At 39.8% G+C, this 115,343-nt stretch carries 95 protein-coding genes, 2 tRNA genes, 1 rRNA gene and 1 other RNA gene (1 of these 99 running past the window's edge); 12 read left to right on the top strand and 87 right to left on the bottom strand.

Annotated elements, in window-relative coordinates; all coding sequences use genetic code 11:
• The 9 genes from KHM83_RS07960 to KHM83_RS07915 form a co-directional block, all read right to left on the bottom strand.
• A protein-coding gene (locus tag KHM83_RS07960; protein ID WP_213236464.1) for a glycosyltransferase family 9 protein crosses the window boundary here: on the bottom strand, positions 1-743 show its 5' portion. The gene continues 472 nt to the left of window position 1, outside the view; 743 of the gene's 1,215 nt are visible here — the first part of the coding sequence; the start codon lies at positions 741-743; its stop codon lies off the left edge, out of view.
• 11 nt (positions 744-754) lie between these two features.
• Positions 755-2,191 carry a D-glycero-beta-D-manno-heptose 1-phosphate adenylyltransferase gene (rfaE2, locus tag KHM83_RS07955; RefSeq protein WP_213236463.1) on the bottom strand — a complete coding sequence of 479 codons (1,437 nt, stop codon included), beginning with the start codon at positions 2,189-2,191 and terminating at the stop codon, positions 755-757.
• Between the two features lie 2 nt (positions 2,192-2,193).
• Positions 2,194-3,138 carry a GSU2086 family protein gene (locus KHM83_RS07950; RefSeq protein WP_213236462.1) on the bottom strand — a complete coding sequence of 315 codons (945 nt, stop codon included), beginning with the start codon at positions 3,136-3,138 and terminating at the stop codon, positions 2,194-2,196.
• 132 nt (positions 3,139-3,270) lie between these two features.
• Positions 3,271-4,965 carry a dTDP-4-dehydrorhamnose reductase gene (gene rfbD / locus KHM83_RS19950; RefSeq protein WP_343213129.1) on the bottom strand — a complete coding sequence of 565 codons (1,695 nt, stop codon included), beginning with the start codon at positions 4,963-4,965 and terminating at the stop codon, positions 3,271-3,273.
• 30 nt (positions 4,966-4,995) lie between these two features.
• On the bottom strand, positions 4,996-5,853 hold the full coding sequence (gene rfbA / locus KHM83_RS07935) for a glucose-1-phosphate thymidylyltransferase RfbA (protein WP_213236461.1): 858 nt from the start codon (positions 5,851-5,853) through the stop codon (positions 4,996-4,998).
• Positions 5,854-5,942: 89 nt separating this feature from the next.
• Positions 5,943-6,998 (bottom strand): dTDP-glucose 4,6-dehydratase, encoded by a 1,056-nt coding sequence (gene rfbB / locus KHM83_RS07930; protein ID WP_213236460.1) that lies wholly within the window; start codon positions 6,996-6,998, stop codon positions 5,943-5,945.
• Positions 6,999-7,010: 12 nt separating this feature from the next.
• The gene (gene rfbC / locus KHM83_RS07925; RefSeq protein WP_213236459.1) at positions 7,011-7,568 is read right to left on the bottom strand and encodes a dTDP-4-dehydrorhamnose 3,5-epimerase; all 558 of its coding nucleotides are present in this window, start codon (positions 7,566-7,568) and stop codon (positions 7,011-7,013) included.
• A 309-nt stretch (positions 7,569-7,877) separates the two neighbouring features.
• Positions 7,878-9,278 carry an undecaprenyl-phosphate glucose phosphotransferase gene (locus KHM83_RS07920; protein WP_213236458.1) on the bottom strand — a complete coding sequence of 467 codons (1,401 nt, stop codon included), beginning with the start codon at positions 9,276-9,278 and terminating at the stop codon, positions 7,878-7,880.
• Positions 9,279-10,133, bottom strand: a complete 855-nt coding sequence (locus KHM83_RS07915; protein ID WP_213236457.1) for a glycosyltransferase family 2 protein — start codon at positions 10,131-10,133, stop codon at positions 9,279-9,281.
• Between the two features lie 226 nt (positions 10,134-10,359).
• On the opposite strand from KHM83_RS07915, the gene KHM83_RS07910 reads away from it, so the two are divergent.
• Positions 10,360-12,171 (top strand): O-antigen ligase family protein, encoded by a 1,812-nt coding sequence (locus KHM83_RS07910; protein WP_213236456.1) that lies wholly within the window; start codon positions 10,360-10,362, stop codon positions 12,169-12,171.
• Between the two features lie 249 nt (positions 12,172-12,420).
• Here the strand turns inward: KHM83_RS07910 and KHM83_RS07905 are convergent, their stop codons facing one another.
• From KHM83_RS07905 to ispE, 25 genes are all read right to left on the bottom strand, one after another.
• Positions 12,421-13,572, bottom strand: coding sequence for a TolC family protein (locus tag KHM83_RS07905; protein ID WP_213236455.1), 1,152 nt, complete (start codon positions 13,570-13,572; stop codon positions 12,421-12,423).
• Between the two features lie 12 nt (positions 13,573-13,584).
• Entirely contained in the window at positions 13,585-14,736 is a 1,152-nt protein-coding gene (locus KHM83_RS07900; protein ID WP_213236454.1) for a TolC family protein, read from the bottom strand.
• Positions 14,737-14,916: 180 nt separating this feature from the next.
• Positions 14,917-17,844: an S-layer homology domain-containing protein gene (locus KHM83_RS07895; protein ID WP_213236453.1), complete on the bottom strand. Its 2,928-nt coding sequence runs from the start codon at positions 17,842-17,844 to the stop codon at positions 14,917-14,919.
• A 363-nt stretch (positions 17,845-18,207) separates the two neighbouring features.
• Positions 18,208-19,830 (bottom strand): S41 family peptidase, encoded by a 1,623-nt coding sequence (locus KHM83_RS07890; protein ID WP_213236452.1) that lies wholly within the window; start codon positions 19,828-19,830, stop codon positions 18,208-18,210.
• A gap of 164 nt (positions 19,831-19,994) precedes the next feature.
• Complete coding sequence (gene corA, locus KHM83_RS07885; RefSeq protein ID WP_213236451.1) at positions 19,995-21,056, bottom strand: magnesium/cobalt transporter CorA; 1,062 nt, start codon at positions 21,054-21,056, stop codon at positions 19,995-19,997.
• A 134-nt stretch (positions 21,057-21,190) separates the two neighbouring features.
• On the bottom strand, positions 21,191-22,465 hold the full coding sequence (locus KHM83_RS07880) for a methyl-accepting chemotaxis protein (protein ID WP_213236450.1): 1,275 nt from the start codon (positions 22,463-22,465) through the stop codon (positions 21,191-21,193).
• A 456-nt stretch (positions 22,466-22,921) separates the two neighbouring features.
• On the bottom strand, positions 22,922-24,415 hold the full coding sequence (locus KHM83_RS07875) for an S-layer homology domain-containing protein (protein WP_213236449.1): 1,494 nt from the start codon (positions 24,413-24,415) through the stop codon (positions 22,922-22,924).
• A gap of 169 nt (positions 24,416-24,584) precedes the next feature.
• Positions 24,585-27,626, bottom strand: coding sequence for an S-layer homology domain-containing protein (locus KHM83_RS07870; protein WP_213236448.1), 3,042 nt, complete (start codon positions 27,624-27,626; stop codon positions 24,585-24,587).
• A 13-nt stretch (positions 27,627-27,639) separates the two neighbouring features.
• Positions 27,640-34,401, bottom strand: coding sequence for an IPT/TIG domain-containing protein (locus tag KHM83_RS07865; RefSeq protein WP_213236447.1), 6,762 nt, complete (start codon positions 34,399-34,401; stop codon positions 27,640-27,642).
• Between the two features lie 360 nt (positions 34,402-34,761).
• Positions 34,762-36,270 (bottom strand): GAF domain-containing protein, encoded by a 1,509-nt coding sequence (locus tag KHM83_RS07860; protein ID WP_213236446.1) that lies wholly within the window; start codon positions 36,268-36,270, stop codon positions 34,762-34,764.
• Between the two features lie 14 nt (positions 36,271-36,284).
• The gene (locus tag KHM83_RS07855) at positions 36,285-37,868 is read right to left on the bottom strand and encodes a DUF342 domain-containing protein (protein ID WP_213236445.1); all 1,584 of its coding nucleotides are present in this window, start codon (positions 37,866-37,868) and stop codon (positions 36,285-36,287) included.
• A 994-nt stretch (positions 37,869-38,862) separates the two neighbouring features.
• The gene (locus KHM83_RS07850) at positions 38,863-39,267 is read right to left on the bottom strand and encodes a DUF3842 family protein (RefSeq protein WP_213236444.1); all 405 of its coding nucleotides are present in this window, start codon (positions 39,265-39,267) and stop codon (positions 38,863-38,865) included.
• 134 nt (positions 39,268-39,401) lie between these two features.
• The gene (locus KHM83_RS07845; RefSeq protein ID WP_213236443.1) at positions 39,402-40,100 is read right to left on the bottom strand and encodes an energy-coupling factor ABC transporter ATP-binding protein; all 699 of its coding nucleotides are present in this window, start codon (positions 40,098-40,100) and stop codon (positions 39,402-39,404) included.
• Positions 40,101-40,321: 221 nt separating this feature from the next.
• Entirely contained in the window at positions 40,322-41,038 is a 717-nt protein-coding gene (locus tag KHM83_RS07840) for an energy-coupling factor transporter transmembrane component T family protein (RefSeq protein WP_213236442.1), read from the bottom strand.
• A complete protein-coding gene (locus KHM83_RS07835) occupies positions 41,035-41,997 on the bottom strand; it encodes an energy-coupling factor ABC transporter permease (RefSeq protein WP_213236441.1) in 963 nt (320 codons plus the stop codon). Before KHM83_RS07835 ends, KHM83_RS07840 begins: the two co-directional genes overlap by 4 nt.
• A gap of 200 nt (positions 41,998-42,197) precedes the next feature.
• Positions 42,198-42,968: a lysine 5,6-aminomutase subunit beta gene (gene kamE / locus KHM83_RS07830; protein WP_213236440.1), complete on the bottom strand. Its 771-nt coding sequence runs from the start codon at positions 42,966-42,968 to the stop codon at positions 42,198-42,200.
• The gene (kamD, locus tag KHM83_RS07825) at positions 42,965-44,530 is read right to left on the bottom strand and encodes a lysine 5,6-aminomutase subunit alpha (protein ID WP_213236439.1); all 1,566 of its coding nucleotides are present in this window, start codon (positions 44,528-44,530) and stop codon (positions 42,965-42,967) included. The genes kamE and kamD overlap by 4 nt, the downstream gene beginning before the upstream one ends.
• Before the next feature lie 21 nt (positions 44,531-44,551).
• A complete protein-coding gene (gene kamB, locus KHM83_RS07820; protein ID WP_213236438.1) occupies positions 44,552-45,640 on the bottom strand; it encodes a lysine 5,6-aminomutase reactivase subunit KamB in 1,089 nt (362 codons plus the stop codon).
• Entirely contained in the window at positions 45,627-46,880 is a 1,254-nt protein-coding gene (gene kamA, locus KHM83_RS07815) for a lysine 2,3-aminomutase (RefSeq protein WP_213236437.1), read from the bottom strand. The genes kamB and kamA overlap by 14 nt, the downstream gene beginning before the upstream one ends.
• Before the next feature lie 85 nt (positions 46,881-46,965).
• Complete coding sequence (gene kdd / locus KHM83_RS07810) at positions 46,966-48,006, bottom strand: L-erythro-3,5-diaminohexanoate dehydrogenase (RefSeq protein WP_213236436.1); 1,041 nt, start codon at positions 48,004-48,006, stop codon at positions 46,966-46,968.
• 306 nt (positions 48,007-48,312) lie between these two features.
• Positions 48,313-49,728 (bottom strand): sigma-54 interaction domain-containing protein, encoded by a 1,416-nt coding sequence (locus tag KHM83_RS07805; protein ID WP_213236435.1) that lies wholly within the window; start codon positions 49,726-49,728, stop codon positions 48,313-48,315.
• Positions 49,729-49,884: 156 nt separating this feature from the next.
• Positions 49,885-50,580: a GGDEF domain-containing protein gene (locus tag KHM83_RS07800; RefSeq protein WP_213236434.1), complete on the bottom strand. Its 696-nt coding sequence runs from the start codon at positions 50,578-50,580 to the stop codon at positions 49,885-49,887.
• 37 nt (positions 50,581-50,617) lie between these two features.
• Positions 50,618-51,052 (bottom strand): YwiB family protein, encoded by a 435-nt coding sequence (locus KHM83_RS07795; protein ID WP_213236433.1) that lies wholly within the window; start codon positions 51,050-51,052, stop codon positions 50,618-50,620.
• Positions 51,037-51,702: a GntR family transcriptional regulator gene (locus KHM83_RS07790; RefSeq protein WP_343213128.1), complete on the bottom strand. Its 666-nt coding sequence runs from the start codon at positions 51,700-51,702 to the stop codon at positions 51,037-51,039. The genes KHM83_RS07795 and KHM83_RS07790 overlap by 16 nt, the downstream gene beginning before the upstream one ends.
• Positions 51,692-52,594 carry a 4-(cytidine 5'-diphospho)-2-C-methyl-D-erythritol kinase gene (gene ispE / locus KHM83_RS07785; protein ID WP_213236432.1) on the bottom strand — a complete coding sequence of 301 codons (903 nt, stop codon included), beginning with the start codon at positions 52,592-52,594 and terminating at the stop codon, positions 51,692-51,694. Before ispE ends, KHM83_RS07790 begins: the two co-directional genes overlap by 11 nt.
• Positions 52,595-52,826: 232 nt before the next feature.
• Between ispE and KHM83_RS07780 the strand changes: the two genes are divergently transcribed.
• Positions 52,827-54,143 (top strand): CapA family protein, encoded by a 1,317-nt coding sequence (locus KHM83_RS07780; RefSeq protein ID WP_213236431.1) that lies wholly within the window; start codon positions 52,827-52,829, stop codon positions 54,141-54,143.
• Here the strand turns inward: KHM83_RS07780 and KHM83_RS07775 are convergent.
• The 51 genes from KHM83_RS07775 to rpmH all read right to left on the bottom strand — a co-directional run bounded on the left by KHM83_RS07775 (position 54,115) and on the right by rpmH (position 100,298).
• The gene (locus KHM83_RS07775) at positions 54,115-54,702 is read right to left on the bottom strand and encodes a GNAT family N-acetyltransferase (protein WP_213236430.1); all 588 of its coding nucleotides are present in this window, start codon (positions 54,700-54,702) and stop codon (positions 54,115-54,117) included. The genes KHM83_RS07780 and KHM83_RS07775 overlap by 29 nt on opposite strands.
• 3 nt (positions 54,703-54,705) lie before the next feature.
• Positions 54,706-56,061 (bottom strand): replicative DNA helicase, encoded by a 1,356-nt coding sequence (gene dnaB, locus KHM83_RS07770; RefSeq protein WP_425513868.1) that lies wholly within the window; start codon positions 56,059-56,061, stop codon positions 54,706-54,708.
• Between the two features lie 332 nt (positions 56,062-56,393).
• Positions 56,394-58,319: an ABC transporter ATP-binding protein gene (locus tag KHM83_RS07765; protein WP_246542949.1), complete on the bottom strand. Its 1,926-nt coding sequence runs from the start codon at positions 58,317-58,319 to the stop codon at positions 56,394-56,396.
• Entirely contained in the window at positions 58,309-60,063 is a 1,755-nt protein-coding gene (locus KHM83_RS07760; RefSeq protein ID WP_213236429.1) for an ABC transporter ATP-binding protein, read from the bottom strand. The genes KHM83_RS07765 and KHM83_RS07760 overlap by 11 nt, the downstream gene beginning before the upstream one ends.
• Positions 60,064-60,073: 10 nt before the next feature.
• Positions 60,074-60,523 carry a MarR family winged helix-turn-helix transcriptional regulator gene (locus KHM83_RS07755; protein WP_213236428.1) on the bottom strand — a complete coding sequence of 150 codons (450 nt, stop codon included), beginning with the start codon at positions 60,521-60,523 and terminating at the stop codon, positions 60,074-60,076.
• A gap of 277 nt (positions 60,524-60,800) precedes the next feature.
• Complete coding sequence (gene rplI / locus KHM83_RS07750; RefSeq protein WP_213236427.1) at positions 60,801-61,247, bottom strand: 50S ribosomal protein L9; 447 nt, start codon at positions 61,245-61,247, stop codon at positions 60,801-60,803.
• The gene (locus KHM83_RS07745) at positions 61,248-63,236 is read right to left on the bottom strand and encodes a DHH family phosphoesterase (RefSeq protein ID WP_213236426.1); all 1,989 of its coding nucleotides are present in this window, start codon (positions 63,234-63,236) and stop codon (positions 61,248-61,250) included. It abuts the gene before it with no gap.
• Between the two features lie 4 nt (positions 63,237-63,240).
• Entirely contained in the window at positions 63,241-64,200 is a 960-nt protein-coding gene (locus KHM83_RS07740; protein ID WP_213236425.1) for a YybS family protein, read from the bottom strand.
• Between the two features lie 216 nt (positions 64,201-64,416).
• On the bottom strand, positions 64,417-64,638 hold the full coding sequence (gene rpsR / locus KHM83_RS07735) for a 30S ribosomal protein S18 (protein ID WP_213236424.1): 222 nt from the start codon (positions 64,636-64,638) through the stop codon (positions 64,417-64,419).
• 17 nt (positions 64,639-64,655) lie between these two features.
• A complete protein-coding gene (locus KHM83_RS07730; protein WP_213236423.1) occupies positions 64,656-65,099 on the bottom strand; it encodes a single-stranded DNA-binding protein in 444 nt (147 codons plus the stop codon).
• 24 nt (positions 65,100-65,123) lie between these two features.
• Positions 65,124-65,411, bottom strand: a complete 288-nt coding sequence (rpsF, locus tag KHM83_RS07725; protein WP_213236422.1) for a 30S ribosomal protein S6 — start codon at positions 65,409-65,411, stop codon at positions 65,124-65,126.
• 179 nt (positions 65,412-65,590) lie between these two features.
• Complete coding sequence (locus KHM83_RS07720; protein ID WP_213236421.1) at positions 65,591-65,806, bottom strand: DUF951 domain-containing protein; 216 nt, start codon at positions 65,804-65,806, stop codon at positions 65,591-65,593.
• Entirely contained in the window at positions 65,790-66,077 is a 288-nt protein-coding gene (locus tag KHM83_RS07715; protein WP_213236420.1) for a DUF3343 domain-containing protein, read from the bottom strand. Before KHM83_RS07715 ends, KHM83_RS07720 begins: the two co-directional genes overlap by 17 nt.
• A 15-nt stretch (positions 66,078-66,092) precedes the next feature.
• Positions 66,093-66,689, bottom strand: a complete 597-nt coding sequence (gene yedF / locus KHM83_RS07710; protein WP_213236419.1) for a sulfurtransferase-like selenium metabolism protein YedF — start codon at positions 66,687-66,689, stop codon at positions 66,093-66,095.
• Between the two features lie 61 nt (positions 66,690-66,750).
• Complete coding sequence (locus KHM83_RS07705; protein WP_213236418.1) at positions 66,751-67,476, bottom strand: CvpA family protein; 726 nt, start codon at positions 67,474-67,476, stop codon at positions 66,751-66,753.
• Positions 67,477-67,494: 18 nt separating this feature from the next.
• Positions 67,495-68,595, bottom strand: a complete 1,101-nt coding sequence (locus KHM83_RS07700) for a DUF5711 family protein (protein WP_213236417.1) — start codon at positions 68,593-68,595, stop codon at positions 67,495-67,497.
• Positions 68,592-69,743, bottom strand: coding sequence for a THUMP domain-containing class I SAM-dependent RNA methyltransferase (locus KHM83_RS07695; protein ID WP_281415036.1), 1,152 nt, complete (start codon positions 69,741-69,743; stop codon positions 68,592-68,594). The genes KHM83_RS07700 and KHM83_RS07695 overlap by 4 nt, the downstream gene beginning before the upstream one ends.
• 96 nt (positions 69,744-69,839) lie before the next feature.
• On the bottom strand, positions 69,840-71,396 hold the full coding sequence (locus KHM83_RS07690) for a hypothetical protein (RefSeq protein ID WP_213236416.1): 1,557 nt from the start codon (positions 71,394-71,396) through the stop codon (positions 69,840-69,842).
• 78 nt (positions 71,397-71,474) lie between these two features.
• Positions 71,475-72,074 (bottom strand): flagella basal body P-ring formation protein FlgA, encoded by a 600-nt coding sequence (locus KHM83_RS07685; RefSeq protein ID WP_213236415.1) that lies wholly within the window; start codon positions 72,072-72,074, stop codon positions 71,475-71,477.
• A gap of 37 nt (positions 72,075-72,111) precedes the next feature.
• Complete coding sequence (locus tag KHM83_RS07680) at positions 72,112-72,567, bottom strand: hypothetical protein (protein ID WP_213236414.1); 456 nt, start codon at positions 72,565-72,567, stop codon at positions 72,112-72,114.
• Positions 72,522-72,908 carry a hypothetical protein gene (locus KHM83_RS07675; RefSeq protein ID WP_213236413.1) on the bottom strand — a complete coding sequence of 129 codons (387 nt, stop codon included), beginning with the start codon at positions 72,906-72,908 and terminating at the stop codon, positions 72,522-72,524. Before KHM83_RS07675 ends, KHM83_RS07680 begins: the two co-directional genes overlap by 46 nt.
• 12 nt (positions 72,909-72,920) lie before the next feature.
• Positions 72,921-73,172 (bottom strand): hypothetical protein, encoded by a 252-nt coding sequence (locus tag KHM83_RS07670; RefSeq protein WP_213236412.1) that lies wholly within the window; start codon positions 73,170-73,172, stop codon positions 72,921-72,923.
• Between the two features lie 58 nt (positions 73,173-73,230).
• Positions 73,231-73,962, bottom strand: a complete 732-nt coding sequence (locus KHM83_RS07665; protein ID WP_213236411.1) for a hypothetical protein — start codon at positions 73,960-73,962, stop codon at positions 73,231-73,233.
• Between the two features lie 19 nt (positions 73,963-73,981).
• Positions 73,982-74,887, bottom strand: a complete 906-nt coding sequence (locus KHM83_RS07660; RefSeq protein WP_213236410.1) for a hypothetical protein — start codon at positions 74,885-74,887, stop codon at positions 73,982-73,984.
• Entirely contained in the window at positions 74,884-76,044 is a 1,161-nt protein-coding gene (locus KHM83_RS07655; protein ID WP_213236409.1) for an ATPase, T2SS/T4P/T4SS family, read from the bottom strand. Before KHM83_RS07655 ends, KHM83_RS07660 begins: the two co-directional genes overlap by 4 nt.
• A gap of 2 nt (positions 76,045-76,046) precedes the next feature.
• A complete protein-coding gene (locus tag KHM83_RS07650) occupies positions 76,047-77,210 on the bottom strand; it encodes a hypothetical protein (protein WP_213236408.1) in 1,164 nt (387 codons plus the stop codon).
• A 166-nt stretch (positions 77,211-77,376) separates the two neighbouring features.
• Positions 77,377-77,991, bottom strand: coding sequence for a recombination mediator RecR (gene recR, locus KHM83_RS07645; protein ID WP_213236407.1), 615 nt, complete (start codon positions 77,989-77,991; stop codon positions 77,377-77,379).
• A gap of 8 nt (positions 77,992-77,999) precedes the next feature.
• Positions 78,000-78,347 (bottom strand): YbaB/EbfC family nucleoid-associated protein, encoded by a 348-nt coding sequence (locus KHM83_RS07640; protein ID WP_213236406.1) that lies wholly within the window; start codon positions 78,345-78,347, stop codon positions 78,000-78,002.
• Between the two features lie 72 nt (positions 78,348-78,419).
• The gene (dnaX, locus tag KHM83_RS07635; protein WP_213236405.1) at positions 78,420-80,264 is read right to left on the bottom strand and encodes a DNA polymerase III subunit gamma/tau; all 1,845 of its coding nucleotides are present in this window, start codon (positions 80,262-80,264) and stop codon (positions 78,420-78,422) included.
• Between the two features lie 2 nt (positions 80,265-80,266).
• Positions 80,267-82,723 (bottom strand): HD domain-containing phosphohydrolase, encoded by a 2,457-nt coding sequence (locus KHM83_RS07630; protein WP_213236404.1) that lies wholly within the window; start codon positions 82,721-82,723, stop codon positions 80,267-80,269.
• Between the two features lie 12 nt (positions 82,724-82,735).
• The gene (locus tag KHM83_RS07625; protein ID WP_213236403.1) at positions 82,736-85,165 is read right to left on the bottom strand and encodes an HD domain-containing protein; all 2,430 of its coding nucleotides are present in this window, start codon (positions 85,163-85,165) and stop codon (positions 82,736-82,738) included.
• 149 nt (positions 85,166-85,314) lie between these two features.
• An RNA gene (gene ffs / locus KHM83_RS07620) (signal recognition particle sRNA large type) lies at positions 85,315-85,563 on the bottom strand.
• 7 nt (positions 85,564-85,570) lie between these two features.
• Positions 85,571-85,660 (bottom strand) — tRNA-Ser (locus tag KHM83_RS07615).
• Between the two features lie 2 nt (positions 85,661-85,662).
• A complete protein-coding gene (locus KHM83_RS07610) occupies positions 85,663-86,121 on the bottom strand; it encodes a nucleoside deaminase (protein WP_213236402.1) in 459 nt (152 codons plus the stop codon).
• A gap of 61 nt (positions 86,122-86,182) precedes the next feature.
• Positions 86,183-86,257 (bottom strand) — tRNA-Arg (locus tag KHM83_RS07605).
• Between the two features lie 20 nt (positions 86,258-86,277).
• Positions 86,278-87,087, bottom strand: coding sequence for an OmpA family protein (locus KHM83_RS07600; RefSeq protein WP_213236401.1), 810 nt, complete (start codon positions 87,085-87,087; stop codon positions 86,278-86,280).
• Between the two features lie 6 nt (positions 87,088-87,093).
• Positions 87,094-87,765 (bottom strand): hypothetical protein, encoded by a 672-nt coding sequence (locus tag KHM83_RS07595; RefSeq protein WP_213236400.1) that lies wholly within the window; start codon positions 87,763-87,765, stop codon positions 87,094-87,096.
• A 17-nt stretch (positions 87,766-87,782) separates the two neighbouring features.
• Positions 87,783-88,166: a hypothetical protein gene (locus KHM83_RS07590; RefSeq protein WP_213236399.1), complete on the bottom strand. Its 384-nt coding sequence runs from the start codon at positions 88,164-88,166 to the stop codon at positions 87,783-87,785.
• Between the two features lie 18 nt (positions 88,167-88,184).
• Positions 88,185-88,613 carry a hypothetical protein gene (locus tag KHM83_RS07585; protein WP_213236398.1) on the bottom strand — a complete coding sequence of 143 codons (429 nt, stop codon included), beginning with the start codon at positions 88,611-88,613 and terminating at the stop codon, positions 88,185-88,187.
• Between the two features lie 384 nt (positions 88,614-88,997).
• Positions 88,998-90,404, bottom strand: coding sequence for a helix-turn-helix domain-containing protein (locus KHM83_RS07580; RefSeq protein ID WP_213236397.1), 1,407 nt, complete (start codon positions 90,402-90,404; stop codon positions 88,998-89,000).
• Positions 90,405-90,551: 147 nt separating this feature from the next.
• On the bottom strand, positions 90,552-91,460 hold the full coding sequence (locus KHM83_RS07575) for a diacylglycerol/lipid kinase family protein (RefSeq protein ID WP_213236396.1): 909 nt from the start codon (positions 91,458-91,460) through the stop codon (positions 90,552-90,554).
• Between the two features lie 659 nt (positions 91,461-92,119).
• Positions 92,120-92,992: a ParB/RepB/Spo0J family partition protein gene (locus KHM83_RS07570; RefSeq protein ID WP_213236395.1), complete on the bottom strand. Its 873-nt coding sequence runs from the start codon at positions 92,990-92,992 to the stop codon at positions 92,120-92,122.
• The gene (locus KHM83_RS07565; protein WP_213236394.1) at positions 92,985-93,758 is read right to left on the bottom strand and encodes a ParA family protein; all 774 of its coding nucleotides are present in this window, start codon (positions 93,756-93,758) and stop codon (positions 92,985-92,987) included. Before KHM83_RS07565 ends, KHM83_RS07570 begins: the two co-directional genes overlap by 8 nt.
• A 247-nt stretch (positions 93,759-94,005) precedes the next feature.
• A complete protein-coding gene (gene rsmG, locus KHM83_RS07560; protein WP_213236393.1) occupies positions 94,006-94,719 on the bottom strand; it encodes a 16S rRNA (guanine(527)-N(7))-methyltransferase RsmG in 714 nt (237 codons plus the stop codon).
• Positions 94,712-96,601, bottom strand: coding sequence for a tRNA uridine-5-carboxymethylaminomethyl(34) synthesis enzyme MnmG (mnmG, locus tag KHM83_RS07555; RefSeq protein ID WP_213236392.1), 1,890 nt, complete (start codon positions 96,599-96,601; stop codon positions 94,712-94,714). Before mnmG ends, rsmG begins: the two co-directional genes overlap by 8 nt.
• Before the next feature lie 10 nt (positions 96,602-96,611).
• A complete protein-coding gene (gene mnmE, locus KHM83_RS07550; RefSeq protein ID WP_213236391.1) occupies positions 96,612-97,982 on the bottom strand; it encodes a tRNA uridine-5-carboxymethylaminomethyl(34) synthesis GTPase MnmE in 1,371 nt (456 codons plus the stop codon).
• A 133-nt stretch (positions 97,983-98,115) separates the two neighbouring features.
• Positions 98,116-98,754: an RNA-binding cell elongation regulator Jag/EloR gene (jag, locus tag KHM83_RS07545; RefSeq protein WP_213236390.1), complete on the bottom strand. Its 639-nt coding sequence runs from the start codon at positions 98,752-98,754 to the stop codon at positions 98,116-98,118.
• A 2-nt stretch (positions 98,755-98,756) separates the two neighbouring features.
• Positions 98,757-99,476, bottom strand: a complete 720-nt coding sequence (locus tag KHM83_RS07540; RefSeq protein ID WP_213236389.1) for a YidC/Oxa1 family membrane protein insertase — start codon at positions 99,474-99,476, stop codon at positions 98,757-98,759.
• 18 nt (positions 99,477-99,494) lie between these two features.
• Positions 99,495-99,704 (bottom strand): membrane protein insertion efficiency factor YidD, encoded by a 210-nt coding sequence (gene yidD / locus KHM83_RS07535; protein ID WP_213236388.1) that lies wholly within the window; start codon positions 99,702-99,704, stop codon positions 99,495-99,497.
• Between the two features lie 13 nt (positions 99,705-99,717).
• Positions 99,718-100,038, bottom strand: a complete 321-nt coding sequence (gene rnpA / locus KHM83_RS07530; RefSeq protein ID WP_213236387.1) for a ribonuclease P protein component — start codon at positions 100,036-100,038, stop codon at positions 99,718-99,720.
• Between the two features lie 125 nt (positions 100,039-100,163).
• Positions 100,164-100,298, bottom strand: a complete 135-nt coding sequence (gene rpmH, locus KHM83_RS07525) for a 50S ribosomal protein L34 (RefSeq protein ID WP_213236386.1) — start codon at positions 100,296-100,298, stop codon at positions 100,164-100,166.
• A 615-nt stretch (positions 100,299-100,913) separates the two neighbouring features.
• On the opposite strand from rpmH, the gene dnaA reads away from it, so the two are divergent.
• The 6 genes from dnaA to gyrA all read left to right on the top strand — a co-directional run bounded on the left by dnaA (position 100,914) and on the right by gyrA (position 109,412).
• Positions 100,914-102,242, top strand: a complete 1,329-nt coding sequence (dnaA, locus tag KHM83_RS07520) for a chromosomal replication initiator protein DnaA (RefSeq protein WP_213236385.1) — start codon at positions 100,914-100,916, stop codon at positions 102,240-102,242.
• Positions 102,243-102,465: 223 nt separating this feature from the next.
• Entirely contained in the window at positions 102,466-103,572 is a 1,107-nt protein-coding gene (dnaN, locus tag KHM83_RS07515; RefSeq protein WP_213236384.1) for a DNA polymerase III subunit beta, read from the top strand.
• 16 nt (positions 103,573-103,588) lie between these two features.
• Complete coding sequence (locus KHM83_RS07510) at positions 103,589-103,831, top strand: RNA-binding S4 domain-containing protein (RefSeq protein WP_213236383.1); 243 nt, start codon at positions 103,589-103,591, stop codon at positions 103,829-103,831.
• Between the two features lie 4 nt (positions 103,832-103,835).
• Positions 103,836-104,945 (top strand): DNA replication/repair protein RecF, encoded by a 1,110-nt coding sequence (gene recF / locus KHM83_RS07505; RefSeq protein WP_213236382.1) that lies wholly within the window; start codon positions 103,836-103,838, stop codon positions 104,943-104,945.
• Positions 104,946-104,954: 9 nt separating this feature from the next.
• The gene (gyrB, locus tag KHM83_RS07500) at positions 104,955-106,868 is read left to right on the top strand and encodes a DNA topoisomerase (ATP-hydrolyzing) subunit B (protein ID WP_213236381.1); all 1,914 of its coding nucleotides are present in this window, start codon (positions 104,955-104,957) and stop codon (positions 106,866-106,868) included.
• A gap of 48 nt (positions 106,869-106,916) precedes the next feature.
• Positions 106,917-109,412 carry a DNA gyrase subunit A gene (gyrA, locus tag KHM83_RS07495; RefSeq protein ID WP_343213130.1) on the top strand — a complete coding sequence of 832 codons (2,496 nt, stop codon included), beginning with the start codon at positions 106,917-106,919 and terminating at the stop codon, positions 109,410-109,412.
• 175 nt (positions 109,413-109,587) lie between these two features.
• Here gyrA and KHM83_RS07490 read toward each other — a convergent pair whose 3' ends face one another.
• Complete coding sequence (locus KHM83_RS07490) at positions 109,588-111,225, bottom strand: hypothetical protein (RefSeq protein ID WP_213236380.1); 1,638 nt, start codon at positions 111,223-111,225, stop codon at positions 109,588-109,590.
• A gap of 234 nt (positions 111,226-111,459) precedes the next feature.
• On the opposite strand from KHM83_RS07490, the gene KHM83_RS07485 reads away from it, so the two are divergent.
• The 3 genes from KHM83_RS07485 to KHM83_RS07475 are packed head-to-tail and all read left to right on the top strand — an operon-like array spanning position 111,460 to position 113,032.
• Positions 111,460-111,774, top strand: coding sequence for an STAS domain-containing protein (locus tag KHM83_RS07485; protein ID WP_213236379.1), 315 nt, complete (start codon positions 111,460-111,462; stop codon positions 111,772-111,774).
• Between the two features lie 29 nt (positions 111,775-111,803).
• A complete protein-coding gene (locus tag KHM83_RS07480; RefSeq protein ID WP_213236378.1) occupies positions 111,804-112,202 on the top strand; it encodes an ATP-binding protein in 399 nt (132 codons plus the stop codon).
• 32 nt (positions 112,203-112,234) lie between these two features.
• Entirely contained in the window at positions 112,235-113,032 is a 798-nt protein-coding gene (locus KHM83_RS07475) for a SigB/SigF/SigG family RNA polymerase sigma factor (RefSeq protein ID WP_343213127.1), read from the top strand.
• Positions 113,033-113,147: 115 nt separating this feature from the next.
• On the opposite strand, the gene trpS is transcribed toward KHM83_RS07475, so the two are convergent.
• Complete coding sequence (trpS, locus tag KHM83_RS07470) at positions 113,148-114,134, bottom strand: tryptophan--tRNA ligase (RefSeq protein ID WP_213236376.1); 987 nt, start codon at positions 114,132-114,134, stop codon at positions 113,148-113,150.
• 994 nt (positions 114,135-115,128) lie between these two features.
• Between trpS and KHM83_RS07465 the strand changes: the two genes are divergently transcribed.
• Positions 115,129-115,343 (top strand): 16S ribosomal RNA (locus KHM83_RS07465); the annotation flags it as partial.

Genomic DNA, 115,343 nt, shown 5'->3' with positions numbered 1-115,343 from the left:
AATAGACCCGTTTGCTCATAGATATAATTCGCTAGCTGAGCAAAACGCTCTGACGGCCAAAATTTCTGACTTAATGAGCCGCCAGGATACATCACATAATAATTGCCTTCAATAAAGTTCTGTTTTTTATATGGTAATCTGGGTCTCGTAATTTTATAATCTGGATTTCCAATCCCTCTAACAAAGTCACCATAATATTCAAACTCGCTGACTGCATCTCTAGAATAGGGTATAAATTCATCATATAAAAAGTTCACCATATGAATCCATTTTTCTCTACTATTACCAACTTTTGTTTCAATTGATATACGTCTATTACATTTAATTGCTGCTGCCATTATATCTGCAAGAGGATATTTTGAAAGCTGTGGTTGTAACAAAATATCATATTTTTCTTTTCTCAATTTCGCTATTAAACTCGCCAACTTCGAATAATCGATTTCATGAGGCTTAAAATCAACACTTATAATATTATCAAAAATACCTAATCTTTCAAAGATCGGCATAGCTGCCGATAAGCACACTACCGTAACTTCTCTGTCTTTATACTGTTCTCTTATTGCACTTGCCGCACTCGTAAACATTGTGCAATCACCAATTAAATCCAATCGAAACAATATTACTTTTCTACTATCATACTTCCAAAAATGAAGTTTTGTAAAAATCGCATACTTCCAGAAAAAAAACAATTCTTTTCTATGTTTTTGCAATCCTGTCCTAATTTTTTCTAATTTTGATTTCATTTCTCCTCGCTCTATTCTGTCGCCTTCCTGATTTTATCTATGATACTTGTAGTAGACAACCCTTGCTCTAAATCGATAAACTTAACATTTCCACCATAAGAAATCACAAAATCTCCACCGGCAATTGCTTTTCCCTCCCAATCTTTCCCTTTAACAAGCACATCTGGCCTTAATGCCTCTATAAGTGTTTGTGGTGTATCATCATCAAAAGGGATAACATAATCGACACATTCAAATGCAGATAAAAGCGCTATCCGGTTTTTTAAATCAACAATCGGGCGCGACTTCCCTTTTAGTCTTGAGATAGATGCATCTGAATTCACCCCAACAATTAATATATCTCCAAAGCTTTTCGCCTGAATAAAGCTACTAACATGGCCTGCATGAACAATATCAAAACAACCATTAGTAAAAACAATCTTTTTTCCCCTGTTTCTTTGTAAATCAATTTCTTCTAAAATATCCATTAAGTCGTCTATTGTCACAAATCTAGGATTGATTGCCATATCTAATTCTTTTACAGTCGTCTGTGCCGCTCCAAATTTTGAAATAACAATAGATGCTGCAATATTTGCAATCTTCATACAAGTTTCTATACTAAACCCCGCACTCATCGTAAGTGCAATCATGGAAATAACAGTATCACCAGCACCAGTCACGTCGACAACTTCCTTAACTACGGTAGGAAAATCCCTTTTGGTTTGTTCATCACGATTAATAATTGATATCCCTTTTTCAGATCGTGTGAAAATTAAATAATCAAAATCATTTTCAGCACACAATTTCAATGCTATTTCCTTAATTATATTTTCATCTGGAACACCAGTGAGTTCCGTTAAGTCCAAAAATTCTTTGTTGTTCGGCGTAATTCCCGTAGCACCTCTATATTTATCAATAGATTTTCCTTTGGGATCAACAAAAACCGGAATGCTTCTCAATTTCGAATTTTTAATAATACATTGCGCAATTTCATTTGTGATAAACCCCTTTGCATAATCTGAAATTATAACAACAGTTATATCTTTGAGGATAACATCAATCTCTGAACATATTTTATTTAATACATTTAAAGAGGGTGGCGTAATAATCTCTTCATCAATTCTTATAAACTGTTGATTATTCGCAGAGACCCTAGTCTTAATAATTGTGCTACCTTCATTGAAAATATAACTATCGTCAACACCATGCTGTTTCAAAGTATCACGAAATAGTAAGCCCTCTTCGTCATCACCAATACGACCTAGCGCTCTAACATTCGCTCCTAAGCTTGTTATATTAATAATTACATTCCCTGTTCCACCAAGCTTTCTGCTCACTTCACGTTGATTCAAAACAACCACGGGTGCTTCAGGAGAAATTCTCTCAACGCTACCTGAAATATATTTGTCAATCATCATATCCCCAACGACAAGCACATGTTGTTTTTGCAACCTTTCCAAATCTATCAACTTTATTCCCTCAATTCACTTATTACCGCGCTCGCCAGCAACGGCAACATAATCTCATGTGTTCCAATCAAATTAAATCCTTTACCGTCTCGCATTGTAGGACGTTTTACAACATTAGTAAGCGTTCTGTAATGTGTTTGCATATCCATGTTAACGGTATTTAAGCCACTCATATCATAGCCTAAATTTTGTACAATTGAAAACGCTTTTAAAAATACTTCGGGCAATATTACAGCAGACCCGATATTAAAATACACGCCCCCGTTGGCAATGTTTGGCAATACAGAGGTGAATCCGAGAAAATCTCTATGTGATGTCGCACCAATGGCTTCACCAGAAGCTTCGGGATGCATGTGTGTGATATCGTCTCCTATAGCTACTGAAACAAATGCAGGCACGCCTAATTCATATGCTTTACTTAATATGCTGTAATCATGATACTTGAAATTATTATCGCGTATATACTTCCCAATAGAATAACCCAGTCCAGCATTTGCTTCATACGCAAGATTAATTGCTTCATTATGCATTCTTCCAGTTTCTTCGGCCATACCGAACTCGCCTTCTCCTAAAACACTTTGTACATCTTCACTTGTTTCACCTATCATCGCGATTTCAAAATCATGTATCGACGCTGCCCCATTCATCAATATCCCCGTCACTATATTTCGTTCCATAAGGTCAATAATAATACTTCCTAAGCCACATTTAACTACATGCCCACCCATTGCAAAAATTACAGAACGGCCATTTCTTTTAGCATTGACAACAAGAGCTACAACCTCTTTCAAATCTTTAGCCATAAGTATATTAGGCATAATATCTAAAACGTTTTCTACATGAGGAGCCTTCTTCAAAGAAGCAAATTGATCAATATTAACCTTATTTTTTCGATTAGAAATAGGGTATCTATTAAGTTTTGTTAGGTCAATATCATAATACTGCATGTTTTAAACCTCCTTAAGGTCACCAATTTTGAAATAAACTTCCGCAACATCAGCCTATGTACTAACATACAGAAATCTGTCTAATGCGCGTATGATTATTTAATAGCCATTTACAATTACAATGTGGGATCTCTAATCTTGTAATGTATCCATATTCTGACTTAATATTTGTTTGATTTTAGTAGCATTTCCCCACATTCCAGGGCTATCATATGCCCTATCTGGATATTGACCATAGTCTAGTTTGAGCGGCAATTTATTATCACTAATAAATTGTTCTACACGAGATGCCAATGTTTCAGGAATACCAGTACAAATATTGGTTACGCCCTTAACTGCTGTCTGCATACTAGCCACTACAATTAATCGCGCAAGTTCATTAATTTCCATAAAATCATATAGATTCTTCCCTGATGTAAAAGGAAAATTTTTTTTACCTGCTTGTGCTGCTTGCATCATTTTTGCAAATATATTCTTTCCCCCAATATCATTACTCACTATATAATATAACCGTAGCCAGTGCAATGTGCAGGCAAAATCTTTTGAAGAAAGTAATAAACTCTGACGCATAGCATTTTTTGCAATACCATACTGGGATTGAGGATTGCACGGAGTGTCTTCATCAATTTCGCCCTCCCAATACCCTATTTCATGCATCGTTCCCATGCAAGAAAGCACTGGCAAACCGCCACTCATCATATGCTCACAAAAAACAATATGATTTGATAGATTTTTCATATGTTCTGGCGAATTATGCACAAAACCATCCGTCCATGCCAGGTGTATACATACATCAGGACTTCCTATACGTCTATAAATATCTTTCGCCCCTGAAAAAATGGATTCAGGGCATTTTACAGCACGCAAATCCATCCCGTCATAGCTAGATGATGCTATCATTACACAATGACCCGCATCTAAAAGCTCTTTTACAACTATTTTGCCAATATATCCCAATCCGCCTGTTACTAATACTTTTTTATTCGTAATTTCTTCACGTTGATATCGCCATAGTGCATCTCGCCATTCAGGAAGTCTGGAGAATCCCTCTTTATCTAAGTTTTTCTTGCTCAACCTCGAATTGAGGGGTCGATTGACAGTTGTCGTTAACTCTTTACTTAAGATAGGGCATACTTCCACGTCTAACCATGCTTGTCTGAAAATTTCTCTTGCAAAATCTACTCTACTGCAAACACCTTCGTTGCTGGCGTGATAAATACCATACTTTTTTGTCTGAATTAAATCACACAATAATTTCGATAAATCTACAGTATACGTAGGAGATCCAAATTGATCTGAAACCATAAATATTTTTTTGTTTGATTTAGCATGATTTAAAAGTTTCTGAACAAAATTACTATTGTTATTCCCAAACAACCACGAAGTGCGAACTATATAATAAGATGTCATTATTTCTAAAACAACTTGTTCGCCTTCTAACTTACTTTCACCATAGACATTCTGGGGCGCTGCTGGAGCATCTATTTCAAATGAACAATCTCCTTCACCAGAAAATATATAGTCAGTGGATAGATAGAGTAATTTTGCTCCAATCTTTTTGCATGCATTTGCAACATTCCGTGTTCCATCAACATTCACTGCAAAACAAATATCACGTTCTTTTTCTGCCTGATCAACATCTGTATAAGCTGCACAATGAATAACTGCATCAGGACAATAATTCAAAAAATAAGCAGTCACTTTCGCTTTATCTTTGATATCTAATTCTTTAGACCCAACACCACGATATTCAATGCCTCTATTAGCTAATTCTCTGCATACATCATACCCCAATTGGCCAGTAGCGCCTGTGATTAACACTTTCATTTTTAACTCCATGATTTTATTTTTTGCTATTTACAATCGTTTCAAATACTCACCATACTCTGCTTTCATTAACGGTTCAGCCAGTTGAAGCAACTGTTGTTTTGAAATGTATCCTTTTTTGTATGCAATCTCCTCAATACAAGCTATATAAAGACCTTGTCGCTTCTGAATTGCTTCTACAAAGTTAGCCGCCTCTAAAAGGCCTTGATGTGTCCCTGTGTCCAACCACGCCATTCCACGGCCAAACAATTCAACTTTAAGTTTGCCTTGCTCTAAATATGCATTATTAACAGCTGTTATTTCCAGTTCACCTCTTTTGGATGGTTTTATCCCTCTTGCAATTTTTACAACCTCATTGTCATAAAAATAGAGCCCCGGTACTGCATAGTTTGATTTAGGAACACTTGGTTTTTCTTCAATAGACATCACATTTCCATCTGTGTCAAATTCAACAACACCAAAATTCTCAGGATCACTTACATGATAACCAAAAATTGTGGCACCACTACTCCGTCTCACCGCTGTTTCAAGTCGTTCAGAAAATCCATACCCATAGAATATATTATCTCCTAGAACTAGTGCCACCCTGTCATTTCCAATAAAATTTTCACCAATTATAAAAGCCTCTGCAAGTCCATTAGGAGCATCCTGAACCGCATACGCTATTTGAAGTCCTAATTGTGACCCATTTCCTAGGAGTGCCTCAAATATAACTACATCCCTAGGCGTTGATATAATCAATATTTCCCGAATTCCAGCTAACATCAGGACCGATAAAGGATAATATATCATAGGTTTATCATAAATTGGTATAATTTGTTTAGAAATGACTTTTGTGGATGGATACAAGCGTGTTCCACTTCCACCCGCTAAAATAATCCCTTTCAATTTTATCCACCTCCATAATTGAATGTATATACTCACTTTTATCTAAATAAAAAGAACATTTGAAGTGCTATTCGATATTATTTAAATAATTATAATCGCTTTGAATACATAGTATTGTAATAAACCATATATTCCATATTAATCACTCTATTTAACCACTCACTTTGATCAAGGTACCAATGAATGGTTTCTTTAATACCCTGTTCGAATGTATATTTAGGAGACCATCCGAGCTCAGTCGTTATCTTAGTATTATCAATTGCATACCGACGATCATGCCCAAGTCGATCATTGACGTACTGAATTAAAGATTCGTTTTTGTCGAGAGCGTTAATAATCAGTTTAACAATTTCGATATTTGCCTTTTCATTGTTTCCGCCTACATTGTAAATCTCGCCGTTTTTTCCATGTTCCAACACAGTTTCAATGGCTTCACAGTGATCCAATACATGTAGCCAATCTCTAATTTGCATTCCATCTCCATAGACAGGGAGTGGTCTATCATTTAAACAATTGTTTATCATAAGAGGAATCAATTTTTCTGGAAATTGATATGGTCCATAATTATTAGAACAGCGCGTAATATTAATAGGCATTTTAAAAGTTTCATTATATGCTCTGACAATCAGATCCGCAGAAGCTTTTGAAGCTGAATAAGGACTATTTGGTGATAAAGGTGTACTTTCTGTAAACATTCCTGTTTTTCCTAAAGCACCATACACCTCATCTGTTGAAACCTGAAGATATTTAACCCCATCTCTGTAAATAGGATAACCGTTTTTATCAATTCCGGTTTGCCAAAATTTCTTTGCTATATTCAATAATACTTGAGTCCCTAAGACATTTGTCATCACAAATATTTCTGGATTTTTAATACTTCTATCTACATGGCTTTCTGCAGCAAAGTTAACTACATAGTCAAATTGTTCTTCTTCAAATAAAGCTTCAACAAGTACATCATCATTTATAGACCCTTTTACAAATCGGTAATGATCATTATTTTCAATCTCTTTTAAATTTTCAAGATTCCCCGCATAAGTAAGAGCATCCAAATTAACAATTCTAAATAATTGCTTTTTCACTAGGAGCGAAATAAAATTTGATCCTATAAATCCTGCTCCCCCTGTTACTAATATAGATTTCATAAGCAATCTCTCCTAAAAGTTAGTTTTAAAGTTTGAAAATGATTTTAAACATTTGTCTTTCTCAGACAACAAGAGATTTTCTCCCTCTGAAATAGGCCATTCAATCCCCAAATCATTATCATTATACAGAATTCCTGAATCACTATACGGATCATATGGTGTCGTACATTTGTAAGTAAAAACCGCCTCATCGGAGAGTACTAAAAATCCATGCGCGAACCCCGGCGGGATATAAAACATTTTCTTATTGGTACCACTCAGAACAACTGCTGCCCATTTTCCGTATGTTACAGAATTTCCCCTAAGGTCAACTGCAACATCATAAACCTCTCCAGTAACTACTCTAACTAACTTCCCTTGAGGGTTATTTGTCTGAAAATGAAGCCCTCGAAGAACACCTTTTTTAGACATAGATTCATTATCCTGCACAAATTTTGTTGGCAGCCCATGCTTTTTAAATTCATTGGTATTGTAAGCTTCTAAAAAATACCCTCTGTCATCACCAAATATTGTTGGTTCTATGATCACTAACCCTGCAAGCCCTGTATTCGTCACACAAATTTCAGCCATTACTCCTCCTGATTATTACCATATTATAAGATATCTGAAAGTTCTTATTGCAATATCACAATAACTCTTTTTAAATTATTATAATTATGAAGCAAATTTATACTTGCAATTTATACTCTTCATATGTACAAGCCTTAGGTAAAGTCATCGCACTATCATACAAGTAGTATATAAAAAGTATTTTTAACAAACAATACATGCCATACCATTATACCATATCATTACAACTTGACTGCAGAACATTGCAACTTTAACAAAGATACCTTTGCTTTGCAATTATTTAAAGATTATTATCGTAAATCTTATAAATTAGTACGCATTCCGATTAATAAACCCACACCAAAATGTTCTCAAAAAAATACTGATATCCATGCCAAACGTCCAGTTCTCAATATAGTATATATCATGTTCTATTCGCTTTTCAATCGAAGTATCTCCGCGCCAGCCATTTACCTGTGCCCAGCCGGTGAGTCCCGGCCTTACGTGATGCTTAACCATATACTTCGGAATTTTATCCTTGAACTGTTCAACAAAAAAAGGGCGTTCCGGTCTCGGTCCTATGATTGACATTTCTCCTTTTAACACATTAATAAACTGCGGCAGTTCATCCAAGCTTGTTTTTCTGATAAAATTACCAAATAAGGTTTTGCGTGGGTCATTTTTTGTCGTCCACTTATCTTTTTCTTCTTCATCACTCTGAACACGCATACTTCTAAATTTGTACATTTGGAATGCTTTTCGATTGATGCCAATCCGCTCTTGTTTAAAAATAACAGGACCTGGCGACGATAATTTAACGCCAATCGCTATCGCTATAAATAATGGCGAGAAAATTGCAATAACCAGCAAAGATACGACCACATCAAATGTTCTTTTAACAAGTGCATTCAGTGGCTCATCAAGCGGAATATGACGGATATTAATTAACGGAATTTCTTCTAAATTATCAAAATATGGTTTTGCAGGAAGAATACTCTGGTATGCCGGAATGATCTGCGCTTTCACACCGTTATACTCACATGTATTAATCAGTCTGGCAACTTTATTATAAGCCTCTATTGGCAATGCGATAATGAGTTCATCAATTTGAAATGCTGTTAATATTTCACTCAGTTGATCAACCTTTCCGAGCAATGGATACCCTAAATGTTCTGGTGCATTATCTATATCATCTAAATAACCAACGATTGTATAGCCTAACTGAGGATTTGCTTTAATCTTTTCTGTAAAGTTTAGTCCCAATTCACCAGTGCCCACAATGATGATATGTTTTTGATTATAGCCTTTTTTTCGCAGCCATCTGAGACTATACCGAATGGCACCTCTTTGAATTACCATCAAACCAAAAACAAAGATCGTAAAAATCAAAAGTACGGAACGGGAATAATGAATTTCTTTATTAATGAATAAAAGTGCGAGTACTGACACCGTACTGATGATAATCGAACGTGTAATCCCGATAATTTCGCGGTAAAAACGATCGCGCCGCTGCGGCTTATAAAGCCCGTGCAGCAAAAATGATGCTAAGTATACTGGCACCAGTACAACTAAGTATTCAATATAGTTATAAAATGAGAGATGCTGAACGCTATCATCTTGGAGGAGTACATTAAATCGCAAGAAATAGGCCAAGATTAATGCAATTACAACTGAAAATATATCCAAAATATATTGAAGTGCATTTAGATATTTTTGGTTGTTTTTAATCATTTATGTTCTCCTAAAAAACCATTTCAAAGCGGCAAACAGAAACATTACCGCAATACCCACACCAACTAAAACCGTTGTACCAAGGCCATATGTATGTACATAATGCTTTTTGTAAAAGAGCCACATCGCCCGATAAAATTCATAAGTCACTTTTAATGATCTACCGCTGCCGCCTTTAAAATGAACAGCACGCGCTTCAGGGTAATAGACAATATCATAACCGGTTGAATGGGCACGATAGCAATAATCCAAATCCTCGCCGTACATGAAAAAAGATTCATCAAGCAATCCAACTTTTTGAATCACATCTTTTGGTATGAGCATAAACGCACCCACTACCGCATCTACAATTGCCGTTTCTTCTTCATTAATAAACGATTGTGTGTAATGTCCGTACTTCTTTGATTCTGGATATTTTTTATGAAGCTTCATAAAATAATACAATGATGACATTGGCGTCGGGAAGCCACGCTTGCACGTATGATCTAATACACCATTTGGCAGTACAAGTCTTATGCCCAATATACCGGTGTTACGATTCTTTATAATGTACTGAAGTGCCTTTTCCAACGCATCAGGTGCCAAAGCGATATCCGAATTAAGCAGCAGAATATATTCGCCTTTTGCCTTTCGAATACCAATGTTATTCGCTTTTGCAAAACCATCATTTTGATCATTCTCAATGAAGTCTACTTCTGGGAATTCACTTCTTAACTGCGCAACACTGCCATCGTTGGAAGCATTATCAACTACAATGATTTCATATGTGCTACTTAGCTTCGAATTTTGAATAGACCGTATTGTTTCAGAGGTCATTTTTAATGTTTTATAGTGAACGATGATAATACTTAACATAACACTTTTTATGCCCCTTGAATTAATCAGAATTTCACTTAAACATTATACTATATTTAGGCATGATTGATAACCTTCGTAAGCAAATTGAAACATTGAAATAACACAGAGAAGCAATAATTGTGATAAATCATATTACGTTATCACCAATTTAAGGACATAAGATTGAATTCCATTGACGATTATCATAGAATAGTATTGATACTATGATGAGGAGACAGATACCATGGGAAAAAAGCATAAACCGCAAAAAGCGTTTCAACTAGATACACATTTAGATACTTACGCATTCTGGCTAATAGCGATTACCATCGGCCTTATTCCGTTGCTAATTCGCATTGTTCCTGTTGAATTTTCAACGACAGATTTCGTCTGGGATACAGGCCAGACGCTCACTTATGATACGTATTCCTACATAAAGGCAAATGCTATCAAGATCGTAGGTATTCTTAGCTGTATCCTGTTGGGGTTGAAATTGTTTTATAAACAAGTTAAATCATTTAGGGATATCATACCACTCACAATGCTGGTCAGTATGGTTATCGTTATCTTTGCGACGCTTAGCGCATTTAATACAACGGTTGCTTTTAACGGCTTTATTGAGCGTTATGAGGGCATGTGGGTTTTGCTCAGTTATGGCGTTATTTTTTTACTTGCCTACAGTGTGCAGTGGGAGCAGAAACGGATCAACACACTTTTTAATGTCTTTTGGGTTACCAATATTATTCTTTCTCTCATTGGTTTAGGGCAAGCCTTTGGCCATGACATTTTCCTGAGCGAAGCACTACGACCACTGCTTACCTCTTTTAAAATCGATCAGCAAATTGCCATGGTGAAAACTTATGGTGATACAAATTTTGTTTCGCAAACGCTCTACCATTATAATTATGTCGGCTTTTTTATCACGCTAAGCTTTCCTGTGTTCCTATCCATGGCACTTTATCAAAAATCATTAAAATTACGCATTATGTATGCATTGACAGCTTTACTGATCCTGTTTAACCTATTTGCTTCAACTGCGCGTGGCGGTATGGTGGGACTGATTGTTGGTATGGTAGTCTTTCTAATTTTCAACCGAAATCTGATCATTAAGAACAGTAAAGCAGTTGCAATACTGTTAATCGTTGGAATCATGTGTTTTGGTGCTGTTGAGGCTTTCTCTGGAGGCTTAGTCAGCAGTCGTATTAAGCAAATATTCGCCTCTAATGATACAGCTTATCAGCTTCAAGGCATCGCGATTGATGACGACATCATCAAAGTCAGTGTTACTGGCGGCGAACTGGATATCATCGTTCGCTCCCAGACAGAAAACAGCTGGGATTTTGATTTTACCTTCAATGGCGAGCCAATCAAGTACGGCGGCATTAACGATGAAAGTAAAATGTATTTTGACCAGCCTGAACTTCATGATATGTTTGTTTTTTATACGGTTTATGATGATGGACAGTATCATTTAACCTTACAGGCCGAAAATGTCATGTGGCCGTTTAATTACATTGATGGCAAGCTCATGTACCGTAATGCGTATGGCAACTATGAAGCCCTTAATGACGTCGATTCTGCAGCTTTCTTAGCTGGCCATGAAAACCTCGGTTCAGCCAGAGGGTATATCTGGTCACGTGCATTGCCGCTCATTAGCGATCATGCACTTTTAGGATACGGCCCGGATAATTTTGCACTCATTTTTCCACAGAATGATTATATTGGTAAACTACATGTCTATCAAACAACAAATATGGTAGTCGACAAAGCCCATAATCTTTACTTGCAAATTACACTATCGACCGGTATTCTCTCGTTAATATGTTTCTTGGTCTTAATTGTCGTTTTATTGGTAAGATGGTTTAAGCGATTATACCAAAATGCATTTGTTTTTTCAGATGTTTATGAATCGGCTCTAATGGTTGCGATGGCATCCTATTTCACCGCGGCACTTTTCAATGATTCTACTGTTCATGTTTCCCCTGTGTTCTGGGTATTCTTTGGGATCATCTTATCTTATCTTAAATCTAAGACAGGAGCTGCAAATCCAAAATAGAGGCATTATTCCTATAGTTCCTTATTCATGAATATAAAATGCTCACCAATTACACTTTCTTACTGATTTTCACTGAGCAGTCTAGGCCTCTATGCCCAACGTAAAAGTCACTTTATACAGAAAGAAATAAACCGACAGACACTTCAAAAAGAAAAAACAGTTGAAATATTTGTCGGTTTTTATCTGTCTTAAATTTTTCAAAATAGAAATCTATGGATAGATAATATTTATTGACTGAAATTTGAGGTCTTACTCTGTCACTTCGTACGTACCGATTGTCTTTTGAAATTCAAGGTCTTGTGTATAAAGATCATTGATTGAAGTCATGTATATGTTGTACATATTGGTAACATTGTTCTTAGCATCTTGGAGCTCATAAGCTGTTACAAGACCTAAATCACTTTTAACAGTTGCCGTATTAAACTGACGGACAGCGCTGTCATAGTTAAGTTTATTGATATTAACAGATAGTTCCGTATTTTTAAGGCTGTTAAATGCAATTCTCAGATTGATAATTTCGCTTTTGAGTGCTTCATCATAATCATCCTGTAAGTCTTCAATATCATCTTTTGTCGTTGAATACTCCGATGATTTTCCATAAATATACGTTGTGGAGCCCTTAAACGAAACCGATTTGGTATCGAGTACATTGTCTTCAATTAGTTCAAGCTTCAATTCCTTTTCAGCAAGATCCTCTTTTAAATCCAAAAGCGTCTGATCAAATATTTCGATATTCTTCGTCAAGGTTGTAATATTATAATCTACAGTTGTTTTAACATCCATTACCGTCGTTAATCTAAAGAGCGTATCAATAGGATAGCCAATCATCTGATTAAACGAAATTTGTGCCTGTTCTAACGCATTTTCATTCATTTGAACATTGAGTTCGGCTTGAAGCAATGAAACATTAAAAGCTTCTAGGTCGGAAGATGTAATAAGCCCCAGCTCATGCTCCTTAGTCTTATTATTATAGGTCGTTTGCGCCTGTTCTAAATCAGCCTGGCTTGTTTCCAGATTATCTACCGTTTGTAAATAATCAATATAACGACTTGTTACATCAATCTTTAAATCTTTCAAAGCATTTTCTTTATCTCGTTTTGCAGCAGCCAATGCATTTTCTGCCAACGGAATATCATACTTATCCGCAAATACAAGTGTCATGTATTCATCGGCGTCTTTGTAAGACCACTCGATATCTTCCTTTGCACCCTTTGCATCTTGAAGTTCGTCTTCTGCAATTTCAATGTTATCATCAGCTGTTTTGATGTCAATACTATTCTCAATCGCTAAATTATATACTTCGTCTAATGTGAGCAATGGATCAATTATGGTCGTATCTGCAAATGCAAATGACGAATACAGCATTCCTATCATCAATGTTGTTATTAAATATTTTTTCATGCTTACCTCCATCTATTCCAAAACAGTCGATTGATTAATTGTCTCAACCGCTAGGTATACCGTTCTAATTTGATCCTTTAATGCTTCAAGACTCGCTGATGTCGCATAATTCACGAGATCTAAATCAGTCTTTTTAATCAAGCCCTGTTCATAAGATATCTTTGTTTGATTTTGTGAAGCCAGCTGTATTTCATAATTTTTTTGGCTGATTGCTAAATTCTTCTGAGCATTAATGACCTCATTATAAGCCGCTAATACATCTTGATGCGCGGCTACCTTAACAGCATCATAAGCCGCTTCAGCCTGATCCACAGCCATCTGCGCTCTTAGCTTGTTCGTCAGATCATATAAACCGCGCATATTTAAGTCATAAGTTGTGTAAGCCGCATCAAGTGCATATTTTGCACTTTTAATATCATTGCGATTTTCTAATGCTAAATTCTCATAATAATCAAGTGTTTCAATGTTTGTATCTGGACTTAAATAATCATCTTTTAATGTCAGGGTATCATCGACGTTTAGTCCAAGTAACTCTTTGAATTGAAGCTCCAAGCTCTGCTGAGAGTAATATGTTTGACTTGCACTATACAACGATTTCAGGTAACTCTCCTTGGCGTCTAAGTATTCATTCTCCGAAAGAAGCCCTAAATCATGCTGTGTCTCAGCATCTTTGTAAAGCTTTAACTGAATATCAACATAATCATTCTGCAACACTAGCATTTCATTTAAGTAAATGAGTTTTGTCATTAGCTGATCTACACCTGCTTCTAATTGCAGATCAAATGTATCAACAGTATCTTTTAAAGCCTTGTATTGCGCGTTAACACTTTCATACTGGATTTGCATACTGTAAAAATAATTGTATTTTTCTACTGCCGTATAATAGTACTTATCGGAAATTGGAATATTATTCGCATTCATCATGTCAACCATGGAATCGTAGTTTGATTTCCCATCTTTCTGCTGCTTAGCATAGTTATGAAGCGTTGCAACTTGTCCATTTAATGTCTTCAGCGAATCATTTAAATCTTCCTTTGCATTGCTGCTCTCTATTGCCCTCGTCACTGCCGTGTCACGATCTAACGTCACATTATCTGCAAACACAGCAAAATTCTGAAAAAGCAATAGCAGCATTATCATCAGTATCGAAACTTTTCTCTTCATGTGCTACATTCCTTTCCTCGTTTCTCATTCTCTTATCATTTTACCCTACTTTCGTTACTGAAACATTAAAAGATTATTATTTTTTTCTTAATCTAAGCTTTTATATTTATCGAATCAAAAAGGGTTCACAGAAAATCTGTGAACCCCAGTCGATTACTCTTTTACACTATGAACAATAAATTATTCGTTAGTATATTTGTAAACTTCTGTTTCTAATGTTGTAATAAGATCCGTTGAATCTGACAGTGCAGAACCATCTGGTTTTGTAGCAATACTATCTACATTATCAGAAATTGAACCATTCAAGCTGATTGTAGTACCTTCACTAGCATTACCATCAGAAGAATCAAGAACGATTACAATTTTCTTGCTTGTTGGATCTAAACCAACACTTGTAATTTCATCTGCATCAAAACCTGAAACATCAAACATACCTTTTGCGATATATGAAGAGTCAAGCGTTTCAGTGAATGTCATCACGATAACATCAGTATTAGCATTGGCAGACATAACACCTGTTGTATAGTTATAAGCCATACCAGTAGTTAACTGTACATCATCATCTTCATCTGTGCCTGCTAAGATAGCAAGTGCAGGCGCACAAGAGTCGACGACTTTAAGGTTAGCGGCAGATGCACCATACAATTTAATGTAGTTGCCATAATCATTTGTTGATTCTAACGGCTCTGTCGCAGTGCCTGCTGCTGTTCTGTAATACGCATTAGTTGCATCAGAAGCAAATTCATCAGGGAATACATAAGTTGCAACTGTAAAACCATCATCATCTAAATCTGTATCAATTGATTCTGGATCAATTGCTGTAGTGCTAGCTGCTGAAGCAAAGAACATGATGTCAGCCGCTTCAAATGTTGTTAATTCTTGATCAAATGATACTTCAATTGTATCAACATCAGTTAACTCAACTGAAGTGATTTTAACCGTATCACCATTGCTGTACTTAAGTGTTTTTGCTCCTGAAGAAAGCGCTGCAGAGTAATTGCCAGCTTCATCAGCAACACGTGCTACTTCAATTTTGTCTGCGTCAGCAGTACTAAGTGCAAACTTAGCATCTTTTGAATTGAATGTAATTTCAACTGCTTTGCCATCTGAAACAACATCAATTTCTGCATCGCTGATATCATCAACAATATAATCTTTACCGCCAGAAGTAATGACATATTTCGTCATATCTTCGATTGAGTATTCACCATCAGTTGCCATTGATTCAGGGAAGTTGACTCTAACAACGTAATCATAGATTGGCGCTGCAACTGTACCAACATTTGTTTGATAGAATTGTGCAGTAATACCTGTGATCACTGGAGCAGTTAAATCCGTTACTGTGAAACCAACAGAAGTTGCTTCAATTTCATTTTCAGCTAAATCTTCTAAGTCTTCAATAACGAGTGTATAATCGCCGCCATCTAAATCATCAGCAAAGATCAGTGTAATCTCATCTGTATCTGTTAATTTAGCTGAAGAAAGTTTTGTTGAAATTTCATCACCGTCAGAATCAAGAACAGTAAAGTCTGATTTGTCGATAGAGTTTTTATCAATATCTTCAGAGAAAGTTAAAATAAGTGTATCTTCCTCGTCTACATCAACATCATCAAGTTTAGGTGCTGTTGTATCAACAGTTACTTCAACTTTAATCATTTGTTGATCATTTTTGTTTTTCCAAAGGTCTCTAACAGAGTCTTCTAAAACATAAACGTATGCAGTTCCTTCTGGTAACTCATTTGTTGTAAAGTCCATTGTCAATTCATTACCGTCAATGTCAGCTGCAACAACCGGGCCATTAACAGGATTGTTTGAATTTGTATGGTAGTAGTTTCCTGCAGTACCATCAACTAATTCTACGTCTTCAGACCAGATTAATGTAATACCATTCAGGTCAGCATCCGTATAACCTACAACTGTAGGTGCTGTTGAATCTTCCACAACATCTAAAGTGAACGATTTACCAATTACAGTAAAACCAGCATAATCTTTTGCATCTGTTTTTACTTCAAATGGCAATTCACCAGTAGTTAATGAAGTATAGAGCTCAACTAACCACTCAGTGTTGTTCTTTTGACCAGTAACATCTTTAATGTAGTATTTGCCGTCTTTCGCTTCAAATGAACCTTTGTCAACATTAGCTGGATCCATTGGTTCAGAGAAAGTTACTTTAATTGTGCTTACGCCAACAACTTCAACATCTTCGATTGTAGGAAGGTCTTGGTCTAACCAAGTTACATCTACATCTGTATCATCAATTTCAACGCTTTCATCTTCTGTAAGAACGTTAGAAATTGTGAGTGTGTCTTTGTCTTGTTGACCCATTGCAGTAATTGTTGTACCAGTACCTAATGTAAGGATAACTGTTTCGCCATCTTCTTGGAGTGCTGCATCGATAACATCTTGTGTATCGTTGTCATCCCAATCATAATTGTCAGTATCTTCAGCAGTATCTTCATCAACTGGTTGATTGAAGACAACCTCAACTTGTACTAAGTTATTAGCTTTAACAGATACAACTTCCAAGTCTGTAGGTGCAACTACTGGAGGTTCGATTTTGCCTAATGAAACACCGAGTGCAACGTCAGAACCTTTAACAGGTGTATTGACAGTTGACCAAACTGATTCAAAAGCTTCGCCTCTTGTTAATTCTGTAGATGCAGGAACTTCAATGCCCATTGTTGCAGCATAGTCGATTGCTTCTGCAAAATCATAGTCACCTTGGTAACCTAATGCGTTTAATACAAACGCCGCTAATTCGTTTCCAGATACAACGCCTTCTGGTTTGTAAGTGCCGTCTGGGTAACCGCCGAACCAGCCAGCAGCTTGACCATAAGCAATGTAGCTCTTAGCCCAGTGATCGTTTACATCTGAGAAATTTGCTGGAACTGCATAGCTCGCAGCAGCTTCTTTAACGCCAAACAATTCTGATAATACGACTGCCATTTCAGCTCTAGTTAATGATTTATCAACCATTAAATCGCCATTGGCACCTGAGATGAATCCGTTTTCGTATAAGCTATCCGCTCCGGTTTCACCTGCCGCAAATGTTGGCATCATGCCTAGTACTAACACTAACGCTAATACTAAAGATAATACTCTTTTCATGTGCGAATTCCTCCCTTAAAATTTTGAGATAGTTTGTTGCTTCTTTTTACAGAAGAGAGTTTTGATCAATAACCCCCTTCTAAGGATTAAAGCACATCCTTAGAACTTAGCACATCCCGTGAGGGTGTATTGCAAAATCCTACAACTGATTATATCATTATTCTTTTCTTTCGGTCAATGAAGGAACCCTCATTGTAATAGAACTGTAAAACAAGCTGTTGCAAACCCTCTAAACATTTTCATGCCTTCGAGCCGACATCAGCCCATTTTCCATCCCAACCACTGCAATGCACTGAAAACACCGCATCACAGTATGCAATGAGCAGTCGACCACCCCGATAAAAAGAACGAATGAGCCCGTTATTATTGCTGCAAATGTGACAATGCCGCTTCAAGCTGCAGGTCACGTCTGCCGTCAAACAGCGAATCCGCTGCCGATTTAATCGCCTCGGCCGTTTCTATCGTCAGAACGCCATTGGCCTTTAGGTTATGCGATTCTTGGAAGCGCTTGAGCGCAGCCTCAGTATTATAACCCAATTTTCCGTCAACTGTCAACGACTCACCCAGCAGATTAAGTCTTTGCTGTGCGCCGTAGACGTTGAGACTGATCTCACCTTTGTGCTTTGCTTTTGTCTCATTCATCGGCACATAACTAAGATACGCCTGATACTCTGCCTCTGACGGCAATTTTATCATAACATCTGGTATTATACCCACGCCGTCAACATGGTAATCATTGTTCAAAACGTATTCGGCTATGGTCAGTTTAATCGCACCGGCATAAGCCATGTCATAAGGCGTCTGCACCGTCCCCTTGCCATAGGTGTTGGTACCGATGACAATACCGCCGCCGGTTTGCTGCAAACTGCCGGCAAATATCTCCGAGGCACTTGCAGAACCTTCATTCACCAGTACGACAACTTCCGCCGGCACTTTTTCACGATTTGCTCTGAAGACTTGTGTTTTGCCGCCGCTGAGTTCTTCCTTTACAATAATTTTGCCTTTTTCAACAAAATAGTCGCTGACGTGGATCGCTGCATTTAAATAGCCGCCCGGATTGTTGCGGACATCAATAATCAATTTGTGTACGTCATTGTTCATCAAGTCTGCCATTGCTTCATCGAATTCGTCATTGGTATTTTCACCAAACTGTGTAATCTCAACATAGCCAATCTGATCCGTGAGCATTTCGTAGGAAACCGTCGAAAGAACAATAACACCGCGAACGATGACGACATCCAGCGTACCGACAGTACCTTCGCGCTCAACGCCAAGCGTCACTGGTGTCCCAGCCTCACCGCGAATAACAGATACCGCTTTTTCCGTGGTCCAGTCCAATGTACTCTCACCGTCTACCGACACAATGAGGTCCCCTGTTTTTAAGCCCGCTTTTTCCGCCGGTGAATCCTTTAGCGGCGCCACCACCTGTATGTACCCCTCAGAACCCGCAGAGATCGAAGCCCCTACACCTGTGAATTCTCCAGAAAGTCCTGTGATAAAATCATCGTATTCATCTTGTGAAAAATACGTGCTATGCTGATCCAAAACATCAAGCATTCCCTTATAGGCACCTTCAATCAGTGTTTCGGAATCAACTTCTTTATAATAGTTCTGCTCTATGTACTCAATCATCTTCTCCATATCCACATCGACTTCGGCAAAACTCATCCCGGACACCGGTAAAATACCTGTCGCTTTAACACTACCCGGTTCTGCCGCTGACAGCATGTAATCTGAGATGAGCATGCTGTCAAGGGATGATGTCATTTTCTCCAGAAGAAAATTGTCTTCCTTTATTAAGTCATTTACACGATGCTGCTGCGGCAGCGTCTCCGAAAATGCCGGTGCAATGGCAATGCCAACCATGAGCAGCGCAAGCAAAATCGCCAATGCCGCCTTGATAATGTCCTTTCGCTTTTGTTTTGCACGTTTTCTCACCTGTTTTTCAAGCTTCTTTGCCTGATCATTTTTTGCTTTTCCACTCATCCTCGGATGCCTCCACTTTCTAATACCATGCCAGATCTCTGTGTCATCAATCTGCAAAATCAATCTTTGAATATCAAATAAAACTTTCCTCATTAATCTTTGAATCAATCATCATAAGTTTTTAATTTAATGAAGCATTTAATAAAACAAATATTTAAAACCATTTAAAACCAGTCTTTCCATTTAAAAAACCCAAGCATCAGGAGCGCAATGCCAATACAGCTGCCAATAAAAATCGGCAACGCATATGGATAATGCAAGCTCGGAAACACTTCAAAATTCATCCCAAAAAAACCCGCTAAAAACGACAGCGGTATAAAAATCGCCGAAAAGAACGTTAGCGTCGTCATAACGCGATTCATGCGATTGCTGACATTGGTCTGATGCATATCAAAGAGGCTCGCCACCACTTCACGGTACATCATAATACGATCCGAAAGGTGTACGGCATGATCAATGACATCTTTAAAATAAGTGCGCGTCATCGGTGATAAAAACACCGTATCCTGTGCAATCAGGCGCGTCAAAGTCTCTTGAAGCGGCATGGCACCGCTCTTTAATATCAACAGCGACTTCCTTAAATGGTACAAAGGCTCTATTTTGCCAATTTCATCTTCAACGATGCTCGCCTCTAAACTGTCAATGTCATTTTGCAGGGTTAACATGGCCTCCATCTGATGATCGACCAGCGCATCCACCAGTGCATAAAACAAATAATCAGCACCTCGCGTGCGAATACGGCCGTTTTCATCTGACAGCCGACCACGAACGCCGTCAAAGACATCACCCGGTTCTTCTTGAAACGTGATGAGCAGCGAAGGCATCAACAGAAAGCTGATGTGTTCATGATTAAAATGATGACGGCTTTCAGCTGCATCATCCGCCATATCTTTCCGCGTATAAATCATCTTGAAAACAGCAAAGAGGTAATTTTCACCTAATTCAATCTTTGTGCGCTGCTCTACATGAACGATATCTTCTAGTATCATGGGATCAATGCCGTAAAAGTCCCCAATTTTGCGAATCGGCTCAAGATCCGAAAGGCCTGTGAGATTTAACCACTTCACACCTTCAACACTTTCAATGTCCTCGATGCGTTCAATATGCTGTTTTACATAGTGATCCGCCGAAAAGGCAATCAGCGTCATCTCCGGTGTCACTTGATGATGGCGCCCCGTGTAGACTAACGTACCCGGCGGAAGATTTTGCTTTGCTGAATCCTTCATTGTCCAAGTCTCCCCAGCATCATGTTTCTATTATACAGCATTCCGGCCAAATAAAAATAACAGACACTTAATTTTAATATGAATCCTAAGAGAAATTCACCTAAGTGTCTGTAATTTATCAATTCTCGCAAATGCTATTGAAGCTTTCGCTTAATGATATCAAGCTGTTCGATAATGCGCTTTGAAACCGTATCCATCTCCACAAGCTTTGCCTCAGCTTCACCAAGATTGCCTTTATTATAGGCGATGATCGCTTCTTTTGCAAATGTGTGAAGTCTCTGATGCGGTACTTCCATCTCATCTAAATGCTGCTGAATAGCAGGAATGCCGCGCCCTGTGTCTGCCACCCATTGACCCAATCGACATACCAAATGATTCCCCACCTGTTCGGGATTGAGCTTTTCATACCCCAAGATCATGTTGTAGACGCGCCAACGCCATATGAGGTGATCGGTGATACAAACTTCAATTTGTGCAGACTGCGGCATCGCCGCCTCAGGCAGCATCTTGATCCGAAGCAGATCCAGACTTCGGCTGATATCATTAAAAGCGCGACCCGTCTTAACGGTTTCACCATTGAGTGTTTTGATTTTTTCATTGACAACCGCTAAACTCGCCGCCATTTCTTCTGATGCCGCCGTCTGATCATCTACGCTCTCATTAATTTGCTTAAAGCTCTCACCCACTTCACCTAACGCACCGGCCATGCTCGTCATCGTACTTCTCGATAAATCCATATTTTGCTTGCCGCCAGTGAAGATGCGCGCGCTTTCCTTAATCACACCATCTGCTGTCTTAATTTCAGCCATCAGGATCTGAACAACATCTTGAATAACATCCACTTGCTCCTTGGTACTGTCTGCCAGTTTCTTAATTTCATCAGCGACGACGGCAAAACCGCGTCCTGCATCGCCTGCGCGCGCAGCTTCTATTGAGGCGTTAAGTGCCAGTAGATTCGTCTGGTCTGCCACACGCTTGATCACCGTTACCATTTGCTCAATTTGAAGCGCCTGTTCCGTTACTTTTTTCATGGCGCCTTCGGCCATTTGAGACTTTTCAAAGGCTTCTGCGATTTCGTCAAACGACTTGCCGATACCTGCCATGCAGTCTGACGACAATTTTAAAGCATCTTCTGTCATTTGACTCGATTGATGAATATACGCTGAAATTTGTGTGCTTGATGTACTGAGTTCTTCCGAACTGGATGCGATGTTTTCAACCATCTCTGTCTGACGGCTGACATCCATCAGCATATCCTTAACATAATCGAGCTGTGTCATGCGCATAAGCAAATCATTGACTTCGAGCAAATACGGCACAAGCTCACTTTGCGTCTCCTTCGGAACTTCTTCATTTCCTTCGACCACTGTTGTCACCGGCATTGCAGATAATTGTTTTCGCTTAAACATAATTGCCTCCCCTTTATTCTTCAAATTCCCCTTTCCCTGTAGACGCTTGTTCTATCTTTTCCTAAGCAGCACATTTTCTATATGTATCGGGCTGCCTTCCCTCAATTGCTGTCGTACTTACGCACATAACCTCTATGCGACTGTCTCCCGTCACCAGGTATTCGCCATTGTACTTAAATATATTTTACATGATTTTGTCGCATTCTGGCGACATTTCGGCCAATATTTCCATGTATACAAAAGCCTGAAACGTGCAATATTGCACGTTTCAGGCTTTTTCACTTTCCACTCTTGCCTGTTTATATACTTTTGTTCAATAAAATCTTTCGAATCGCGGCCACGCCATTCTGACACCGTTAACCACTTAATAAACTTTTTAAAATAATTTTTAAAAAAATCATCATGCCCATCGGGCGGCAAACGCCTAAATCATTCGTATTTCCGCATTGAACACCACTAATTATTCATAATCTTTTCACGGTAATCATAGGTAATGTCATCCTTGATATGCGAGATAAAACCAGAGATCATCGCCGCTGCTTCTGCGCGCGACAAAGGTTTATTCGGATTGAAGTTGCCTTCTGTATCGCCATTGACAAGGCCGATTTCATTGGCAACATAGACATAGTCCTTTGCCCATTCGGAAATGTACGCATCATCTTTAAAAACCGTTTCATACGGTGGTGATGGCGCATTGTACTGAAGACCGAGCGCATTGATCATAATAGCAACTGCCTGTGCACGCGTGACGGTTTCATTTGGCTTAAAGTAACTGTTCTCCCCTGCCATAATCTGGTGTTCCTTAATATATTCCAAATAGTGATAGTCAGGATCATCCGGCAGGACGTCTAGATAAGGCGTATCGACCCCCGGTCTCAAACGCCTGATAACATCTGTCCGCGTTGGCGTCGGCAGCACACCTGCAATGGCATTGACAACGGCCTTGCCGAAATCAATTCTCGAAATCATGGCATCCGGCGCGAAATACTCATTGGATGCATCAAAGACTTCTAAAGAAGTCATCAGAAAAATGGGAATCTCCGCCCAATGACCGCCGATATCGCGCATCTTAGGTGTAATCAGCGCCTTGGACTCGAGTATGACATCATCACTGACGCTGGACTCACCAATGTTTCGGCGCGTACTGTTATAGTCCACGGCACCATTTGTCTGTCGCGGCAGATCATACGCATAATTCAGTACATTTTCCTCACTGGTAATTTTAAAGTAACTCCCTCTAAAGCTAATGCTTTGCGGATCGGTTCCCTGATAGAGAAAATTAACGTATTTCGTCGAAGCCATATTGACGTCAATGCTGCCATTCCACGTACCTTCGTCTGTGGTATGCGTCAGCATCTGATGCACTTTTTGCGTCTCACTGCTCCCCCACTGATGATCGTATCCCACAATGGGATCCGACTCGACGGCAATCGACAGCGTTCCGCTGTTTGTCATGTAGTCACCGTCAAGATAGTAGGTTCGCTCTGCTACCATATTGCCTGAAAAATAGTCGACAGCGGGGGTATTGTCAATGAGGCGGCCTTCCTGATAGGTGTACTTGCCCAGTGTGTATTCCCCACTATCTGTGGTAATGGTTTCATCATAGCTGGTGAGTTCTTTTGAATAGAGCGTCTGATTCACAGTACTGCGCTCGTCCAGCGTCACGCGAAACACAGCCGTTCGCTCCAGCGTTATGCCTGCTGTTAGATTGGCCAACTCATAGGAATAACTCAAATTATACGTCGCCGCATTGGTTGGTACTGTTGGAATCGTCACCGTTCCCTTTAAGAGGACTGGCGCACCCGTTACAAAGCACATCTCCTGATATTCATTTGTGCCATCGAGCAGCACGTCACCGACAACACCGCCGTCCAGCCATGTTACCTGTCCAAAAGCGGCGCCTGCTGTCAGACAGATGACTGCCATTAAGATTAAGAGTCCCTTCTTCATCTATTTCCTCCTATTAATCCAACACTTTCCAATCTTTCACGTACACGCTAACGATTTTATTTCATGCTAACCAATCCGCTTAACCAATCGTCGCATTCTGCTCAATCAGCATCACCTGCGCATTAAAGCTAAGATACCATTAGCATTCAGTCAACAAACCAAGATTCCATCAGCTTTCAATGAAAATGACGAGGGCATCTTCCTTAATCCGCATAATATAAAGGTAGTCACCGGTCTGAACATCGTCGATAGTTTTGACATCATTATTCTTGATAAAAATGGCATCCGTATACTGGATGTAAATATTTGCGCGGTTTGCCGTCCATATGCCGGTGTAATCCGTCCAGTCATGCGAGTCGGTTATTTCAAGGCGATCCCATGTTTCATCATTTGAAACCACCATACCACGCGTCAAGACAGCCCCTTCAAATGTCCCCTCAAGCTCATCGGCGATATCCTCTTCTTCATAAAGGTTATCATCAATGTTCTGATTATCCAGAAGCCCCTGATGCCTTAGATGCATGGCGACTATGGAACTATCCGCTTCATTAACGACCATAAACGCATAGTAACGATCGTATTTAAGACCTTTGGTCGTCGACTTATAGGTACTGTCGACATTGTCCCATTTGGAGTAAGAGCCGTTAAAGAGCTCATACGGTGTAAGGCTCACTTGATCGGCCGGATCCGTGACATCGACAACGCTGGAACTGGTGTAGAGTTTATAAGAGCCCGATTCCGTCTTATCCACATCATTCAAGAAGTTATTGGTATAGCCTGCATAATTTCTAAAAGTAACCGTACTGCGATTCACATCTTCAACAGCGCCAATTCGAATACTGTCAAAAATATCGTCATATGGTGTGACAACTTTTACGATCATCGCATTTTGCGCATAGGATCCCATTGGACTTTCCGAAACCACAAACACGCTGTCACGTGATGCAATCTTGCTGCTCGGCACCACGAGGCCGTCTTTAATAACAATTGTCGCACCAGTAATGGAAAAGTTCTCTTTCGTTGCGATATCAAATTTTCCCGTGGTGTGATCGACATTGCTGACCATACTGGTGTACATCATTTCGCCGCCGGTCTTAATGCTCATTTTCACAATGGTCGATTGACCGTAGACGCTCTTCACCACGGCATAGGCCGTATAACTCGTATAGGAACGCTCAACTTCATTCATTGGCACGAGTCTGTTGCCAACATAGACATCCGTTGAATCATCGTATTTCAGTGTGAGATTGTAATCGTCTGTCGGTTCCCACTCGCTGTTGTTAATGTACTGCGGCTTTGACACGCCGTCATTGCCGATAAACTGAATTTCATTGCGCGCTTCATTGACGTTTTTAATCTTGCCTTTATAAATAACCTGGAACAATACTTCAGGTGCTTCGATTTCGAGTTTTGTCGCATCCGTTGAATAAATATCATCATAATAAACCTTAACATCGTTGCCGACTTTAAGTGCACTGAAACTGACTGCATTGCCGTCTTTGGTAATCAATGTATCGCCACCGATGTCTACCACTTCCGTACTGCCGTTGGAAAGCGTGATAATAAAGCTATTCATATAGAGCGCGCTAACCTTCCCAATTCGCATTTTGCCATATTGAGGGATGTAACCCGGTTCGCCGCTGTAGGATTCGGCGGATGCCCTGACGACATAACCGTTGGCAACATCCATGGTGACATTCATGCCATAGACAAAATTGGTGAGATCTGTATAGCGTCCGTTGATCGTCAAGTCTGCATACGGCGCCAAAGGATAAGTATAAAGCTTGTCATCGTACCCGTAAACCGTTATTTGCGCCGGCGACGTTTCCGTCAGCTCAGAAACTTCCCTTACAGAACCGGAAATCGTCGTCGCATCAATAGGCTGTACTTTAATATAAATGACTTCCCGATTTTCATTGACGAGGTACTCGACATTGTCGCCAACTGCTAAAAGCTTCACGCCGCCAATCTGACCGTCTTTATACGTAATAATATCGTCGCGAAGTCCCGTATAGAGGTCTTCATCGACTTGGATATCAAAGGTATCACCGGTGACATCGACCATTCGATAAATATCCGTAATAATGGAAGAGCCCAGGTTGTAACTGTTTTCCGTCTTCATTTCAGAAACCGTGCCATAGTGGAACGTGGCATAGACATCTGCCAGTGTATTGGCATTTATTTTTTCCAAAATCAGATCGTCATCCATAACCTGTACGTATTTAACCGCGTCGCCGTCTATGACGTACTCAATTTCATCGCCTACGGCAAGCGCACGCTGATCGGATACATAGCCGTCTTTATAAACGACAAAATTATTTTGTCGATTGCCGGCCGAATGATCCTCTGCAATCAGTCGCGTCACTGTACCATCTGTATTTTTAACCGTGTACGTATGGCTCGTCACGGTATCGCCATCATTGTAAACCGTTGCTTCCTCTGCACCGATCACGAGGCCGAATCCGCTGTTGAGACCTCGCGCCGCATATTGCGTTGCCAGTGCCGCTTTAGAAATATTGGCCATTTCACTGCGCGTTACATTATCTTTCGGGCCAAAACTGCCGTCATTTTTAACTGAGACAATGCCGTTGTTCACCATAGCTTCTACTAAGCTACGATACGTCGGATTCACATATTGCCAGTCATTAAAACTGAAAACCGCCTCTTGGGCAAAGACAGGTGCCTGCCCTGTTGCACGCGCTGTCCACACGGTCAGCTGTTCTTTCGATACAGGATTGTTGAGGCCGACATTTTCCGTTGCCGTGATAATCCCAGATGCCGTTGCCTGATTGAGATATGCCTGATTCATCAGCAGCGCCACCTGCGAAACAGAAGAACTGCTGCCCACCTGCGCGTAGACATTTTGCATCACGGCATTTTCGTTGCCCATCAACCGTACGAGAAAACCCAGCGCCTCATATCCCGTTACATGATCTGCCGGATAATACTTTCGATCACCGTGCTGATTGGCAACGCCAAGCGCCGCCATTCTGACAATTGCTTCTTCATAAGGGTCTGAGCCAATATCCGTAAAGTTGGCATTGATCATAAGTTCAAGGCCGTTCGCATAACCCGTGTAATCTGTTGCGTCAGCCATATCCGTTTTCATCGCTGTAAAAACAGGCACTTGGCTGTCAAAGCTCGTCGCTGCAAAACTCGAAAGAGGATTCACCAATGCAATGAGTGTAATGATTGAAATAAGACGTTTCATAGGGTTTGCCTCCTTAGTAATTCGTCAGCAGGACATAATGCCCGGCGCTGTTAACCCGCGCTGTAACGCTGTTGTTTGTCGTGTCCAATGTTGACGTATACAGATCGTAACTGCCCGTCGCACTATTGTATTTATAAAGCTGTATCTGCACTTCTTTTGCCGTCGTCAGGTACTTGTCGTCGTAATAGAGCGTCAAATCCAAGTTGCCCATAAGTTGGTCAAAACGCTGTGACTGCGCATTACTGGATGCATCAAAACTAATGGAATAAACATCGGACACCTGCTTCTTGCCGCGAATACTCGGCTGTAGATAAGAGCGCTGTAGGTTCATCTCTGTGTCTTCCTTGACGCTGGCATAAGCATCGTCATATTGTGCAACGTTCTTGAATGCCGTTGCATTAAAGATTACGGGCACAAACCGATACATACTGTCGCCGAAATTGACATTCACATTGGAAAGACTTCGCTTGACAATATTCTCCGGCAAATTAATCACTTTCTTTTTCGTGTTTCGCGCCAGTTCATCCGCTAAATCAACGCTGACAACACTGCTTAGCGCCGTTGCATTAAAGTTTACCGTAACGATGCCGCCATCTTGAAGTATTTCGTAATCCTGCCCCTCCGGCAGTGTAATATCGCCGTCTAAATCTTCCGGTCCCAACGTCTCAATCTCTGATACGGCATCATAAGATAGCGACGCAAGATTAGAGTAACCCGAAGGACCAAATTTATTGACGCCTTTGACCACAAAGACAATTCGTTCACCCGGCCGCATATAATCCCACCCCGGCAAATCTGTAATCTTATACGGTTCCACATCGGTAATGCCAAGATAACTGAAATCGCGATAACTGTGTGTTGATGCCAAAGTCGCGTCACTGTTGCTGCCGATATAGACGTAGATTTCGAAATAATCCGCCGTTTCTGATAAATAGTCATAGAGCTTGATGTATTGATTGTTTACGATCTCAACTTTTAATCCCACTGGATTTTCAGGTATTGGTACCGTGTAATCCGTCGATGTGCCGTCATCGGTGATCCCGCCGTCATCATTCTTTAGAACGATGTTAATAGCACCTTCAAAGGTCACTTCCGGTGTCGTCACGTAAATTGTTTCCGCATCGACAAAAGTGACTGTCGTCCCTTCAAAGCCATTGAGTACAAAGTATTCTGTATCATCCGTATAAATACCGATATCACCATCTGGAACGGTGGCATCGTAAGAAGCAACCGTCAGCCATTCGCCGCCGAAATAAATGGTGGCATTCTCCGCAAAACCGGTCCCTTTCAACATAATCTCCTGCCCGCCTGTCACGTGGATCCGGTCAATGGTGTTGCCGTTTTTATCATAGATATGGTCATCCAGCGTCGGTGCTGAGACAACTGTCAACGCATTTTCTGCAATGCCAATGCCGTAATCTTCATTAATCACCTGAACGGTCTTTTCGCCCAGCGTCATATTGTCAGGCGTCACAAAGGTTATCTTCGTGCCGTCTTCCGTGATGGTCGCATCGTAAATTGGTATCCCTGCACGGGTACCGATGACCACATAGGCACCTGATCTGAAATCACTGCCGGTAATGGTAATGGTGTTGCCGCCGGCAATTGATGTCTTTGCAGGTGAAACCGTACTGATTTTAGGATCGGAAAGCGGCTGTTTATAAATGAAATAAAACGGCACCGTCGTCGCATTGTAATTTGGTCCAATGAGGTCCGTGAGATTATCAGAAGTCGCCAGCCCCATATCCTCATTCTGAATAATAATCGGATACCGCTGATCGACGTCGTTCACACTGCCTGCGGGCACAGTGACGACGAGCAGGTCATACGTAACGCCATTGATGACTTTCGTGGTGAGTTCTTTCACAGTCGTAGGGTACGCACCGATATAAACCGTCGGATTCGCACGGATATCGTCCCCTGTTATCTCAATATCGATCCCGCCTGCAAACGAGGATTCAATCAGCCATGCACTTTCATCATAGGCAATTTCCTTAGGCTCAACATCGTAGATCTTTGGCTCGCTGTCGGGATTCGTATAGGTAAACGATCGCGTTGCCATGCCGCCGTCTTTATTCGTATAGGTAACATTGACGGAACCAATCGTATAATATGGCGGCGTGTAGACTTTTACATGTGTATCATTGTCATAGGTAACTTCCGGTGCGTAGCCTCTTGCGACCACAACGCGCCGGTCTTCAATGGATACTCTAACATATTCGTAGGCATTGCCGCTGTATACCGTTTTATCAACATTTTTCAGCCCATACGGCACATAATAGTCACCGGCAGCGTCTCGGAGCATGCCCGTTGGAATGTAGACCACACTGTCATCGTACGTAAATGTTTTCGAATAAATGACATTGTTTTCTGTAACGGTGAGCTTTACTTCGTCTAAATCACCATAGTAATTAAGCGTTAAACCGCCAAGCAAGTTGACTGTTGCACGCTGACTGTTGATTAAACCGTAGTCATTATCGGTTCGCACACTGTCTATGTTGTCAATTTCGCCAAAGCGCACCAGCGCTTCAACGTTGTCAATCAGCTGAATCTGCGTTTCATCATTGTCGATAAAACCATAAATCTGCGACTGGTAAAACTTCGAGCCGTACAAATCCTTTGGCTCTCCGCCGGACCGCTTGCCAAATCCCGGCGTTATACTCGATATCGACGGATTGGAAGAGGCATACGTGTAGGTCACTTTATTGCTGACGCCAGAGTCGTTGTTAATAACGTAGACTTCAACGCCGCCGGCTTCATGCTCAGGCGTGATCACTTTGAGATAGCCTTTTGCATACTCGACAATATGTGCTTCTTTTTCGCCAAAATAGACTTTCGGCAAAATCGCAGAGGTGTAATAATGGTCATAATAATCATTGGTGAGTTCAGGAACTTCCGTAATCGCCCCGCTGTCCACAGTGCTTGATAAAAGGTCATCCCAGACACCGTTGGCATAGAGGTCTTCAAAGCTGTCGCCGAGGTCGTAACTCGCCCCGCCGACACTGTTTTCATACGGCTCGTAAAACCTGAACTCGTAGCCGATGATTTCCACAATTTCACCGCCGTTGGAGGATCCGTTCGTCGGGATAATTGACGTAATAGATGGATCCGACTGCGGAATAATATACGTAAAACCGTCTATTTTATAGGCATTGCCGCCATCTTCATTGATAACAATCACCGGTACGGCCATGCTGTCGACACCATAATCGTCAACGAGGTTTTTAATGCTCGCCGGCACTTTAATGGTAATGCTCGTACCGTCAAGCGCCACATAAGTATCTGCCGTCGGCACGACGACCGAGTCAATATAAACGCGGGCGCCGTCTTCAAATCCCGCCCCGCTGATCGTCACATAGTAACCGCCGTCCGTGGAGCCCTTATCCGGCACGATTGTGGTAATCGCAGGTGTTGACGTTGCTTGTGTGATATAGTAAAAACCTTCAGTATCGGTCTTGCTGTCATTCTTGGTATCGGGATTGGTAACGGTAAGATCCTTATAGCCCCTCCCCGTTGCAATATAAGGCACTTCAAACATGAGCTGCGTCTTGGAGATAACCGTTACCCGCTTGCCGCTGATATTGCCGTTGGCATCTACCGCATACGGCGTCTTCATTAAGAGCGGCAGCGCACCAACCGTTATCCCCGTGGCGTTTGTCGAAACGGCTGATGTCATGCCCGTGGATGTTGAAGCAATGATATTGCCGCCGCTGTCAACAGATAATGTATACGATTTATCCTTGCCATTAGTCAAAATGACCTGTCCATTAAAATTACGGGATAATGTAAAGTATTCTGAGCCGCTGTAAAGAATTACGGCATCCGCATAATCAGCGAGTCCCACAGATTTTACAGCATCCGTTGATTCGTCAACACGTACCAAGTGATTATCCATAGTCACTTCAAACATCGGCGTCCCATTGATGGCGATGGTATCCACCCCGGAACCATCCAGCGTCTGCGTCACAGTTCCCAGCGAATTGCCATCTGAATCATAGGCATATAAAACACCGCTCACATACTGAAAACTGTAAACTTCGCTCTCCGTGTAAATAGCAGGATTATGATTGGCGTCATTGCCAAAGGTCGCCACGGAAGCATCTGCGGCACTGCGGACAACCGTGTTCTCATAGAAGTCTGAGAATTTTGCCTTGCCGGAATCGTTATAGATCACATTTTCTGCCGTCGGTACCGTGTAGTCGACGAAGTTAATATTGCCATAGACATCTGTATGGTAGCTGTTGACTTCTTGATCATCTAAAAGGACGCGCGTGCCCATCAGCCGATAGGCATTGATTCCGATTTCGGAAGTCGCCGTCGGATCCGGTTTTAAAAAATTATCACCATTGACGACGACCAGCGTCCCGTAGCTGCCTCGTGTCGGCGTAAAGTTCGCAATACTCGGCGCTTCATTAAACGTCGTTACATAAGTAAAGTCTGCAACAGCCATGCCGCCGCTCGGATTCATTAATTGGAGCTGCGTCGTGCCTTCACGTCCCGGTGGCGCTGTAAATGTAATAACCATCTTCGTGCCCGTATTGTCCAGATCACGGGTAAAATCAGTAATGCTCTCACCGTCGAGATTGACAATGATGCCGTCTTGGAAGTTTGACCCCGTGATGGTGACCACTTCACCGCCGTCTACGGTGACAATACTCGGTTTAACGCTTTCAATAACCGGAATATCTGTCGTTTTAATAAATTCAAAATAATCGGATTTAATGGACGATTTCCCATACGCCAGCGAATCGCGCGTCGGGTTTGTAATCTGAAGGTGCTTGATTCCCGCATCGGCAATAAGTGTACTCGTCGGTGCCGTAATGAGGATCTTTGTCCCCAGCTGATTATTGCTGGTGCCGTCGACCACTTCGTTATCGTCGTTCAACACCGTCATCACCATCTGGATCGGATTACCGTCGCCATCTCTGAGGATGTATTCCGTCGTCCCGGTTTCATCGGGCTTGTACTTGATGATCCCGCGAACCTCGTCGAGTCCCGTCACGCTGTTGACAGCCGTCTCATTTGGAAAGAAACCCAGCTGATAACGTGTGTTAAAAGTATTGTCGTCATTTTTCTTGATAAAAACCGTTGGATACTGCGTCACAATGTTGCCACTGGCATCGACAAAACGATCGACTAAGAATTTATCACCCTTAATGGCAATTTGCGTATCATTGGCAAAATTCATATAACTGCTGTCATAATCCTCAACCTGTATCGTACTCGGCGTCACACTGGTAATCTCCGGCGTATAAGAACTCGGTTCAAATTCAAAGCCGTCCGCAGCTGTAACACTCTGGTTAAAGATATACTTCTTGCCGCTGTTTGGGCCACTGCTAACCGTCAGCGTCGTGACGATTTCGATGACGACATCCTTAAACGGATCTGTCTCGGCGTCGTCAATAACATCTGTGGTCACAATAATACTGTCCGGAATGCCTTTGATGACCTGATACTTGCCCTGTGCATCCTTTGTAAAAGAAGTTTTTTTGCCGATTTGGACATTGATTTTTCGATTGATATCTACAGGTTCACCTTTATAATAGCCTGACTGATAATCGAGTACCAATACCTGTTCGTTGGATTCCGTCACAGGATCATTTAAAAATATTCCTGTAGAAGTTAAATCGGGAATACTGAGCGTTGCGAGGTTACGGCCTGAAATCTGAACGTTCCCACCGGTATCAGGCCCTATTTCCGGATAAACGGTTTCAATCGTCGGTTTATAGCCAGACTCAATAACAGTGTATTGGTCATAGTCGCCATCTGTATTGCGAACCACTTCTTCCGCCACGATCTGACCATTTAGAACATCTGTAATCACAACATAATAATTTCGCCTTTCAAAGTCGACGCTCTCAGGCACTTTGACTGTCAAAACATCCTGCGAGCCGTCAACATTGAGGCCAAGTGAAACAAAAGTAGCCTGATTGGTACTGGTGTAAGGATCAGAACCATCAAGCGCCTTTAAAAAATAAACCTGATAATTACGCGTATCGGAAAAGTTATCCCCTGTAAAGTAAACTTCATCGCCCTTGGATCCCGTGTTTGGGAACATCGTGACATCCGTTACCCCAAGATCTTCAACAATTCGAAATGCATTGGTGTAGGTATATTCGATTTGAACTGCCGGGTCAACCGTCGCGTCCGACTTGCTGATAATGATATTTTGATAGCCCAGCCGCCCTGGGTTTACAGCGTTTATCAGTTCCAGCTTATTAGGGTCGGTCGTGGTTCCCAGTGATGTTCTGGAAAGCCCGGCACCATAAGTCGCCGTGATATTGCCTGAATTAACTGTATCTAAAAAGTTACCGTTAAATGTCAGCATATACGGTTTTGTATCATCAATATTAATCGTTTGCTTATCAGAACTTTGAAGATTGGGAAAATCGGCACTGTCGAGATCAATGATCACACTGCCCGCTTTAATCCGTCCTAAAAAGTTTTCCACTTCTTCTGCCGTCAACGAATATTTTACAAAGGTATTTGTATTGGTCGTCTTATTGTCAAAGAGTTGAAAGCCTTTGCCGTCTACGTCAAACAGGAAGTCGACATCCAGCAAATTGGTACCGATAATTTCAACATAGCCCGATTCCGTCGCAAAGACATCGTGATTAACGGCGTACTTGATACTGGTTACGACGATATCGCCGTCTGCATCCGTATCAATTATCGCTGCATAGCTCTGCGGCGGCAGCATCGCCGAAAGGGTCACAAAGCAAAGCAACACTGCTAATATTTTTTTTATCTTTTCATTCAATCGCTTTCGTCTCATCGTTTCATCTCCAAAAATGATTATAGCAAACCCATGTTAATATCATTATAACAGGGTTTTCGATCCTTGGGTTTACAGCGGCATTACAATCTTATGTCAAAACGGCGAACTGCCTTTATTGATCGCCTGTTGCATAGGACATCATTCATTTATATCGGCAATTTCAGCACATTTCCTTAATGCGCTTGTCAGAAAGGTAATCGTGCCATCTTCTTATGGATTCAGGGACCATTTCATCAACTCAAGATAAACTCAAATACAGCAAAAACCGCTTAGGCTGATATCCTTCGCGGCTTTCCAGCAAGCGGTTTTTCAGTAATTTTTCCAAGGTAATGGCACAAGCATTTTATACCATAACGCTTATTGATTTTTCTGCATTTGATAAAGCACCGGCGCAATACTGTTCGACAGCATTTCAATCATGCTGACCTGCGTCTCAAACAGCCTAAACCGCGTGCGCGTCACTAAAATATAGCCCAAAGGCGCCTGTCCGTACTGATTCATACTAATTGGCGCTAAAACCATGCAGTTGCATCCTTCAGGATCGAGCTGCTGAAGCTGATTAACAGCTGCGTTGACAGTATAATGTACCGTTAGTTCAGACGCAGGCAGCTCCCTGACCCAAGCAACATTTTCATAGATCAGCAAAGCCTTATCAATGCCGCAGTTGGCGGCAACAGTGATCGAATCTGATTCAAAAGAAAAGACGGCGGCTGCTTCGACGCCAAATGTCAGTGTCAGAGCATCCATCACCAATTGATAGAGTTCCGTCGGACTTTCCGCCCGGTTAATGCTTTTAATAATCTTATTCACCTGCTGCATGGTATTAAACTTAAGGCGAAGTGCTTCTTTCTGTGCCACAATGGTCTCATACTGCTGGGCTTTAACGAGTGCGATAGACATCAAAGCCGCAATATCGCCAATGCGCTCGAAAATATCATCCGTATACGCTTTGCCGTCAACGGGGGTTCCAATGGTAATCACCCCCATAACAGCCGATTCGTCATCTGTCATTAATATAAGATACACCGCAGACAGCATCTCAAACGGCTCAAGCGTATCAAAAATTGCGTGCAGCGCATCCGCATCGCGTTTCAAGTGATAAATGATCTGCTGATTTAAGGGTTTACAGCCGTTCAGCATCATCGTTCCCGCCATTGCAACCCCGCCCGTCAAATCATCATACGCTCTTATTTTGATACACTGCTCCACCGTGTCGAAAAGCCCAATTGCCGTTGCCGAACTGGCTGTAAGCTCACGAATAACATCGAGGCTCATTTGTAAGATCCGCTCTGTATCCAATTCGGAAAACAGCACTTTCATCGTTTGAGAAATCGATTCGAGATTAAAAATGCGTTTGTCAATTTCTTGGCGCATGGTCGCACGTTCAAAATAGCGAAATGCTTTTTCGATAGCTAAATTCATCAGATAATTAAATCGCGTTAAAAACAAGTCCCCCAGTACGGTTTCGTCATCTGAATCCACGCTGAAAATAAAGCCATAAAGTCGATCATCCGCTATAAGCGGAATAATCTTCGATAAATTGCCAATCCTTTCAACAGCGGATTCAAAATACTGCTGCTGAACATTTCGGTCTGTCACCATAAATCCCTTGCGTACGGCAAAATCATCATGGCATGCCGTTTTCAGTATCGATTCCGGCCCGTGGTACACTCCTTGCGAAAACTGAAGCTCGTAATACTGCGTTTCACTGTTTAAACGATAAATAGCGGAGGCCTTGGGTTTTTCAAAAGCATTAAAGATCATAAAGCCATATTCTACAATTTGCTCCAAATGTAAATTTTGCGAAAAGAAGTCGATACTGCTTAACAATGCATCATATGCAGAGCCACTCGGGTTCACCATCATTTTTTGCGGCCCTCCTATTCATAGATGTGGATTTGATTATCCTGAACGTAAAACGAACAGGTCATGGTTTCAACAATACGACGGTTTAAACGTTTTAGCGCCATCATCGTCTTGGGATAAACCGACTGATAGACCCTGAGCTCTGCTTCACCACGGATTTTAAGAATGGCTTCAATCTTTTCAATTTGCGTTGTCAGCACGTCCAGTTCCTCATTTAAAACATCGTAATTCTCTGTCAAATAATGATAGGTATTCACAGCGCGCTGATCGAGTCGCTCTATATTTTCTTCAAATATCTCCAGCTTGCGTTTCATACGATTAATGCCACTGGCGGCTTCCTGATATTTTCGCTTGAGTACTGCCAGTTTTGCCTTCATGTCATCCCGTTCAAAACCTTCAATACTGATATGCGTCTGTCTTTCGAGTGCATTGCCAATACTGCCGGATACGACGCAGTGTTTTGCATAGATCTCACCGCCGACGACTTTTCCCTTATGAGGATCGATAAAAACTTTATCTGCCCTGAGAACACTGTCAAATGCGTAGAGCTGAATATTGATTAATTCACCCGCCTCCAAACAACCTTCATTGACAAATTTTAGGTAGATGGCTTTTTTCGCCGCAATGCGACCTTCATACTTGCCATTCATGCCACCCAGTATGTGGACAGAGTCTTCTTTTGATTCAATTCTTTCAACAGCACCCACCCCCGATGCACCTTTTACCACAATTTTACCGGTTGCCTCCACGGTAAACTTGTCTTGCACCGTTCCGAGTATCGTGACATCGCCGTCAAAATAAATATTGCCCGTTTCGTAATCGACGTCGCCGTGAATAATCAAGTGGTTTTCCACGGCAATCTTATCGTTTTTCACATGAACGGCACCATTTATTTTAGCCCTCAGTACGAAGCGATCAACTTCATAACGCTCAATGACCGTAACGGGATCATATTTGAGTTTAACATCTCTTCCGGCGCGAGACGGTACGCGGTTGCCCTTAACGGTCATACCGTCTACGCCATGTGTCGGCAATGTCTTCTCACCGAGCCAATCATCTTGTTGCACATTGTGAATTAAGCCGAGCTCATAGTGGTCTGCCTGACCCTTTTCATTAAGTTTCGGCATTTTCTCAGACGTTTCATAATAACGGCATTTAGCATCTTCTCCGGGAATCGGTTCGATCCCCTTTGCAATTAATATTTTTTCATTGGCGCGACAATCATGATGCAAAACTTCATGCTGGATACCGACTGTCACTTGATTGGCCAAAAGCGCTTCATAAACTTCTTTTACCAGCGTATCACCTGACTGCTGCCATTCCCGTTCGGATAGGTTAAACCGCACAAAAGCGCACATCTCATCCTTGCTGATTTCAATTTCAAGACGAGGTTTTTTCTCACCAATGCAGACAGGTATCTGATCCGCAGCTTTCAATGCTGACATCAGTTCTGAAAATTTTGTTACTTTTATTTGCGGCAGCGCTTTTATCATCTGATTAATTTGATTGATCGTTAAACCGCTTTGACTGACTCTTATAAAAACCTGTTCTCTATATTCAAAAAAATCAATTGCCTCTGAGTGAAAAATATTTTTCATAGCGCCTCACCGTCTGTAGTAGGATACAATTTAGGTATATAGTTGTATTTTAACAACATTTTATTTGGCGCTGATTAATTCGATGTTAAATGTTGATGTGGTTTTATCTAAGGTAGCTGGGTAAGGTCATTACATCATGTGCGTAGATTTGATACATGCAGTGATTGCAATGCATGCAAAAAAGAAAAAACGCCATCTGGGAAATGGCGTTTCACAATCGGGGAGTGGAGAGTTTTGGGCGTCTCTCCACAGCAAATTATGTTTGGGTTGCCTTAAAAGGTTATCCTTATACTAGCACAGCTATGTGTCTTTTGTGTGTCTTTTTATAAATATTTTTCATGAAGTTTTATTTTTTAAAAAAGCTTTTTCAAACGATTTGGAACCGTTAACAGATTGTTCAAATTTTAAAAATAGTTTAGCCATATCTCTCCTTTATGATAGGAGTATGTTAACAAACACATTATGAATCCCCCAATGAATAATGTTAGATATCAAGCAGTTATGCGCTATAAACGCCCCCCCGTTTATACGCTGAAAAATTTCTAATTTCCCCCCTAAGAAAAGACCTGAAAAGGTCTTTCTTTTTTTATGCCCACGTTGATACATCAAAACAATATTAAATGCTCATCTTGAGAAGGCAATCGCTATTGCTTAAAAATGATAAAAGTCGCAAAAGGATAATTTTAGAATTTTGCAAAAGGATAACTTTAAAATTTCAATAATGCCATCATATCCTTTAATCAAAAAAATAAAAAACTTCTAGTTACGGACTAGAAGTAAAAAATATGGTTAATATTTTTTAAGGGGGAATTGCACGAGTGGGATACTTGGGGGAACCCACTCGGAATTCATAATTTGGGGTTTTGTTTGGGGTTAATAATGTTTGGGTTTATTTGGGGTTTTTTGGGGGTGTTAAGATTAATGTCTTAACATGCATTCAGTATAAAATTCAGTTGTGTATACAGTATGTACTATTTGTGAATAAAATGTTAAGTTAGACAGTCGAAATAATTTTTTCCACCATCTCCTCAATTTGCGCCTGAAGCGTCCCCTTGTCAGTCCCTACGACAAACACATTGCACTTTTGATACGGAATAAGTATTTTACGAGCTTTAGCAGCACCAATAGCCGCTGCCATCGCCGGTGATAATTCACCCAGCATTGCATTTGGAACGAGAATTCCCATGGTGCCGAGGATAAGTGAAACCTCGCCGACATTATAGCAAATCGCATTTTCGCCTGTTGCACAGCTGTCTGCGCCGGCTCTCAGCATCGCCGATGACGCCAGTGCATTTGTGCCAAGCGCAATGACTTCATGTTCGGGACAACGCGCTTTTATTCTTTCAATTATGGCTTTGCCAATGCCGCCGCCTTGGCCGTCTATCACTGCAATTTTCATATTCTCCTCCTCATCCACAACACTTTCATCCTGCATTTAACCTAATTTATGACATGTCCCCTGATTTACAGTCCTTCTGTCATGAATTGCTGCCGTTTCTTGAACTGCCCTTATATGCATTTAAATAATCATCGTTAAATTAATTCATTGGCTTCGAGAAAATCGAAATCGTCAAAAAGCACTTCCGGTGTGTCAATGCGAATCAAGTGTCCCGCCTTTAAGACGATGACGCGATCACAAATATCACGGATAAAAGTGCTGTCGTGTGAACTGATCACAAATGTCTCAGGCGATGCCTTGACAAATGCTGTCATTTTACGTCGCATACGGGCATCAAGCCCTTCCGTGGGTTCATCCATCAGGACGATTTCCGGTGCCATCACCATAACGGTGGCAATGGCAACGGCGCGTTTTTCGCCGCCCGAAAGCTGAAAGGGCGCTTTATCACGCAGATGCATGATATGAAAACGTTTCAGAATCGCCTCAACACTTTCACTGACTTTATCAACTGGCAAAATACCCTTTAAGCCAAAAGCAATATCGTCGTAAACAGTCGGCATAAAGAGCTGCTCGTCCACATTCTGAAAGACATAACCAACACGTCTGTGCAGTGCTTTAAGATTTTTACGCTGTACAGGCATTCCCAAAACATGCATCGTACCGCTTTCTGCTTTTAATAAACCGATCATCAACCGAAGCAGCGTCGATTTTCCAGACCCGTTAAGGCCAATAATGCCAATTTTTTCACCCTTTTCAATATGAAAGCTAACGCCTTCTAAAACCCTTTGCGTACCATAGGCAAAGGATAAATCCTCACATTTAATGACTGACATTCAGTCTCCTGTCTATTCTTTATCTATTCTTTTTATTTCTTTTTATTTTTCTTCTTTTCATTTGTACTTGATCTGTTGTTTCGTTATACGCTGTTTATTCCGTTTTCGTGTTCTGGCCATGCCACTTGTAGATCTATTATGTCTGCTCTCATCAGTTCTCTGATTTTCGGCAATTGTATCGTATCCTTACGTTTACCCTTCGGCAGCATCAGATGGTTCCATTATAGCACGAAAGGCACCGCTGCAAAAAGCAGCAGCCAGACAATTGCATCGGTTAAATCTGAAATCTGAACTTTTGAAATACCAACATAACTTGCAGCAGGGTTATAGCCTCTCAACATCATCGCTTCATGCGTTGCCTCAGCCTGCTTGAGAGACAACAGCAAGAGCTGCCCGGGAAATGATCCCCACGCATCCAAATGCACCCCGGTTTTGCCGCCGCTTCTCAAGCGGTATGCCGTCGTCATTTGATGCACTTTTTGAACCATTAGTCCGATGTACCGATAGGTTTGCATCATAATGAGCACAAAAGTTTCCGGCACTTTTAACCACCGCATGCCATCAGCAAGTCCTTCCATTGAAATGGCATTCACAAAAGCTGTGATGCCCATCACAGCCAAATTTCCCCTTACGAGCAGGGCAATAAACGCCCAAATACCTTCTGGCAGTGTCAAATGATAATACGTTGCCGGCGCACGGTAGACAAAGAGATACGATAAGCCGACAAACAGGAGAAACGGCTCTGCCATTAGCATTTGCCGTCCCCATTTCTTAGGCTCCACCGACATATGCGGCAGCTGAAGAAACATCCAGAATATCAGATAGTGCAAATGCTCGGGCTTTGTCTGCACGACGGCAATCAGCCATATCACCATTAATATCAGTCGAATGCCGGGATGTACCCGTCTAAAACGATTCAAAATGCCTTTAAAGATCATCGCTGCTTTAACCTCTCTGCGGATTTGACGACGAGCATAACGAGCAGCAGCGTCAACACGCTGCCGATAAGGCCTGCCAAACCGACACTTATACGCGCATTTTCCATGCCCGCCATTTGATAATCGCTGAAAATGCTCATCACATTCTGGATCGCCTCGCCAGCCGGATGTATCGCCTTTTCAGGTATCGTCTTGGCGACTTTCAGTACCGACCACTCTAAACCGTCCGGGTTAGCGGAAGCATAATAAGCCAATCCCCCTGCTATTGCAGCCGCTAGTCCGCCAATGCTCACCATAGCTTTTCGCGGTGCAAATGCCGTTTCTGCGTCTGTCTCCATCTGTGCCAGTTTTTCCGGAATAAAGCGTCTGAGATAGTTAACCACCGCCAAGGTAATCCCACCTTCAACAAGACCAATCACCAAGTGGATCGGCACCATCACACCGGCAAACAAGGTAAACGGCAAGGCAACAACGCCTGAAAGCGAGGTTTCCACCGCTACGGCAAATGCACCCAGGCCTAAGCCTGCAACAGCAGAAAATACAATTGCAAGTTTCCCCATACGGTTTTTCAGTACTTTATAAACCAGCGGGTAGATCACGTAACAGGTTAAAATACCCATATTAAAAACATTGGCGCCATAGGCAATTAAGCCGCCGTCGCCAAAAAAAAGCGCCTGGATCAGCAGCAGACTCATCATGGTCAAATATCCCAAATGAGGTCCAAGGAGAATTGCCAAAAGGAGACCGCCGCCCAAATGTCCGCTGGCGCCAGTTCCCGGAATGGTAAAATTAATCATTTGCGCCGCAAAGGTAAAAGCGCCCATCACACCTGCCAGCGGCAGTTTTTCACTATTTGTCTGAAGATCTACTTTTTTGACGGCATAAGCTGCCGCCGCAAGGGAAACGCCCCAGAAAGCCGCCCCGACAGCGGGTGATATCAATGCATCCGATATATGCATCCGTATTCTCCTTTGTTTTATCATTATTGCTTTATCATTATGAATAGTATTTGCGTTATATGGTTAAAATAAAACCCCACGAAAGTTAAACCCTTCGTGGGGTATTTTTGGCGTTAGCACTTTGAAGCCTTCGTGGCTCCGATTCTTAACATACTATAGCACAGAAACGCCTTTGTTACAATGCTTTCTGGGTATTCCGCCTAACGTGCGGCATCACCGGACACGTCTCCTATCGATGCCATTTTCTCGACAACAAATGTTGCAACATCTTCTGCAAAAGTACCGCTGCCGAAACCTGCATCATAACCGAGCTCTTTGGCAAGTTCATTGGATATTCTAGGTCCACCTGCGCAAACGATGATTTTATCACGCAGGCCCTCCGTTTCCAGCAATTCTATCAGTTGTGTCAAGTTTGGAATATGCACGTCCTTCTGCGTGACAATCTGAGAGACGAGAATAGCATCAGCATTCGATTCAACCGCTTTGGCGATCAGCACTTCATTGGGAACCTGTGCACCGAGGTTGATCGCATTAATCCCCTTATAGCGCTCTAAACCATAGTGCCCGTCAAATCCCTTCATATTCATAATGGCATCAATCCCCACGGTATGCGCATCCGTTCCCGTACAGGCACCGACAATGGTAACAGTGCGCTTTAAATGATCGGCAATAAAATCTTCCACTTCATCGTGTGTCATTGATTTTTCCGTTACTTTTGAAACTTTAATTGTCGACAAATCCACTGTATACCGACAGCGTCCATAGACGACAAAAAACGTGTAGCCGACGCCGAGATCACTGGCGTGAACCACTTGCGCTTCATCGAGGCCCATTTGGTCAGCCATTTGACGCGCTGCCTCCTTAGCCGTTTCTGAAATGGGAATTGGCAGCGTAAAGCTCAACTGCATCATACCGTCGTTCAGCGTATCACCGTAGGGTTTGATAATGGTCGTTTCCTGATTAGCTTTCATGATCTCGCCTCCTTTTCGGTTTGCAGCATATGTTTGATAAAGGGGTTATCATAAGATGACGATTTTTCAAAAACGCCTTCCAATCCCTTGCCGCCATCCCGTTTTCGGGTGACATCGGCAAATTTCCCCTGTTCAATGGTTTCGATAATGCCCATGCCTTCAATTTCTTTCAGCAGATTAGTCGCTTCATCTAAGACGAGATTGGCTCTCGACTGTATTCTGCCGCCCGGTTTAAATTCAATTTCTTCTGATATATGGCGCATGTTGTTAAAAATGTATTTTGCATTGGCAATTGAGAGTGCACGATCGTGAAGCAGTGGTGTATGAATGGCTTCTGTGAGCATTCCCAGCAGTTGTATGCCCTGTCCCGTCATAATCGAAGCCATATTGAACATTGCATCCTGGATATGCCCCTTGAAAATATCGCCCGTCATATATTTGGTTGGCGGCATATATTTAAGCGGCGCCTCTGGGAAAATTTCACGCGCCATTTGTGCCTGCGCAAGTTCCATCAAAAAACCGTCTTCCACATCGGGATTCATTTCAAAAGCGTGTCCCAGTCCCATTTGTGCCGGTGGGAGCCCTGCCAGCAGTGCAAACTGTTCATTGATAAATTGCGATGCAAGTACCGTATGCGCTTCTTCAATGGCATCTGACGTCGTCAGGTAGTTATCTTCGCCCGTGTTGATAATAATGCCTGCAAAACCGTTGATCACCCTTGAGAAGAATTGATCGACTAGTGTTCGCTGCATATTGATATCGCGGAATAAAATGCCGTAGAGTGCATCGTTGAGCATGACATCCAGTCGCTCTAAAGCGCCCATCGCTGCAATTTCAGGCATGCATAAACCGGAACAGTAATTACAGAGACGGATATATCGATGCACTTCTTCGCCAACTTCATCCAGTGCCTTTCGCATCAGTTTAAAGTTTTCCTGCGTCGCATAAGTGCCGCCAAATCCCTCTGTCGTTGCACCATAAGGCACATAGTCCAAAAGACTTTGAGCTGTCGTTCGAATAACGGCAATGATGTCAGCACCTTGTCTGGCTGCTGCCTGTGCCTGCAGCATATCTTCATAAATATTACCCGTTGCAACGATTACATATAAATAGGGCTTTGACCCTTCGCCCAGTGTCTCAATCAACTTTTCGCGTTCAATGCGTCTATTGCGAATGCGTTCAACAGCTTCAATCACATAGGGTTCCAAAAACGCATAGATTTTTTCAGGTGATGTTTTTGGAAGCGCCGTTAAATGCAGTGTGCCCTCTGCAACAGCTTCTGCAATAGTCTGTGCACTTTCACCACGGAGATACATGGCATTGCCGAGCCAATAGGCCGCCCCATCTGCAATACCGCCGCCTTGCAATATATCCTCTACCACGGCATTCGGCAGTGGCCTCTCAAAAACATCAATGCCATCGACGCCTAAGAGCCTTACAATGGTTCGCTCTGTAGTTACTGTCGAATGCCCATCAATAAATGCCTGCGTCTGAACTGCAATATTCTTTGCCGCGCTGCGCGCTTCCGCTACTTTATCAAAATTCAAATTCAATTTATGCATTAAACCGCCCCTCCTTCTTTTTTATAGTCTTTGATCTTCATTCGAATAATCATCCGTCATCAAATCCTCACCGCAAACGTCAATCACCGGCATTGGCGCCAGTGCCTCTGCCATTGCACTGCGAAAAGCTATCGCTTCAAATGAAAACCCCTGCGGCGCGACGGGATTAACCGTAACCGCCAACAGGTTAATCGGATGAATGACCTGAAAACGGACACCCATCGCTTTGTATTTCAGTCCTGCTTCATAATCTAAAAATAATTTCGTACCGTCACTGACAATATAAGTCATCTTTCTACCCAATGGATTGCCATCTGTGATTTGAGCGAGCACCCTGGCTGTCAGTGCACCTTTTAGGACGACAGCAGCTGTTTCCGCTGTCATTTCATCTGCAATTTTATCGCCGGCTTCCAATGCCGTCGTTACGCCTGTCAGCCATTTTATAGTTTCAGAACCGCGATTGACAACACCTACCTGTGCACTTGCAGGTGCAGCTGCATAGGCACTGCAAACAGCATCTGATGCTTTCTCTGCCGTCAGCTGCATCACCCGATGTTTCGTCAATGAGATGACGCGCTTTTCTGTACGGCTGAGTACAGCACCGGTTGCCAAGATACAGCCGTCAATTAAGGGCGGCGACGCCAAACTCTGACGATCCATTGCCCCATCGACGAGCACACGGTTTGCGCCATTTGCTTCCAGCCTCTGCATGACGCGCTCGTGTTCTGCATTGGTATTGGCGCCGCTGACTTGGATTTCGCCCTTTTGGGTCACACATCCAATGACAATAACGCCAAAATAAGTTTGAATCGCCGTGCGCTCAAGCAGTTCATATGTCAGGGTTGCGTTCTTGAGCCACTGTTCACCCGTTGCAAAGAGCATGCCCGGATACAGTGTAATCGCCGGTTTTTTTGTCTTTGTCAGCACATCCTCCGGTTCGCCGTCACGTCCGATGGATGTGATGCCGAAAATAGATGTCTGATCCGCGGCCCATGCCAAAATGCGGTTCAGCGTTACCGTCTTGCCGGCGTTTTTTGCCATGCCAAGCACGGCAAGTCTGGACGGCATGGTGTCAAACAATACCGATAACAACTGTTTATTCGTCATCATGACCGTGTCTTTCATATTTTTCGAGACCGATGGCGACGCGTTCTCCCGAAAGCAGTCCCCCAATCCCAATAATCTTATGCGCTTTCTGCGCTTCCGTTTCAACCGCGCCTTCTTTGGCTTTATCGTATTGCGTGGGCTGTGTGTAAGTGGTAATAACGCCCTCATAATTTCGAAGGATGACTTTTTCAGGTGACTGTGAAATCAGATACTGCGGCATCACAGGGATTTTACCACCGCCTCCCGGCGCGTCGACGACAAATGTCGGCACACAGTAACCGGATGTATGCCCTCTGAGCCCTTCGATGATTTCGATCCCAGCCGAAACCGGCGTTCTAAAGTGCTCAATGCCGTTTGAAAGGTCACATTGGTAAATGTAGTAAGGTCTCACGCGGATTTTGACCAGTTCATGTACGAGGTCGCGCATGATGTGAACGCTGTCGTTTACACCTTTCAACAATACGGACTGGTTGCCCAGCGGAATACCCGCATCGGCGAGGCGCTCACATGCCGCCTTTGATTCCGGTGTAATTTCCTTCGCGTGGTTAAAATGCGTATTCAGCCAAATTGGATGGTATTTTTTCAGCATTGCTACAAGTTCCGGTGTAATACGCTGTGGACATACGACCGGCGTTCTCGAACCAATGCGTATGATTTCAACATGCGGAATTTTTCGCAGTTCAGAAATAATGTATTCCAGAAGGCCGTCAGATACCAAAAGTGCGTCGCCACCTGACAGCAGAACATCCCTTACAGCAGGCGTGTTGCGAATGTAGTCAATAGCACGGTCAATACGATCCCTCGGCACACCGCCGTCATGATGACCGGCGAATCTTCGCCGCGTACAGTGGCGGCAATACATGGAACACATATCTGTGATTAAAAACAACACGCGGTCGGGATAGCGATGCGTTAGTCCCGGTACGGGCGAATCAGCATCCTCATGCAATGGATCGTCCATATCCGCCGTGCTAAAATGTGTTTCGTAAATCGTGGGCACTGCCTGCTTTCGAATGGGACAGTGCGAATCCTTTTCGTCCATTAGCATCGCATAATAAGGCGTAATGCCCATGCGTAAAATTTCAAGTGATTTTTGGATGCCCTCTTCCTCGTCAGGCGTCAGAGATATGATTTCTTTAAGCTCTTCCAGCTTTGTAATGCGGTTGCGTACCTGCCATTCCCATGACTGCCATTCCGCTTCCGTAATATTTTCCCAACGCTTGACCGTTTTGTAACTTCTCATAACCCCAGCTTCCTTTCTGAATACCCGTCTCGTCTATTTGTATACGTGCGCTTAATCCATTAACACTTTGTGCATTCATTCGGCACTATGCGTAGAGTTTTTCATAAATTTTTCGAAGTGCTTCGCTCTCGCGCATCATTTCCAGTGTCAGTGCAGCGTGTCCTTTGGTGTAACCATTGCCGATAATCATATTGATATCTTTGCCGACCCCTTCTGCACCAAGCGCCGCTTTTGTAAAATTCGTCGCCATGCTGAAAAAGTAAACCGTTCCTTCGTCTTTCGTTGCGAGAATAGAAGCCATTTCAGTATTTTGCACATTGACGCAGTTGATCGTCAAATCACAGAATTTGCCGTCTGTCACCGCATCAATAGCCTTTAAAACACCGACGGCATCAGTTGCATCGGCTACGATATAGTGATCTGCCAAATGATTTGCCATTACGGTTTCCCGCATGGCGTCATCGTTTTGGAGGCAGATGACACAGCCGCTTTCTCCGGCACATTTTTTCGCTTCATAAAGACAAAGCATACCAGATTTCCCGCCGCCGCCAATGACGAGTACGGTATCGCCCGGCTTTACGAGTTTTGCCGTCTGTGCAGGTGCCCCAGCGACATCCAAAACGGACAGCGCTAGTTTCTCAGGAATATCTTTCGGCAGTTTTGCATAGAGTCCGCTTTCAAATAAAATCGCCTTGCCTTTTATATCCACTTGATCTGTATCCATTCGCACGTTTGTGATGGATTCAATGACGAGCGGCGTCAGTGACAGGGATACCAGCGTTGCAATTTTATCGCCGACCTTTAAAGGCGTTTTGCCAATCAGCGCATCGCCAATGGCTTCAACGGTGCCGATCAGCATGCCGCCTGACCCCGTAACTGGGTTTTTATGCTTGCCCTGCTCTTTAACAATTGCCATCATAATGGCCTTAATTTGTTCGACATCGCCGTTTGCCTGCTGTTTAATCTGCGTAAAGGAAGCAGAATCTATATTGAGCGTTTGTACGTCGATACGTATCTCGTTGTCGAAAAGCGCCATATCATTAGAGATGCTTTCTGCCGGCTGCGGCAAAACACCTTTGGGTTTGATGACTCTGTGTGTACCATATTGACAGCCTTTTGGTTGCATAGTTCCCTCCTGTAAAAATGTTTTCAATACTGTATACACGCAAAATTGATGCCAATAATGTCACTACCGCTTATATAATGCAAATAAAATATGAAAAACCGCTTATTGCAATTGTTTCAAGGGATTAATCGTCCAATACCCGCCTTGTATCCTATTCGTTTACAATGACTATCATCAAAAACGCAATAAAAAAACGCCCAATTTTGGGCGAATATATTTTTGATCCTACTGAATCAATGCAAAACCTTTTAAAGCGCAGCACTCAATATGATATTTTAACCTTATTTCGTATCAAATTGGACAAAGCTAAACAATACCGTATTTCTTCATTTTATATTGCAATGTCTGCCGCGGCATTTTTAACTTTTGCGCTGCCTGTGTGGTATTGCGCCCCGTTACACTTAGTGCACTTTCAATCATGGCAGCCTCCAGCGCTTCAACGGCTTCCTGCATTGACTGGTCTTCATGCAGCAGCATATTCAAACACCGATTTTCCTCATGAAGCATATCGTGCGGCAAATCGTCAACTTCAATGATTTGACCATTCCCAATAAGCATGGCACTTTCAAGTACGTGTTCAAGTTCTCTGACGTTTCCGTTCCACGCATACTGCTCGAAGATTGCTTTCACATCCGGTGAAATGCCTGCATAGTGCTTTAAATGCTTTGTATTGTATCTTTCAATAAAGTGATCCGTGAGCGTTGAAAGATCCTCTCGACGATCGGCCAACCGCGGAATCCAGAAAAAGATCGTATTCAATCGATAGTAGAGATCTCGACGGAGCATCCCCTGTTCAATGGCCTTATTGGGCTCAATATTCGTTGCCGCCAGTATCCGAACATCGACAAGCCTCTCTTTGGTATCGCCAATCCGCCTAATTTTCGCTTCCTGCAACACCCTCAGCAGTTTTGCCTGCAATTCCAATGGCATGGAATTAATTTCGTCAAGAAATAACGTGCCGCCATCTGCCAGTTCAAAGAGCCCCGGACGATCAATCGCACCTGTAAACCCTCCCTTTACAGTCCCAAAAAGAATGCCTTCAAGCAGCGAGCCGGGTAGTGCTGCACAGTTTTGGGCAATAAAAGCCTCTGCTGTTCGCTTGCTGCTTCCGTGAATTGCCTGCGCCAACATTTCTTTTCCCGTACCGGTTTCACCGTAGATCAAAATAGGCATATCCGTGAGCGACGCTTTCATGGCGATCGTCTTAACACGGTTAAATGCAGCGTTATGTGTAATGATATCTTCAAAACAATACAGTGTTTGCTTTTCATTGTCCCCATGATTTTTAGGTGACGATACTTTTTGACGAAGTGCCATATATTGATCCGTTAGGACCTTGTAAGCAGTAATATCGTTTGATATTTCAACAGCACCATATATTTCTTCTGCCTGTTGTAAAGGCAGTGTTGTATTGACAGTGGTAATGGTTTTGCCGCGATAGGTTCTGTAAGTTTGCTCTCGATTATAAATCGGGGTCTGTGTGCAAAGCACTTCAAGCAGTGTACTCTCGTCATATGCAAGTGAGGGATAGATTTCTGTAATGTGTTTACCGACAGATTCTAAGATATTGATGTCATCCAGCATGGCTGCTTTTTGGTTGCAAAAAACCAAGCGCCCCTCAGCATCAATAATTTGAATACCCTCTGAGAGGTGCTCAAACATCATACACATTTGTTCATCTGTCATGAAAAATTGGGATTTATGTCTATTCTTCGATATCATTTCAACCTCATCTTAATATTTTAACCAATTGCTTAACACTTTCTTTATTGAAACTTTTTGCAGCTTCATTTTCCTGACGTTTGCTTGAAGAATTTATTGATTTATTTCGATTTAAAAAAACGCCAAATTCTCGGCGTCACTGCCGAATTTTGGGCGTTAAATAATACTGCCTTTACCAAAGGCTTTGCTCTGTGCTAATTTTTCATAAGCGAGCTCAATCACTTTATCCTCTTCACTGGTTTTAAAGAGACCGAGCACGGCAAATCGACAGCTGACACGGCCCACTTGCGCAAAATTCATTTGATTCAATATACGCTGCAGCTTTTCAGCGAGCAAATAGGCAGTTTGTTTTGGCTTATTCGGCAAAATAATGGCAAATGTGTCTCCCTTAATTCTAGCCAGTTGATCGTCTTCGCCAATATTTGCCTGTGTCATCCGAATGATTTCAATAAGCAGCTGATCGCCAACGTGATAACCATAATAAGTATTGATCGTCCCCAGACGATCGACGTCAAAAAAGATAACACTTGAACTCTGATCATAATATTGTATGCGTTCAATTTCAAGTGCCAAAACATTCTTGAGTTTGTCTTCATTGTTGATCGATATCAAGGTACCGTTAATCATCTTTTCTTTTTCAAGCAGTGCTGTCACTTCCTGCTTGGTATTCTTAACCCGTCTATCATAAATTTCGAGGCCAAAAATACACAGCATCAACGTATAGGAAAAAATGACGACGAATGTCTTTATGGGATTGAGTTCACCAAAAGACATGATAAACATCGTGGGCAATACTGTTAAAACCAAGCTCAGAATCATGAGCATGAATACCATTTGCTTTCGATCTGTCATCTCTCTCTCCATCTTATATCAATTATCGATTGTCTGTTTAATGATTGAGTTCACGAATCTCGATTGTAATGTCGGAAGTTTCGTCATTGCCCTCCATATGCAGTGTATAGGCGATGGCAATTTGAAGCATGCCTTCGTCTGACCACGCGACGCGCTTGCCGACGACCTGCATGAGAAATTCGCCATACGGCGTTCTGTAAAGTGTCTCATAAGGCTTATTTTCTGTAATGACAAAAAGACTGTTCACCGTACCGTAACGCCGAATATGAACGGTATCGCCATCATGCTTCAGAAGTGTTTTAGAACCTTCCATGCCGCTGATTTCACTTTCTTCATAACGAAGATAGCCCTTGCCGTCCTTCACCTGATACTGCGCCTGTGTGGAAAGCACCATTTCATCACGGTCACCGGCAGACGTGACAATCGTCGACTTGATTTCAACCATGCATTGTCTGTCTATTCTGTTATCCATCGGTTAACCAAGGCTCGAATATTTTCAACATGTTCTTCTGCCTCTTTACGCGCCATTTTAGGGTCGTTGAGTAAAAGCGCTTCAAAAATACGCCCATGAGACATTTGAATTTCATGAAAATTATTAAATTCATTAAAATAAACCAACCTGAAACGCTGAAATTGATCGTGGAGATCAAAGATGATGTTAATCAGGCGCTGGTTTTTACTCGCATAAAAAATTAGGGAGTGAAACTCGTTGTCACAGTCAATCATGCGCTTTTTATCCATGTTGATCATCCCGTCGTTAAAGTCTTCAATAACGCGGCCCAGCTTCTCGCGCTCTGTATCATTCATGCGCTCTGCTGCAAGTGCCGCAGCAAATCCTTCGAGTTCTTTTCTGATTTCGAGCACTTCGAGAATGTCCTTCTTCGTAAGATCCGCGACATAAGCGCCTTTTCTCGGAATCATAATAACAAAATTTTCTTTTTCGAGTTTTCGAATAGCCTCTCTAACGGGCGTTCTGCTGACGCCGAGCTGATCGGCAATGGTGACTTCCATTAAGCGCTCACCTGGCTTAAGTTCGCCGCTCAAAATAGCATTTCTAAGGTATTCAAATACAACCTCGCCGAGTGGCTTGTAATTCCTGATTTCCAATTTGTTAAAATTCACCTTTCATATCTCCTTTATGTGATATTTCGCCATTATACGTCGTCACGATATAACTTTGATGATAAAATCGTTTCATTTTTTTATGGGCTAGCTTTGCACGGTTTAAGTCTTTGAAAAAGCCAAATACTGTCGGTCCACTGCCACTCATCAGCACCCCTTCGGCGCCAAAGCTCACAAGTTGTTTCTTAATCATTCCCACTTCCGGATAACGTTTTATGGTGACGGTCTCAAGCACATTACAGAGTTCAGAAATCACTGTCATTCTCTGATTGTCACGGATCGCCGCAACCATCGCCTGCGTATTCGGTTTTGCTTTAATTGCCGATAAATCCAAATTGCCATAAACTTCTTTCGTAGAAACGCCAAAATTTGGTTTTACCAGCAGAAGCCAAACATATTCTAAGCCTTTGATTGGTTCCAGTATTTCGCCTAATCCACGTGCAATGACACAACCGCCACGAATACAAAAGGGAACGTCTGCGCCTATTTTTAAGCCAACCGCTTCCAGCGATGCTGTTTCAACCGGCAATGCCATAAGTTTCGCAATCCCCGTTATAACCGCAGCAGCATCAGTACTGCCGCCTGCTAAACCGGCTGCGACGGGTATATGCTTTTCAATATGGATGTTAAACCCCGATTGAATACCATAAACTTCACGCATGAGCATCGCCGCTCTATATGCCAAATTAGTCGAATCTGTCGGCAGATGAGATACGGTACTCGTCAGATTTATCGCCAAGTCTTCATGCCTCTGTGATATTGTCACCACATCGTGTAAACTAATTTGCTGCATAATCATTTCTACATCATGATAACCATCGGTTCGTTTGCCAATAACATCCAATGTAAGATTTATTTTCGCATGCGCCTTGACGGTCACTGCTGCTGTCATATGATCCCCTTTGCGTGATGTGATCCATTAAGTATATGAATACAAAATACATATAAAATACAATTTTATTATAAACCGTTTGTTCAACAAATACAAATCGTTTTTGCATATTTTGCATGATTTTTAGCTAATTTCACCTCTTGAAATGCCATGCATAGACTTTTTTTAGTGAAAACTCTATAATAAAGCTATTACATGAGGAAGTTGCATCATCAATAAGGGAGAGCATACGATGAATCGATTTGAAAAAAGGTTGGACAACCATAGCTGTCCAAGAATGATTTTTTACAAACTGTTAACGCTGATCCTTTGTTTCAGCGCTACCGTTATCATAGACGGAAATCCTGGCTTCGCAAATCAAACTTTTTCAGATGACAGCGACAATGCCGTCTCACAATGGCTTAGTCAATATATATCGCCATCATATGCCGCAGCAGTGACAGAAAGCCTCGTCCGTACCGATCCGAGGCTTATCGACGATACAGCACTCGCCGCATCGCGCCGAGATGATTCTACTGATATCTGGCTCGCCGCCACAGGCGACATCATGTTCCACGGTCCTCAGATAAAAGCCGCCTATCGCGCCGATACCGATACTTATGATTTTAAGAAGAGCTTCGCAAATGTCGCCCCTTATTTAAATGCCGCAGATTACACAATGGGAAATTTTGAAACGACCACTGCAAGCCGAGAAAAGGGTTTTTCAGGTTATCCGGCATTTAACGCACCTGATGCAACACTAGACGCCATCAAATGGGCTGGCTATGACTTTCTCACCACAGCCAATAACCATTGCTTAGATCGCGGCCTTTTCGGCATTGAGCGTACCATTGAGCAAATGCGCCTTCGCGAAATCGCACAATCCGGTACTTTTCTTCAAGCTGAAACAGAAGCACCAAGATATCACACGACAACCGTTAAGGGCATCAAACTCGCTATTTTTGCTGTGACATACGGATGCAACGGCTTAGAACAAACACTGTCAGAAACGGCACTTCATCAAGCGGTCAATCTCATCGATGAAACCAAAATGGCACAGACACTACAAGCTATTGAAGAAACTGATGTCGATCAGACCATTGTCTTTATTCACTGGGGCAATGAATATCGACGCACGCCAACAGAAACTCAGGAAGCGCTCGCACAAAAACTAGTGGACTGGGGCGCTGATATTATCTTGGGATCACATCCTCACGTCGTTGAACGCTCTGAAATTCTCTATCATGAAGGCGATCCCAAATATGTCATTTACTCCATGGGCAATTTTATCTCCAATCAAAGCCGTCAAACGCTTACCAGCATTGGCAACGCCAAATATACCGAAAACGGCATCATCGTCTACCTTCGGCTGACAAAATCAAAGGATGGAACCGCTTTAACAGCTGTCAGACATATTCCAACATGGGTTTCCAGATCCAATGAACTAAAATATGTCATTCTGCCAATAGAAAAGCAGGCATCCTATACGGAAACGCCTGCCATTTATCAATATACCGCCGATGCCTATGAAGATACGATGTCTATGATGACACCAGATGCGGATTATTAGCATAAAAATAATTTCGCTCAATCTTCATTAAAAAGAAATCAGCATAGAGCACATCGTCATTCAGCACAAACTGGTCGGGAAACTGTCGAATAATCTCCTCCCGAAAACTCTGTTCTTCAAAGGGTTCTGTCTTTTTAACCACTGTTCTGAACCCACACGCGCGATAGCAACGCTGTGCTCTGGTATTAAACGATGCGACGCGCAGCGTCATGATGTCAATGGGAAAATGTTTAAAGACATAGTCGAGAAATGACGTAATCAACTGTCGTCCCAGTCCTTCACCGAGATAATTCGGGTCGATGCCGATACCGAGCTCTGCCATCCGCTTGAACCAGCGGATGTTTTTTAATGTAATAAAACCCACGGGATTTTCCCGCTCATCGAAAAGCCCATAAACTTTTCTGCGTATAAGCCGCTGCTTCATCACATACCATTCAAAATACTCGCGCTCTGTTTCAAATGGAAAATTATACTGATAGTAGCGCACGTCTTCGTGTTTTCCCCATCTGGAAAACCTGTAGGCGTCCGCCAATTTTAATTTGCGAAAATGGTACTTCATAAATCACCTCAACTGCGTTGCATTCGCAAATTTTTGGAACTTACCCAGCCAAGCCAGATAGACTTTCCCCGTTTCACCATTACGCTGTTTTGCAATGATAATCTCACCGATCCCCTTGAATTTTTCATCAACAGTTTCGGGGTTGTAATATTCATCCCGATATAAAAACATAACGAGATCCGCATCCTGTTCTATCGCACCGGATTCACGAAGATCCGACAAGATTGGACGATGGTCTGTCCTGAGTTCGGAAGCACGGGAAAGCTGTGAAAGTGCAATGACGGGGCACTGCATTTCACGTGCGATTTGTTTCAATGATCTCGAAATCGTCGAAATTTCCTGTTGTCTGTTTTCCGTTTTGCCATTGCCGGACATGAGTTGTAAATAGTCTATCATAATAAGGTCTAAACCTTGATTCATCTTTAACCGACGACACTTGCTTCGAATTTCAGCAACGGTGATACCGGGCGTGTCATCAATTGAAATTTTAGCTTCTGCCAATTGTGCACTGCTCCGCGCGAGCTTCACCCATTCGTCGTCTTCAATACTGCCGGTACGAATATCGCCAATGGAAACCAGCGACTGCGCTGCAAGCATCCTCTGCACCAGCTGGTCTGCCGCCATTTCCAAACTGAATATCGCAACACTCTTGTGCTCTTTGACAGCTACGTTCTGACAAATGTTAAGTGCAAAAGCCGTCTTTCCCATAGAAGGTCTTGCCGCAATGAGAATCAAATCCGATTTTTGAAAACCGGCTGTTTTCTCATCAAGGGCTTCAAATCCCGATGAAAGACCTGTTAGCGCATTGGGATCATCGTGCAGCAGAACGATCCGATCGTATGTAAACTGCAGCAAATCGCTGATATTCTGAAAGCTCTTACGGTTTCGATTTTGAGAAATATCAAAAATTTCTGATTCAGCTGTTTCAATGAGCGTTTCAACATCCTGATTTTCATAGCCGCGTTCGACAATTTCAGTCGACGCTTTAATCAGCCTTCTGAGAATGTATTTTTCATGAATAATTTTAGCATGCAGTGTGACATTTGCAATCAGTGTACCGACATCTGTCAGCTCTGTTAAATACTCAAAGCCGCCAACGGCTTCCAGAAGCTGATGTTTTGCAAGATCATCAGACACGGTGATGAGGTCAACAGTCTTACCTTCACCAAAAAGACGTTTCAGCGTTCTGAATATTTCCCGATGTGCTTCATTATAAAATTCTTCATCAAACCTTATGACTTCAAAAACATCACCGATCAGGTCACTGTCAAGGAGCAGCGATCCCAGTACGTTTTGCTCTGCATTATGGTCATTTGGCATCGTCTTCAGATTGAGATTCATCGTCTTTCTATCCCCCATTATCCACTTCATCTGCCATTATGTATTGTAATAGCGTGACAATATTATAACATAACTCCCCGAAATTTCACGCCGATCTTTTAATAATCCATTCACCATCATGCTTTTTTATAGCATACACAAAGAATCCTTGTCAGAATATTAAGGTATTGTTACGTTTGCATGCTTCTGGGCATTGGTATGGTAATCTTAAGCCCACCCCTTTTATCACAATAAAAAAGAGCTATCTTCAATCATAAGAAGATAGCCCTCATAGCCATTATTTAAGCCAAGTGCTGCTAAAAATCAGAAATGACATCGAGTGCAGCCTTTTTAAGCTGCTTAAACCATTTTTATTCCAATTCAAAAACACCTGTGTAGAGCTGATAATACCTTCCTCTTTCAGCAATAAGCTGATCGTGATTGCCGCGTTCAACGATACGCCCATGTTCGAGTACCATAATGACGTCGGCATTTTGTACGGTTGAAAGCCTGTGTGCAATGACAAATACCGTACGCCCTTTCATCAGAGCATCCATTCCCGCCTGTACGATGGCTTCGGTTCTCGTATCAATTGAAGATGTCGCCTCGTCTAAGATCATTACCGGCGGGTCTGCCACTGCTGCTCGTGCAATGGAAATCAGCTGACGCTGCCCTTGTGAAAGACCAGTGCCATCACCCTTTAGTACCGTATGATAGCCTTGCGGCAGCATTCGAATAAAGCCGTCGGCATTGGCAAGTTTTGCCGCTTCAATACACGCTTCATCGGTAGCATCCAGTTTGCCGTAACGAATGTTGTCCAACACGGTACCCGTAAAGAGATTGACATCCTGTAAGACGATTCCAAGTGAACGGCGCAGATCAGCTTTTTTTATTTTGTTGATATTGATGCCGTCATATCGAATCTTTCCGTCGGCGATATCGTAAAACCTATTGATGAGGTTGGTAATCGTCGTCTTGCCCGCGCCTGTTGCACCGACAAAGGCAACTTTTTGACCCGGTTTTGCATAAAGCGAAATATTGTGCAATACGATTTTATTGGCTTCATAGCCAAAATCAACATCAAAAAATCGAATTTCACCTTTCAGCGGTGTATAGAGTACCGTCCCGTCGCTGTGTGGATGCTTCCAAGCCCAAATATCCGTTTTTTCTTCACATTCATGAATTACGCCGCTTTCTTCCCGCACGTTGACCAGTGTCACGTGTCCGTCATCCATTTCGACCGGCTCATCCATTAATTCAAAAATACGTGAGGCACCGGCAAGTGCCATCACCACCATATTGAACTGCATGGAAATTTGTCCAATGGGGTTAATAAAGGCACGGGATAAGGTTAAGAAGGAGACAATCGTCCCAATGGTCAGTGTATTGACCCCGGCGAGACTCAGATTCGGCACTTCTGCTATGCCCGCCGCACCGCCGATAATTGCAAGAATAACATAGAGCATATACCCTAAGTTGCCCACGATCGGCATGGTGATGTTGCCGTATTTATTAGCCTCTGTGGCACTGTTGCAAAGCGCCTCATTCTTGAGGTCAAATGCTTTCGCTGCACTATCCTCGTAGCAGAAAACTTTAACCACTTTTTGACCGTTGATCATCTCTTCAATATAACCGTTAAGATCTCCAAGCGAAGCCTGTTGTTTAACAAAATAAGAGCCACTGCGCCCGACGAGGACGCGAATCACTTTCAGCAGGACGACGGCGAACAACGCAACAAACAAGGCAAGTCCCACACTGAGGTAGAGCATCGAAACAAAAGCCGCAATCACCGTGAACAGCGACGACAGCATCTGTGGTAGACTCTGTGAAATCGCCTGTCTCAGCGTATCGGTATCGTTAGTATAATGACTCATTAAATCGCCGTGCGTATGTGTATCAAAGTGCCTGATGGGAAGCCCCTGCATGTGTTCAAACATTCTATCTCTAATTTTTTTCAGCGTTCCCTGTCCAATGATAACCATCGTACGATTGTAGAAAAGCGTTGCAGAAACGCCAATCAGATAGACCGCTCCAATGCTCATCATGGCACGTACCAGCGATGCATAGACCGGATTGGCCTGTCCTAGCAGCGGTGTAATATAATCGTCAATCAGCGTTCGGAGAAACAGCGACGATGCTGCACTGGCAGACGCACTGATGAGAATGCATAAAAAGACAACAACCAGCCGATATTTATATTCAGCCATATAGCCGTAAAGTCTTTTAATCGTTCCCGGTTTAAAACGGTGTTTGGGTCTCTTTGGTGCAGCCTTATGATTTTCTTTGTTATGCTTCATCGCCGACACCTCCTCTATTTTGAGATTCAAAGACTTCGCGGTAAATTGCATTGGTCTCAAGAAGCATCTCATGTGTTCCAACCGCATCCACCTTGCCGTCATTCATGACAATAATCTTATCAGCATCCTGAACAGAGGCGATGCGCTGAGCAATGATGATCTTTGTCGTATCGGGAATGTTTTCACGGAATGCCTGACGGATCAAGCTGTCCGTTTTTGTATCGACGGCACTGGTAGAATCATCCAAAATTAATATTTTAGGTTGTTTTAACAGCGCCCTCGCAATACAGAGCCGTTGTCGCTGACCGCCTGAGACATTGGTACCGCCCTGTTCAATATATGTCTCATATTGATCGGGAAATTCCCGAATAAAATCATCTGCCTGCGCCAGTTTAGATGCTTTGATGAGTTCCTCATCTGTGGCATTTTCATTTCCCCACCTCAGGTTCTGCTTAATACTGCCCGAAAAGAGAACATTTTTTTGAAGCACGACTGCCACTTGATTTCGAAGTGATTCGATGTCATAATTTCTAACATCTACACCACCGACTTTCACACTGCCGGACGTCGCATCATAGAGTCTGGAAATCAACTGAACAAGGCTTGATTTTGCAGAACCCGTACCACCGACAATGCCGATCGTCTCACCCGATTGAATGGTTAAGTCAATATGATTCAGCACCATTTTATCGGCACTCGCCGTATAGGCAAAAGATACGTCTTCAAAGGCAATTGAACCGTCTTTCACATCGCAAATGGGCGCATCGTTGTTTTTAAGATCGCTTTCTTCATCCAACACCTCCACGATCCTTTCAACGGATGCCCTTGAAATAATAATCATAACAAAGATCATGGACAGCATCATGAGACTCATTAAGATCTGCATTGTATAGGTAATCAAACTCGCCAGTTCACCCGTGGAAAGGCCTATTGCCGCATTATTTCCACTGGCGATAATAGATTTTGCGCCAAACCACGAAAGCAGCAGCATGCTGCTATATAGACAAAATTGCAGCATTGGCATATTGAAAGCCAGTCTTTTTTCCGCCCTTGAAAAATCTTCAAAGATCGATTTGGAAATGCCCTTAAATTTTTCCACTTCAAAAGCTTCACGGTTATAGGATTTGACAACGCGAATACCGCGAAGATTCTCTTGAACCACGCTGTTCAATTTATCATACGTTCTAAAAACGCGTACAAAGATCGGGTGAACGTGAGACATGATCAGCCATAATCCCAATCCCAGCACCGGAATAACCCCTAAAAAAATAAGCGATAGCTTTGCATCAATGCGAAACGAAAAAATCAATGCGAAAATGATCATCATCGGTGCTCTCACAGCGAGCCTGACCATCATCTGAAAAGCATTTTGAACATTTGTAATATCTGTTGTCAGCCTCGTGATAATGCTGGCCGATGAAAATTTGTCGATGTTTGAAAATGAAAATTTCTGCACATTGTAAAACATATCCTGACGTAAATTTTTTGCAAATCCCGCCGAGGCAATTGCAGCGCTCCGACCGGCCAGAACACCGGTTATCAGTGAAAATACAGCGCATACAACTAATATTAATCCAATTTTCCACACATACGTCATATCCTTCTGGGTAATTCCGTTATCAATTAAAAAAGCCATCAGCGTTGGAATAATAATTTCCAGAACGGATTCAAGGGTGACGTAGACAGGTGCGAGAATCATATCTTTTTTGTATTCGCGCACACTTGCTAACAGCTTACGAATCATGTATTTCTCCTTACTTTTTCTCCATGGCTATGGAGATATTTTCTTTCATTCTGTCAATATAGGACGTTAGCGTCTCGATTTCTGCTTCAGAAAACCCGGTCATAAGCGTTCTTTCCATGGCATCAGCATCTTTTGTCATGACTTCTCGAATTTTCCATGCCTTATCCGTCAATACAATCTTTTTAAGACGGGCATCATGCTCAACTGTCAGACGCTCAATCAATCCTTTCCGCTCCATTAAACTCAGCACTTTAGAAGCCGTAGATCGCGCTATCGTAAAATGTTCCTCAATGTCCTTCTGAAAAATTTCACGATCTGAATGATTGGCCAAATAACCAATAATCCAGCCATTGTTCCCCGTCACGCGTTCGATTTCCTCATTATGCGCTGAAAAAGCAAAATAGCGTTTGATCAAATTGTTAAGTGCACGCAGCTCTAGACCAATCCGCCTTTGTATCATCGTTACCTCCTTATCCCTTCCGACCGCTGCTATACCTTGATTCAAATCCAACTCCAGTAATCCATTCAAATATCCCATTTGGAATTCGACAAAAGCATAATCGCCAATCAGTTGACAAAAAAATAATTCGAATTGTTCTACATAGAACAGTTCGCTATAGAACATTATAGTGAGTGAATACATTTCTGTCAATACAAAAAAATAAAAATCCCGACAGCTCACTTTACATCTATTTAATCACAATTGATTCAATAGATCAGTTGCCGTCAGGATTTTACTATTCTTCTATGACTTTCACGCTGAATTGCGCGGAAACTTTCGGATAGACTTTTACGGTGACCAGTGTGGTGCCCAATGTTCGTATCGGCTGATCAAGTGCAATCTTTTTCTTATCGATATCAATGCCATGCGCTTTTTTTAGCTCATCTGCAATGTCTTTATTGGTAATGGAACCAAACAGCCGCCCACCTTCACCAGCTTTTGCCTTGAAAATAATTTGTATCTTCTCGATATCTTTACCGAGTGCAACCGCTTCCGCAAAGGCTTCATCCTTTTTCTTCTGAACAGTCGCCTGCTGATGCTCCAGTGCTCTTACATTGCCTTCTGTCGCCTCTTTTGCAAGCCCCCTGGGAATTAAATAGTTTCTAGCGTGTCCATCGCTTGCGTTGATGACGTCACCTTTCTTTCCGGTGCCCTTGATATCCTTTAACAATATTACTTTCATCTACTTATCCCCTTTCTCATAATATTCATCAATAGCGGCAATCAGCCGGAGCTTAACCGCTTCAATACTTGTGTCTTTAAACTGTGCGCCGGCAACTTCGAGATGACCACCGCCGCCTAACTTTTCCAAAATTACCTGCACGTTAATATCGCCAAGTGATCGGCCGGAAATAAATACAGTATCATCTAATCTCTGTCCGATGACAAATGAGGCGATGATGCCCCGTATATTGAGAAGATCATCAGCTGCCTGGGCGGCAATCAGCTGAATGCTCTCACTGGACTTATTGGATGCAGAAATAGCAATGGCTTCATGATAGCGCATTGCATTGCCAACGATAGCAGCCTTTTCTGTAAAGGTTTCCAAATCATCTTGAAAGAGTTGTCTGACGCGAATCGTATCGGCGCCTTGACGTCTTAAAAAGGCAGCAGCGTCAAAGGTGCGCACCCCTGTTTTAAGGGAGAAGTTTTTCGTATCCACTGTAATACCCGCCAACAGTGCATCCGCTTCTTCCTTTTCAATCTTTGGTTTATTCTCCATATACTGAAAGAGCTCGGCAATCAGTTCGGAAGTACTGGACGCATAGGGTTCCATATACTTTAAGACCGTGTTTTCTATAAACTCCGTACTGCGCCTGTGATGGTCGATTAATACGGTTCGCATTGTCTGAGCAATAAGATCAGGGCATTCCGTCAAACTAGGCTTATGTGTATCGACGACGACGAGCAGCATGTCTTCATCCACGAGATTTAATGCCTCTTCTGATGAAATAAAGCGATAAATATCATTATCCTGAAACATTTCATAAACATTTCGGATGGCATCTGTCACTTCATTCAGGACGATGTATGCATCTTTGCCGCGATTGAGCACACTACGGTAAACACCGACGGCAGCGCCGAAGGAATCCATGTCCGGACTCTTGTGTCCCATGATAATGACATGGCTGCTCTCATCGACCAATGCTCTAAAACCGTGTGCGATGACACGCGCTTTTACGCGATTTCGCTTTTCCACTGCCTTTGTCTTGCCGCCATAGAATTCAAAGGTATTTTTTTTCCGAACCACAGCTTGATCGCCACCCCGTCCAAGTGCCAGTTCCAGTGACGCATAGGCGTCTTCTTCAAGTGACGTGGGATTTTTGCCATTGACGCCAATGCCAATACTGAGCGTAACCGGAATCTTGTTGCCGGCGTCAATCTCGCGTACGTCATCCAAGATGGCAAATCGCTTGGCTTCTAGGTTCTCAAGGTATTTGCGTTCAAAGATAATCAGATACTTGTCAGACTGATACCGTTTAATGAGTCCATTCATCCGTGTCGCCCAGAGATTTATTTTTTTCTCGATTTCAGAGGTTACAAACGGGATTTTTTCTTCCTTTGTCTCATTCATAACATCATCGTAATTATCCACATTAATCAGTGCGATGACAATTTTTTCATCATCGTATTTCGTCTGTAAATTCGTATACGCCGTATTGTCAAACCAGTAGAGCATGATAATGACATTTTCGGGGTTTTCTTCGTCAAGCCCAACGATGTTGGTATAGACGTCATAGTAGCGGTCTGAGACCTTAACGCCTTCTATCGGTTCAGATGACTTAACCTGCTCAAGTGTCAAACTGGTAATCAGCTTGTCAATACTCTTGCCAATCACACTTTTTTCTTCGACGAGATCCGTAAATTTTGAGTTATACCAGTTGATTTTGCCGTCTAAATCGACGACGACAAGGGGCACGGGCAGATTAAAGACGGCATAGCGTGCAGCACTATCAATATTGGTTGAAAGGTTCTCAACGTATTTTCGCCATTTTTTACTTCTAATGCGATTGTTAAACCAATTATAAAAGATGAGCCCCGCGAGCAAAAATAGCCCTGCAAGCCCAAATATCGGGTTATAGTAAGCAATCACACCTACTAAGATGCCAATAAAGACGAGGTACAGATTGACAGATTCCTTAAAAGGATTTGTTAATTTGTTATTTGGCATGGTTTCACCTCTTTATGGTGCCTCTTTTTCTAAAGTTAATCATGACATCGAAAAATCCGATGATGGAAATATAATACAAAAATTGCGAAAGGGTTAAAAATACAATCATCGCAATGGCAAATCCCCTCGGCATAAATTTCAGGAGAAAATAGTAGAGCAGTGATAAACCCTGAATAGAAAATACCATGAGAAACAAGTACAGGAAATTCGTAAAGACCAACTCCGGATCTGCAATGCCTAAATAACCCACGAGATAAGCTAAGATCAGCATCATGCCGCCGCCAAATGCCATGTGCTTTGGATAACTAAATGCCGCAAAAGAACCAATTGGGCGAACGGCAATGCGCAACCGCGTTAAGATCGGTCTTGCAAATAAATAATTGATGGCACTGTAGACCATAGAAAAAATAATGAGTGCCGATGGAAAGATGAGTTTAATCATATGCTGCATATTCTGTAAAATTGTCTGTGTCTCCGCCATAGATGCATCAAGTGCATCATTGTTAAGCGCACCCAAAACCGTGTTCATCTCTGACTGCATCGTACCTGAAAGATCAAACATCTGATCGAGCTGCTCTGTGACACTAAGCCCTAAGAATCCCTGTGCAACACCCAGTATGACAAGATAGGCAGCTAAAGCGCCGATTCCTCCAAAAGCAATGCTCTTGAGTGTCGAATCCTTGCGTTTAAAACAATACCCCAGCGGCAAACCGACAAACAGGGCGAGTGCACCATTTCCTATGCCAACGATAATCGTCACCAGCGCACTGGAGATAAGCGTCGCGACAATGGTTGCAGCAATGGTATTTGGCAGTGTATTACGAATGGTTAAAATGATGACCGGTAACGGCATGATGAAAAATAAGAGTGTTCCGATTACGGGAATATAATAGGAGCCAATCATTAGAATAATCATAATGGCGGCAAAGAGTCCGGCTTCCGTAATTTGTCTCGTGCGATTCAATGGTCGTGCCTCCAATCTCACTGATGTCTTTTTATGTACCTTATTACGATTATACACTATAATCCTGCGCGATGTTATTAAATTTAGACGCCTAAGGAACTGCCTCATCCCTGCTGAAATCCTTAGAAAAGCCTCTATATAGATTGCTAAAGCAATGATGAAAGCATTAAAACGAAAAACAGACCTTTGAGGCTCAAAGGTCTGTCATTTAACTTATTAGTCATTGACGAATGGCAGTAACGCGATGATTCTCGCTCTTTTTACCGCACCGGTAACCATTCTTTGATGTTTTGCACAGTTGCCTGTAACACGTCTAGGTAAGATTTTACCTCTTTCGGTTAAGTACTTTTGCAATTTTTTTGTGTCTTTATAATCAATTGAATCAATTTTATCTTGACAAAAAGCGCAACCTTTTCTTTTACGACGTCTTTTAATCATGGTTTTCCCTCCTTCTATTAGAATGGAACATCGTCGTCGTCCTCAATGGCCTGATAGTCATCAAAACCACCCGAACCAAAGCTAAAGTCGTCATTTTTACGATTAGGTGTCGACGTCCTTTCGCCCCATTCGAGGAATTCAACGCGATTGGCAAGTACTTCCGTTGTATAGCGAGTTTCACCGGTTTGCGTTTTGTACGAACCGGTTTGAATGGAACCCTGAATAGCAACGAGCTTGCCTTTTGACAAATATTGTGAGCAATTTTCTGCCTGCTTACCCCAGACGACGATACGAATAAAGTCGGCTGTCGGTCTGCCCTGGCTCTCAAATTCTTGCTTTTTTTCTCTCGTAAGCCCCTTGTCAATTGCCATGGTAAAGTTGGCAACTGCCATACCGCTTCCGGGAACGAATCTAAGTTCTGGGTCTCTCGCCAAACGTCCTATTAATACTACACTATTCATTAGAATGACCCCCTTCTTCTCAGATTACTTTTCCTCTAAATTAACGACGATATAACGAAGAACATCATCAGAAATTTTGAAATTTCTTTCGAGTTCTTTTGGAAGCTCAGGGTTCGCTTTGAAGTTTACCAAGATATAGTAACCTTCTCTAATCTTTTCGATTTCATATGCGAGTCTTTTGATACCCCACTCTTCTACTTTTTCAATTTCACCATCTGATTCGATGATGCCTTTGAATTTCTCAATCACTTCATTGCGTTTTTCTTCTTCGAGTGAAGGTCTTAAGATAAAAAGTGTCTCGTATTGTCTCATTTTTACACCTCCCTATGGACATATTGGCCCTTTTTCCTAAAAAAGAGCAGAGAAGTCGTGTGACTTGCCACACGTACAACAGTGGTATTATATCACTCATCACCTGCCGGCACAAGTTTTTTATCACCGGCTGATAAAAGTTTTTTTATTCGGCGTTTACAACCCTTATACAGTCTCCATTACAGCATTTGCTGCTTATCAACTTTTTCGCCGCCTCGATAAATCTCCTTGATTCGCTTCTCCAGTTTAATGCGCGGAATCCAAATCTCCTTCTCGCATTTTTCACATTTAATCCGAAAATCCATTCCCACACGCGTTATTTCAAATCGATTAGAGCCGCAGGGATGACTTTTTTTGGTAACAATTTCATCGCCAACTTCAAGCTTCAGCGGCATACGCTTCCCTCCAGTCCATAGCAACAGCCTGAGATTTTTCATGATGTCTGTGATATTGAAAGAGTTTGATATCACGAAAGTCCTGTTCTTTAATAGCTTCCAGTACTGCTGCCCTGTCTTCCATTTTAAACTTTAACGCCAGACCGCAGCTTGACGTCACTTCACGCGGTGTTGGAATAAGCTCAATCGCAAAGCGGTCAATTAAAAGATTTTCAAAGGCAATGGCCCTGTGTGTCGTTTCAAAAGTGATAAACATAAACATCGTTTCCATAGGTGTTGTGCCCCTTTATAGCTTAATCGTATTGTTGGCTTCTGAAATATATTCGACAATCGTATACATGTTGCTCACTTCACCTACTGCCAATAGCGTTTTGATGCCGTAATAGTCAAGACAGGTGCCGCAGCTCATCACTTCGGTTCCATATTCTTGAAGTCTGCGGACATGTTCAAGCACAGGAGATCCTTCTATCGCCAGCTTAACACCTGAATTCATAAAAATAACAGCTTTTGGGTAAGGTTCATATTCTGCAAGTGCATAAAAATAGCCCTTCATTAGAATTTCACCGAGCTCACGCTCACCTTCGCCCATCACATCGCTTGCAACAAGCATGACGAGATTTGATAAGTTCGGGCGATTTTCAATCCCCTCATCACCAAGGCCGACATATTCGCCCTTAAAAATACTGATTTGAAAATTGCCGTCAGCTTCTTCAACGGTGAAGTGAAGCTGCATGCTTTTTGCGAGCTTGGAAACATTATCTCTTGCAATTGCATTGTCGACGAGCGTAATAATATTGCCCTCCGGAATTTGGTCCAGTGCTTTTTTTGTTTCAATAACAGGTTTTGGACAGGCGAGTCCACGTGCATCAATTTTAATTTCCATTCTATTCACCTCATACTCTCTCTCATGACTGACAACAACATCATACCCTGACTTTTATACCTCATGTGAAAAAGAAAATACCATTTGCTTCAAAAAAACTTTTGAGCAAATAGGTCAAAACATTGTATTTGTAAAAATAGATGGCCACTTGTGATTCAGTAACCGTTTCAATAATCGATGAAACCATTGGCAGCGGGTAAAGATAATTCAAAATCGCCATAATAAAATAGACTGTTGCCAAGCCGATAAAGCCACCGACGAGAACACCGCCGCCGCGGTTAAGTTCATTGAGAACAGGCAATTTTGAAATACTGTTGATCACGAGGCCAAGAATGGTAAAAACACCGACCGCAACGAGCATAATCACTAAAAAGCCGATTGCTTCAACGAGAATTTGACTGAGTTTATCCGCAAGCTCTGCAACAAATTGCATTGCCGTCGTATCTGTACCCGAAACCAGTTTTTCGAGATTTTTTAAGTAAATGTCCGGCAGTGACAGCGAAGACAACGCCGCCTTCACATCCGCAGCCGTCATCGCTATATTCGAGCCGGGATCTATTGCAAGTGAATCATACAAAAATCCTTGAATACGCTCTGAAATTGCCGGCAGTGGATTCCATATATTTTCAATAAAATAGGCAGTCGCAGTTTTGTAAAAGAATTTGGCAGCGGCAAAGCCCACAAACCATTTAATAAAACTGACGGCCATCATAATAAAACCCTTGCGCCAGCCCTGAACAATACTGAGTACCAAAATGATGATGACAACGATATCCACCCAGTTCATGTTTGCCCCCTTATAGGCTTATTTTTCCACATAAATATCCATACTGTTATCATAAACGATACCAAAGGTATTCGCACGCGTCAACAAGACATCTCGAATTGCTTCAACCGTGGTATAATGCTCCAGCAGTTTTCCGCTTGAATCGTAAAAATAAACGTTGTTGTCATTATAAAGACACATTTTATCGTCAAACCCTTTGATCCCATTAATCTCCGTCAACGTCAACGGTATATCATAGACAATTTTACCGCTTGAATCGTAGCAGACCAGCGTCTGCTTTGACTTCGGATTGGAGAGTTCTGATTCTTCATTGGTTAGTTGAAGGTACATGCGTTCAGCAATTTCGTCAAAATAGATGCCGTTGACGAGTCTGTCAAGTGAGATTTCGTGCAAAAGCTCACTGTCGTAATTATAGAGGCGAAGTTGATGATCCGTGGTAATCCACATGGCGTCGTCTGTTAAATCCAAATCGAAAATAACATCCTGTATGAGGTTGCTCCCGCTGATAATATTGCCGTTAAAGCCGGCAATAACGAGCTTTGAATTAAAATCCGTCCTGCTTAAATCCAAAATACCCATGACGATATCCTGGCGTTTGGCGTTTACATCAAAATCAATCATTTCACCGTTTGGCAGTTTTGTCACACCCATGAGATTCATCTTCTCATCATAAATATTTAAGGTGCCATCTGTCATCACTGCACCAACATAAGTATCGTCAAAAATTTTTAATGACTGTAGTGCGCCGATGCCGAGCACTGATGCTTTAATATTCCCTTTTTCATCAATGACAAAAATATCACCGGCCTTCTTTTCAGCGAGTACGAATTCACGCTTGCCGGAAGCTACCAAGGTGTTTTGACTGCTGAGCGGTTTTGACCACATGAGTTCACCTGTAGCATTGTATAAATAAACGGCATCTTTTTCAATCACAACATAGGCATCGTCCATATTGACCAAGGTTGCCCGGTACTCAAAGTCGCTGTTTTTATTAAACTCGATTTGATGTACTTTCTCAAAAGAAGTTTTGGTAAACCACTGAATGATATGGTTGCCTTGAAAGACGATAAAAATGCTTAAAGCCAGGCTCACTACAGAGAAAAACTTCCATCGCTTCATACGGGTTTGCTCCGTCCGTTTTTAGGCGGTTTTTCACCATAAAATTGATAAAAGTACGTCTTGATTCGACCATTGTACAGCTTTCTGTTCTTGTTCGCTTTCATGCCATAAGCCGTTTCAAAGTTTTCATAGGCAGTAATAATGTATTTTGACCACGTTGGGAAACGTTTAAAGACTTTGCCCATATCGGCATAAAGCTTTTCAACTGCCTTGGCTTCACTCAAGCGTTCTCCATATGGCGGATTGCATAAAACATAACCATAACGCGCTTCGGTTTCAAAGGACTGAACAGCTCTTACAGAAAAAGACACAATATCGTCAACACCTGCGAGCTCAGCATTTTCTCTGGCAATGGCAATACTCTTTGAATCAATATCATAGCCATATAAACTGACATCAACTTCTTGACGAATCGCACTGTATGCCTTCATGCGTTCAGCTTTCCACAGTTCCTTGCCAATTTTAGGCCATGCTTCTGATGCAAAATTTCTGTTTAAACCCGGGGCAATATTTTTTGCAATCATCGCCGCTTCAATCACAATGGTACCGGAACCGCACATGGGATCAATTAACGGGATCTTCGGCTGCCACCGGGCAACCTGTAACAGTCCTGCTGCCAAGGTCTCTTTCATCGGGGCATCATTGCCGCGTTCACGATAACCGCGCCTATGAAGCCCTTCACCTGATGTGTCAATCATAACCGTAACATTGTCGTTGAGCAGCGCAATCGTCAGTGCATAAGTCTCGCCAGTTTCTTCAAACCAGCTGACCCCATATAAGCTGCTCAGTCGCTTTACAATCGCCTTCTTAGAAATTTTTTGAATATCTGAAAGGCTGAAGAGTTTTGACTTAACCGATTTTGCATTGACGGGAAAAGTTGCTTTTTCAGGGATATAAAGCTCCCAAGGTAAAGCATTTACACCATCAAAAAGCGCTTCAAAACTCGTCGCTTTAAAACTGCCGACACAGACGAAAACGCGTTCAACACATCTCAGCCATAGATTAGCCTTCACAATGCCCTCTTCAGTGCCTTCAAAGAAAACCCTGCCATTCTCCACTGCGACGTTCTCGAATCCAAGTGCTTTTATCTCATATGCCGCAATGGCTTCTAAGCCAAATACAGTTGTTGCCACTAATTTATAATTCATGTCCACCATCCGCTTATCTTTATTGATTTTATTGGATCTCATTAACGATTATACCATATAAAAAAACCCTCTTCATATTATTTGAGGGTTGATTAATCATCGATTGATGTAAAGTTTAAAAATGTCATTGAGATCCGATTGATGAAGCGGTTTTTCATAATAGTCGTCAAAACCGTAATCGCGCATAAAATCGCGTTCGTTGTCAATCAGCTTGACAGATGTCGCCAAAATATACTGACCCTCTTGACGATAGCGTTCGATCGCGTCAAAAATACTAAAACCATCTTCATCGTTCAGCATGATATTGATCATTGTGATCTCCGGCATATGTGCTGTAAAAAGTGCCACCGCCTGTTCTTTCGATTTTGCAAAATAAATATTGTACCGATCAAACATTTCCAGCGAAACTGGGGGTCTATCTTCATCAACAAAGAGTATACCGGCCTTCTCAGATGTCGTTACGGCGATTTGAATAGGTTTTCGCGGCATGACTTTTTCAAAATTAATAAAAAGGGTCATATGAATGCCCTTGCCCTCTGTCGTTGAAATAATCAGTGTTCCGTCTAATGCCTCAATAATTTTCTTGCCGACTTGAATCCCAACAGAGGAGATATAACTTTCTAAGCTTCGATAAATATCATCTTGCTCATAAACCGTGTCTGTAAAGTTCTTAAGAGCCGCTTGACGATTGTCGGCCCGATCTGTAATTGTCAATTTAACACTGACATTTTTAATGGTTTCTGAAATACTTGTCGCATTGAGGAAAATGCGTTTATGCGCACTAATTGAAACCGCCGTCTCAAGCAACAGATAAAGTGCCAGCGTAAAATTCGTTTCATCGCCAAGTACGATTTTCGGCATGGCATCATCATAGTGCAGTACGACTTCAAACTGTGCCTTTGACATCGTTTCAAGCGCCGTCAAAACGCCGACGAGATCAAATTCCTGTTTTGGATTGAGCAAAACGCTCTCTTCCATATCCGCATGCATCAACGCGCGGTTAAAAATATCGTGAATCAACCTGCTGTTTTTCGCGAGAACGGTTAAGTATTCAGACTGAATCTGTGATAGATATGTATTTTCTAAACTGGTATGAATACCCCTAATCGCCTTGATTGGCGTCATGAGCTTCGTTGAAAAAATCTTAATGAAATCATTCTTTATCTGAAGTTTACGGCGAAGTTCCTGATTTTCATGACGCAGGCGTGCGATAGCATCCTTAAATGCTTCTTCTACTTGCAGGCGTTCATCTTTTCGCTGTTGAAATTCTAAAATACTCCCTTGAACATCGCCTTCATCAACTGGCATCAGTGCATTATGCCAATTATCGGCGTGTTTATCAACGACGACAATGTTCATCGTAACCTTATAAGAAAGCACTTCTTTCATTGGACAGTTCGAACAAATATCATTAAAACCATAAAGCGCCTGATAGCACTTTTTATGATAAAGCCTATCGTATTGTTCCGTTGCATAATGATTAGCCCATAGGATATCATATTCACTGCTGATGTGAATAATCGGAAACTTGACCAGATCCAGCAGGTTAACTTCTTCTGAATCCATTTTAAACTTAAGCGTTTCGATGGTCTTATTCAATTGTCTAATTTCGTGAATCAGCGATTCTCTTGAAAGACTGCCGTAAGCATCCATATGCACCTCATTTAGTTTAAATAGCAATTGCCGGTTGCGCTTTCTCTATTTAAATTATAAACAAATGCATTTGAATATTCAATTTATTAATCCAAATTGGCGTACGAGCTCAAATCTTCCCTTATCGCGAATAGAGACTATTTTCGCCACCATGGGCACATCTGTTTCAACAATCACATAGACAGGTGATGCATTTGCCGCGCCTGTTTCACTGATAATTGCCTTAATAAAAACATCACCCATTAGTTCTGTTGTCGCATCGGTTCCAACCCAATAGAGCACCATGGTATCACCAGCCTCAAAAGACCAACCAACGGCTGTTTCTGAAGAAAGCTTTATTGCCGTCAGTGCACGCCCTTCAGAAGGGAGCATTGCTTCATTGGCTTCTGATAAATTGCCTGCTGCTAAAATCGCATTTTTTTTGACATCTGTTTTAAGCTGCATCCCAACGGCAGTGGTACTGTCTTTGATATAATCAGCGCTGTCCCACTGCGTGTTGATTTTACCCACGGCAATATCGGAAGCTTTTAGTACCGTACCATATTCAATATCTCTTGTATAGACACACACGTCTTCATAGGTTTGCAGCGTCTTGTGATTAATACGCTGTATTTGATATTGTGTGACTGCGAGACTCAGCAGTGCAAATGTCATGACGACGATAATTTTCTTTGTCATATGTAATCACGCTTGCTCCTTCTGTCTTTTAAGACACTCAATAGTTTTGCGGTATTTGATAAGTTTGGGCACAGACAAGTGTTTTGACACGATGCATGAGCAGAATGTCATACTGGTATTCAAAATAAACATTGAGCGCATAGCCATCAGCATTTGCCGTGATGTTTTGGTATCGCCACTGTTCATCCTCGGAGAGCAACTCCGACAAATAACTGTCAAATGTCTCCGAGTAATCTCTTGTCGCTGTGGTTGTCCGCATGCTTAGATCTGTCAATGCCAAGTCGCTGATCAGCTGATAGCTGGCCATTTCCGTCTTTGATGCAAGTAATGACTTTACATGCAGCAGATGCAGATACTCTGCTGAAAAAACAAAGAGCGGCAGCATCAGCAGGAGGAGCAGCTGAATGCCCACCAGCATAGAAAGCATCCCACTGCCCCGACACCACTTTAATTGACGTACTTCCGGTAGATCATATCTGCCTCGTATCGGCATGGTATTTCAATCTCCTCTCTACTGAAAAGCCCTGTCGTCTGACGACTTCTAAAAACGGCACTCACTTCAAAGTGAATGATATCCTTAAACTTTAAGCCCTCTGGCGCCGTCACGCTAATCACCACCGATTCAAAGCCTCGCGCTGTCAGTTCAGAAGTCAATGCCGACGTTTCCGCCGTATTCAGTTTGCCTTCTGCTGCTAAAAGCGTCGCGTAATCCCTGCAAATATTGTTTTGATCCAGCTTTGCCATGACGGGGATCGTATAATCTGTAAATGCCACAAAGAAACTGAGCAGGATCACAATGACGACGCCTGTAATTATCGTATCTGAAAGGGTCATGCTTCAAACACCTCAGGGAGTTGTTGTAACTGTCGTTGGAATTGTCGTTGGAAAAATATCTTTAACGACAGTGTTCGCCCACCAAGTATCCATTTTGTCCATAATTGTCGTTGAGAAATTTCTGAGTTCCGGCAAGATGATAAATGATGTGACAATTAGCCCAATGGCAATACTGATAACCGTTCCCATACCATACTCGCCGCGCTCATCAGCCATTTTGACGCGAAGCCATACACTGATGCGCTGAATACGTTCTAAATTCATAGTTTGCCTCCCTTATAATATCGTGCATTGCAATTTATGATTGATGCGATTTTTTTAGCTAGGAAAATATATTCTGCGCGCTCTCCGCCATACTCGAAATCAAGGGGAGCAGTAAAAAAATCGTCATTAACAGCGTGTACATCACGACCAGCAGGACATAATTGCGCTCAATGCGCTTTGTCTCCGCTCGAATGCCCGAAAGATACTTCTGAAACAGCATTTGATCGACGTTTATCAAGCCATTGGCGGTTAAGTGATTTTGACTGATATTGTCGAGTATGCCTACAAAAATGCTGCCTTCATCGTTTTTATACACATTCCGCAAATAGGCAATGGCCTCCTGCATCTGTGCATTTTGTGACAATAGAATGGAAAAGCGCAGCAAGTGTCGCGACATTTTCGCATCGTCCACCACTTTGTAGAGCAGTTTGAAAATTTGATAATTGGTTGCACCGGCATTCATTTGCGTAAAGATAAATTTAAAAATCTTATAAAAGTTTCGCGTTTCCACCAGCTGTCGATTTCGACGATACCAAAGCTGACGTATTGCATATGTAACCGCACCGCCAATGAGAAGCCAGCGAACCCCCGACAGCAGCCACGTCTTAAGGGTCTCTGCAATGCCGATGTCAATGTTTAATGTCGCAAAAAGACCGACGTCTATGACGATGAGCACTAAAGGCCACCACTGGTATTCACTGAAGTCTGAACGAATTGTCTTCATCATAACGCGGTCTTTCAGATACATCCCAAAGACAGCCAGACATAATGTATTCACCAGTATAAGCATCACAGGCCCCCTTTTTCTCTCAGTACTTTAACTGGTCACCCTTTATCAGCACAAAGAGTGTTAAAATCACTGCAAAAACGGTGACCGCAAAGACATAGCCCGCTAATGTATGCTGATGATAAAATAGCCATATATAGCTTTCTTCCCGTATCACTTCAATAATCACCCCCAAAAATACGCACATACAGATCGTTACCATCATTTTTTCACGCTTAAGTTCAATTTGGCGCTTATTCAGTTCGATTTGGATAGCCGTGTGTTCCACCTGAAGTGCTTGTATAATGCTAATCACATCGCCGCGCCGCTGATAAACCTGTTCGATATTCAAAATAACATAGGCAAAATAATCGTGATGTGCCCCTTGTCTTAGTTGCTCAAAGGCAATCTCCGGACTCAATCCCTTTTGAATACTGTAATTAAATCTATTCAGCAAACGTATCAGATAACGGTCTTTAACCAGTGTTTCCGCATATTTCAATGCTGAAATAATATCACCTGTCTGCAAGAGCCCAGCGTGTATAGACTGCAACAGCCCGAGTAAGGATTGATCAACACCATCTGATACCTTTTGAATTAAAAACTCGATAATGATGACAGGCAATATCAGCCAAGCGGCAAGTGCAATCCCACTTGTGAACAGCGGTGCATGCCAACTCGCCAAGAGCGCTAAAACAAGTGCCAAGAGTGCAGCGTACAGATAGCCGATACCTTCTTGAATAGCATAGGCTGCTTTCGTGCCAAAGAGTATTTCAAGTTGAAGTCCCTCAATTAACTTATGGATGTATTTTTGATGCCATTTGATCGAGTGATACTGCAGATGATAATCGTATTGTACTTTTTCATCGCCCAGATCCACCACAATCCATCCCACTGCAATAAGCCAAAGCGCATTGGCAACAAACAGCAAACTATTGACTATCATCATATGATTTGCTCCAATACAGGCTGTGATATCTCTTCATCATAACCTTTAACGCGAACAACTTCCTGCACCTTGAAAGCCTTCAAATAAACAATGACATCCATACTCTGACAGAGCATTTTCATTAATACGCTTTCTGACAATCGCGTTCTTGGTTCGATCATGGCCAATAATCTGTAAAACAAATCATTTGGAGATGTGGCGTGGACTGTCGTCATGATCCGATGGTCTGTATGTCCTGCTTGAATTAAATCCCAAGCTTCCGACCCAATGATCTCGCCAATACAGTATGTATCAAGTCCCATGGTCAAACCATCTAAAATAAGATCACTCAATTTTCTCGAGATACCACCCAAATAGTCTTTCTTGATCGTCTGTGAAATAATGTTGGGTTTCTGTGGATAAAGTTCCACATCCGACTCACATATCAACACGCGCTCCAAGTTATCCACCTCTTCTATCATCGCACGCAGCAATGTCGTTTTGCCTGCTGCGCCTTTGCCGCAAATAAAAATATTGGCACCTGCTGCATTGATCGCTTTCAGTTCACTGAAAACGGTATCATCCATCATCCCCATATCTCGCAGTTTATCCAGCGTTCGGATACTGTGATTGTGTTTTCTTATGTTTAACGTGGACCCATTGACATTTCGAGGCGTGATAGCTGCATTGATTCGCAGCTTGTTCTTATGATCACTGATTCTGCAATGGCTGTCAGCATCATTGAGCACACCGCCGTTACGGATAACCACGAGTTTACAATAGCTCTCTAAAGCTGATTCAGATCCAAAGTTGCAGTCTGTCACTTCCCACTGACCGTTTCGCTTAATCATCACGTAATCATATCTCAAAACATCAATGTCGGAAATCGAAGAATCTTCAATGAGGTACTGTAAAATACCATATCCAAATAATCTGTTAAACAAATCCCGCTTTGCTTCATCCGTATTAAAAAGTCCCTTTTTCTGATCAACCATTTTACTAATTTCATTTTTGAGAATATCCGCTGGGACATTCCCTAGTTCTACGTCAGCGATGAGATTCGAAAATTTTAAGACAACTTCATCCTGCAGTTCAACAATCATCTTCGTTCGATCCGAGTGATTTTTTCTGTTTTGATACGCATGCTGCGGCATTGAGAGCGAATTAACGGACCCCATTGTTAACGCCTTCCTTTCAGTAATTGACGTAAAACGGCGCTTTTAGAACTTAAATACTGCTTTTTAAACAAAGCGCGCAGTACGTCAGCATTGGCTGAATGCCAAAGCTGTTTTTGATTGCTTTTCAAAAAATAAAAGTAGAATTTTCCAGTCGGCAAGCCACGCCGATTTTCAATGAGTTCCAGTGTATTGAGTATCACACGAACATCAGCTCTATTTGATGTCGCCATCAATACACTCATTTCACATTCATGCAGTACTGACAAGGTTAGTTCGTCGTACAAGTTCATCGGGAGACAGATAAAGATCACATCGTATAGACGTTTTAAATCGCTAACCATGCCCATGACGGATTCTATTTTATAATGTTCATAATTATGCGGATTGTAATTGCCAAAGAGAACATCTAAATGCTCTGAATAGCGATGAACGATAAGCGGTACCATTCGCTCTACAGCCAACCCCTTCTGCTGAGCATCTACCAAGACATTAAAAGCAGTGTTATCGCGTCCCGTTAACTGCGTTTTCAAAGATGTTTCAATCTGTCGAACATTAAAGCTGTCGTCTAACGTTGGCTTCAACAAGTCGCCATCTATAATCAGACAATGATCATAACTCATTTTTTGATAAGCCTTTACCAATGCTGATGCAGTCTGGGGATGGCCGATAAGTCCGACAATACATGGCGATGAACGCTTGTCATAACGTTTCTTTATCCAATGACTTTTTTTCTTTTTTGTCTGCTTTAAAGGTGTCTGTTTTAAAGGTGCTTGATTAAGGCAATCATACTGTTCACGAATAAATGCCTCGTCTTTTTCACTAAAGGCGAGCGCTTCTTCCAGATAAGCTGTTTTAAGCGAGACTAGCCACGCTGCCTCATAATCTACCATGAGTGATTGAAGATTTTCCAGTGATGAAAAATGACGAATGTGTTCACTGGGTTCATTTAGCTTCTGTACGCCGAGATAAACAAAAAAGGTAACTGCTGTCATGGTTTTAACCAGTGCCGCCTCTTCGCTCGTCACAGGACTAATAATAACGCAAAGCGGCTGATCTCTAAGTGCTTCTTCCGATAAAGTATAAAGGCGTTTCAATTTTAATTGATCCGCTTGAAATGACATGTATTCACTTTCTTTTTTGACTAAAACAACACCATAGGATTCCATAATGACCCATCGACTTTCCAGATTATGGTATTACTATAACACGTTTGGAATTTCCTGTAAATATGCAAATGCCATTTTTTTACATTTAAAAAAGCAGCTTTCAAATTGAAAGCTGCTTTTTATACAATTTCATTTTTATTATCATTCGAATGTCTGTTAGGAATTTTTATTGGCCAGAAGTGTTCAAGTGACGTCTGCCTTCCATTGCCTTCGCCAGCGTTACTTCATCCGCGTATTCGAGATCGCCACCAACTGGAATACCGTGTGCAATACGGCTAACGTCAATTTCTACGGCTTTCAGCAGTTTTGAGATATACATTGCCGTCGCCTCACCTTCAATGGTTGGATTCGTCGCTAAAATAATCTCAGAAACATCTTCATTTTGCAATCGAATAATCAATTCTCGAATCTTGATTTCATTGGGTCCAATGCCAGAGAGCGGTGATATGGCCCCATGCAAGACGTGATAGAGACCATGATATTCCTTCGTATTCTCAATGGCAATCAGATCTCTTGGTGATTCGACGACACAAATTTGCGTGGTATCCCTTCGATAATCTGTACAAATATCGCAGTACTGCTGATCGGTTATATTGAAACAGCGCTCACAATAACGCACTTTGCGCTTGACGTCCAGTATGGCTTCAGCGAATGCAACCGCTTCAGACTGCTCCATATTGATGATATGAAATGCCAGCCTTTGAGCAGACTTTTTACCAACGCCCGGCAATCTTGAAAATTCTTCTATTAATTTTGTTATAGCCGGTATAAATTTCGTCATGTCATCCTCTAAAACAAGCCCGGCATTCCTAAGCCACTGCTGTATTTGCTCATACGCTTATTGGTTTCATCTTCAACGGTTTTTAAAACTTCATTGGTTGCAACGATGATTAAATCCTGCAGCATTTCAATATCATCCGGATCAACGACTTCCGGCTTTAGTTCAATTTCTAAAATTTCCTTTTTGCCGTTTGCCTTAATGCGGATAGCACCACCGCCCGCAGTTGCTTCAAAAGTCTCCTGCTCAATTGTTTCCTGTGTTTGCTGCATATCACGCTGCATTTTCTGTACCTGTTTCATCATACTGTTCATATTGTTCATATTGCCCGGTATTTTGGGGCCTCTTCCTTTTGCCATTGGATCCTCCTCATTTTAATTAACGCCAAAAGACATATCACGCGATATTAAAAGTGCTTCATGCCGCATGGCTTATTTGATTTCAAGTACATCTTGATATTCCTTAAAAAAGGCCATAATCTCTTGCTCTTTCTGCTTTTCAATTGGCTCATCTGAGGCTTTTTCATTATCGACAGCCATAAAGGCCAGTTGAATCACGTGCTTAACGAGGGAATGCATCAGCTGATTGAGATAATCATAATTCTGCTTGCTTTCCAAAACACCAACAAAGAGCTTATTCTCTGCTCTTAGACCAATTGTAATTTTATTTCCCGAGACGTCGGCAACTGCAGCACCTTCAAGTGCAGGATAAATCCCTTTTTTCTCACGTTGAACCGTCTCCATAAAAGTATGCCATACTTCATTAACCATTTCAAATGTCAAAGCCGAATCTGTAAATTCAATAATGTCAGAAACTTTCTCATTCATGGCTTCTTTCTTGGCATCACTTGCAGTCTCTTCTGGCTTCAATGCTTCCTGTGCCGCTTCATGAGGTGCTTCATCTGATTTACTTGTTGATTCTTTTAGCTTTTCCACTTCATTAAAGGGTTCTTTTAAAACGTCATCCTCTTGTTTAACGTCTACTTCATCCGCGGATTCCACCGGGATTTCTCCCGCTGCTGCTGTTTCCTGATTTTCAACTGCTATCTCAGTGGTTTTCTCTGTTGTTTCTGTCGTCATGGCAGATTTAACAAGCGGGGAATCAGATTTGTTCGCTATATAACCTTGTGCTATTTTTTGCTCCAGTTTGGCAATGCGTTCAAGCAGCGCTTCATTGGATGTATCCGCTTCTGGATGCAATACTTTAACCAGTGTTGCCTCAAAAACAATGCGCTGATTTTGTGCATATTTAATTGATTTGGACAACTCAATAAATGCATTGAGCCCCCTTGCGATTTGAGGCTCTGTAAACTGTTTACTAAGTTCTATTAAAAGATCTATATAATCTTGAGATGCATTGATTAGCAAATGATGATTTTCATCAATTAACTTAACAACTAACAAATCTCTGTAAACATCAATGATACCATTGACAAATTGAGTTATATCCTTGCCATCGCTGAGAATACCATTAACCATTGTCAATGCCTCACCGCTTTTTCCAACAGCCATATAGCGAATCAGATCCAAGAGCATGTTCTTTTCTACGAGGCCAAGCATTTCAATAACACCGACCACTGTCAGCGCGTTGCCTCCGATACTCAAACACTGGTCTAAACTGCTGAGTGAATCACGGACGGCGCCATCACTTTTTCGGATAATCAATCTCAGTGCTTCATCTTCATAAACGACATTCAACTTTTTGCAGATAAAAGCTAGTCTAGCAAAAATATCTTCCTGTGACACACGCTTAAAATCAAATCTTTGACATCGTGATAAGATCGTTTGTGGAATCTTATGCACTTCTGTTGTCGCCAAGATAAAAAGCACATAGCCTGGCGGCTCTTCCAGTGTCTTCAGCAGTGCATTAAAGGCACCACTTGAAAGCATATGAACTTCATCGATAATATAGACTTTATATTTTCCGTTAGAGGGTGCAAACTTAATGTGTTCTCGCAACTCTCGGATATCGTCGACACTGTTGTTGGAAGCAGCATCCATTTCTATAACATCAATAAACTGTTCATCTAAGATACTCATACAGTTTTCGCATTGATTACACGGATTGCCATCTTTGTTATTTAAACAATTGACCGCTCTTGCAAATACTTTTGCAGTGGAAGTTTTACCCGTTCCACGTGTTCCTGAAAACACATAAGCGTGACCGATGCTGTTTGCCTTTATCTGATTTTTCAGCGGTACTGTGATGTGACTTTGACCAATGACTTCGTCAAAGTCCAACGGCCGCCACTGGCGATAGAGTGCTTGGTAAGACATTGTCAACTCCTTAAATCATCAATTATAGTTTGAATTCTCTGAGGTGATTCTTTTACGACTTTCACCATTGCGTCGACTACTTCCGGCGAAAACTGCGTGCCCGAACACCTTATTAATTCATCAACAGCTTCGTCGATGCGTTTTGGCTTCGTATACGATCTTGCTGAACTCATTGCGTCAAATGCATCTGCAACACCGATAATCGCAGCATAGGTCGGCAATTCTGATAAGCCATGGTTTTCAGGATACCCAGTCAAATCATAGCGTACATGGTGGTATCGAATGCCTGCCGTAATGTTGCTGTCAAGTTTAATCGACTGTAATATTTGAATACCCTTTTCAGGATGCTCTTTAATAATTTCATATTCTTCTGGCGTAAGTTTCCCAATTTTATTCAGAATTTTTTGATTAATCCCTACTTTGCCGACATCATGTAATAAACCCGCTATTTCAATATTTTCAATTTCTTCATTACTATAGCCCATTTCATTGGCAATTTCAACTGAAAATCGTGAAACGCGCCGTGAATGCCCTTCTGTATATTTATCCTTTGCTTCAATAACGTTAACGAGTGCTTCAATGGTATTAAAATACTGATCTCTGAGCTGATCATACAAAATCGCTCGCTGAATGACAATGGAAGCTTGATTTTTAAACATCCTTAAAACATTTAGGTCACTGCTCTTCATTTTTGTCTTCAACCCAATAATCATAACGGCAATCACTTCTTGTTCAACCTCAAGCGGTGATATAACCAAGTACTTGACATCTTCTGCAAATGGATTCTGTTTGTGATTCAGAGCGTTGATATCAATTACGCTCAAATCTGTCCCATCAATATTCAAAACATTCTCAAAATCGCATAAATACGCATCTTCCTCATTCTCTAATGTACTTGCCGTCGCCTTTAAAGACCATGTTTCGTCGGACTCCTTGACATAGATTGTGCCAAGTTCAACATTAAACAAATAATCAATGCGCCTGATAATATTATCCAGCAATTCATTGACACCCCAATTGCTGATTAATGATGTGTTAATTTGATTGATGTATTCAAGTTCTCTATTCTTCCGAAGAATTCTGCTTTGCAGCGAAATTTCTTCATGAATAGATTTTCCAATAAATAAAATTTGATCCTTATCCCATGGAATACTCTTTAAACTAATAAATTCTGAAGTCGTTTCCGACATTGTCTTATGTCTCAAATTCAAAAAGATCGGATCATTTGATAATTTTAATAGTCTTTCAGGCGTCACACTTTCAAAATCTTCAATAATAAAATCCATAAATGACTTGCCGATAATCTCATCTCGCCTATAGCCCATTTTTTGAAGATATGCTCGGTTGACATTGGTAATTTCCAATGATGTCGTAACCGTTATCAAGATTTGATCGACAAAGTCTGTAAATTCATCTCGAATATACGTTGCAACAGACAATGTGTTTTCAAGATCGTTTAATGTTTGATGCTGCACTTCATAAGTACTGTTAAACTGACTTTTTTCATTTCGATAGAGACCAATTTGATTTTCAAGCGATTCGATATGCTTCATTAGCTTTTGCCCTTGCTTTATAAAGCCATCAATCTCCTTTTGAATTGGAAATGCGGTAGACATATTGTGATGTGAATTAAATTTTTTGTGTTCAAGCGCTGAATCAATCTGCTCAAGCTGTGTTAATAAAAGCGTCAATGGATCATCGTTTATTCTGCTCATTTTTAAATACAGAATACTGAGAACGATTAATGCCGCATAAGCAAAAATGCAATACGTAATAATCTTTTGATGAATATACGTAATTTCATTCGTAAGCTGATCCATAATAATAACTTCTATTGGCAAATGCTGAAGTAATGACTGCATGGCCAAATAGGTATCGTCGCCAATAGGCACAATTTCTGCCGTATAGTTATTGAGATTGCTTAAAGGTGTGAAATGTTCGCTTTGATATATTAATGCACCATTCATGTACAAACCAATATCGACTATTCTGCTTTCATGAGACAGCGATTCCTGTACCATACTTCCCAAATCTTTTTTAAAAATCAAAATGCGGTTGTACTCACGATTGCGATTGATAAAATAGATGAACTGTTTAGATTTATCCAGTACGATATTACCCGTTTTTAGCAAATTGGTAATGCGCTGTGTTTCTTCGATATCATTGCTGGGATTTGATGAATTCATAATCGTAATATCTTTTGATGCCTCAATTAATTGGATGGTATCATCCGTTATAACCGGCATCTCATTTAATGCGATTACAAGATTCTCAAGCTGGCTAATACTATTGTTAAGATCTCTGCTGTACAACTTAAGTGTTTCTTCACGTTCCATTACGAGATTGTTGATTAGCGTCTGCTCGTAAGACAGTGAAATAGCAAGTTGAATCAGCAGCATCGGTAAAATCAAGCCCGCAATTATTAACCATTTTTTCACATTATAAATCGTCAGTTTCATAAACACTCCAAATCAGCTGGTCTGGTAAATCCGTTCAATTTTTTCACTCTGATTAAAAACAATGTCTTTGAGGACATTAAAAATCTGCGGTGCATAAACCGAACCGCTCATTGCCTTACAGTGTTCAAAAAAACCTTCAAACTCAAAAGGATTTTTGTGCTTATAAACAAAGACATCAAAGTCATTGGCAATTCTTATGATTTGTGCGTAATAAGGCTGTTCGTGCATTTTTTCATCATCCTGATGCTTCCAGTCAAAATTCATATGATGATAGGCAATCCCTTCCAAAATTTCTTTTGAAAGACCAACATTTTCAACCATTTTCATTCCAATTTCACCGTGTACCTCAACATCGTTAAAGTATTCCAGTGAATCATCTTGAAAGGCCAGTTTACCGACATCATGCAAGAGACCCGCAATAAAGATTTCTTCAGCCTCTGTCTTTGACAGAAAAAGTCTTTCTGCGATCGCATTGCAGATCTCAGCAACGCGTCGTGAATGACCAGAAAAACGATCCGATTTAATCTCTGTCGCGTTGACAAATGCTTCTACTGTTTTAAAATAATTGGCTTTAAGCTGATCGTATAGGACAAGCTTTTCAAGTGATATTGTCACATTGATGGCAATGGATTCAAGCATAACAAGTATATCTGAGTTAAATGGCAAGTCGCTAATAATCGCCATGACACCAAAAGATTTGTCAAAATTGGAAAGCGGCAGGTAAACAATACTCCGTCCGTTATTAAGGATTTGAGCAATTTGCATTTCTTCAAATTCCATATCATTTTCTGTATTAATCACGATCATTCGGTTTTCTGCATAAGCCACACCCATATGTGTTCCATGGAATGGCAAATTATCTTCGTAAAGGTGTTCGACACTGTAACCGGCGGCAGCAGTTTTATCGAGTGTTTGCGTATCACTCATCAATCGTATTGTACAAGCATTAAAATTGCCTAAAAAAGCCACCTTGTCCATAACTTCCTGTAGTGTCTGATCCATACTAACATTATTGTTGATAATCTTCGTGACTTCATTGATAAAATGCAGGTCTCTTGACTTGCGTAAATAATTGTAGTGCATCTTTGAGTCAAAATTACTCGTGTTCGTTGCAAATAAAATTGCTTGAAGTGTATTATTAAAGAAAATACGCTTGGTCTTGCCCAGAAGTGCTTCGCCTCCATTTACTTGTTTCAGTTTGAGTTTAATTTTATTATAATCTCTTTTTTTAAGGAGCCTTGAACCTGTATCAATATCCATGAGCAGATCACTGAGTTTAATTGTCTGAGCGCCGGCTTCAATAAGGTGCTGCCTCAATTGTGTATTAACAAATGTAATTCGGTCTTCTGAATCGGCGATCCATACAAGCGATGGTGTTACGTTTGAAATAGCTGTAAGCTGTCTATGATTGGATGCAATTTCATCGCGGCACTTTTCAATCTGTACACCTAATTCCGCAAGCATATCTCTGTTTTCTTGAACTTCTACCCATTCTGTATATTGTATTTTTTCGAGCACTGCTCGCTCTCTTTCCATTTCCTTTAATTTAAATTTAACTTGATGAAATAGCGTTTTTATCATCTTGAGATCTGTAAAACTTGACTGCTTTTCAACAATATCAATTTGTTCAAAGAAGCGGTCTATCGCATTGTAAAAGTGCGTGATAACGTATGTGAGAAACCCAAGAATAATAGAAACGGTTAACAGGACAATTGGTATACCCGATAACACTGCATAAATAGTCTCATATGGATCTTCACTTAAATAGATAAGCTGGTAAGATTCATCAAGAAGCTTAAAGGGAATTGCATTCGTCGCTTCACTGATGGTTGTATCTGTGACAATACCATTTGTATCGTACAAGCGTTGGCCATCGTTAAAACTGAGTAAAAAAGTCTTTTCAGTTATATTGCTGAAATAAACAATAATATCATCAATGGATACATCATAAGTGATAATGTCTACATCATTTGACGTTTCAATCTTATAGGATATGGAAATGATATCCTTCATAGATATTGGATCGAGATAAGGTGCCGATATATGCCCATTAACTGTTGCACGATCCATCCAATCCTCTGAATTGACATACGTGGCAGTCATCTTCTCATTATCATAAATTTGTATCCTTTGACTAGAGATAACATGTATATTTTTGATCATATGGTTGAAATTTCTAAACGTTGTAAGTGCTTGCGAAATTTGAACATCATCCTTCATCTCAAAGGTATCAACGATCAAATTGTTAATCATTAACATATCTTCCTGAAAATGTTCTACCTCATGCTGAATATGATCTGTGTAATTTGTCTGGAGCAAATCATCCGATTTTTGCGGAATAAAACTTCTGGACAAGACAAAAAAACCATAGAGCATCACAATCAATCCAATGGCAGTGTATTTAATGATACTTGTGATCAGCCTTGATTTTTCCGCTTTCATCGATTCCTCCTTATCATATTATAACGGATATTATGACGCTGTGATATGCCAACTCATCAGAAAGAACCCAAAAATAATAAAAACCATCTAAAAAGATGGTTAATGTGGTGTCATCAATAATGATTTCTATCTTTATATAATATGTAAAGCCGTGCACTCAGCTTCGAATAAACAATTCACTATCAATGTCGCCGACTCCTCTCAGGCACCCTTGCGGCACATAGAAATACTCACTTATCGCTGCTTCCTTCCGGACCTGACGAGGTTCATAAGTTTCTATTGCGCAAGACCCAATGATCAACATCAAACGCTTAGAGATAATGGCGTTACCCTCCACTGAGCATCGACCCTGCAAAGCAGCAGGTTACAAGAAATTGCTAATTTCCCATCTAGCACGGCAAAGTTTGGCGGAGAGAGCGGGACTCGAACCCGCGGGGCCGTTACAGCCTTACACGCTTTCCAGGCGTGCCCCTTAGCCAACTCGGACACCTCTCCGTTTATCGTCTTCTCTTGTTAAAAAAGTCTTTCAATAATTGAATACAACGTATTTCGAGCAAACCACTTTCTACATCGCAATAATGATTAAGGCCCTTTACGTCGAAAAAGCGCATCACAGATTGACAAGCACCACTTTTCAAATCTGGAGCACCATAATATATTTTACGAATTCTAGCCTGATAAAGTGCCCCAGTACACATAGGGCAGGGCTCTATAGTAACATAAATATCACAATCTGTCAATCGCCATCCACCGAGGATTTCAGACGCTTTCCGAATAGCATTAATCTCTGCATGCCCCAATACATCTTCACTTGTCTCTCGCGTATTATGTGCACGAGCAATAATCCGTCCCGATTTTACAATCACTGCACCAATGGGCACTTCGCCATAATGAAGTGCTTTCTCAGCCTCTTCAAGTGCTGCGAACATAAAAGTTTCATTCTCACTTTTACACATAAGGCAATACCTCATTCCTAAAAAGCATAAAAACTCTGTATATACAGAGTTTTGTTTGCAATGGCACCCCCAGCAGGAATCGAACCTGCAATTTGCCCTTAGGAGGGGCATGTTATATCCATTTAACTATGAGGGCATTCTATACAACAAATAAGTCTACTTATCTTGAATACCCCTGGCATTATAATCTGTAAAGTAAATCTCTACACGATCATTTAATTCCTGTGTTGTCTCATCTAAAGATGCTGGTTGACTAGAACCACAATTAAAAGTCATGATAACTTTTGCTTTTACACCTTTATCTTCTAGGTATTTTTTAACCGCCTTCATTCGATCTTCACTTAACGTTTGCTCCAAAATAGAGTTTTCAAAATTCGGATAACCATTGGCATGACCTTCAATCGAAATCATTTCTTCTGGAAACATTAAGGCTGTCTCAATAAAGGAATCAAGCAGTGCCTTATCATCATTACTTATTTTAAAGGACTGAGCTGAAAAATACAAGGTTTGATCTGTTGTCTTTAATAAATTTATTTGCACTGCCGTATAGGGTTTCGTCATGATACTGATATCCTCTGATACGATAGTATCTTGCGAATCTACTGCATTTCCTTCATCAGAAAGGTTTTCAGCATTGTCAGAATTCGTATTTTCGTCTGTTTCATTTTCAACGGATTCGTTTTCATTTGGCTCATTTTGATCTGTATTTACTGTACTTTCAGGTTCATCGGCTGGCGTATTCTGGGCAGCAGCAGTACTATCCGGATTTTCCGGTGTTGCATCATCTTCAATTTTTGACGTTGTATCAATAAATTCAGAATCGCTGTTTTCATTGGCAGCAGGTGATTCGCTGTCATTTGATAAATGCGCATAGAGATACGAACCGCTAATAATCAGTGGAATTGTAAAAACTAGCAAAATGATCGCCCGAAACAACGCTGGTTTTATATGATTATTATCCATCATATCGACCTACTTCTTTGGTTTAACAAACTCAACCAAGTTAATAATTTTCTGGATTTCATACTCAATCATCGTATTCTGATCTTCTTGAAATTTCTTTCTGTTTTTATTGATATCTTTTAAGTCTTCAATCCTTTTTTCCAATTCACGTACCGTGGCATCATTTCGATTAAATATTTCCTGCGTTGTTGACACAGTTTCTTCCAGTACTGTATTTAACGCATCAATACGTTTATAAGCATCATTAAGCAGTTCTTCTAAACTAATACTGGAGACATTCATAATATTCAGTACAGTCTCACGTTTAATATCAAGCGGCAAGTTTTCAGGAATGGCTTTCTGATAAACATCTGCCATAAAAATTGTCTTTTTGACTTCATTTTCCAAATGTGCATTACGATAAATTTCTTCTATCGTCAATAACTTGTTTTTTTCATAGGCACCAATGATTAAATCAAGTTTATCGCCAATATCTTTCGGTATATCCTCTGTGGCAATAGGTGTTTCCACTTCAGTTGGTGTTTGGTCATTCTCCAGTTGTGTTAAATCAGGTACAAAATCCAGTTCGGGAATTTCATCATAGGATTCTTCCGTCACAGTTTCTTCAACATCATCTTCAGAGCTCTTATTAATTGGATCAATCAATCCCATTTTTTCAAATATCGATTTTTTTGGCACCACGGTTATTTCCTCCCTATTTATTCGCTAATTTTGCTTTCAAGATACTGTATTTTTCCTCTGTTGCTCTTTATAATCGTTTTATAGGAATCTAGGATCTCATCCTTCTTTTCTATCTGCATTTTTTTCTTACTGACTTGGTCACTAAGAAACAAGATAGTCTCGTTTAAATTATCAATCACTTCTTTTTGAATAATGCCAATATCTGATGGATCAGTTGAACTATAAGTAGAAGTCACTTCAATGGTGTTTTTAATAATTTCAATGCCCACATCATCAATATAGGTAATATTGCTTCTCGTCTGAATATGGTTTTTTAGCAACTTTTTATTTTTATTGATCTTTTTATAAACGGTTACTTTGCTGACTCCTAACATTTTAGCAACTTCTATAACTCTGTACATAACCTCACATCACTTTCGTTAAACCTTTTTCGACAGTGCCGTTTGCAGCTTGCTAATGGCATCAAGATCTTCAATTAATTTTTTTTGATAGGATAACAGCATATCATCTTTCATGGATAACTCATCATCTAAATTGACGAGTTCATGCTTTAAAATTAAAATCTTATCGTAAAGGATATCTCTTTCACGCTCAAATTTTGACCGAACTTTCACAACGCGCTTTTCTGGCGCGATCGTTTCTGCGCCTTCCTCTGTTAATTTTTCTTCACCGCTTTGCGTACCGAAAAACAGTGTTTTTAGGATGGCAATACCACGTTCTTCAAAATAGGTGACGCCTTCTATTTTTTTTATATTTGGATCGAGGATTGCCTTATGTGTAATCATCTTTTCAAAAATGTCAACTTTCTCAACCCCAATCAATTCTGCAGCCTCACTTATTTTATACACCAACTCACCCCCAAATCGTTTACAGTAAATTTACTGTAAACGATAAAATTCATGCATTTACAACATGTTCTAGCTATCTTAATTCTACAAAAATAATGCAGACAATTCAAATATTATTTACAATAATTAGAATAGTCTGCATTATATGTTGCAATCAAACGATTTAAATATATAACTGTAAAGTTAAATCATATCATATCTATGTATATGACTTGTTGTTAAGTTAACACAATGACATTACAAACATTATTTTTACTTCGTTTCTTAAATTTCATTAAATCATCCATTCATTTTGAGACATCTAAAATTTATATCATACCTTGTATTTTTGTTTCATACTAAAACAGTTTTACCGGCTGTATCATTTTAGTCATTTGACTTTCTTTATTGGTTTGTGTCAATATGATACGATTTTAACTTTCTATAGAGTGTACTTCTTCCAATACCAAGGATCTCAGAAGTCAAAGTCATATTATGTTCCATTTTTTCGTAGATATTCAAGATATACTGCTGCTCAACTTCTGCTAGTGTTTGATAGGTATCATGTGTATTTACGACAATATCTTCTGCTGTAATCGTCTTGCCCTTTATCGCGTCGACAACTGAATTTTCAATGATTGTAACAATTTCATCTATTTGCTTGCCATTTGATAATTTTAACATCATCGATTTAAAACCATCTGAAAAGTCATAGCGATACCGTTGTAATAAGCGCTCTAAATCAATTTGATCAAAGCGATGATCTTTAAAATCTGTTGTATTAATCACTTGGTGACACATTCTTGTACTAAATCGTTCATTTAGCATTCTATTTTCACGCATTTCACGCGGCTTGTAAACAGATGTCAGTATTATATTCAAACATTTGCAATTACTGTGTTTTTCTTCATTTTTTTGAATTATTTTTTCTTCCGTGTAAACCGTTAACATCATTATTTGCTCAACTTCCAATGCATGTATGTTATCAATTACAACTGTTTCATTTTGGGAAAGTGCCTTCTTTATAACCTCTTTCCGCATGATTGATGGAATTTTTTCAATATCAAGAAATACCATATCTTTGTAACGTGTCAATGCGATATACCATGCTAAGTTGGACTTTCCGCTTCCCTTTGGGCCATAGACATAAATCGGCAGCCCAATGCGAACCATATTGTCCAGTTGCCGTTCCAGCATGTCTTCTTGTGCTTTTGGCAGCATAATAAAATGGCTCATTTCTAGAGACGTTGCTTGTTTGCCTGCTTGCATTGACATATTATGCTTTGTAACATTCATCATTTGTGATTTAAGTGCTTTCATTTCATATGCGTTGATCGGCACTTCTGTAAAAATAACTAAATATGCAATAATCTCTTCTTCATATTTTAACGGAATTGCATAACTGTCATACACTGTCATTAAAGATAAATAATGTTCTTCATGATGCACAGATTCATCCTTTAGTGTTTTTAACGCAATTGCGCCAGCATTTGTACCAATATTTTGTTCTAATAGATTGTGTATGGATTCAAAAATAGCATCGTAAGTGACACGGAGAATCACATCACCATCAGGATTTATAATGAATAGATTCCAAATTTCCCGATTGAGTAACATGAGTAAATTTTTAAGAGTTTCAATATCATACTTTTCTCTTTTCAAACTTGTGTTTTTTTCATCAAACAAGTTTTTTTCGTGATTTACATTATTAAGTCGACAACGATACCAAGATAACGCAATTTCATCACGAATAATTTTTCGATTAAGTCTACCGGTTCTTATAAACTGCTTTTTTGCATCTAAAATCATCATAAAAGTGTCTTTTCTCCTTAAGCCCTCTTATAACGCCCAAATTTCATTTGTACGATGTTTTTTGGTTCTGACAACCCAATCATCTTTTTTACTATTTTTTTCAAATATAGGCCATCTAAATATTACAATATTTGTAAATAAAGTCATCTATTCTTTATCTTCCATGTTTTTAAACACGCGAATGGCATTGGGAATAATTTTAATGGTAGCTGGCGTTTGACCAACGAGATTGCCATCAATATTTATATCATAGCTGCCATTCTCTACCTCAATTGATCCGTTTTTAATACGGCGTAGTGAGACTTCATCGAGATCTGATAAGCGACCTGAATAGACTTTTTTAATACTTCGTACAAATTTCAATTTTGGAACATCATCAATAACACAAACATTTAAATACCCATCTGATAAATCTGCATCTGGCGTAATATTCATTCCGCCGCCAATGAACTTTCCGTTATTAAATGCAATCAATATTTTTTCGCCTTTTAGTACTTCACCATCAATTGTCAATCGTACTATTTTGGGTCTAAATGCAACCCCCTCTTTTAATGTACTCATATAGTATGCAATCTCACCTGGTAATTTCATTTTTAATTTATCCGTCATTCTAATAATCGGACCATCAATTCCAAAAGTACATGAATTAATATAATAAAATTCATTTACTTTTCCAAGGTCAAGTAATTGTGTTTGATCCTCAATAATTGCTTTTATTTGATCATTAAGTTTATATTGGTTAAAAAGTGATTTTATAAAATCATTACCACTACCATATGGTATCACACCAATTTTAATTTTGTTATCCATCTTTGGCCCTAAACCATTTACGAGTTCTGATAGCGAACCGTCACCGCCAATAACAACAAACTCTCGATAACCATTGTCATACATTGTGCTGGCAATTAATTTTATATCATCTTTAAATCTTGAAATTTTAAAATCTGCTTCTATCATGTCGCGATGTGTATTGAAAAATGATTTAATATCTGGCATAATTTTTAATGCTTTACCATTTCCAGATACGGGATTTACAATCACTAATATTTTTCTCATTTTTACCTGCTAATTTTTTATTTTGTACGAAGTGTTTTATCAACTTACCATTTTCAATAGGAACACTGTCCTAATTAAAAAATACAGCATCTACTGTCATTACTATTTTAACACACTTTTATGCACTATTTTCAACATTTAAGGTGCCTTAAGACATTAATTCTTTGTGTATGCTCGTTTTTTTGATTTTTAGTATACTACTATTATGAACTCGCTTCGCTGCACTATGCGCCTATACGAGCTTAATTTTGATATTTGTTGTTCTATTTTATGACTCAAGGACTCTATTTAATGCTTTTTTTATTTCATATTAATCTTTTATTATGATTGATAACCTTAGAATGAATTGTTTCACGTGAAACATATGTGATTTTAACTAATTTTTATTTTAGCTAAAAAGAGCTTTATTGACCACGGAAAAGTATCATTACATACATACTTAATTAATAGTTAGTCATCAATATTTTTATAACTTTCTCTTTTTTATTGATTAAGTCATAGCTACTCATTCATTAAAAGATGACTATTATTAATGTATATTTCGAATTTTTTTACCATTAAGAAATCTGCTGCACGGTGTTTGATCAATTAAGTGGTACATAATCATTAAATTCTTTGTCGCTGTATTACAATAAAAAAGTAATGTTTCACGTGAAACATTACTTTTTTATTGTATCTATAATGCGATTTAAATCATCAATATTATAAAAGTCAATTTCAATTTTTCCTTTACCATTTTTTTCTTTGATATTAATCTTAGTCCCAATATGGACTGCAAGCTGTTCTTCTAAATGAATAATTTCTTGTAGTTTTCTTGGACTTTTTCGTTTAACTGGCATTTTAAAAACTTGATCAAAGTTTTTAACAAGTGCTTCTGTCTGTCTGACACTTAAACCATCCGTTATAATTTTATCGTATGCCTTCATTCTGTCCTTCACATTATCTAGTCCTAAAAGGGCTCGCCCATGTCCATGAGATATAAGTCCGTCAGCAATACTTTTTAATATTTCTGGTTCTAATTTTAACATCCTAAGGTAATTGGTTATAAATGATCTACTTCTACCTACTATTTTACTCAAATTTTCTTGTGTCATGCCATATAAATCAATTAACTTTTGAAAGGCCATTGCCTCTTCTATTGGATTAAGATCTTCTCTTTGTATATTCTCAATTAAAGCAAGCTGTGCTATCGTAAACTCATCAACCTCTTTCACGATTGCCGGTACTTTTTTCATTTGAATATGTTTACAAGCTCGCCATCTTCTTTCACCGGCGATGATTTCATAAAAACTATCTTTTCGCTTCAATACAATTGGTTGTAATAAACCATGAATACGAATAGATTCAGCTAATGCTTCAATTTTTTCCTTATCAAATTGTCTTCTTGGCTGTTCACGATTTGGAATAATGAGATCAATATCAATCTCATCAATCAAATCACCACTTTCATTAATTTTCTGTTTAATATTGAGATCCGCATCATCAGGTATGAGAGCGCCCAAACCTCTTCCTAAACCCGTTTTTTTAGACATTTGTATTCTCCCTTTCTAAAAATTCCACAGCCAAATCCTGATAGGCCTCAGCCCCTTTAGATTTTGAATCATAGTAGATAATTGGCATACCATAACTAGGAGCCTCTGCCAAACGAATATTCCTTGGTATCATCGTGGTATATACAATGTCTTTAAAATGCTGCTTAACTTCCTCAACAACCTGTATACTTAAATTTGTTCGAGAATCAAACATACTCATTAATACACCTTGTATTTCAATATCTTGATTAATACTCTTTTTTATAAGATTGTACGTATTCAGCAGTTGACTTACACCTTCTAATGCATAGTACTCACATTGTATAGGAATAATAACAGAAGTAACTGCAACAAGTGCGTTTATGGTTAGCAATCCCAAAGAAGGAGGACAGTCAATAAAAATATAATCATATTGATCTTTAACATGATCAATAATATTTTTTAAAAGATACTCTCTGTTTTCAAAGTTAATGAGTTCAATTTCAGCGCCAGCCAAGTCCATACTGCCGGGTAAAAGATACAAATCTTTATAATCAGTTTCGATAATACTGTCTTCTACTGGAATTTCACCAATTAACACATGATAAATACTGTTCACCACTGTAAATTTATTAATGCCAACGCCACTTGTTAAATTACCCTGAGGGTCGTTATCCACTAATAAGACACGCTTTCCCATCGCACTCAAGGCTGCAGATAAATTAACGGCTGTTGTCGTTTTTCCAACACCACCCTTTTGATTGAAGATAGCAATGACCTTATTCATGATGCCCTCCTATACTCTGAATGTAATTATTATATCAAAAAATATAGATTAAAACCATTGATTTACAAACGACTATCCTATATTTCGCATTCAGACCTTTCGTTAGTGTTATATAAAAACAAAATGTTGAAATATATTCATGTGAAAAAATAGACGATTGTATTATCTATCTAAAAGTAATACTAATGAACAATGATTGCCATAATCATAATTTTTATTAAAATAAAAACGGTATCCTAAGATACCGTTAGAGTGGATTTTTTTTTGGCATGCCAGCCTTTCTTGGATATTTTTTTTGTATATTTTCCATTTTTTGGAATATCATTAATTCTCTTTCACCCGAATTTTCAGGAAGCACTATACGTATCGTTTCAATGTATCGCGTTTTCATTTGCTTTAGCGCATTCTCAGCATTTTCGAGCTCTTCTGCATATTTAAGGCTTTTATAAGCGACAAAATAGCCACCAACTTTCACAAATGGCATTACGTACTCAAGCAGCATTCTCAATTCTGCAACAGCCCTTGATACAGCAAAATCATATGTTTCACGGTATAGAGTATCTCTACCATAATCCTCAGCGCGTCCATGAATAAATTGTATGTCTTTTAACGTCAAATCTTCTTTCAGCATTTCTAGAAATGCGATGCGTTTTTTAAGTGAATCTAAACCAGTCACTTCGATTTCAGGGTATAGTATTTTTATTGGGATCGCTGGAAACCCAGCACCCGTACCAATGTCAATAAGCCGCTTTTGTTTTGTCTCAATTTTATAAGTATCAAAAAATACCTTGATTAACATTGAATCAATAAAATGTTTAATATGAACATCCTTTTCATCTGTAATTGCCGTTAAATTATACTTTTCATTTTCACTAACAAGACGGTTATAATAATGATCAAACAATAATTGCTCACTGCTTGAAACTGGCAGTTTAGCTGCTTTGTATAGCGCATCATGCATTTTTCTTTCTCCTCATTTGCTCAATATAGACAAGCAGTACAGAAATATCGGAAGGTGATACACCTGAAATTCTCGATGCTTGTCCAATTGAAGCAGGTTTAATGGCATCAAGCTTTTGCCTTGCTTCCAGTCTCAGATTCTCAATATTTAAATAATCCAGTTCTATTGGTAATTTTCTTTCTTCTAAATCCTTAAATTTATCAATCTGTTGTAATTGCTTTTTGATATACCCTTCATATTTTAATGATACTTCAATCTGTTTTATAATATCCTTTGAAAGCACTGCAGGTCTCGTCACGTCAATGGATACTAAATGCCTATAAAAAATTTCGGGCCTCTTTAATAATTCAATGATTTTAATACTTTGCATAACTTTACTGCTGCCAATTGCTTCTAAAATAATATTAACATCATTCATTTTTAAATTAGTGGTTGCTAAACGATTCATTTCATCATCAATAATACGCATTTTTTCTTTAAAACGCTTATATCGGTCCTCTTTTACAATTCCTAATGCATATCCTTTTTCTGTTAATCGCATATCAGCATTGTCTTGTCGCAAAATTAAACGATACTCTGCCCTTGACGTCATCATACGATAGGGCTCATCAGTTCCTTTTGTAATTAAATCATCTATTAAAACACCGATATAAGCTTCTGATCTATCTAAAATAAAAGCATCTCTGTTCTGAACCTTTAAAGCCGCGTTAATGCCAGCGATTAAACCTTGCGCTGCTGCTTCTTCATATCCTGAAGAACCATTAAATTGTCCAGCTGAAAATAACCCCTCTACAGTTTTAAACTCCAATGATAGTTTTAGTACTTGCGGATCTATACAATCATATTCAATGGCGTATGCAGGTCTCATGATTTCGACATTCTCAAGTCCAGGTATGGTTCTCATAAACGCCAACTGGACATCCTCAGCCATACTTGTAGACATTCCTTGAACATACATTTCATTAGTATCTCTGCCTTCCGGCTCAATAAACAGCTGATGTCTTTCTTTATCAGTAAATTTTAATATTTTTGTTTCTATTGAAGGACAATAGCGAGGACCAGTACCTTCTATACTACCTGTAAAAAGCCCAGACTTATCCAAATTGCTTAAAATCACTTCATGGGTATGATGATTTGTATAAGTCAGCCAGCATGGCATTTCATCCAATGGCAGAGAATCATTCATAAAGGAGAATAGTTCATATTCTTTATCTCCCCATTGTACTTCCATTTTATCAAAATTTAACGATCTTTTATCGACGCGCGCAGGTGTTCCCGTTTTAAACCGTCTTAGTTCAATGCCTTCTTGACGCATGGAATCACCTAATGCATATGAAGCTGCCAAACCATTGGGACCACTAAGTATTTCAGCCTCACCAATAAATATTTTGCCGCCTAAATACGTACCTGTTGCTAGGATCACTGTTTTAGCTCGATAGTGTGCACCCGTTTGCGTAATGACTCCCTTGATTATTTTATTTTCAATGACTAATGCAATGACTTCTCCTTGCTTAACCGCCAAATGTTCCGTATTTTCCAAAACGCGTTTCATTTCAACATGATATTGATGTTTATCAGCTTGTGCTCTTAATGAATGAACTGCAGGCCCTTTAGAAGCATTTAACATCTTGCTTTGCAAAAAAGAACGATCTATATTTAATCCCATTTCTCCGCCAAGTGCATCAATTTCTTTAACGAGATGCCCTTTCCCGGTACCACCAATTGAAGGATTACATGGCATCATGGCTATAGAATCCAAATTAATTGATAATATAAGCGTTTCGATACCCATCCTAGCACTTGCCAGCGCTGCTTCACAGCCCGCATGTCCGGCTCCGACAACGATACAATCATATGAACCTGCATCAAAGGTTCTAATCATAAGACACCTCTTACTTTCCTAAACAAAATTGACCAAAGATCTCATTCATCAAATCTGATGAAACGCTATCACCAGTAATAAAACCAAGTAATTCAATTGCTTCTTTAACATCCACCTCAATAAAATCATACGGCAGTCTATTGATAGTCGCCTTTATTGCTTCATTGACATGCAGTTGACTTTTTTCAATTAACGCGATATGTCTGGCATTACTAACCATTTCCGATTGTGTACTTGTTGTCCCACCTTCGTCAATCATATATTGTATCGCATTTTCTATTGCTTCAACACCAATATCTTTAGACATAGATGTATAGATAATTTGATGCGATTCAAATTGCTTTTTAATGTAGTCAATTTCTATATTTTGTTCTAAATCACTCTTATTAACTAATATAATAGCTGGTCTTCCCTTTACTTTATCAATTAATACATGATCTTCTTCTGTTAACTGCTCTGAGCCATTGAGCATAAAAATAATTAAATCAGCAGTATTAAAATATGATTTTGATTTTTCAACACCCATTTTTTCAACGATATCTTCTGTTTCACGTATGCCAGCCGTATCAACAAGTTTAATGGGAATACCATTAATACTTAAAAATTCTTCTATAACATCTCTCGTCGTACCCGGTATATCGGTTACGATAGCTCTTGCATCTTTTAACAGTGCATTCATTAAACTTGATTTGCCAACATTTGGTTTTCCAATAATAACAGTCTTTAGACCTTCTCTTACAATTTTACCTGTTCTTGACGTTTTAAGTAAATCATCTAATATTTTTGAGGTCCTTTGTAAATCATTTTGAATTTCTTGGTATGTGATCTCTTCGATATCCTCTTCCGGATAATCGATACCAACTTCAACACGTGCCATTAATTGTACTAATGCGTGGCGTATATGATTAATTTTTTTTGATAAATTTCCCTCCAGCTGCTGAATGGCGATGTCAAAACCACGGTCCGTTTTGGATTGAATTAAATCCATAATTGATTCTGCCTGTGCTAAATCAATACGTCCATTCAAGAAAGCTCTTTTGGTAAATTCACCACGATCAGCCAATCGTGCTCCATTCTTAAGGCAAAGTCTCAATATCTCTCGAAGCGGAACAGCACCACCATGACAATTAATCTCTACAATTGATTCTCTTGTATACGTATTTGGTGCATGCATTTTTACGACCATTACTTCATCAATAAGTCGATCTTCATCAAAAATATAACCATATTTAAATTTTTTATCTTCCCATGTAGACTTTTCACTTTTTGCACGAAAGAGCTGATCAATAATTTTAAAAGAATCTGAACCGCTCATTCTTACAATGCCAATAGCGCCTTCACCAATTGGCGTCGAAATGGCAGCAATGGTATCTGTTAGCATGCTTTTTATACCTCTTTCAAAAGATTTATAACTTCATTTTACTGTCACAAACCGCGTTTACAATTTCCTTATTTAATTAAAATAAACCCAGTTTGCACTGGGTCACTTGTAATCATTTTTGACAACTATTTTCCTAATTAGCGGATTTTGACTTTTTATAGTCATAGTATATCACTACTTTTCTGTTAGGCTCATCACCTTCAGATTTTGTACTAACATATGGATTACCTTGAAGTGCTGAATGTATAATTCTCCGTTCGTATGGATTCATTGGCTCCAATACGACATTTTTTCTCGATTTTTTAACTTTATAAGCTAATTTTCCCGCAAGATTTTCCAGAGTCTCCTTACGCTTCATTCGGTAATTTTCGGTGTCAAGTATAACGCGAATATATTCCTCACGACCTTTATTAACAACTAAACTAATTAAATATTGAATGGAATCCAGTGTTTGACCACGCTTACCAATTAAAATTGCCATATCTTCACCTTCCATGTTAATAGAAAGTGTTTCATCAGTCATTTCAGCTGTAATACTTGCTTCAATATGCATTTCATTTAACATTTGGCTTAAAAATTGAACCGCTTTATCGCCAGCATTTTCCTTTTTAAAAACTTTCAATTTTGTATCTTTGGCACCAATGCCGAAAAAACCCTTAGCACCTTCCTCAATCACTTCAAAGTCAATTTCTTCCCGTGTCGCGTCAAGTTCTATAAGTGCAAGCCTTATTGCTTCTTCGACACTTTTGCCCGTCGTTTCGACATATTTCATGTCTAAGCTTCCCCCTTAGTTTGTCTATTCATAAAGTATTGTTGACCTATTTGGAATATATTACCGATTGTCCAATATAAGATCAAACCTGCTGACATCGTTTTACCCCATAATAAAATCATGACCGGAAAAATTGTCTGCATTACTTTTAACTGCGTATTTTGAGCTGCATTAGATGTTGTTTGCGCAGCATTCATAGACTTCATTTGGAAGTAGGTGAGAACAGCAGACGTGATTGGCAACAGTCCTGGTAATGTAACAAGCCATTCTGGACCATTAGGTATTACATTCTTTAATAAATCCGGTTGGGATAAATTCGGAACCCACAAAAAAAAGTCCTGAGTCGCACGTGCGAGCAATTCTGGATTATTTACGAAAACATATGTTTCCGGTTGTCTGAGTGCCGTAAACAAACCGATAATAATCGGAAATTGGATTAAAAGCGGCAGACAACCACTTAGTGGATTATAATTGTGTTCCTTATAAAGTTCCATCAATAACTGGTTCTGTTTTTCCTGATTGCCTTTATACTTATCTTGTATCTCTTTTATCTTAGGCTGCAAAGCCGACATTTCCTTCGAAGACTTAATTTGTTTAATTGTAAATGGCATCAATATTAATTTTGTAATGAGTGTAAATAGTATAATTGATATACCATAATCTTGAACAAATTGAAAGATCATGCCCAACAGATATCCAAAAACCTTTGCAAATATAGACAACAGTCGTTCCTCCTAATATTAGTCTAACGGATCATATCCTCCAGGATGAAATGGGTGACATTTTGAAATACGTTTAATGCTCAGATATCCACCTTTCAAAGCACCATACTTTTCAATCGCCTGGAGGGCATACTGAGAACACGTCGGCTGAAAACGACAATGATGGCCTAAAAATGGAGATATGAACCCACGATAAAACTTTATCATATATATCATAACATATTTCATCACAAACACACTTCTATCTTAATTTTTTTAATAGAAAATTCATAGATTTTTCAATTGTTGGATAAGCCGCATTGTTTGCACGTACACGCGCTATAAAAACAATGTCATAATGATTTTCCAGATTGGCATTTAATCGAAATGCTTCTTTAATTAATCGCTTAACACGATTTCTGACGACACTTTTTCCGACTTTTTTACTCACGGAAACGCCAACTCTGGTTTCGCCCGAATTATTTGGTAAATAATAAAGTACCAGGTACTTATCTGCATAAGATTTTCCCCTCTTGTACACACGACTAAAATCAGAGGACTTTTTAAGTCTCATATAGACCATTTCAGCACCTCATAAGAAATATACTATTATAATATAGTAAGCTTCTACTACATTATGCTAATACATTCATATACTTTTTCTAACTTTGCTTATAAAAAAAGACCACTGACTGCGGTCTTTTTTCTTTAAGCAGATAATTTTTTTCTACCTCTTCTTCTTCGCGCCTTGATAATATTTCTACCAGAGCTTGTTTTCATTCTTTTTCTAAAACCATGCTCGACTTTTCTTTGTCGTTTTTTTGGTTGTAAAGTCATTTTCATCTTAAAACACCTCCCTTTCATTACCTTCATTTATATTAAAAAATAAATTACGCAACTCTGCTAAAACATTATAACGTGTCGCCCCATTCATGTCAAGCAATTGAAATATAAAGGCAAGATAGCCAAACCATTAGAAAACAATGGCATATATAGTAACCAATTTTACTCAATATCATCTATCTAGTAGGTGCTGTTGAAAAAATGTGCACAATATTCACAGGATATCCACAAAAAAAGCATTATTTAGCCTAAAAATATTTTAAAATAAATCATCCACAATGAAAAAAAACGAAATTTTACAATCTTTTTTGTGGATAAGTTTGAAATCAAAAAGAGAATTTGATAAAATATGATTTATTAACACGACAAAAATTAAAGACGTTAAGTTGCTGTGGATAAGTATGAAATGTTCATTATTTATCAATTTTTTTTGACTTTTTGCATTTTTCATTGTTGATATTGTTGATAAATTTGACCCTTTTTTGTTGATAACTCTAATTTCATAAATTTATCCACATTTTTTTTAACGTTATTTTTTAATAGTTTTTATCAATATCAATATATATTTTTATCCACATTTCTTTTTGAAACTGTGGATAAGTGGGAGGATAATACATGGATAACACATTAACTGTCATTTGGGATGAAGCAAGGGAAATAATGCGCAACGAACTCATGCCCGTGAGTTTTAGTACATGGATAGAAACCATCGAGCCAATTGCGATTGAAGGGAATACGCTCATTCTTCAAACGACGGGTAATTTAAATAGAAATGTCCTTGAGACACGTTATAACGATCTCATTAAAAACACCATCAAACACGTTGCAAACAAAGAATACCTTATTAAATACATCATTCCAGAAGAAAATATTATTGATAAATCTAAAGATAACAAAGACAATGGCGATTTATTTGACGCCACTAATCTCAACCCTAAATACGTCTTTAATGAATTTGTCGTCGGCAACAGCAATCGCTTTGCCCATGCCGCGTCACTTGCCGTAGCAGAAGCTCCTGCCAAAGCTTATAATCCACTGTTTATCTATGGTGGTGTCGGCCTTGGCAAAACACACTTAATGCATGCTATCGGTCATTATATTCTCTCTCAGGATAAAAATGCCAAAATCTATTATGTTTCAAGTGAAAAATTTACAAATGAACTCATTAACTCTATCAAAGATGATAAAAATGAAGAATTTAGAAATAAATATCGAACCGTCGATGTTTTACTTGTCGATGATATTCAGTTTATTGCAGGAAAGGAAAGAACTCAGGAAGAATTTTTCCATACGTTTAATGCCCTTCACGAAGCTAATAAACAGATTATTGTATCATCAGATAGGCCCCCAAAAGAAATACCAACACTTGAAGATCGATTGAGATCACGCTTTGAATGGGGGTTAATTACCGATATTCAGGCACCTGATTTTGAAACGCGCATTGCCATTCTCAGAAAAAAATCAGAACGCGATAAGGTCGAAATTCCAAATGAAGTTTTTGAGTTCATTGCGACACGTATTAAATCCAATATTCGCGAACTCGAAGGTGCACTGAATCGTGTGATTGCTTATTCTACATTGACAAAAAGGGAAGTTGATATTGCACTTGCCAATGAAGCTCTTAAAGATCTTATCACGGCTGCCCGTGCCAGAAAAATAGATGTTGATTTAATCAAAACAACGGTTGCAGAGTATTTCAATATAAAAATAGAAGATTTTGAATCAAAAAAACGTACGCGGCAAATTGCCTATCCAAGACAAGTAGCCATGTATATTTCCAGAGAGCTGACAGATATGTCACTTCCAAAAATCGGAGAAGAATTTGGCGGCAGGGATCATACGACCGTTATTCATGCCTGCGATAAAATCAATAACGATATCAGCGTTAATTATGAATTTAAACAAAAAATTGACAGTATAATAAAGGAAATAAAAGGTGAGTAAAGAGATGGTGATATGTTGATAATATCACTGTGTATAACTTTGAAATAACAGAAAGTTATCACCATGTGAACAACATCCTTTTTTATCATTTTTTATTCACAGGCAAAAAGAATACTTTTTTAGCTGCTGATTTGTTTTGAGGTGGTTTTCCACAAATCAACAGCCCCTATTACTATTACTATATAAATAACTTATTTTTTATCTATAAAAGAGGAGGCGCCAAATGAAATTTATTTGTCAGCAACAAGCAATATCACAAGCAATAAACATGGTGTCAAAAGCCGTATCTGGAAAGACGACGCTCCCCATTCTCTCTGGTATTTTTTTTGAAGCGAAAGATGGCCAGTTAAGACTTATTGGGAATGATTTGAATTTATCCATCGAAACGTATATAGAAGCAGAAGTAATTGAAGCCGGCAATACTGTTATTCCTGCAAGACTTTTTACTGAACTTATCAAAAAACTGCCTAGCAGCGATGTAACCTTTGATATCAATGATGCCAATGTTGCAACCATTAGTTGTGAAGATTCTGATTTCAAAATTGTTGGACTTCCAGGCAATGAGTATCCTGAATTACCAATTATTGAAGAAGAAAAAACAATCGCAATCGACAAAACGCTATTTTGCAATATGATTAGACAAACGAGTTTTGCCATATCTCAAGATGAATCCAGACCTGTTTTAACAGGTGCACTTTTAGAAATGAATGATGGCAAATTGAGTATGGTTGCCATTGATGGTTTTAGAATGGCTATAAAAAATGCGACGATTAAATCTGATTTGAGCAGCAAGGCAGTTGTTCCTGGAAGAACGCTTAATGAAATCAATAAACTTTTTTCCGGCAGTGATGCAAAAGGGGATTTAAAAATTTCATTTGATGACAAACAAGCACTTTTCTCAACGAGCCAGCTTCGGATCTATTCGAGACTTCTAGCAGGTGAGTTTATCAATTATAATCAAATATTGCCTTCTGAACATAAATCAACGGTTCGCGTTGATACGGATAAACTTTTGACTTCTATTGATCGTTCGTTCTTAATGGCGCGTGAAAATAAAAATGTCGCCATTAAACTGGAAATTAAAGATGACTTTTTAACGATTTCATCAAATTCAGAAATGGGGAGTTCACTGGAAAAAATTCATATTAATCTTGAGGGACATGATTTGGAAATAGGTTTCAACCCTAAATACCTGATGGATGCGTTAAAAATTATCGACAGTGAAGAAGTATATCTCGAATTTAATAATAATGTTAGTCCATGTATTATGAAACCAGTTGATAACGATTATTATACCTATCTTGTATTGCCTTGTCGCATTTCAAAATAATGAGGAGAATAAATAAATGCAAATTGTAGAAATAAAAACGCCGTTTATTAAATTAGATCAGCTGTTAAAATATGCAGCGATCGTCGATAGCGGCGGATTTGCAAAATTGCTTATCACAGAAGGTTATGTTACCATCAATCAGACGCCCTGTCTTGAACGCGGTAAAAAAGTGAGAGATGGTGATGTCGTAGAGGTAATAATTCCTAATGATAACGGTGAAATCGAAACACAAATTGTCTTAAAAATTCAAGGAAGGTGACGCTTTGAGGTTAAAGTCCATCAAGCTCAAGCATTATCGAAACTATGAACAGGCACAGCTAAAATTTGACCCGTATTTAAATTTAATTATTGGCGATAATGCACAAGGGAAGACTAATTTACTTGAAGCTGTTTATGTTTCAGGTTTTGGTAAATCTTTTCGAACCAATAAGGAAAGTGAGCTCGTCGGTTTTAATCGGGATATGGCATATGTTTCTATCGAAATAGAACGCGATAATCATATTGTCGATCGAATAGAATACCGTATTAATCATCAGTCAAAAAAAGAATTTTTAATTAATGGGATCAATATCACTAAAATTTCAGAGTTACTGGGTTCGATCAATTTAATTCTTTTTTATCCTGATGATTTAAAACTCATCAAAGATAGCCCAGTTGAAAGACGTCGTTTTCTAAATCGTGAATTATCACATATCAGCAAAATATATTGCGGCGATATCATTGAATACAATCGAATTTTGCTGCAGCGCAATGAACTGTTAAAAAAAATTCAATCTAGCAAAGACTGGTATGATATGCTGGATGTCTATGATGAACAGTTGAGTGAAAAGGGAAGCCGCATTATTGCTAAACGCATGTCCTTTACGGAGAAACTCAATCGAATAAGTCATGAAATTCATTCGAATCTTACTGAATCAAAAGAAAATTTAACAATACAATACGTAACTACTGTCAAGAATCTCGATAATTATGATAAAATAAAGGGTGACTTGATTGATCAATTAAATAAACAGCGAGAAGTTGATATTAGGCGAGGCTTTACTTCTGTAGGCCCTCATCGTGATGATCTGGATATTTTGGTAAATGATATCAACATTAAATCCTTTGGCTCTCAAGGACAGCAGCGCACTGCTGCACTTTCATTAAAGTTATCAGAAATAGAAATCGTTAAAGAAGAGGTGGGTGAATATCCCATTTTATTGCTTGACGATGTGATGAGCGAGTTGGATATCAAAAGACAACGTGACTTGATATATGCATTAAAGGATGTTCAAACCATTGTAACGACAACAGATTTAAAGAATTTACTGGACGATTATATCAATAATGGCAAGATCATTGAAATCGAGCATGGAAGTGTTTTGAACACATAGGAGGTTAGAATGTCAAATCAATCGTATAATGCTGATCAGATTCAGGTTCTAGAGGGCTTGGAAGCTGTTCGCAAGCGTCCGGGAATGTACATTGGTTCAACCAGTGCACGCGGATTGCATCATCTCGTTTACGAGATTGTTGATAACAGCGTCGACGAAGCATTGGCGGGATACTGCAAAAAAATCAGCATTAGCATAGAGGATGAAAATATTGTCACTGTTGAAGATGATGGCCGTGGGATGCCTATTGATATGCATCCTAAAATGGGAAAGCCAGCTGTCGAAGTTATTCATACAGTGCTTCACGCCGGGGGTAAATTTGGCGGTGGCGGTTATAAAGTATCCGGTGGCCTCCATGGTGTTGGTGCTTCGGTTGTCAATGCTTTATCAGAATGGTTTAATGTTGAAGTCAAAAGAGATGGTAAAGTATATGCCATTGGTTTTGAACGCGGCTTAACAACAAAGCCGCTTGAAGTCATTGGGACTTATGATGACAATGAAATTGCGGGTACAAAAACGTCATTTAAAGCAGATTCTTTAATATTTGAAGTGCTTGAATATGACTTTGGCGTATTGGAATCGCGTATACGCGAACTGGCCTTTTTAAATAAAGGCATTGAGATTATCATAGCTGATCGACGAACAGATAAGCAAAAGACATCTCGTTTCTTCTATGAAGGTGGTATTAAAGAATTTGTGAGCTATTTGAATGTTAATCGGACACCAATTCAAGAAGATATCATTTATTCCGAACAATTTTCTGAAGGCAGTACGGTTGAAATAGCCATGCAATATACAGACGGCTACTCGGAAAATCTCTTTACATTTGCCAATAACATCAATACACATGAGGGCGGGACACACCTCGTTGGTTTTAAATCTGCTCTAACGCGTGTCATTAACGACTACGGGCGAAAAAAGAGTATTTTAAAAGAGAAAGATGAAAATTTAACTGGCGAAGACGTTCGGGAAGGTTTGACAGCCATTATTTCGGTAAAACTTGAAGAACCTCAATTTGAAGGTCAAACGAAAACAAAACTTGGAAACAGCGAAATTAGAGGAATTGTCGAATCGATTGCCTCTGATATGATGCAAAATTATCTAGAAGAAAATCCAAATCAGGCAAAAGTGATTATAGAAAAATGTGTACGTTCTGCAAAAGCAAGAGAAGCGGCACGAAAGGCAAGGGAACTGACGAGGCGTAAAGGTGTTTTAGATGGTTTAACTTTACCCGGAAAACTGGCGGATTGTTCTGAAAGAGATCCACTAAAATCAGAAATTTACCTTGTGGAAGGTGATTCTGCCGGTGGTTCCGCTAAACTCGGTAGAGATCGTGCAACACAGGCTATTTTACCGCTTCGTGGTAAAATAATGAATGTTGAAAAAGCGAACTTTTCTAGAATCTTTAATTCGACAGAAATCAGAGCAATGATTACCGCTTTTGGCTGTGGTATTGGTGAAGATTTTGATATCTCTAAATTGCGATATGATAAAATTTTTATCATGACTGATGCCGATGTAGACGGTGCTCATATTCGAACGCTGCTATTGACATTCTTTTTCAGATTTATGCGACCGCTCATTGAGCAGGGCAAAGTTTACATTGCTTTACCGCCGCTTTATAAAGTCAAGAAGAACAAGAGTATTTATTACACTTATTCAGATAAAGAGTTAAATCAATTATTAAGTGAAATCGGCAGACAGGGCATATCACTTCAGCGTTACAAAGGTCTTGGTGAAATGAATGCCGAACAGCTTTGGACGACGACAATGGATCCTCAAGTTAGGACGATTATTAATGTCACGATAGATGATGCTGTTGAAGCAGACCTTATTTTTTCAACCTTAATGGGTGAAAAAGTTGAACCACGCCGTGAATTTATTGAATTAAATGCAAAATATGTTACAAATCTTGATGTCTAGGAGGAAACAGCGTTGAGTGATAAATCAAACGATATCGATCAAGAGGAAATCAACGAATCGTTAAATCAAAATGAAACCATCATTCATGTAGACATTATGGATGAAATGCGCAAATCCTATATTGAGTATGCGATGAGTGTTATTGTCAGCCGTGCGCTTCCAGATGTTAGAGATGGCTTAAAGCCAGTTCACAGGCGTATATTGTATGCAATGAATGAAATTAATTTTACCTATGATAAACCGCATCGAAAATCAGCACGTATTGTCGGGGAAGTTATTGGTAAATACCATCCACATGGTGATTCGTCTATTTATAATGCAATGGTGCGGTTTGCACAAGACTTTTCAATGCGTTATCAGCTTGTTGACGGCCACGGAAACTTTGGTTCCATTGACGGTGATGGTGCTGCAGCCATGCGTTATACAGAGGCGAGAATGACGAAACTTGCCGGTGAGCTTTTAAAAGATATTGAAAAAGACACGATTGATTATAGTCCTAACTTTGATGAAACGGAAAAAGAACCTCAAGTATTACCAAGCCGTTTTCCAAATTTACTCGTCAATGGTTCAAATGGTATTGCCGTTGGGATGGCAACGTCAATTCCACCGCATAATCTAGGTGAAGTCATTGATGGGGTTATTAAACTCATTGACGATCCTGAGACAGACGTTTATGAACTCATGGAACTTATTAAAGGCCCCGATTTTCCAACAAGTGCTGAAATTATGGGTGTTGAGGGCATTAAACGTGCATACCGCACAGGTCGAAGCCGAATCATTTTAAGATCCAAAGCCGAAATTGAAGAAATGAAAAATGGCAAGAGTCGAATTGTCGTTACAGAAATTCCATATCAAGTCAATAAATCAAAGTTGATTGAAGGCATAGCAGATCTCGTCCGAAATAAGCGCGTTGACGGTATTACTGATCTAAGAGATGAAAGTAATCGAAATGGTATTCGAATCGTTATAGAACTCCGAAAAGACGTCAATGCGAATATCATGCTCAATCAACTCTATAAAAATTCTCAGTTGCAAGTTACTTACAGCATTATCATGCTGGCACTTGTAGGCGGAGAACCAAAAGTACTTAATTTAAAGCAAATGCTTGTTGAATATATTAAACACCAGCGAATTGTTGAAACGAGGCGTGTTCAATTTGACCTAAAAAAAGCGCAGGATCGTGCGCATATTTTGGAAGGATTGCGCATTGCCATTGATAACATCGATGAAATTATCAAAATAATTCGCGCATCTTACAATGATGCAGAACTGCGTCTGATGGAACGTTTTAACCTTAGTGAGATTCAGGCAAAAGCTATTGTCGATATGCGTCTGAGGAGACTGCAGGGACTTGAACGTGAAAAAATTGAAAATGAGTATCAGGAAATTAAAAAACTGATTGCTTATCTTGAAGATTTGTTGGCAAATGATCATAAATTAATGAATATTATCCGAGAAGATCTATTGAGAATTAAAAAGCAATACGGTGATGAGCGACGTACGATAATTAGTATTAATCCTGATGAAATTGACTATGAAGATCTCATTGAAGAGGATGAAGTCATTATAACCTTAACACATGCTGGTTATATTAAGCGTGTCTCTACAGGCGAATACGTTTCACAAAAACGCGGTGGAAGAGGTAAAACGGGGCTTTCTACAAGAGAAGAAGATTTTGTTAAGGATATATTTACGACCTCAACACATGATTATTTGCTCTTCTTTACGAATCGAGGCAAAGTTTATCGCATGAAGGCATATATGATACCAGAGGGATCTAGAATTTCAAAGGGATCTGCTATCGTCAACATGCTGCCGCTAGAGAGTGAGGAATTCGTATCGGCGATTGTACCAATTAAAGACTTTGACAATGGCTTTTTGACACTATGCACCAAGTATGGTGTCATCAAAAAAACGACACTTGATCAATTTGATACATCTCGTAAAACAGGACTCATTGCAATTAATCTAAATGAAGATGACCAATTGATTTCTGTTAAAAAGACCACGGGTAATGATGAATTAATCGTTGTGACGACAAAGGGCAAATCAATTAGATTTGATGAAAATGATGTACGCCCAATGGGAAGAACAGCAACAGGTGTCCGTGCAATTAAACTTATGGATCGTGATTATGTTATTGACATGGACATTGTTTTAGAAGAAAGTAAGTTGCTTGTTGTTTCTGAAAATGGCTACGGAAAACGAACACCGCTTTCCGAATATCGTCAGCAGACGCGTGGCGGCAAGGGGATTATGACTTATAATCTCAATAGTAAAACTGGCAATGTCATTGGTGCAAAAGTGACACAGGATCATGAAGACCTTATGATTATTAATGACAGTGGCGTTCTTATTCGTATTAAAATAGACGAAATCAGTATTACAGGCCGTATTGCTTCTGGCGTCAAGCTCATGCGCGTTGACGATGATACCAAACTCGTTTCAATTGCAAAAATTGAAGAAGGTGAAGAGGACGACGAAGTTGAAGAAGTTGTTTTAGAAGATACAGAAGCGGTTGAAGAAACACCGCCAGAATCTTAAGCTGATTTTGAAAGTTATTTCTGAATTCAGATCATTCAAAAAGTCTTGAGCTCAAATACTTTTTAAATAAGATTTAAATCAAAAAATCCAGGTGTATAAATACATCTGGATTTTTATATGCAATATTTCTTAAATGACAAGTTGTAATATCAATATAGAAAATTAAAGATTAAGATTAAAGATACATAACCGTATAGATGACAAAATAAAATAATATTTGTATCAGTTCCATTGCATAAAAAAATGCAAACTGATTAATAAAGTAAGGATTAATTTTGCGCTGTGTATAATAATTTAAACAGCCAAGGCTAATGAGCGATGTAAAAATGCCAAATAAGATAAGATTAAAAGCATTTGCAATATGATAAGGCTCTGCACCTAATCCCATATTGGCAATGATAAAATCGCTGTGATTGCTATAAAAATAGTAGACTTTTGAAAGAAGGTAAACACCAATTGCTATCCATAGCATTTTTTTTTGATTTTTTTCAGCCCATGACATTTTGAAAATAGCAATTGGTAAAATAATGATGACAACTGGAAAAACGAGTAAAATTAATGGTGCAAAAAGTGCCATTAAACTTGCAGGAATATACGTTAAACTATTAAATAAAATAGACAAAAACTGATCACTAGAAAAATGTCGACTTTTAATCATTAAATCTGGTTGATTGCTATTGACATAAAGTGTATTGACACCATTTGCATATTCATTGCTAATAAGGTATTGATACGCATTAAAATTGACAAGTATTTTATTTGGTGCGTAATATTGAGAATTGGTTAATGGCGTTGTGATCATATCAAAAGTTGGAGAGATGAGTATATTATTAAATGATTTTGCTTGAGAACCTACATCCGTTTTACCAATAAAACTTAAATCATTAAAAGTTAAAACCGTCTGGTGATTAAAACTGTTAAATTGAAATTTTGGTGAATAACTATTATTAGAGAATTCACTATCTGCTGTAATCTGAAGCGTATCTCCAGAAAGCATCAGAAAATTATTTAAATTTTGGCCATATTTTGTGTTTTTAAGCGAAAATATGGTATATAAATTAGCGTCGGCATAATAAGATTCAATTTCTAACGGTACAGTTGCCGAAGGTGATTTTAAAGCTTTTAGTTCATTGAGTACCATCTGATCAGATGCATAATCATAAATGCCGGCATTTGCATAATATTTACCATTATGATAAGTCATTAAAGAAAGATAGAGTTTTTGACTTTCAGGATTAATATCAAAATCAAAACCTTCAACGTCATCTCTTTTAAACATAAAAGATTGTTTTAAGCTGTTAGTATTATAAAAATCATCACCAATCTGGTAAACAGCGTACTGCTTCTTTAATACAATCTGCTCAATATTTGATGCAATAATATCATCAGATGTCATTGTCTTTAAATCTTGATTAAATGATTTTCGAATCAATGTTTTGTTTAAAACGATAAATAAGTCAAAACCACTATCGCTTCGAACAAGTGACATCTGTTCAACTTTCTCATCATTTAAAGATAGAGCATAAGTATAATGATTAATAAGGTCAAATTGTGCATTATAAACTGCTAATTTAAAGATATCATTTACAATTTGACCAATATAAATGAATGAATCATCCGTTTCAATATCGAAATAGGACTGATAATAGGCTTCTGAATCTTCCAGATTTTCAATTCTGTCTATTGCGACTGCCCTTGACCAATTTTCTTTTGGAAAGGCAGTGGCATCTTGGTAAAGAACAGAAAATAGAAATGAAAAGGCAATGATAATTGAAATAGACAAAATAAATTGCCAGCTTTTTAGAAATCGCATAATGCCTCCAATGAACTAAATTTATCATTCAAATAGATGATAATAATGTCTTTTTACTATCATAACAAAAAAGGACATCTGGAAGTACATTAAAACTATTAACAAATATTAATAAAAACGATAAAATAAGATACATGAATGTACCTCATACGGCAGTAAAAAAAAATAGTCGTATTGTTTCGGTCATATAGTATAATGGTATTAGTTCAAGTTTTTAGAAGGAGGTAAAATTCAATGTCTTTAAAGCTCAACTCGAGTTTCAATGATTCGGAAAATTGTTGGGAGATTGAATTAATGGGGGAAATTGATATTAATTCAAAGTCAGTATTAAAAGATGAACTCAACCAGTTAAATGAAAAAAAACAGGCAGATTTCATTTTTAAATGTGAAAACCTCGAATATATCGACAGTACGGGGTTAGGGGTATTAATCAGTTTTTATAAAAATGTGAAGATCGGCAATCATACCGTCATGTTTGAAAAATTAAAACCTAGTATTTTAAAGATTTTTTCATTGACGGGGTTGGATAAAATTTTTTCTATTCGTTAATTTTATGAGAGTAAAGGTGGAGTATCGTGATGAATGATGTCGTAAATTTATCATTGCCTAGTAAGCCTGAATATGTCAGTGTCGCAAGACTGACAGCTTCTTTTGTCGCAAATAAGATGGGGTTTGACATTGAAGCAATTGAGGATATTAAGTTGGCAGTTGGTGAAGCTTGTAACAACGCAGTATTGCATTCGGGTTCGCATGACACGTATAATTTGGAATTTATCCGAAACGATTTGACGTTGGTTATTGAGATCAAGGATTTTGGCGCAGGATTTAATTACAATAATTACGTTGAACCAAAGTTAGAAGAACCCCAAGAGAATGGACTTGGCTTATTTATCATTAAATCTTTAATGGACAATGTTAGTATTGAAACTGGAGAAGGTCACGGAACAAAGATCATAATGAGTAAAATAATTGAGTAATTCAATGACGATTAAATTAGGGGCTGATGTTCATGGATAAAAAAATAAAGAAGAACAAAGATCATCACAATAGCGCTTTTGGTGGCATTGAAACAAAAGAGCTCTTTATGGTCTACAGAGATAATCGGGATATTGAAATCAGAAATGAACTCATCAACCGTCATATGTACATCACAGAAATTTTAGCCAAAAAGTTCATAAACAAAGGCATAGATTATGAAGATATTTATCAAGTAGCTTCATTAGGGCTAATCTATGCAATTGAACGATTTGACGTTGATAAGGGATTTGAGTTTTCTAGTTTTGCAACGCCAACTATCATTGGTGAAATTAAGAAATACTTTAGAGATAAGGGTTGGTCAGTTAGAGTACCAAGAAGAATTCAAGAATTATCCAAGAAAATCAACTTAGCAAAAGCAAAACTTCAACAAGATTTGCAGCGTATTCCGAAAGTCAGTGATATTGCAGAATATTTGAATGTTACAGAAGAGGAAGTCATTGAAGCGATGGAAGCTTCTCAAGTTTATACGCCAAAATCACTGGATGTCACTTATGATTCTTCCGGTGATGATAAAGACATCCAATTACAAGACATTATTGGCAAAGACGATAAATATTTTGACACGATTGAAAATAGAGATTTTATCAGTATGTGTATGAAAAAATTAAATGAAGTTGAAATTAAAATCGTCAATGATCGTTTTTTTGAGAATAAGACGCAAATTCAAGTGGCAGATGAACTCAATGTTTCTCAAATGACCGTTTCTCGAATGGAAAAGAAAATTATTAAAAAATTTCGCAAGGAATTGAATAAACTTAATGAAATTTGATTATTTATAATAGAGCTATAATATATAGTTGATAATAAAAAGGTTGCTTTGCTGTAATTGATACAGTAAAACAACCTTTTAAATACATAATGTGTTTTTTTAATAGATCTCACGATTAGAATGTAACAAATCCAACTTTACTACGGACACGATCTAAAACTTCAGTTGCGATACTATTGGCACGTTCTCTGCCGTTCTTTAAGACATCAATCACGACACCATCATCTAATATGCGCTGATACTCAGTTTGAACTTTGCCAATTTCTAAATTTGCTAATTCAACAAGATCTTTCTTGAGATTGCCGTATCCTTGTCCATCATATTTTTTGACGACTTCTTCAATTGGCAAGCCAGAGAATTGTGCATAAATCGTAAGTAGATTACTGACACCTGGTTTGTTTTCAAGATCATAGGCGATAAAGCCATCACTGTCTGTTGTTGCACGCATAATGGATTTTTTAATTTTTGCAGGTGTATCTAATAAGGTGATTTTAGAAAATTCATTTGGATTACTCTTGCTCATTTTTTGAGTTGGATCATCTAATGACATAATACGTGCACCATCTTCAACTTTTGCAATCATTGGTTCAGGAATGATAAAAGTATCCCCAAATCGATTATTAAAGCGTGTTGCAATATCTCTTGTTAATTCCAAATGTTGTTTCTGATCATTGCCAACAGGCACAAAATTAGCATCATAAAGTAAAATATCGGCAGCCATTAAAACGGGATAAGTGAAAAGACCGGCTGTTACAGTTGTTTTACCAAGAGACTTTTCCTTAAACTGTGTCATGCGATTGAGTTCACCAACATAGGAAAAACAATTTAAGATCCAAGCGAGTTCAGCATGCGCTGAAACTTGAGATTGTACAAATAAGGTCATTTTTTGGGGATCTAAACCAATGGCTAAATAAAGCGCTGCAAGTTCTATCGTTCTTTTTCTCAATTCTTCAGGATCTTGGGGCAATGTAATAGAATGCATATTGACGACACAATAAAAACAGTCTTTATCATCTTGCTGTTTAACAAAGTTTTTCATGGTAATATAATTGCCCAAATGTATTTGACCGGTTGGTTGAACACCGGAAAATATTCTCTGCATCGTAAACGATATCCTCCTTATAATAGTGTAAGAAACGTTAAAATTATTATAAACTTTCTAAAAATGATCGTCAAGGCGCTGAAATATTGAAAACAAATGGATTAAGACAAAGGAAAGTTCATTCTATAAAAGTATGATTTATTTAAGTAGCCACAAAGAAATGAAATAAAACAATAGATAATGAAGAAAGTGAATAAATAGAAAATTTTATATTGCTGAGATAATAATGATAACAAAAGTTTAGATACGTATAATATTTACATAGAAATGATTAATGTATTGATTAATACGAATTAAATGTATTGAATATCAACCTTTGTATGATAAAAAAGAAATTTAAAAAAAGAAGTCGCAAAAGGGTTGACGATAGTATCTGAGTATAGTAAGATAATCAAGTCGCGTCAAGCGGCGTACCAATTGAGCGGAATGTTGAAGAAAAAAAGTGTTGACATGATGAAGCAAAACTGGTAATATATAAAAGCTGTCTGATCCAAATAAACGACTTGTTTTGAAGGGGAAAGAGAGTGAAGAAATAAGATTGACAGATGTTGAGATTGTTTCGGAAAAAGCAAATGTAAGATTTTTAGCTAACGCTAAAAACCGCTTTTCGTACTCGCAGCTTTTTCTAGCGAAAAAGTGCTGTAGCGAAAACGGCGAGAGATAAGGAAGGATTTTGACTAACGTCAAAACCGTTTTTCAAACTCATAACTTTTCTATGAAAAGTTACTGTATTGAAAAACTTCCGTAGGACCTTGAAAATTGAATAGCGCAAATGAATTAAAACACGCAATTCTTTGAGTTTGTGAAATCGAAAGAGGAAGCGACTTAACAGAAAAAAGTGATAAGGTTTCGAGAGAAACCAACGGATAGCAAAGCTGAAAAATAAAGTTTTTTTAGCTGCGCTAAAAATCGTATTGCGATCGACATTTGCTAACGCAAACATCTTTTTCGCAATACTAACGGTTAGCTCATAATGAGTTAAATGGAACAACTTTTAATTAAGAGTTTGATCCTGGCTCAGGATGAACGCTGGCGGCGTGCCTAACACATGCAAGTCGAGCGAGAATTTATGGAATGAACCTTCGGGCGAGTGAAGTAAAGGAAAGCGGCGGACGGGTGAGTAACGCGTGGGTAACCTGCCCCATACAAAGGGATAGCCACTGGAAACGGTGATTAATACCCTATAACCCATTAGTATCGCATGATACA

This window comes from Fusibacter paucivorans (assembly GCF_018390735.1).
Classification (GTDB): Bacteria; Bacillota; Clostridia; order Peptostreptococcales; family Acidaminobacteraceae; genus Fusibacter; species Fusibacter paucivorans.
This window is presented reverse-complemented; position numbering and strand designations above follow the sequence as displayed.

Excerpts from the sequence above, each read along its gene's own strand:
- KHM83_RS07950 (WP_213236462.1), bottom strand. The coding sequence starts at position 3,138 with ATGCAGTATTATGATATTGACCTAACAAAACTTAATAGATACCCTATT.
- rfbD (WP_343213129.1), bottom strand. The coding sequence starts at position 4,965 with ATGAAAGTGTTAATCACAGGCGCTACTGGCCAATTGGGGTATGATGTA.
- rfbB (WP_213236460.1), bottom strand. The coding sequence starts at position 6,998 with ATGAAATCTATATTAGTAACAGGGGGAGCAGGATTTATAGGATCAAAT.
- rfbC (WP_213236459.1), bottom strand. The coding sequence starts at position 7,568 with ATGGCTGAAATTTGTGTGACGAATACAGGGCTTGCAGGGTTAGTGATC.
- KHM83_RS07920 (WP_213236458.1), bottom strand. The coding sequence starts at position 9,278 with ATGATTAAAAACAACCAAAAATATCTAAATGCACTTCAATATATTTTG.
- KHM83_RS07915 (WP_213236457.1), bottom strand. The coding sequence starts at position 10,133 with ATGTTAAGTATTATCATCGTTCACTATAAAACATTAAAAATGACCTCT.
- KHM83_RS07910 (WP_213236456.1), top strand. The coding sequence starts at position 10,360 with ATGGGAAAAAAGCATAAACCGCAAAAAGCGTTTCAACTAGATACACAT.
- KHM83_RS07905 (WP_213236455.1), bottom strand. The coding sequence starts at position 13,572 with ATGAAAAAATATTTAATAACAACATTGATGATAGGAATGCTGTATTCG.
- KHM83_RS07900 (WP_213236454.1), bottom strand. The coding sequence starts at position 14,736 with ATGAAGAGAAAAGTTTCGATACTGATGATAATGCTGCTATTGCTTTTT.
- KHM83_RS07895 (WP_213236453.1), bottom strand. The coding sequence starts at position 17,844 with ATGAAAAGAGTATTATCTTTAGTATTAGCGTTAGTGTTAGTACTAGGC.
- KHM83_RS07890 (WP_213236452.1), bottom strand. The coding sequence starts at position 19,830 with ATGAGTGGAAAAGCAAAAAATGATCAGGCAAAGAAGCTTGAAAAACAG.
- corA (WP_213236451.1), bottom strand. The coding sequence starts at position 21,056 with ATGAAGGATTCAGCAAAGCAAAATCTTCCGCCGGGTACGTTAGTCTAC.
- KHM83_RS07880 (WP_213236450.1), bottom strand. The coding sequence starts at position 22,465 with ATGTTTAAGCGAAAACAATTATCTGCAATGCCGGTGACAACAGTGGTC.
- KHM83_RS07875 (WP_213236449.1), bottom strand. The coding sequence starts at position 24,415 with ATGAAGAAGGGACTCTTAATCTTAATGGCAGTCATCTGTCTGACAGCA.
- KHM83_RS07870 (WP_213236448.1), bottom strand. The coding sequence starts at position 27,626 with ATGAAACGTCTTATTTCAATCATTACACTCATTGCATTGGTGAATCCT.
- KHM83_RS07865 (WP_213236447.1), bottom strand. The coding sequence starts at position 34,401 with ATGAGACGAAAGCGATTGAATGAAAAGATAAAAAAAATATTAGCAGTG.
- KHM83_RS07860 (WP_213236446.1), bottom strand. The coding sequence starts at position 36,270 with ATGATGGTGAACCCGAGTGGCTCTGCATATGATGCATTGTTAAGCAGT.
- KHM83_RS07855 (WP_213236445.1), bottom strand. The coding sequence starts at position 37,868 with ATGAAAAATATTTTTCACTCAGAGGCAATTGATTTTTTTGAATATAGA.
- KHM83_RS07850 (WP_213236444.1), bottom strand. The coding sequence starts at position 39,267 with ATGAAAATTGCAGTGATAGACGGCCAAGGCGGCGGCATTGGCAAAGCC.
- KHM83_RS07845 (WP_213236443.1), bottom strand. The coding sequence starts at position 40,100 with ATGTCAGTCATTAAATGTGAGGATTTATCCTTTGCCTATGGTACGCAA.
- KHM83_RS07840 (WP_213236442.1), bottom strand. The coding sequence starts at position 41,038 with ATGATCTTTAAAGGCATTTTGAATCGTTTTAGACGGGTACATCCCGGC.
- KHM83_RS07835 (WP_213236441.1), bottom strand. The coding sequence starts at position 41,997 with ATGCATATATCGGATGCATTGATATCACCCGCTGTCGGGGCGGCTTTC.
- kamE (WP_213236440.1), bottom strand. The coding sequence starts at position 42,968 with ATGAAAGCTAATCAGGAAACGACCATTATCAAACCCTACGGTGATACG.
- kamD (WP_213236439.1), bottom strand. The coding sequence starts at position 44,530 with ATGCATAAATTGAATTTGAATTTTGATAAAGTAGCGGAAGCGCGCAGC.
- kamB (WP_213236438.1), bottom strand. The coding sequence starts at position 45,640 with ATGATGACGAATAAACAGTTGTTATCGGTATTGTTTGACACCATGCCG.
- kamA (WP_213236437.1), bottom strand. The coding sequence starts at position 46,880 with ATGAGAAGTTACAAAACGGTCAAGCGTTGGGAAAATATTACGGAAGCG.
- kdd (WP_213236436.1), bottom strand. The coding sequence starts at position 48,006 with ATGCAACCAAAAGGCTGTCAATATGGTACACACAGAGTCATCAAACCC.
- KHM83_RS07805 (WP_213236435.1), bottom strand. The coding sequence starts at position 49,728 with ATGATATCGAAGAATAGACATAAATCCCAATTTTTCATGACAGATGAA.
- KHM83_RS07800 (WP_213236434.1), bottom strand. The coding sequence starts at position 50,580 with ATGACAGATCGAAAGCAAATGGTATTCATGCTCATGATTCTGAGCTTG.
- KHM83_RS07795 (WP_213236433.1), bottom strand. The coding sequence starts at position 51,052 with ATGGATAACAGAATAGACAGACAATGCATGGTTGAAATCAAGTCGACG.
- ispE (WP_213236432.1), bottom strand. The coding sequence starts at position 52,594 with ATGACAGCAGCAGTGACCGTCAAGGCGCATGCGAAAATAAATCTTACA.
- KHM83_RS07780 (WP_213236431.1), top strand. The coding sequence starts at position 52,827 with ATGAATCGATTTGAAAAAAGGTTGGACAACCATAGCTGTCCAAGAATG.
- KHM83_RS07775 (WP_213236430.1), bottom strand. The coding sequence starts at position 54,702 with ATGAAGTACCATTTTCGCAAATTAAAATTGGCGGACGCCTACAGGTTT.
- dnaB (WP_425513868.1), bottom strand. The coding sequence starts at position 56,061 with ATGGGGGATAGAAAGACGATGAATCTCAATCTGAAGACGATGCCAAAT.
- KHM83_RS07765 (WP_246542949.1), bottom strand. The coding sequence starts at position 58,319 with ATGAAGCATAACAAAGAAAATCATAAGGCTGCACCAAAGAGACCCAAA.
- KHM83_RS07760 (WP_213236429.1), bottom strand. The coding sequence starts at position 60,063 with ATGATTCGTAAGCTGTTAGCAAGTGTGCGCGAATACAAAAAAGATATG.
- KHM83_RS07755 (WP_213236428.1), bottom strand. The coding sequence starts at position 60,523 with ATGATACAAAGGCGGATTGGTCTAGAGCTGCGTGCACTTAACAATTTG.
- rplI (WP_213236427.1), bottom strand. The coding sequence starts at position 61,247 with ATGAAAGTAATATTGTTAAAGGATATCAAGGGCACCGGAAAGAAAGGT.
- KHM83_RS07745 (WP_213236426.1), bottom strand. The coding sequence starts at position 63,236 with ATGCCAAATAACAAATTAACAAATCCTTTTAAGGAATCTGTCAATCTG.
- rpsR (WP_213236424.1), bottom strand. The coding sequence starts at position 64,638 with ATGATTAAAAGACGTCGTAAAAGAAAAGGTTGCGCTTTTTGTCAAGAT.
- KHM83_RS07730 (WP_213236423.1), bottom strand. The coding sequence starts at position 65,099 with ATGAATAGTGTAGTATTAATAGGACGTTTGGCGAGAGACCCAGAACTT.
- rpsF (WP_213236422.1), bottom strand. The coding sequence starts at position 65,411 with ATGAGACAATACGAGACACTTTTTATCTTAAGACCTTCACTCGAAGAA.
- KHM83_RS07720 (WP_213236421.1), bottom strand. The coding sequence starts at position 65,806 with ATGCCGCTGAAGCTTGAAGTTGGCGATGAAATTGTTACCAAAAAAAGT.
- KHM83_RS07715 (WP_213236420.1), bottom strand. The coding sequence starts at position 66,077 with ATGGAAACGATGTTTATGTTTATCACTTTTGAAACGACACACAGGGCC.
- yedF (WP_213236419.1), bottom strand. The coding sequence starts at position 66,689 with ATGGAAATTAAAATTGATGCACGTGGACTCGCCTGTCCAAAACCTGTT.
- KHM83_RS07705 (WP_213236418.1), bottom strand. The coding sequence starts at position 67,476 with ATGAACTGGGTGGATATCGTTGTCATCATCATTTTGGTACTCAGTATT.
- KHM83_RS07700 (WP_213236417.1), bottom strand. The coding sequence starts at position 68,595 with ATGAAGCGATGGAAGTTTTTCTCTGTAGTGAGCCTGGCTTTAAGCATT.
- KHM83_RS07695 (WP_281415036.1), bottom strand. The coding sequence starts at position 69,743 with ATGAATTATAAATTAGTGGCAACAACTGTATTTGGCTTAGAAGCCATT.
- KHM83_RS07690 (WP_213236416.1), bottom strand. The coding sequence starts at position 71,396 with ATGGATGCTTACGGCAGTCTTTCAAGAGAATCGCTGATTCACGAAATT.
- KHM83_RS07685 (WP_213236415.1), bottom strand. The coding sequence starts at position 72,074 with ATGACAAAGAAAATTATCGTCGTCATGACATTTGCACTGCTGAGTCTC.
- KHM83_RS07680 (WP_213236414.1), bottom strand. The coding sequence starts at position 72,567 with ATGCCGATACGAGGCAGATATGATCTACCGGAAGTACGTCAATTAAAG.
- KHM83_RS07675 (WP_213236413.1), bottom strand. The coding sequence starts at position 72,908 with ATGACCCTTTCAGATACGATAATTACAGGCGTCGTCATTGTGATCCTG.
- KHM83_RS07670 (WP_213236412.1), bottom strand. The coding sequence starts at position 73,172 with ATGAATTTAGAACGTATTCAGCGCATCAGTGTATGGCTTCGCGTCAAA.
- KHM83_RS07665 (WP_213236411.1), bottom strand. The coding sequence starts at position 73,962 with ATGCTTATACTGGTGAATACATTATGTCTGGCTGTCTTTGGGATGTAT.
- KHM83_RS07660 (WP_213236410.1), bottom strand. The coding sequence starts at position 74,887 with ATGATGATAGTCAATAGTTTGCTGTTTGTTGCCAATGCGCTTTGGCTT.
- KHM83_RS07655 (WP_213236409.1), bottom strand. The coding sequence starts at position 76,044 with ATGGGGTCCGTTAATTCGCTCTCAATGCCGCAGCATGCGTATCAAAAC.
- KHM83_RS07650 (WP_213236408.1), bottom strand. The coding sequence starts at position 77,210 with ATGGAATCCTATGGTGTTGTTTTAGTCAAAAAAGAAAGTGAATACATG.
- recR (WP_213236407.1), bottom strand. The coding sequence starts at position 77,991 with ATGACGAAATTTATACCGGCTATAACAAAATTAATAGAAGAATTTTCA.
- KHM83_RS07640 (WP_213236406.1), bottom strand. The coding sequence starts at position 78,347 with ATGGCAAAAGGAAGAGGCCCCAAAATACCGGGCAATATGAACAATATG.
- dnaX (WP_213236405.1), bottom strand. The coding sequence starts at position 80,264 with ATGTCTTACCAAGCACTCTATCGCCAGTGGCGGCCGTTGGACTTTGAC.
- KHM83_RS07630 (WP_213236404.1), bottom strand. The coding sequence starts at position 82,723 with ATGAAACTGACGATTTATAATGTGAAAAAATGGTTAATAATTGCGGGC.
- KHM83_RS07625 (WP_213236403.1), bottom strand. The coding sequence starts at position 85,165 with ATGAAAGCGGAAAAATCAAGGCTGATCACAAGTATCATTAAATACACT.
- KHM83_RS07610 (WP_213236402.1), bottom strand. The coding sequence starts at position 86,121 with ATGTGTAAAAGTGAGAATGAAACTTTTATGTTCGCAGCACTTGAAGAG.
- KHM83_RS07600 (WP_213236401.1), bottom strand. The coding sequence starts at position 87,087 with ATGATGGATAATAATCATATAAAACCAGCGTTGTTTCGGGCGATCATT.
- KHM83_RS07590 (WP_213236399.1), bottom strand. The coding sequence starts at position 88,166 with ATGTACAGAGTTATAGAAGTTGCTAAAATGTTAGGAGTCAGCAAAGTA.
- KHM83_RS07580 (WP_213236397.1), bottom strand. The coding sequence starts at position 90,404 with ATGATGATTTTAGATGCAAAAAAGCAGTTTATAAGAACCGGTAGACTT.
- KHM83_RS07575 (WP_213236396.1), bottom strand. The coding sequence starts at position 91,460 with ATGAGAAAAATATTAGTGATTGTAAATCCCGTATCTGGAAATGGTAAA.
- KHM83_RS07570 (WP_213236395.1), bottom strand. The coding sequence starts at position 92,992 with ATGTCTAAAAAAACGGGTTTAGGAAGAGGTTTGGGCGCTCTCATACCT.
- KHM83_RS07565 (WP_213236394.1), bottom strand. The coding sequence starts at position 93,758 with ATGAATAAGGTCATTGCTATCTTCAATCAAAAGGGTGGTGTTGGAAAA.
- rsmG (WP_213236393.1), bottom strand. The coding sequence starts at position 94,719 with ATGCATGATGCGCTATACAAAGCAGCTAAACTGCCAGTTTCAAGCAGT.
- mnmG (WP_213236392.1), bottom strand. The coding sequence starts at position 96,601 with ATGATTAGAACCTTTGATGCAGGTTCATATGATTGTATCGTTGTCGGA.
- mnmE (WP_213236391.1), bottom strand. The coding sequence starts at position 97,982 with ATGCTAACAGATACCATTGCTGCCATTTCGACGCCAATTGGTGAAGGC.
- jag (WP_213236390.1), bottom strand. The coding sequence starts at position 98,754 with ATGAAATATGTCGAAACGACGGGCAAAAGTGTCGAAGAAGCAATAAGG.
- yidD (WP_213236388.1), bottom strand. The coding sequence starts at position 99,704 with ATGAAATATGTTATGATATATATGATAAAGTTTTATCGTGGGTTCATA.
- rnpA (WP_213236387.1), bottom strand. The coding sequence starts at position 100,038 with ATGGTCTATATGAGACTTAAAAAGTCCTCTGATTTTAGTCGTGTGTAC.
- rpmH (WP_213236386.1), bottom strand. The coding sequence starts at position 100,298 with ATGAAAATGACTTTACAACCAAAAAAACGACAAAGAAAAGTCGAGCAT.
- dnaA (WP_213236385.1), top strand. The coding sequence starts at position 100,914 with ATGGATAACACATTAACTGTCATTTGGGATGAAGCAAGGGAAATAATG.
- dnaN (WP_213236384.1), top strand. The coding sequence starts at position 102,466 with ATGAAATTTATTTGTCAGCAACAAGCAATATCACAAGCAATAAACATG.
- KHM83_RS07510 (WP_213236383.1), top strand. The coding sequence starts at position 103,589 with ATGCAAATTGTAGAAATAAAAACGCCGTTTATTAAATTAGATCAGCTG.
- gyrB (WP_213236381.1), top strand. The coding sequence starts at position 104,955 with ATGTCAAATCAATCGTATAATGCTGATCAGATTCAGGTTCTAGAGGGC.
- KHM83_RS07490 (WP_213236380.1), bottom strand. The coding sequence starts at position 111,225 with ATGCGATTTCTAAAAAGCTGGCAATTTATTTTGTCTATTTCAATTATC.
- KHM83_RS07485 (WP_213236379.1), top strand. The coding sequence starts at position 111,460 with ATGTCTTTAAAGCTCAACTCGAGTTTCAATGATTCGGAAAATTGTTGG.
- KHM83_RS07480 (WP_213236378.1), top strand. The coding sequence starts at position 111,804 with ATGAATGATGTCGTAAATTTATCATTGCCTAGTAAGCCTGAATATGTC.
- KHM83_RS07475 (WP_343213127.1), top strand. The coding sequence starts at position 112,235 with ATGGATAAAAAAATAAAGAAGAACAAAGATCATCACAATAGCGCTTTT.
- trpS (WP_213236376.1), bottom strand. The coding sequence starts at position 114,134 with ATGCAGAGAATATTTTCCGGTGTTCAACCAACCGGTCAAATACATTTG.